The sequence below is a fragment of the Psychrobacter sp. UBA3962 genome, assembly GCF_002385225.1.
In the GTDB taxonomy this organism is placed as follows: Bacteria; Pseudomonadota; Gammaproteobacteria; order Pseudomonadales; family Moraxellaceae; genus Psychrobacter.
The window spans coordinates 1-83,759 of the sequence record NZ_DGDC01000023.1 but is presented as its reverse complement, the minus strand read 5'-3'; the positions used below and the strand labels follow the sequence as shown (position 1 = coordinate 83,759).

Sequence of the window (83,759 nt, the reverse complement as noted above, 5' to 3'; positions counted from 1 at the left end):
ATCGGCTTTTTGGTTTAAGATTCATATTCAAACATCATCGTTTTGAATGAGCTATGAATGCGCTATCTTTGAAAGATAAAGGGTTGTACTCAATGAGTTAATAGTAACCCAATATTTTCCACCAGATTAGTCCTGAGCCAATCCAAATTACTAGGTTGGCCACACTCATGACAAAGCCAATAGTCCACCATTCACGCAAGGTGGTATAGCCTGAGTTAAAGATAACCGGAGCGGTGCCTGTAGCATAGTGGGTCAAAGTCATCATAATATTACCAGCCGCTGCCAAGATTAGCGCATACAGCATAGGAGGGGCGCCTAAAGTAAGACCAACGGCATAGAAGGCAGCAAACATCGCCGTAACGTGTGCTGTGGTACTGGCAAAAAAGTAGTGCATGTATAAATAAACCAGAGTCAATATCACTACGGCCCCCATCCAATTAAACCCAGTTAAGGCGATAGCCGACTCGATGCTAGAGGAGAACCAGCCAATTAATCCTAATTTATTTAAAAAGTCTGCCATCATCACCAAGGCACCGAACCAAACGATGGTATCCCAAGCCGATTTCTCTTTAAGCACATCCTCCCAGGTTAATACCCCAGCGACTAGCAATACTGATAATCCTAAAAATGCGGTAGCGGTAGCATCAATCGTGAACTGCTCACCAAAGATTAGGGCGGGAATATTGGCCCAAAGCAATAACATCAAGGTGAATACCGCTAACATGATTTTTTCATGTCGAGTGACAGCCCCTAATTTTGCTAAGTTTTCAGTGGCATACTTTCTGGCATCGGGTGTCTCTTTAATCTCTGGGGGATAAATCATATAGATAATTAAAGGCATAACTAAGATACACAGCATACCTGGGACGAACATAGCCAATGCCCAAGTGGTCCAAGAAAGCTGTATTTCACTGCCTGTTGCCTTATTAACCAAGTCTACGACTAAGGGGTTTGGGGCGGTAGCGGTAATAAACATACCTGAGGTAATGGGGTTGGCATGGTAGTTAACCATCGCCAAATAGCGACCGATTTTATTTTGCGTGCCTTCTTTTGGGGTTGAATGGAAGCTTTCGGCAATAGATCGCATGATGGGGTGAATAATCCCGCCACCCCGGGCCGTGTTAGACGGAGTAATAGGGGCAATCAGTAACTCTGCCGCCGTTAGAGAGTAGGCAATACCGATGGTCTTCTTACCGACGATAGAGATAAAGTAATAGGCAATTCTCGAACCAAGACCTGTTTTGATCAGGCCACGCGAGATCATAACCGCAATACCGATTAACCAAATCAAAGGACTTGAAAAACTCGATAAGGCATCTTGCATGGCTTGTTTTGGGGTGTCTGCTGTAACCCCAGTTAACGCCACCAAGCTGATGGCTATAATCGCCAATGCCCCGATAGGCAGGGCTTTACCAATGATTGCAACAATGGTCGCCACGAATAAGGCCAATAAGTGCCAAGCGTTATCAGTCACACCCTCTGGAGTGGGAATGACGAACCAAATGATAAAGCCAATGGCTATTGCCAGTATTGTGGGTAACGGCTTGAAGGGAAGTTTTTCTGAAAATTCCGACATAATTAAGCCTTTTTAGTTGAATTATGAAATAAATGTTTTGGGATCTTATTTAGTGAGCCTCGTTTAATAAAGCTTGGCAGCATAAATAGGTTAAGCGTTTATTATTTACTATAAATAAGGCTTTGTTGATTACGCCATAAAACAACCCCAGCAATAGCAAAGCGGGACAGTAGCAACCAATACACTGCAAACCACACAACGGGCATGGCATACTCATGACCATATAACTCATACACTATATATGTCAATGGAAAAAATATGACAGAGACAATAATCGCCACCTGACGAATTTTGGCTCCCGCAGTAAGACCAAACATGATCCCATCGAGCCAATAGGCACCTGCGCCTATCAAAGGAAGTAGGGTGGCGATATAGCGATACTCTAGAGCCAGCTCAGTTACTGCGGGTAAATCGGTCATGACACTTAAAAAGCTAGGTAGGATAAATGCCCAAACAACAGTTAAGCTTAGGGCCAGTACGAAAGTGATAATACCCGTACGTTTTACCGCAGTGATAAATTGTTGCCTTGATTGTCTAGCAGCCGCTTGACCCGATAAGCTTTCAGCCGCAACGGCCACGCCATCCAAGGCAAAGGCTGAAATACTAAGCACCTGAAGCAATACTGCATTGGTAGCCATCACCAAGTCACCTTGCTGAGCCGAAAGGCGAGTGATCCAAGCAAAGCTTAGGGTTAATAAAATAGTTCTAATAAAAATGTCTTTATTAAGAGAAAATAAGCTCAGCATTTTATCCAAAGCGAATATCTCAGCAAGTCTTTGTTTGCTAAAACTTGAGTTCTGAGTCTTAACACCAAACTTAGCTGAGTCTGCATGCAAGACTTTTTTTGCTAAAACAATGGCGGTAATACAGCCAACAGCGTAGCCAATTACTGTCCCCAATGCCACCCCCTTTAATCCCAAATCAAACACATAAACGAAGGTTAAGGTCAGAATAATATTAATAATCGAGATCAGAAGCTGCACCATCATCATCTGATTGGTTTTGCCTTGTCCAGCAAACCAGCCAATAAAGGCATAGTTCATCAATTCAAATATGATGCCATAATAGCGCACGCTCAGATACGTATAAGCAGCTTGACTGCTTTCGGGTTGTGCTCCTAAAAGCTGTAGGCCTAACTTTAAGATAAAGGGCTTAAACAGCCAAAGTAACATGGCCAATATTAAAGCCAGCCCCAATGAACGAGATAAAATATCTGATAGCTCGGTGGCATCAGAAGCACCTGTGGCTTGTCTACCTAAAGCTTGAGCCGCTAGTCCCGAAGAGGCGTATTGCAAAAAATTGAAGCTAACCAGTATCAGCAGCCAAAGCTGGGAGGCAATCCCGAGCCCTGCCAAATGGGCAGACTTGGGGAAATGTCCAACGACACCCACATCTATCGCCCCTTGCAGGGGCATGGCTAGGTTGGCTATCAATACAGGCGCAGCAATCGCAATAATATGGCGATAGCTTAAATCCATCGGGGCAGGCTTAATATGACTCATAGACTCAATACTTTATTAAATTAAAAGACCAAAACAATAAAAAGCACCCTAAGGTGCTTTTTATTGTTACATATCCATCGGCTAGTAGATAGAAAGATTTGGTTTATCCAAAACAATTACCGGCTAAGTAAAAACTTAATCTTCAAAAGATTTTGGATCGTTAAAACTTACCTCTTCTTCTTGGAACTCAGGTTTAATCTTCACTACAAAGTCATCACGTGACAAGCCCATTGCTAAAGGAATAGAGCTTGAGATGTACGTTGAAGAGTAAGTACCTGCAATTAGACCAATAAAGAAGGCCACTGAGAACCAGAATAAACCATCACCGCCTAAGAATAACATCGCTAGAACCACAACCAACACAGTAGAGATGGTCATGATGGTACGGCGTAATGTCTCGGTTAGTGATAAGTCAACGATTTGTCTGGCTGAGGCATCACGAACCCTTCTAAAGTTCTCACGAATACGGTCAAAGACTACGATCGTATCGTTCAATGAATAACCAATCAGAGCTAGGATAGCCGCTAAAACGGTCAAATCAAACGGGAACTGGAACAAGGCAAAAAAGCCTAAGGTTACAATGGCATCATGAACCAGAGCCAATACCGCACCCACTGCTAGCTTAAATTGGAAGCGCACGGCCACGTAGAGCATCATCATACCCAGTGCCGTTATGATCGCTATCATTGAGCTTAAGTAGACTTCACCGCCTACCTGACTACCAATTATGTTAACGTTACTAATTTGAGCACTGTTATTTGGCAGCTCTAAAGCAGAGCCTAGACTTTCATTCAAGCCTTCTACGTTGTCAGACTGAGGAGGTAGGCGCACCAATAGTTCCGTGGTGCCTCCTAAATATTGAACCACAGCATCATTAAAGCCCGCTTTTTCTAATGACTGAATAACTTCAGTCTGTTCCACTGGCTTTTCATATTTCACATCGGCAGAAACACCGCCAGTGAAATCTAGACCTAGGTTAAGACCATTTATAAATAAGGCGCCTATACTGATTATAATCATCAGAATAGAGAAGATTGCCATTGGTTTTTCAAGCTTCATAAATGGAATTATGCGCTTGGAGCCCAAGGCTTTAATACCCCCTTCTGCTAAAGCGGCTTCATCTTCATAGGCTTCAGAAGTGGCTAACTCAGTATTTTCAATTTCGGCCTGTTCGATATTATCGCTAGGTGACAAGGTAGTATTATTGCCTCTACCATCACGGCGAGGGCCACGTCTGCGACGACGGCCTCCCTCAATATAAGCAGGAGTTGAGCTGTTTGGCGTTCCTGAGTTTGGATTTTGATTATCATTCTGATTATTAGTAGACATTATTCTCTCCTAGCCTATGCTCAATTTATCGACAGATTTACGATTACCATAAACCAATTGGACCAAAGCACGGGTTACAATAATGGCTGTAAACAACGAGCTTAAAATACCAATGGCAAGGGTAACAGCGAACCCTTTAATTGGGCCAGAGCCAATAGAGAATAAGATGATAGCGACCAGTAGGGTGGTGATGTTACCATCAAAGATACTACTAAAAGCACGATCGAAGCCAGCCACAATAGCTGATTTAGGTCTCACCCCTTCGGCAATCTCTTCTCGAATACGCTCGAAAATTAGGACGTTAGCATCTACTGCCATACCGATAGTTAATACAATACCAGCAATACCAGGCAAGGTTAATGACGCTCCTAAGATAGAAAGCACAGCTACCATAATAACTAAGTTAAAGGCTAGCGCAATGTTGGCAATAACCCCAAATAGACGGTAGAAAACAATCATAAATAAGAAGACCAGTAAGTAACCTACTTTAGTAGAAAACAGACCGTCATCAATATTTTTCTGACCCAGTGAAGGACCAATAGTGCGTTCTTCTACGAAGTACATTGGCGCTGCAAGAGCACCTGAGCGAAGTAACAGGGCCAATTCACCAGCTTCTGCATTACTATCTAGACCGGTAATACGGAAAGAAGAACCTAGTACCGCTTGAATGTTCGCTTGGCTAATAATCTTAGTTTCAGAATAAGGGGTACGAGTTTCAATAGTTTCCCCAGTTTCTGGATCCTTGTCATAGGTGATTTTTTGCTTGTTCTCAATAAACAGTACTGCCATCTGCTTACCTACCGCATTTTTGGTAGCATTCTGCATCAGCTTACCACCAGCAGTATCAAGCGTAATATTTACTTCAGGAGATCCATTCTCGTCGAGGCCAGAGGTTGCCCCTTGGACCTTCTCACCAGTTAAGATAGGTTGACGATTTAATAGTGACGGCGGACCATCTAAGCTCATATATGGGAAAGCTTCAGTGCCTGCAGGAGGTATGCCTCCTGAATAAGTGGCATTTTCATCGGCAACCAAACGGAATTCAAGGTTAGCAGTACGACCCAGAACACGCTTCGCTTCAGCAGTATCCTGAACCCCTGGTAATTCAACCACAATACGGTTGCTACCTTGAGACTGAACCAGTGCTTCAGAGACACCTAATTCTGCAATACGGTTACGTAGGGTAGTTAAGTTTTGTCCTACTGCGTACTCATTGATCTCTTTTAAAGTCGCTTCGTTATATTGTAAACGTAATGCTGGACCTTGATCGTCCATCGACGCTTGCATTTCAAACTGGTTACCTTGATCACGCTGGATAATACGCTGCGCTTTGTCTCTTAACTCGGTATCTTTAAAATGCAGCAATAGACCTTGATTGGTAACATTGATGCCTTTTACAGGTACGCGCTCACCACGTAAGCTGCTACGCACATCATTGCTGGCTGTTTTTAAACGTTGTTCAAGAGCCTTGTCCATATCCACTTCAAGAACAAAGCGCACACCACCACGTAAGTCTAAACCTAGTTTTAAAGGCTTAGCACCGATGCTACGAAGCCAATCGGGGGTGGTTTGCGCTAGGTTTAAAGCCACAACATAGTCATTACCAAGTTTTTGGCGTAGGACTTCTTGGGCCTTGCGCTGCGCTGCGCCATCTTCTACTCGTAATAAGGCACTGTTCTCTGAAAAAGTAGGATCGTGGTAAGCGATACCCGCTTGATCAAGAAGTTGTTTTGATTGATTCAGCACCTCATCAGTCAGCTCGGTACCTGCTGAGGCACTAGTGATTTGTACCGCAGGCTCATCTGGATATAGATTAGGCAGAGCATAGAGCCCTGATATAATGAGCACGGTAACGATTAAGAAATATTTCCAGGCAGGGTAATGCATAGTAGCTTCTTCACTTGAGGGAAGGTAACAATAGAACGCTACGCCAGAGCCAATCTTCGATAGATAGGAATATATAAAACGAGGTGTTAGGCCGGTTTATTCTATATTTAATCAGCTAATATGGCTGAAATAGGCTTAACACAGTTGAATACAGTTACGCGAAGACAATAATTATCGCGATTTAGATATCTGAAAATGGCCCTATCGAGTTATAAAGTAGTTCGCTCTTGCTGACACAGACTTTATAGGGGTAGCGCACTCTAATTAATTTAATTAAAACATATAATCCAAAAACTGAACGCTCAAAAGAGGAAGGTTTGCCTTAACTCTTGATAGGTTCAATTTTTGGATTAGCAAACAGTTATATTAGTACTATTTATTGCAAACCATCAATGGTGCCATTAGGCAACACAGAAATTACAGAAGCACGTTGGATCATGACATCGTTTCTATCATTAAGTGCCACAACTGCGTAATCCCCATCAATAGATTTGATTTTGCCCATCAAACCACCCGCGAAGATAACTTCATTACCCACAGTTAGTGAGTCAACCATGTTGCGGTGCTCTTTAGCACGTTTAGACTGAGGTCTAATTACTAAGAAGTAAAAGATGGCAAAAATAGCCAGTGGAAAAATCCACTGCATAATCATTGCAGAACCACTAGCGGCTTCTGGAGCAGCATGAGCCGCTTGGATGAATAAATTCATATTAATAAATCCTTAGAAATTACTGTATAACCGTGATAAATAGCGCCTCATAGCGGCGATAAAGTTGTTGCAACCAAAATAGGGAGTCAGCTTAATCGGAAACCGCTAAAAAGGATATTTACCCGTATATTGATGGATAGGGGTATAGTTATCATAAATTAACACGCATAGTATCAAAAAAATGACCCATTGATAACTATTACTTGTAATACCAGTAGTTAATAAGGCCTATAAAAGCTATTAACAGTTAAAAAATTGTATTTAACCAAAATGAAAGCTAGCGACAGCTACTAATATAACGTTATAATCTTATTCATTAGTGTGTTTAATAAGTCTACATATAAAAAAATATACTTATTTAAATTCGATTTTTATGATTTAGAGGTAGTTATGCGTTTTGTCCTTATTATATTATTATTTTTAGTTTTTGGTTACTCTCTGGGGTTGGTTTTAACCAATAGCAGTGAGATTGCGGTGAATTTATTATTCACTGAAGCGCCAGCCATGAACCTAGGTTTATTATTGATTTTATGCCTGTTCTTAGGGGTGCTTATTGGCATGCTGTTGTCTTTATTGCTATTTAAGGTATTCCAAAATAAATGGGAAATTAGCCGTTTAAATAAAGAAAATAAACGCTTACAGGATAAGTTGACCCAGGCTCAAGTCGAAATTGAACAACTATCACACACTCCTGTTGTAGATCATACAGTGCAGACTGACTCAGAGGTGTATGTTGATCCTATCGATACCACCACAATTAGATAGTTAGCATCAAATAAAAAGCAACTATTTAATAATCAGTAAAGATAAGACACAGAGTTGACGAAAAACGGCCTAAGGGTCGTTTTTTTTTATCTAGGCTACTATATACTATCTAGTGCTTTACCCCTTAAAATGATAATCCTTAATTATAATTAAAACTTTTATTTTAGGAGACAATGTGACTCAACTTCAGCAGATGAATCAACAGGTTGCCCCAAACTTAATCCGTCCTAATTCACCTATTGTGGTCGCAATTGATAAAGCTTCATTGAATGAAGCCTTGCAGTTGGCCGATCAGTTAGACCCCAGTTTATGCCGGGTTAAAGTAGGTAAGGAGCTGTTCACCCGCTGTGGGCCTCAAATAATTAATGAGTTGCATAGTCGCGGCTTTGAGGTTTTTTTGGATTTAAAGTTCCATGATATTCCTAACACAACGGCGCAAGCGGTTTTAGCAGCTGCCGATATGGGAGTATGGATGGTTAACGTTCATGCCAGTGCTGGCTTGGAAGCGATGCAAGAATCCAAAAAGCGATTAGTGGATGCCGGTCACGATACCTTATTGATAGCGGTTACGGTACTAACTTCTATGACAGAGCAGGGATTAAAGGGAATTGGTATTGATGTGGCGGTGACTGAGCAGGTAGAGCGCTTGGCATTATTGACCAAAGAAGCAGGACTAAATGGGGTAGTGTGTTCAGCTCAAGAAGCGAGTCGATTAAAGCAGCTTTGTGGTCAGCAGTTTCAACTGATAACACCAGGTATTCGTATGGCTCAAGATTCAGCGGATGACCAAAAACGGATTTGTACCCCGAGTGAGGCAATGCAAAACGGCTCGGATTACTTAGTCATTGGGCGTTCAATTACCCAAGCTGCTGATCCTATTGATAAGATGACTCAGATTTTAGACACCTTAAATTAGACAGCAATTAGGCAACTTAATGCAGTTTCTGTGACTCTATATTTACTGTGACTCTCTACTAATCAGGCTTTATTATTACATTCTATGAAATTTCAAGTATTAAGTGACCTGCATATTGACAGCTATGCCAAGCGCCAAAAACCATTAGGTACTATCGTGCAAACTGATGCCGATCTTATATTGGTGGCTGGAGATACTGCCAATAGCGACTTAGGTATGCAGTGGTTACAGCAACAAGCTGAGATCAATGGCAAGCCTGTGGTTGCTATTGCAGGTAACCATGAATACTTTTCTGAAGATGTGCTAACGTTCGATGATAAGCTGAGTCAGTGGGATACTTTTGATAAGGATTCCCTTAAGGGTTTGAAGTTTTTGCAATGTCAGCAGCTCGATTTTGGAGACCTCCGTATCTTAGGCTGCACGCTGTGGACTGACTATCAATTTGAGGCGACCTCCGAGACCCGAGAGTCGGTCATGTCTTTTATGCGGGATTATCGCCAAATCACGGCCGGATCTCAGCTTTTTTCACCAGAAATATCGGTTCAGATTCATCAACAACACAGAGCTTGGTTAAAGCAAGCGTTGATTACAGCGCATAGTGAGGGTAAGCGGGTGGTGGTCATGACTCATCATAGTGTGACGCCAAGATCCGTTTCACAGCAATATGCAGGCAGGCCCAGTAATGCTGCCTTTGTAACGGACTTAAGTTCATGGATGCATCAGGACTGGGCGCCAAAGTTATGGCTACATGGTCATACCCATGAAGCCTTTGATTATGTCGAAGGCAAAACACGAGTTATTGTTAATCCTAGAGCTTATCCAGGTGAGATTAGTAGTACTCAATTAGAATTTAGCTGGTCAAAGGTGGTAGAAGTTTGATACGGTTGAGCTATGACTAAAAAAGATAATAATTCAGTAACGCAAGCTAAGACGCAGAGCAATGAGCGTTTAACGGGTACTGACAAAGACAACACTTCTGTACAGAAAGCAGCAGAGAACTCGACCAATAAATCGATGAGCCAGCCAGAATTTGGAGAGCTTCCTTTTGTAGCAGGCAAGGTATCTAATGTGGATAGCAAAGAGCCGCCTATACGTGCTCCCGCTCCAGCGCATCTGCCGCCCAGTATGCTGCATTCAGTAAAACAGCTGCCTAATAATGATGAGCGGTTAATCTTATTTACCAGACACTCTTTAAGAGAGCGCTCTAATGGTCAAGGTTTTGCCAGCTATGATTTGCCGTTAACCCCTCAAGGCAGAGTTCTGGCTAAATCTTGGGGACGCTGGCTTGCTGAGTATTTGCCTTATTCAATGGACACTCATAGTATTGCAAGCCCTATATGGCGCTGTGTGGATACTGCTAAGCTTATGCAAGAAGGAGCGGGGGTAAGGCAGCCAATCGCTCACGAGCCTCTACTGGTAGAGCCTGGGAGCTTAGTAACAGATGCTGAACAAGCCAATGAAGAGTTTAAGAGGATTGGCGCCTTAAACTTCATCAATACATTTTTACAAGACACTTCCAGCAGTACCAAGCCTGCTAAGCAAGGGGGATTAGATCTGCTGTCTTTGTTGTATCAATCGCAACCTGAGCCTGGTCATTTATCCCTAGCAGTAAGTCATGATACTTTGTTGGCAGCCTTTTTAGGGGTTATGCGTCAGCATAATGAAATCACTTGGGATGATTGGCCAAAGATGATGGAGGGGATGTTTTTGTGGTTTGATGATAAACCTTTTGAAGAATCGACAGCTAATTTTATCTGGCGGGGTGAGAAGTTTGAAGTGCCCACCCAAAGCTTGATACTGCCGTAAAGCTTAACCTTATTTTTGATAATAAAAATAACTTTCAAAGTAAAAGTTACCCAAAAAATAAGCCCCTAACTCAAAATGAGCTAGGGGCTTATTTTTATTTATAGCAAATCAATTAAGCTTTAAGTGCTTTAATTGCTTTGTTATAACGGCTCTTATGACGAGCAGCTTTGTTCTTATGGATAACGCCTTTGTCAGCCATACGATCAATTACAGGTACTGCTTTGTTGTAAGCGGCAGTAGCTGCTTCGTAGTCGCCCGCTAAGATAGCAGCGTCTACTTTTTTGATGTAAGTACGGATCATTGAACGCTGTGATGCAGCGTGCTGACGACGAGTGTTGTTTTGACGAGCGCGTTTACGAGCTTGTGCTGAGTTAGCCACGGATGTCTCCTTGGTAGAGTTTAATTACTAAATTAGGACTCAGTAATAAATACTGATGAATATAAAAATCAATAGTTTATAGTAAAAACTGATTGACGCAAAATTATATTTATAAATTTACACAAAACTTATCAATCCATCTAACGCTAGAGGACCATAAGTGTGCCTACTTTAGCCATTATGGATCTGAGACTATCCATTGGCTAGCTTAAGTTAGCTATAGTAACGTTTTTTATGCCTTGTTAAAGCAGCCAGTTCAACAAGAGGAGTATGAGGATTAAGCTTGTTGTAACAACAGTCTAAATTCATACTCTGGCATTAAATAACGTCATCAACACAAATTTGGAATATTATATTTGTGTGTAAATTAAAGCGGACAATTCTAGCAAACTAATGCTGTAATTACAATACAAACCGCTTGATTGATACTGTTTTAGCGCTATAAAGCGGCTTAAAGCATCAAATAAAGTCGATAGTAAGGCTCAGGATAGAGCCTTATTGAATTAATTATTTAACTGTTTATTTATCTAGCTGTTTTGGATCGGCTTTAACTACCATAGTTTTGGCAAGTTTATCGTGAATACTAAGGCGCTGTTTGTTAATAACCATAACCACAAAATCAGCGATTAAAAATAGCGTACCAATACCTGGTAGGGCATACAAAGCTGAAGTCACCAGACTACGCAATAAAATGACATTGGTAATTGAGGCTGGTTTTTGGGTTTTAACATCAACAATTCGGATCCCCATCACTGTTTTACCGATAGTTTGTCCTCTTTTAATCAGAAGCATAAGCTGCAAAAAGAATAAAACCAAAAACAGTACCGAGGTTAGCGAACTTAAATGCTCAGGAACAGATTGCACCAGCTGGGTCATTTTCTCCATATCGCCAGCAGTTGCCGATATTGCTGTGAAGTCGTAATTTAATCCAGATAAAAAAGGGATATAGCACGCCATCAGCAATAGAGCGTCAATAGAAACTGCAATTACGCGATTACCAATGGTTGCCAGCTCATTAGTCGAGCTAGACGGGGCTGACTGTAAATTATGATTTTTATTAATGGGACTTTTATTGTGTATTGGATTATTTGCGAAGGGGGAGTGTTGATTTACTGGACTTTGAGTAGTTTCGGGCTGTTTATTACCATAAAGATCAGCCACAGTCACCCGTCTAGGCGGGGTATTGGCTGAAGTGGTGGCATTGGGATCATAGTAAAACTGACCCTTGGTCATTTCGCCCACTTGTTTCCACTGATCCATGCCAACGTGCCACATAAGATCACTGAGCTCTACCTGCCGATTAGACAGCATCTTATTAAGCTCTTCTAAGGTATAAGGACCTGCTTGAACTTGATTTCTAGCTAGATAAATCTGCATTAATATAACAACCTTTTATAAAATTAAAGTCCGCAGTGGGAACATTAATATTATTAATTTTAATATTTATTTAGAATATTAAATGAAAACGACCACAATAATCAATAAGAGTTGATTTTTGTGGTCGCTATGAGGGCTATTGACACCAATAACCCACAGAATATGACAGTGTGTCTTTACAGATTATTTAGCTGTAACATTAGCGTTGGCATTGTCATCATTAGCTAAGAACATCCAAGTATCTAATACTGAGTCTGGGTTTAATGAGACAGAGCTAATGCCTTGTTCCATTAACCAGTAAGCTAGATCAGGATGATCTGATGGACCTTGGCCACAGATACCTACGTATTTACCTTGCTTACGGCACTCAGCGATAGCCATTGATAATAGTTTCTTAACCGCTTCATCACGCTCATCAAATAAATGAGACACGATACCTGAGTCACGGTCTAGACCTAAGGTTAACTGAGTTAAGTCATTAGAACCAATTGAGAAACCATCGAAATGCTCTAGGAACTCTTCAGCCAATAATGCGTTGGTTGGAAGCTCACACATCATGATTAACTCAAGACCATTCTCGCCACGCTTCAAGCCATTTTTGGCTAGAATTTCAACTACTTCAGCAGCTTCTTTAGTGGTACGTACGAATGGGATCATAATCTTAACGTTGGTTAAGCCCATTTCGTCACGAACACGTTTTAGAGCACGACACTCTAACTCGAAGCAGTCGCGGAAGTTATCTGAAACGTAGCGGCTAGCACCACGGAAACCAAGCATTGGGTTTTCTTCTGAAGGCTCGTACAGCTTACCACCAATTAAGTTGGCGTATTCGTTCGATTTAAAGTCAGACATACGAACGATAACTGGCTGTTCTCTGAACGCTACAGCTAGGGTAGCAATACCCTCAACTAGCTTATCAACGTAGAAATCTACTGGAGAAGCATAACCTGCGATACGCTCTTTAATAGCCTGTGAGATTTCACGAGGTAAAGTGTTCATGTTAAGCAGAGCTTTTGGATGCACACCAATCATACGGTTGATAATGAACTCTAGACGGGCTAGACCAACACCAGCGTTTGGAATTTGAGCAAACGAGAAAGCACGGTCAGGGTTACCAACGTTCATCATAACTTTGAAAGGCAGCTCTGGCATAGCATCAATAGAGTTGCTTTGAACTTCGAAATCTAATAAACCTTCGTAGATAAAGCCTGTATCACCTTCAGCACAAGAAGCGGTAACTTCTTGACCATCAGTCAATACTTCAGTGGCGTTACCACAACCAACAATAGCTGGTACACCTAGTTCACGAGCGATAATAGCGGCGTGACAAGTACGACCACCACGGTTAGTGATAATTGCTGAAGCACGCTTCATAACTGGTTCCCAGTCTGGGTCAGTCATATCTGATACTAGAACATCGCCTACTTGAACTTTGTCCATTTCATTCAAGTCGTTTACGATACGTACTTTACCTGAACCTACGCGTTGACCGATTGAACGACCTTCACAAAGTACTTTCGCGTCTTTGCTCTGGATAATGTAGCGTTCCATAACGTTACGGTCTTGACGGCTCTTAACGGTTTCTGGACGAGCTTGAACAATGAACAACTTGCCTGAATCACCATCTTTAGCCCACTCGATATCCATTGGCTGGCCGTAGTGTTTTTCGATAGTGATGGCTTGTGTGGCAAGTTCAGTTAATTCTTCAGTAGTTAATGAGAACTGGTTACGTTCTTCTTTGTCCACTTCTACAGTCTTCACTGAACGGGTAGTGCTACCTTCGTCACCATAAATCATTTTCTGGTGCTTACTACCTAAGTTACGGCGAATAACCGCAGGTTTGTTGTCTGCCAATAAAGCTTTTGATAGATAGAACTCATCTGGGTTAACCGCACCCTGTACTACCATTTCACCAAGACCATAGCTTGAGGTGATGAATACTACTTCATCGAAGCCACTTTCAGTGTCTAGAGTGAACATAACGCCGGCTGCTCCTGTTTCTGAGCGAACCATACGCTGAATACCCGCTGATAGGGCAACACCAGCATGCTCGAAACCTTGGTGAACACGGTAAGCAATAGCACGGTCATTATATAGTGATGAGAAAACTTCTTTGATAGCGATTAGAACGTTTTCGATACCACGGATGTTTAGATAAGTTTCTTGCTGACCTGCGAAAGAGGCGTCTGGTAAATCTTCGGCAGTCGCAGAAGAGCGAACAGCAACGGCAATATCTTCACCATCACTCATCACTTCAAATGCATCACGGATTTCTTGTTCCAGTGATTTTGGTAATTCTTGCTCGATGATCCAGTTACGAATCTTTTCACCAGTTTCAGTTAGCTTTTTAACATCATCAACATCTAACTCTTTTAGTTCGTTGTTGATTTTGTCTAAAAGACCAGTTTCAGTCAGGAAGTTATTGAATGCTGCAGCTGTGGTCGCGAAACCGCCAGGAACACTCACCCCTAGATCTGATAGGTGGCTAATCATTTCGCCTAATGAAGCGTTTTTACCGCCTACGATTTCGACGTCGTTTTTGCCTAACTTGTCAAGGGTAATAACTTGCGGTGCTGTCATGATAACTCCAGGAAATAAGGTTATTTTTTTAAATTATACCGCTATTTATCTAAATTGTGTATGGATTAGCACTCTTTAAATAACTGACTGAGTCAACAAGAATCGACTGTGTAGTTAACAGGGAACTCAAAGGGTTTTTTCAGTCAAATATTTTTGATCAAGAGTGAAATCTTAACGCTTGTCATCCACGGTAATGTGATGTGGGCGAACTATAACATTTATAGTTATTAGGAGTCCACGAAGGAATATAGGGAGGGTTTGTTTTACAGGGGTTGAGCTGTTGATATATATAAGTTATTTATTTGCTAAATATGATGTATTTCTTTGGTTTATGGATAATTTAAATTTATATTTTATAACTCGATGACGATATACATAAAAATTATCAATCAACTTACCATACCAATGGTTAAACACGCACAAATTTCGGTTGCATATGAAGTTGGATTTTAACAACAACTATTTCAGTAAGTAAAGTAACTTTAATCAAAGCAAGTAGCAAGGATGTGTATTTGCATAAATGTTAAGCTTCTCAAATACTTTATTGGCTTAATATTTGTTAAGATATGGCGAAATATTTTTAATAAGGCATTTTGTCTATATTTTTGTAGGAAGATGCACTCCTGCTAAGGAATTTTATGGAAAATTTAATGAACTCATTATCTGCAAAAGCTACCATTCAAAACCGTAGTGCTTTGGCAGTAGACAAGCCACAAGTCATTCGTGTGGCTTTTTTTATATCTGATGGTACGGCTATTACTGCAGAGACCTTGGGACGTTCAATACTAAGCCAATTCGCTAGTGTGCCTTTTGAGACCAGAGTGATCCCTTATGTGGATACCATAGAGATGGCGCAAGCAGCGGTTGAGCACATCAATAAGGCTTATCAAACCACAGGCATACTGCCTCTAGTATTTGACACTATTGTTGATCCGGATATCAGAGAGATTATTAATTCAGCTCAGGCTTGTAATCTTGATATGTATGAAGGATTGATTGGACGTATCACTGATGAAATCGGGGTAGAGCCTGATGCGCACTCAGGTCATGCGCATGATGATGTGGATTCAGAAACCTATAAATCTCGAATCGATGCGGTGCACTTTGCTTTAGACAATGATGATGGGGCGAGAACTCGTCATTATGACATGGCTGATATTATCTTAATCGGGGTATCTCGCTCCGGTAAAACACCTACCTCTTTATATTTAGCCTTACAGTTTGGTATTCGGGCAGCCAACTACCCATTAACTGAAGATGACTTATTTGATAATCAGCTGCCAAAAGCACTTCAACCTCATCGTGAGAAGTTATTTGGATTAATTATTGATACAGAGCGGCTACAAAAAATTCGCCAAGAACGAAGAGCGGGCAGTCGTTACGCCAGCTTTAAACAGTGCGAAGAAGAGCAGCGTGCGATTCAGGCGATATATATGACACAAAATATTCCTAGTCTGAATGTTTCAGAAATGTCAGTGGAAGAGATTGCTACTCGAATTCTACAAATAACTGGGTTGAAGCGTCGCATTGGATAGTGATTTCGCCATGAAGTTAACAGGCGAAGTTGCTATAATATAGCCAATATTCTGCAGCAACTATAATTAGGTCTAAAAACTAGGTCTAAAAATTAAAGAAATACATAACAAGAGGATGATATGTCAAAAAAACATAAAGGTGATGAAACTAGCAATATCAATGATGATAAAAAAGATATTGAGGTATCCAATCAAAGCAGTGGCAGTGCTCCAAGTGTTGCATCTTCTGAGGCAAGTCGCGAGTCAGAAAATCAAATAGACTCAGGAGAAGATCATCTTTTTCATCCTAACTTAATTAGCCCGTTAGATAATGACCGTATTCGTATTAACTCAGGCTTTACTCGTGACTCAGAGCGTATCAAACGAGATAAACACGATTTTGAGTACGATGCTGTAGTAATCGGTGCTGGCCCAGCAGGTGAAGCGGCTGCGATGAAGTTGGCTAAATCTGGTAAAAAAGTAGTGGTAGTTGATCCTCGCAATCAAGTGGGAGGTAACTCAGCACACGTCGGTACTATCCCTAGTAAAGCCCTACGTCAGTCGGTATTTAACCTGATTAACTATCGCCGTGATCCTTTATTCTCACAAGGCTTGGATTATTATCAAGTCCCTTTAAATAAGGTGTTGACCAACGCGCGTAAAGTTATTCGTACTCAGGTAGACACCCATACCCGCTTCTATGAGCGTAACCAAATTGAACTGCGTCATGGATGGGCCAGCTTCGAGGACAAGCATACCTTACATATCGAATTAGGAGATGGCACAGGCTATGAAACCATCACTTTTAATAAAGCCATCATTACTGTAGGTAGCCGCCCATACCGCCCAGACTTATTAGACTTTGATCATCCTCGCGTGTTTGATTCTGACAAAATCTTACAAATGGATTATGTGGTCAAAAAGATTATCATTTATGGAGCCGGAGTAATCGGCTGTGAGTATGCTTCGATCTTTACGGGTCTTGGCTACAAAGTGGACTTAATCAATAACCATGATGGGCTTTTAAGCTACTTGGATAAAGAAATTAGTGATGCTTTGGCTCATGACTTTAGACAATTTGGGGTATTGGTTCGCCACAATGAAGAGATTGAGAAGTTAGAAACTCATGACGATTATGTGGTACTACACCTGAAGAGTGGTAAACGCATTAAGTCTGACGCCATCCTATGGTGTAACGGTCGCTCAGGTAATACTGAAAGCTTAAATCTTGAGGCGGTTGGTTTAAAAGCCAACAACCGTGGTCAACTAAAAGTAGATGACACCTATCGTACTGAGGTTGATAATATCTATGCTGCAGGGGACGTGATTGGTTGGCCATCATTGGCATCAGCTGCCTATGACCAAGGTCGTTGTGCCGCCGCCTTTATGGTGGGTGACAAAGATGCTGAGCCAGTATCAAGTGTCCCAACTGGTATTTATACCATTCCAGAGATTTCAAGTATTGGTAAAACGGAACAAGAGTTAACCGATGAGAAAGTACCTTATGAAGTGGGTCAGGCCTTCTTTAAACATCTAGCACGTGCTCAAATTATTGGTGAGCGCTCGGGCGTTTTGAAGATTTTATTCCACCGTGAGACTTTAGAAATCTTAGGTATTCACTGTTATGGTAACCATGCCTCAGAGATTATTCACATTGGTCAGGCAGTGATGAAGCTTCACGGTACACTTGAGTACTTCGTCAATACTACTTTCAACTATCCGACTATGGCGGAAGCGTATCGTGTTGCGGCCTTAAATGGTTTGAACCGAGTGTTCTAATTCTTTGAAGCTCGACAAAAAAAGAGACTGCAATGCGGTCTCTTTTTTTATTTATATTAGTAGGCTAGGACTGTATCGTTAAGCTAGAACAATGTTGGTCAGCTAGAATAATATAGATAAACTAGGGCAATGCGGCAATGTTGAGACAATTAAAGTTGCAACTTGTCATTAGTTAGTGTTGAATAAATGCAAACAAGTTAAGCTTAATAACTTACAAGGCTACTTGTTGGGTTAAAAAACAATCAAAACAATATAAGGACTTATAAAATGACCATAAAAGCTTATGAAGATGATAATATTTTTGCAAAAATTATAGCGGGTGATTTACCTTGCCATAAAATATATGAAGATGATAAGACTTTGGCATTTATGGATATTATGCCTCAGGCCAAAGGTCATGTGTTGGTTATTCCAAAACAAAAAGCAGTCGAGCTATCGCAGCTAGAGCCTGAGTATGCCAGTGCGGTATTAATGACGGCTAAAAAAGTCATGGCGGCGCAGCGTAAAGTGTTTCAACGTGAAGGCATTATTCAGATGCAGTTAAATGGGGCTGAGGCGGGTCAAACCGTATTTCACTACCACGTACATCTAATTCCCTCTAACTTCCACGAATTGGGCCAGCATGCCACTACACAGGCTGATATGGCTGAGCTAGCGGAACAAGCCAAGCAGCTGAAAGAAGCTATCGAAGCGGCTTAAACTTCATTTAATACCTAGATTAATAGACACGGCGCTAAATAGAGATATAAGGCACTGTGCTTACTTTGTGAAGAATAACAATAAGTTTGGGTAATAGCGCAATTGCATTATCAAACTTATTTAAACTTGAGATTTGAACACGAATCTTTAGAATACGGGTTTGTCTTTAAAAAATAAAGGCAAGCCCTTTTTTATTTTTAAGTTAAAGTGAAATTACTGCTTGCTATAATTTTTTCAATTTCATATCTCATCAGGATTAATTTACTAAAAGGAAAATAAAGCTTATGCTAAAAAAGCCCTCTAGGTCTACAATTTTAATGCCTGTATTTGCACCAGCTGTGATTGTGCTGGTGCTGTTAGTGGTAGGCACTATTTCAAATCCTGATGCTGCTGGAGAGCTGTTCAATCAAGTTCTCAACTATACCACCACCACTTTCGGTTGGTTCTACATGTTAGCGGTGGCGCTATTTCTAATCTTTATTTTAGTATTAGCGTTTTCCTCCTACGGTAATATCAAACTTGGCCCTGATCATGCAGAGCCTGATTATAAGTTTAGTGAATGGTTTGCTATGCTTTTTTCAGCGGGATACGGTATTGCCTTGCTATTTTATGGCGTTTCTGAACCGGTAGTGCATTTTGCTGAACCCCCAAACTCGACCCCGCAGACCATTGCTGCTGCCAAAGAGGCCATGCAGATTGCTTATTTTCACTGGGGGCTTCATACCTGGGCGATTTATACCTTTACCGGTCTTGTTCTAGCCTACTTTGGCTTTAGGCATGGTTTGCCATTGTCTATGCGCTCCACTTTATTCCCGTTGATTGGGGACAAAGTGTATGGCCCTATTGGTCATGGGGTGGATGTTATTGCCTTGTTGGCCACAATCTTTGGGGTGGCAACGACGTTGGGTCTGTCTGTGTCACAAATCAACTCAGGTTTGAACTACCTAATGCCTGATTTGATTCCGATTGGCACCGGTGTTCAGATCATTACCATTGCAGTCATTACCTTAGCGGCTCTCATGTCAGTGCTGTCAGGTATGGATAAGGGGATTAAGCGCCTATCCATGCTTAACGTGATCTTAGCGACGGCATTGATGCTGTTTGTATTTATTGCCGGTCCGAGTGTATTTATCCTAAATGCGTTTATGGAGAATACAGGCAGTTACCTAAGTAATATTGTTGAGCGGACATTTAGCCTGCAAGCCTATGTGCATGGTGATTGGATTGCGAGCTGGACGCTGTTTATTTTTGCATGGACCATTGCTTGGTCGCCATTCGTGGGCACGTTTATTGCCAATATTAGCCGTGGCCGTACCATTCGCCAGTTTGTCTTAGGGGTGTTGTTTGTTCCGGTTATCTTCACCTTCTTCTGGTTCGCTGTATTTGGCGATACTGCGCTTAACCTAATCATGGTTGAAGGACTAGATACCTTGATTGGCGATGTACAAGCCGATAAGTCGGTTGCTTTATTTAAGCTGTTTGAAGCTTTACCGTTTACCCAAGTCGCTTCGTATTTAACAGTGTTATTGATCATGACTTTCTTTGTGACCTCGTCAGACTCTGGCTCATTGGTCATTGATTCTATTGCCTCAGGGGGTCGTCCTACGCCGGCATGGCAGCGGACATTTTGGGTAGTTATTCAAGGGGTAGTGGCATCCGTACTATTACTGGCAGGCGGCTTAACCGCTTTACAAACAGTAGCTATCGTTAGTGCGCTGCCATTTGCCATTATTTTGCTTATCTCGATGGGCGGTATGTGGCGAGCTCTGATTATTGAGGAGCACCGTACTGAAAGTTTGGAGCAGGATAATCGCTTACCGCCTCACTTACTGACTCCTAGTGCTTGGCGAGAGCGTATCGATTATCTAACTAAGCAGCCGACACGCCACGAGGTGTTAAGCTACATTCAAGAGGTAGTAGAAGTAGCGATGCATCAAGTCGCTGATAAGTTCATGGACTCTGGCTGGCAGGCTAAGGTAGAGTTTGATGAGGTGAATAATCGAGCCATCTTGCAATTACAGCGCGGTGAAGAAGTAGACTTTAGCTACGAGGTGCGACTGGGTGAACATGATATTCCAGACTACTATGAGCAAAGTGGTTCCCAGGTGGGACAGCTGCATCATTATTATCGTGCTGAGGTTTTTCTGCGCCGCGGAGGCCTAACCTATGACCTATATGGCTATCAGCCGGACGCGGTCATTAATGATATTATTGATCAGTTTGAAAAGTACCTACACTTCTTGAATGTTTCTCCTGACAGCTTACCTTGGCGCATGGAGATGCATGATGAAGGACTGGTGGTTGAGTCTAGTAGCGAGTTTGACAAATAGTCTGATTAACCTTTTAAAACTTGAGTTTTAATATTGAGTCTTTACAATACGAGCTTGCTCTTAATGAGGGCAAGCTCTTTTTTTATGGGGGCATTAAATCGCTAAGTGACCCGATATATTAAGTTAAGTGACACTCTCATTCTCCTAAGCTTGTAAATGGCCTAAAAATGACTTTTATTACCGAAAATGATACGCACCCTTTGCTACAGCCCCTGTATATTGGTGGGTTGGAGATTCAAAACCGACTGATGGTAGCTCCAATGGCTGGGGTAACAGACAACCCGTTTCGACGCTTATGTAAGTCGTTTGGGGCAGGTCATGCTGTCAGCGAAATGATGACCGCAGACGCCACTTTGTATGCCCATAAGAAGTCATTGTTCCGGGCTAATTTTGAGGGAGAGATTGCGCCAATTTCAGCGCAAATTGCAGGCGCTGACGTGGATAAAATCGCTGAAGCTGCGCAATATCAAGTTAATAACGGGGCGCAAATTATTGATATCAATATGGGCTGCCCGGCTAAGAAAGTATGTCGTAAGCTGGCAGGCTCAGCCTTGCTGAAAGATGAAGAGTTGGTGGCCAGATTGCTTGATGCTACTGTGGCTGCTGTCGATGCGCCTGTCACCTTAAAAACCCGTTTGGGTTATGAGAATGGTCAAGAAAACATCTTGCGAGTAGCCAAAAGAGCAGAAGAGGCGGGCATTGCTGCTATTGCCATTCATGGCCGTACTCGTGAGGATAAGTATGGCGGAAAGGCACGCTACGACTTGATTCGTGAAGTCAAAGAAATGGTCAGCATTCCAGTAATTGCCAATGGCGATATCGATAGCCCAGAGAAAGCAATTGAAGTGTATGAGCAAACGGGCTGCGATGCGATTATGATTGGTCGAGCTGCCCAAGGTCAGCCTTGGTTATTCCGAGATATCGCTCATTATTTGCAAACAGGTAAAAAATTGCCAGAGCCAACTATTGATGAGCTACGAGAAATTGTGCTGACCCATCTTGAGGAGCTGTATGCCTTTTATGGTGAGTACTCAGGATGCCGCATCTCACGCAAACATATTGCTTGGTATACTTCCGGTATTGAAGACTCGAACGCTTTTCGACAAGCGATGTATAGTGAAGAGACGACGGCAGGACAGTATAAAGTTGTTGATAAGTTTTTGTCTTCTCAGAAGCTTAGAGAAGGGGCTTAATTAAGTCATACAGTCTAAGTGCGGCTAGGTTTATACGATAAATTGAGTTACATTAACTCTAAGCCATTCATTTGAGAGTGATTCTATGCTTGATACGTTAAATAATACTCAATCTGAGGACTTAGCTCGCCCCCCAGAGGTATTGTCAACCCCAGTATTAACGGTCAATGGTCTTAGTATTTATACTGATCAAGATACTTTAGTTCATGATTTGTCTTATCAGATCAACCGGGGTGAAACGCTGGCTATTGTGGGTGAATCGGGATCAGGTAAGTCGTTATCTAGCTTGGCGTTACTCGGATTGTTGCCACAAGATTTGCAGGTTGAGGCTCAAGTCGAGCTGCAATCTATAGGCTTACTGCCTATCAGTCAAAACTCAAATCAATCCATGAAAAAGCAGGCCGTCCGCGATAAACAGCTGAAAGCGGCACGCGGTACAAAAATTGCGATGGTGTTTCAAGAGCCTATGACGGCGCTGAACCCCTTACACACCGTAGGCAAGCAAATTGCTGAAAGCTTGCGTATGGCCGGCACGCCAAAGTCTGAAATTAAGCCGCGCATTATTGAGTTATTAAATGACGTCAATATCAAAGACCCTGGATCTAAGCTAAACCGCTATCCGCATGAACTATCAGGTGGCCAGCGCCAACGGGTGATGATTGCCATGGCGTTGGCACAAAACCCAGAAGTGCTTATTGCTGACGAGCCTACTACGGCATTAGATGTTAGCCTACAACATGAAATCTTAGAGTTATTGAATCGCTTAAAGCAGCAAAATGGAATGGCAATGTTGCTAATCAGCCATGATTTAAACTTAGTACGCCGCTATAGCGATAAAATAATTGTAATGCAGCAAGGGGAAGTGATTGAGCGCGGAGACAGCCACACGCTATTTCATAACCCCCAAACGGCTTATACTAAATTGTTAATCAGTCAGAATTTTGGTTCTCCGCTTAAAATTAATGCCAGTGAAGACACCTCTGCAGTTGTTGTGGTAAAACAGCTGTCCGTTGACTTCCCACAGAAAAAGTCACTTCTGGGCGGGGTAAGTCAGTGGATGCCTGCAGTCAAAGACTTAAGTTTTGATCTTAACCAAGGCACGTCATTAGGGATTGTCGGAGAGTCAGGTTCTGGCAAAACTACCATTGCTTTGGCTCTTGCTAGGTTATTGGGTCAGCAGGCCAAAGTAAGCGGTGACATTATTATTGATAACGTAGATATAAATAGCCTAAGCAGAAAAGAACTACGTCAATTTCGCTCCAACATTCAAATGGTGTTTCAAGATCCGTTTGCGAGCATCAATCCCAGATTTAATGTAATGCAAATCGTCGAAGAAGGGCTGTTGATAAGAGGAGAGAGCAAGACACAGCGAGAGCAGGCAGTTTTAGAGGCACTAGGCACAGTAAACTTACCGCACAGTTTTGCTTATCGTTATCCCCATGAGTTGTCAGGCGGACAACGTCAACGGGTGGCTTTGGCTAGGGCGCTGATTATGCGGCCTAAGGTTATTATTCTTGACGAGCCTACCTCAGCCTTAGACAGTAGTACCCAAGTTGAGGTGGTACAGTTACTTCGAGATATTCAGCAGCAGTACCAAATTAGCTACATTTTTATCAGCCATGATTTAAATGTGGTACAAGCTTTGTGCCACAATATAATGGTGCTTAAAGCGGGGGAGTGTGTGGAGTTTGCCGCAACCGAAAAATTATTCGAAGCTTCGCAGCACCCGTATTCAAAACTGCTTATCGATACGAGTGTGCGAAGTAAAGACTTTGGCTAATTTAATGAAATTAAGCGGATTTTATGAAAATCAATAACTAAAGCAGTTAGATTTTTGAGGCAGGAACCGCTGCAAGAAATTCATTACGGGCCTGAATGTCAGTCTTAAACTCACCAAGCATAGCGGTTGTACGTGTGCTAGAGAGTTGTTTGTTAACACCACGCATCATCATACACATATGAGAGGCATCCATTACCACAGCAACACCACGGCAGTTAGTCACTTCCATGATAGCATCAGCAACTTGTTTGCTTAAATTCTCTTGAATTTGTAAGCGGCGGGCATACATATCAATGATACGGGCAACTTTAGACAGACCGATGACTTTGCCGTCTGGTAAATAGCCCACATGAGCCACGCCATGGAAGGGTAGTAAGTGATGTTCACAGAGCGAGTAGAACTCAATATTGTGAATAAGAACCAATTCTGGATTATCGGTCGGAAATACAGCATTATTGGTGACTTCTTCCAGGGTTTGATGATAACCTTGAGTTAAATAACCGAATGCTTTTGCGGCACGAGTGGGCGTATCAACTAAGCCAGGACGGTTTAAATCCTCACCAGTTGAAGCAATTAATTTAGCGTAAAGATCAGGACTGGGTAGTCTAGGATCTAGATTTGAATTTGAAGCGTTTGAATTAGAATCACACATAGTTATTAGTAGCAAATTAGAAGAATGCTATAGCTTAACGGCTACAAATAAATTGTAAAGGTCTTTGTCAAAAAATAGCTGAGTATTTCTCAGTTTGGCACAAAAAAATCTCATAATGCCATCTAACTCTAGATTTTTGTATTATTATTCTATTGTAGTCATTGAATTCAAAAAAATGCCCCTCAAAAAGATCTGGGCTAAGCCAACTTAAAATTAAAATAAGGGAGTGGTTCGTGAAATTATTACAAGGTAAACGTTTCGTAGTGACAGGTATTGCCAGTAAGCTATCCATTGCTTGGGCAATTGCAGAGGCATTACACAGGGAAGGGGCATCATTGATTTTGACCTACCCCAATGACAAGATGAAAAAGCGGGTAGAGATGGCCGCTGAACAGTTTGCAGCAGATATGATTTTGCCGTGTGACGTGGCTTCTGATAGTGAGATTGAAGCCTGCTTCGCAGCGGTTGCCGAGCATTGGTCCGAGGGCATTGATGGGGTAGTACATGCTATCGGATTTGCTCCTGCTGAAGAGTTAAATGGTGACTTTACTGAGGTGACAAGCAGAGAAGGCAGCGCCATTGCTCATGATATTTCAGCCTATAGCTTTGTGGCCTTAGCGCGTGCCTCACGTGAATTATTGGCAAAGCGTCAAGGCTCTTTGTTAACATTGACTTACCAAGGCAGCACGGCTGTTATTCCGAATTATAATGTGATGGGTATGGCCAAGGCTAGCCTAGAAGCCAGCGTTCGCTATTTAGCAACCTCGTTAGGGGGTGAAGGCATCAGAGTCAATGCCATTTCTGCAGGCCCAATTCGTACTTTAGCGGCCAGTGGTATTAAGTCATTTCGTAGAATGTTAGATGTGAATGCTAAGATTGCGCCACTACAGCGAAACGTAGACCAAATGGAAGTAGGAAATGCGGCTTTATTCTTATTGTCGCCTTGGGCTTCAGGCATTACTGGTGAAATTTTATTTGTCGATGCAGGATTTAATACCGTAGGAATTAGTGAGCAATTACTGCATCTAGATGAGCAACAATAAATAAGTTTACTGCCATTATTGGTAAATCATTACCCCATAAAAAAAGACGCTTAAAGCGTCTTTTTTTATCTTTATACTTATTTAATAATTGCCGTATTATTTACTATCTTGATCATTAGAGTCGTGTTCTTCATGCTCGTGCATACCTTGCATCATGTCTAAGGCGCAATCATTGGTACGTTGCTGATCTTTTTTGTCTAAATGATCCTGATTAATATCATTACGGGCCATTTTCGTAGTTTTATTGACTGTATTATCATCTGACATGGTAATTCTCCTTATTAGAGCACTCCCTGTATTATTGTGAAAATAGGCTAATAGCTTATTAACCCAATAACCCAATATCAAAGTGCATGATTGATTACTCACCATTTCATTATAAAAGCAAATAAAGTAAAGTGTGTGTACAAATGTAAACTAATAAAGAGGTGACGTTAATAAATCCCTGAATGGACCCTAAAATATGTCGCTAATGTAAATATAGCGCTTAACTTTCGAAGTCTGACTCAAGCTCTGATCCAAAGTCTAACCAAACCCAACTGTTCTCAAGCCAGCTCATAACAGTCTCAGTAGATAGTTTCGCTGCTAAAAAATCTTCGTAGGTTAGGCTGTCAGCATCTGCTAGGCGCTTTAACAGCTCTGCTTCAGAGTCACTAATATCGGCTAAAGGCTGACCGTTAGCATAAACTATTAGCTGATCATCAACTTCAGTATAAATTAGGCGGCTGCTGTAATCGGTTCTTATTATGGCTCCCTCTGATAAGGCTTGTTGTAATTCTTCTGCCTCAAGGCTATCTTCGGGGACTAAAAGCTCATACTGGCGTTTACTGACCACTTCACTGACAGCTTCTGCGACCAGAGCCTCACCTTGATCGGACTGCAGTAGTTCAAGCAGTTGCTGTTTTATCTGTGAGATACTGTGTTGATTCAGCTTTCCGGGGGCTTGTAAGGGCTGATCTAATAGTAGTGGCGTAAACAGTGAAGGTTCACTGGTTGCTGCATCGACTAAGCTGTCTAAAACTTGCATTAAATTTGGGCGTCTAAAGCCAAAAGAGAAGGTTAAGCAATCATCTTGTGCCACACCATAATGAGAAAGCTTAGGCGGGACATACAGTACATCACCGGGCTCCAATACCTCATCAAAAATTACCTCTCCCATATCATCGAAAATACGAATAGGCTGATTTTCAATAAATTCGGTGTTTTCATTGCAATATTTGCCAAGTTGCCAACGTCTGTGGCCAAAGCCTTGTGCTAAAAACACATCATACTCGTCGTAATGCTTGCCCACAGAGCCGCCTTTGGGGGCATAAGACACCATGATGTCATCTCGTTGCCACTGCGGAATAAAGTTAAAGGCATTCCATAGCTGACCGAGTTCAGGCGACCATTGCTCTAAGTTCTGAACCAATACGGTCCACTGCTCAGGCAAATTAGCGAACATCTCTTCGGTTAACGGGCTTTGTTGTAATTGCCACTGCTCGCCAGTTTCGGTTTTATTTTGGGTAATCAGCCGAGAGGTGGCGGCCTCATCCAGACTTAATCCCAAGATATCTTCTGGTTCAAACATATCTTTTAATTGAGGTAAGCCTTGCTTGATAAGCAGCGGTTTTTTTTGCCAGTACTCAGCTAAGAACTGTTCTGCGGTAATATTGTCAGGTAAACAAAAATCAAGGGGTATCATAAATAATCCAGGGTGGTTAAATCAGTTTTGTTGACCATTTATTCGGTCAGCTATTTCATTTGTTGTTAAGGTTAGAGTAGGGAAATAATATAAAATCTAGCTTTAGTATGCTATTTTAATGCTTTATTATCGTTGCTTAAATGAGTCTATATAATTTCTAGGAAAGTTATGAAAAAATTAACGCTATTAACCATTATCATTAGCAGTATCATGATACAAGGTTGCGTACACAAATTGGTTACTGTGCCTGTTAAAGTAGCCTATAAAACCACCAAAGGCGTAGTTAAAGGCACTGTAGCCGTGGGTAAAGCTATTATACCTGGTGGTGATGACGATAAGGATGATAAAAAAGATTAAGATTTTTTAGTCTTATTGGTTTGATGCTAACTGAATTAAGTAGCAGTTGAACCAGTTCACATAGCCCCTTTAGCTTCAGCCAAATAAGATATTGCCTTCATAATTATAAAAACCCTGCTTATAAAAGCAGGGTTTTTTTGTTTCTCTAACATCAAATGGCTTTAAGTTTAAAGCAATGATTACTTGTTTAGCTTAGCAATCCATTCTTCAATTGCCAAAGCTTGCTCATCAGCATTACCAATGTAAGTAGCAGGCGTCAGCTCAAGTAGGCGCTTTTTATCCGCTTCTGGAACCGCATCTAATTCGTTACCACTCACAAACTCAAGCATTTTTTCACGGGTCATGGCTTGACCACGGGTTAAGGCTTTTAGTTTTTCGTATGGGTTTTCCACACGGTAGCGGCGCATAACGGTTTGAATAGGCTCAGCCAGTACTTCTTGAGCATTATCAAGGTCGCTATCTAGTCTTTCTGGGTTGACTTCTAACTTGCCAATACCTTTTAGGCACGCGTCATAAGCAATCATACTTTGTGCAAGGCCTACACCAATATTACGTAGAACCGTTGAGTCAGATAGGTCGCGCTGCATACGTGAAATAGGCAGTTTTTCACCTAAGTGAGCCAACATAGCGTTTGCCACGCCTAAGTTACCTTCAGAGTTTTCAAAGTCAATTGGGTTAACTTTATGCGGCATGGTTGATGAGCCAACTTCGCCTTCTTTTAACTTTTGCTTAAAATAGCCTAAGCTAATGTACTGCCAGATATCACGGTTATAATCGATTAATACAGTATTGAAACGACGAACCGCATCAAATAATTCAGCGATGTAATCGTGTGGTTCAATCTGAGTGGTGTAAGGGTTAAAGACTAGGCCTAAACGTTCTGTAATGAAGCTTTGTGCATGAGCGGTCCAGTCTACTTCAGGGTAGGCTGATAAGTGAGCGTTGTAGTTACCCACGGCACCATTGATTTTACCCAATAATTCTACTTCATTAATCTGCTTAATTTGACGGGCTAAGCGGTAAGCTACGTTAGCCATCTCTTTACCCAAAGTAGTTGGGCTAGCGGTCTGACCGTGAGTGCGTGACAACATTGGCTGTTTAGCATGCTCTTTGGCAAGGGCCACAATTGAGTCAGTCACTTCTTGTAACTTAGCAACAAGAATTTTACGGCTGTCTTTAAGCATTAACGCATAAGATAGGTTGTTGATGTCTTCAGAAGTACAAGCAAAGTGAATGAACTCTAGGCTGTCTTCTAATTTAGCATTACCACGGAACTTATCTTTGATGAAATACTCAACTGCTTTTACATCATGGTTGGTGGTTTTTTCAATGTCTTTAATAGCTTGAGCATCAGCTTCACTAAAGTTATCAACGATAGCATTTAAGAAGTCATTGGTTTCGGCATCAAATTTTTCCAATTCAGTGATGGCGCCATTGTCAGCTAAGGCTTGCAACCAGCGAATTTCAACGGTAACACGGGCTTTAATTAGACCAAACTCAGACAAATGCTCACGTAGTGAATCAGCTTTGCTGGCGTAGCGACCGTCGATAGGAGATAGGGCAGTTAACGCAGATAAAGAGGCAGACATAAATATCCTTCAACTCAGTGGGTTAATGAAACGAGATTATTAAAAAACGAAGTTTAAACGTTTACAGCAAATTAAATAAAGTAAGGGAACCTAGGTTCCCTTTAATATAATACCTAATGTCAATGTAATGCCTAGTGAGGTAAGCATTTTACAATTACTGAAGCTAATTATAGCAAGTTATCGCTCATAAATATGGCGTAAAGGCAGGTTGTAGCAAAAGGCTTATGCCTCAAAAGACTCAATAACGCCACCACCTAAACAAACTTCACCAACATAAAACACCGCAGATTGACCTGGAGTAACCGCGCGCTGTGGCTCATCAAATACAACCTTAACTCGGCTACCGTCTTCAGAATCTGCAAATACTGTACAGCTTTGATCCGGTTGGCGATAGCGGGTCTTGGCCACGCACTTTAAGCCCTGCTCACTAAACAGGGCTTTCGGAGCAACACGCTCAACCCAATCTAATTTATAGGCAATCAAGCTTTGACTCAGAAGCATAGGGTGGTCATGACCTTGACCCACAATAAGCTCGTTGTTGGTCAAGTCTTTTTTTAGTACAAACCAAGGCTCTTCAGGACGGTCTTTTACGCCGCCAATACCGATGCCACCACGTTGACCTAAAGTGTAATACATTAACCCGTCATGTTTGCCAATGGTAATGCCATCATCGGTCACAATATTGCCAGGTTTGGCCGGCAAGTATTGTTGTAAGAAATCTTTGAAGCGGCGCTCGCCGATGAAGCAAATACCAGTAGAGTCTTTTTTCTTAGCAGTGGCCAATTCATACTCTTCGGCAATTCTACGCACTTCAGGCTTTTCTAATTCACCCACTGGGAATAAAGTCTTGGCAATTTTATCGCCGCCCACTGCGTGTAAGAAATAACTTTGGTCTTTATTATTATCTAGACCACGTAATAGGCGCGCTACTTCAGTTCCATCTTCACGCGTGTAATTGATACTGCGGCGAGTATAGTGACCGGTAGCGATGTAATCTGCGCCAAGCCCAAATTTAGGATCAGAGGCATAATCTAAGAAGGCTTTAAACTTGATTTCTTTATTACAAAGAATGTCTGGGTTTGGGGTACGGCCGGCTTGGTATTCGGCTAAGAAGTGTTCAAATACTCGGTCCCAGTATTCCATAGCGAAGTTGGCAGTGTGTAGGGTGATTCCTAATTTATCACACACAGCTTGAGCATCGGCTAGGTCTTCCATAGCCGTACAGTACTCGGTGCCGTCATCTTCTTCCCAGTTTTTCATAAACAAGCCTTCCACTTGGAAGCCTGCTTTTTGCAGTAGTACTGCAGATACAGAAGAGTCCACACCACCCGACATACCTACGATTACTCGTGTCTGTTCAGGATTAGGCACATCACTTAGGCGCAATGCAGGTAAATCGTAAGGGTTATTGTCAAAAGAGGCAGATATCGTCATATTATTAGAAACTATGCTAAAATTTGGCTAAATTATAACACTGATAGGCTAATAATGATAAGAATTGGACAAGGTATTGACGTACATGCCTTTTATGACAAGTCGTCAGAGAGTGGAAACCAAGATAGTGCTGCTCAACAGTTTGTGACATTGGCAGGGGTGCAGATTGAGCATAGCCATAGCTTATTGGCGCATTCTGATGGCGATGTGGTATTACATGCTCTAGCTGATGCTTTATTGGGAGCTTTGGCTTTGGGTGATATTGGCCAGCATTTCCCTGATACCGATGATGCCAATGAAGGTCTAGATTCACGAGTTCTATTGCGTCATGTCTATGATTTAGTTCAGCAAAAGGGTTATAAGCTGATTAATGCTGACATTACTGTGGCTTGTGAACGTCCCAAGTTAGCCAAACACAACCTAGCGATGCGTACTAATATTGCCCAAGACCTGGCCACTGATGTTGAAAACATTAGTGTTAAAGCGACTACTACTGAGAAGTTGGGCTTTACCGGTCGTCAAGAAGGTATTTTATGCAGTGCTGTGGTTCTCGTGAGCAAACAATAATCTGTGTTGAACATGCATTTTTGTTGCATTATTTGTTACCATCCCCATTAATAATTTAACGTTACTTTCATTCTCCCTGCTTCTTTAACTGAAGTTTTACACGTGTCTTCCAATAAGGATTTATTATGACAGATCAAAATCAAGATATCGAAACCCTAATCCGTAACCAAATTAAAGAAAACCCAGTACTTCTTTATATGAAAGGCACACCGCAATTCCCACAGTGTGGTTTCTCTGCAAAGGCTATTGAAGTATTGACTCAAATTGGTCGTCCATTTGCTTTCGTTAATATTTTAGAGAACCCTGAAATTCGCGCTACCTTACCGAAGATTGCAAACTGGCCAACTTTCCCACAGTTATGGATCAATGGTGAGTTAATGGGCGGATCTGATATTATCCTTGAGATGTATCAATCAGGTGAGCTTAAGCCTTTGGTTGAAGAGCACAGCCCAGCCTAATTGATAAAATAGTACTAAAAACATTGCCCTAAAAAGAATAGTGCTAAAAAGTAAGTCAAACACTAAAAAAGCCTCAGAAAACATCTGGGGCTTTTTTAGTGTTTAGTTGCCGACCTGCAGGCATGTTATGTTTTTGTATTTCAGCGCTTTATAAATCCATAATAATCGCCATATATCTGTTAAGTAAAAACTATTTAATAAGTATACTTTGGGCATACGCTAAAGACGGGCAGTTGTTTTTAATAGGTTTAAGCTACTAGCCAATAGACTTAAAGATATTGAGAACATGATTTTTAATTAGAGTCAGCAATAGCCCGTTTTTAGAAAATTTAGGAATAAAATATGACTTCAGATGACAAGTTAGTTCAAAGACGCAAATTATTAGAAGAACAATCAGAAAAAATAAAAGCCATTGCTGATAACGAGGTGCATTCTTCTCTCAAGTGTATCCACTTACTAAGTGTGGCAGGGGGAGCAACCAGTGAGACTTATAAAGCCATTGAGCAACGGGTAATGATGGATGAAGACACTCATGGCGCCTATCATTTAGCACTTATGGCTCAGTCAACAGCAGATTTGCCTGTTGATGCTCGCCAGCTAATTGAATTGGTGGTTACTAAAGGTCAGAGCAGTCAGTTATTGTCTTTATTGAAGAACTTACCTGTACCCCCTGTTGAAGCGATTAAACAGCGTATTTTATCTGAAGGAGATCAAGAAGTAGTGGCTCAGATGACCGCTTATCTTGAAATAAATCCTGAAGGGATAGGCAGTCAGTCTTTATTGGGTGACGGTCAGCACGAGCGTATTGTGCCTATAAGCCAAACTCAAAACTGATATACTCAGTTAACTGCTAAGTTCAATTATAAAAATCACTTAAGACAGCTAAAAAGCACTCAAGATAATTCTCGAGTGCTTTTTTTTTAAAACTTTATGTAGCGTGTGTTTTTTAATCGCTTCAACAAAGGGCTTAAGCTGCTATTGCATCTTTCAGGCTGACTATAACTTTATCTCCTTCTAAGTTCACGTCATAGCAATCCAGTTTAACCGTGTCATCATCTAAGCAGTGACCCGTTGCTAGGTCAAATCGCTGCTTGTAAATAGGGGAGGCAATATAGATAACTTCTTGCTCCTTAACGCTACCATCTTGCAATTCAGTCTTGATATGGGTGCCCCCAATTAGACCGCGCGATAAGACATTGGCGTTACTAAAAGGATCAAAGTTATCAATTGCGAAGAGTTGGTCATCTTTGGTACGAAAAACAGCCACTTGTTTGCCCTCTATCAGGGCACAAACGCCCCCTTCTGGGATGATATCGTTAAGTTTACAAATTAATTGAGTGGTCATAAGACTTTCCTTGTGTCAGTGATTATGAAATAGGAGTTAGGTAACGCTAAACTATCATTTCTAACACCTGTTTTTCGGTTTCAGTAGCAGGACGAATTTGCTCACGTTCAGTCACAAACACCACGTTGTCATCAGCCAACTCACTGTTAACGAAATGACGGAAACGTTTTAGCTTCTCTTTGTCAGTAATGGTGGCTTTCCACTCGCAAACATAATTATCAACCAATAACTGCATTTGCTCTTCTAATTCTTTGACAATGCCTAAGCTGTCGTCAATAATGACCTGTTTTAGATAATCTAAGCCACCATCTAAGCTTTCACGCCACTTTGAGGTGCGCTGTAACTTATCGGCAGTCTTGATATAGAACATGGTAATACGGTCAATGTACTGAATTAAGGTATCGGTATTGAGATCTGTGGCAAACAGCTCGCCATGACGAGGCACCATACCGCCGTTACCGGCCACATAAAGGTTCCAGCCATTTTCAGTGGCAATAATACCGAAATCTTTGGACTGAGCTTCAGCACATTCACGGGTACAACCTGAAACTCCCATCTTAATCTTATGCGGTGAGCGCACGCCTTTATAACGGTCCTCAAGTCTGATGGCAAGCCCCATGCTGTCTTCTACGCCATAGCGGCACCAATTATTACCCACACAAGATTTTACAGTGCGTAGAGATTTACCATACGCATGACCGGTTTCGAAACCTGCCTCGACCAAACGCTCCCAAATATCGGGTAATTGCTCTAATCGTGCCCCAAATAAGTCCACACGCTGTCCACCAGTTATTTTGGTATAAAGATTAAAATCTTTAGCGACCTGACCCAATACAATAAGTTTATCAGCGGTAATCTCACCACCAGCCACACGGGGCACAACTGAGTAGGTACCATCTTTCTGGATATTGCCTAAGTAATAATCGTTGGTCTCTTGCAGTGGAGCAAGCTCTGTCTTTAGTACATAATCGTTCCAACATGACGATAAGATAGAGGCCACAGCAGGCTTGCATATCTCACAGCCACGGCCGCTACCATGCTCAGCTAATAGCTCATCAAAGGTTTTAATACCTTGTACTCTTACTAAGCTATAAAGCTCTTGACGAGAATAAGCAAAATGCTCACACAGATCATTATTGACCTCAAAACCTAGCTCGGTAAGCTGATGCGCCAAGACATCTTTCACCATGGGAGCACAGCCGCCACAGCCGGTACCGGCCTTAGTACCACTTTTAACATCAGCAATTGAATAAGCACCCTCATTGACCGCGCCACAAATAGCGCCCTTGGTAACGTTAAAGCAAGAGCAGATGGTGGCTGTATCAGGAAGGTTATCAACGCCCATAGACGGCTTTTCAACATTGGGTAATATTAGGCTTTCGGGATGAGCAGGCAAGTCAATATCGTTTAAAAACAACTGCAATAAATTATTGTAGTCTTCGGTATCACCGACCATGACAGCGCCCAATAGTTTTTTATTATCACTACTAGTGACCAGCTTTTTATAAATCCCTTCGTTAGGATTCTGATAGACATAACTTAAACTGCCTTCAGTTTTGCCGTGAGCATCACCGATACTACCGACATCGACGCCCATAAGTTTAAGCTTGGTGCTCATATCAGCACCGGTAAAAGTTTGCTCAGTATCACCCGCTATTTGAGCGGCACAGATACTGGCCATAGTATATCCAGGCGCTACTAGGCCAAAGATTTTGTTGTCCCAAACCGCACACTCACCGATAGCGTAAATATCTTCATTATTGGTTTGGCAAAAATCATTGATTAAAATACCACCGCGGCCGCCCAAGGTAACACCGCACTCAGGGTTGTTTTTCATTATGGCATCTTGCGGACGGATGCCGGCACTAAACAAAATAAGGTCTGTATCAAGCTCCGTATCATCAGTGAACTTCATAGTTAAGAAGGTGCCTTTATCGAGATGTACCTCATCTTGGACATCTTTTTGATGGATGTCATGGTTTAAGGAAACGCTACGATTATGAATAATTTCTTGAGTGTTTTTACCAGTCAGTACGGTTACGCCCAACGCTTCGATTTTTTTCTTTAGAATCTCTCCGCCAGCTGGGTCTAGTTGGACTCCCATAAGCTGAGGTGCAAATTCGACCACATAAGTTTCAAGACCTAAAGTAACCAAAGCTTTGGCGGCTTCTAACCCCAATAGACCACCGCCGACAACCACGCCCTTTTTAACGTTGGGTTTGTTTGCTGTGGTAAGAATGTCATCTAAGTCGGCGATAGTGCGGTACACGTGGCAATGTGAGTGATTGCCACCTTCGATAGGTGGGACGAAAGGGTAAGAGCCAGTTGCCAACACCAACTTCTCGTAGGAGATACTTTCTCCGCCTTCCACAGTGATGCTGTGAGTGTCACTGTTAATGTCAACGATTCGTTTATTAAGATGAAGCTTAATGCCTTTGGCATCATAGTGAGCCATGTCCACCAAGTTTAGTTTGCTAGCATCTTTGTGCTCAAAGTAGCTCGATAAATAGACACGGTCATAAGCGGGGCGGTCTTCTTCAGCAAAGACATGAATGTCATATTTTTCATTTAAGCCAAGTTCAATTGCTTTCTCTACAAAATGATGACCAACCATGCCATTACCAACCACTATTAAATTGGCTTTATCTTTACTGTTTGTTTTATTCATATCTGCCTTACTCATGATTATTCCTTTAGATGGGTGTCAGGTAGCAGGCTAGGGAAGGGCCCTTTAAAAGCGCTGACTACTTAGTGCCTACCGTAATACATTCAATAATCATGCCAAGCATCACATATTATTTTTAAAGGATTCTTTTTAAAACAATAAGTAAAAAGAATAGGTTTGATCAAACAACAACACAGAAATAATTAACCCAACCCTACAGGGAAAGGCAGCCAATGAGCTTATATAGCTAATAAGCATTCATGGTAAATGTTTGTATTTTCTGTATTGGACAGCATTAAACATCCTAAATTTTCTCTCATAAAAGGAAGCAATGGCTTAATAGAGAATTAGATATTTTTTTATGAAAGGCGTTAATTTGGTGCTTAATAAAATTAAATTGTCATATAAGGGCTATTTCAGGGCAAAGTACTAAATCTTCTTTAAAGAGTTAACGATAAAACAAATAGCTAACTATAAAATTTATCTAAATAACAAATACATGGCACGTAGCTTGCAACGACCTTATTAAGTAAACATTAAGTTATATTTTATTTTTCTTATATTTTAAGGTCTAATTTAATGTAAATAAGTCTGTTTTTATTTGGAGACACAGACAATTTATTTCATAAAAGGAAGCAAGTATGTCGTCTGCAACCCCCGTACCACCCACAAAAGATAAGCTCAATGTCTTATCTTTTGCTGGTAAAAATAAAATCCTACATTTAGGGTGGATGGCCTTTTTCCTTACCTTTTTCGTTTGGTTTAACCATGCCCCTTTTCTTTCCGCTATTGGAGAAACTCTGGATTTAACCAAGCAACAAGTTAAAACCTTACTTATCCTAAACGTGGCTTTAACCATTCCTGCTCGCGTTATTATCGGGATGCTAACCGATAAGTTTGGACCACGAATAGTCTATACCTGTATTTTAGCGCTCGGAGTAATTCCCTGTTTTACGTTCGCGTTTGCCCAAGACTATACAACCCTTGCCTTATCACGTTTCATTTTAGGCTTCGTTGGGGCAGGCTTCGTGGTAGGTATCCGTTTAATCAGTGACTGGTTTCCTGCTAGCGAATTAGGCGCTGCAGAAGGCATCTATGGCGGTTGGGGTAACTTCGGTTCAGCAGCAGCAGCCATGCTATTACCAACACTGGCGATTGGCTTTGCGGCTTGGTTCGGTGGGGATGAAGGCTGGCGCTATGCTTGTGCGACTTCAGGCGTCGTTATGGGTCTATACAGTATTTTATTTTACAAATTTGTTCGCGATACACCTAAGGGCTCAACTTATTTTAAACCTAAGAAGTCTGGTGCGATGGGGGTAACCTCTAAAGGTGATTTCTGGTTAATGATGGTTTTCAAACTTCCTATGTATTTAGCCTTGGCGCTACTGGCTTGGAAGCTATCACCCACTGGTGTTAGTTTGTTAAGTCAGACAGCGGTAAACTTTATCTATATTGGCTTAGCGCTACTGTATGTTTATGAGTTTGTGAGTAGCTATCGATTTAACAAAGAAGTATTTACCACAGAAGTACCAGAAGCACAGCGTTATGATTTCAAACAAGTCGGTGTGTTAAACATTTTATATTTTGCTACCTTTGGTTCTGAGCTGGCCGTGGTGTCAATGTTACCGCTTTTTTATCTAGAAACTTTTGAAATATCTGTGGTTGCTGCGGGTCTATTAGCATCCTCGTATGCCTTTATGAACTTAATGTCTCGTCCAGGTGGCGGTTGGTTAAGTGATCGTTTTGGTCGTAAAAGCACGCTACTTATTTTGACAGCAGGTCTGGCCATTGGTTACTTCTTAATGGGAATGGTTGACTCGACTTGGCCGATCGCTTTGGCATTGCTTATTACTATGTTTTGTTCATTCTTCGTGCAAGCAGGTGAGGGCGCAGTATTCGCGGTTATTCCCTTGATTAAACGCAGTATGACCGGTCAGTTCGCTGGCATGACCGGTGCTTATGGCAACGTAGGCTCTGTGGTCTATTTAACGGTTTTAAGCTTAGTGTCTTATCAAGTGTTCTTTATGGTTATTGCCGCTACGGCAGTAGTTGGATTCGTAGCTCTATTCTTATTAAAAGAGCCTTCAGGGGTAATCGTAGAAGAGATGCCAGATGGCAGTTTTGCTGAAATTAGTGTGACTTAATCTAAACACTATTCAGCTGGCTAAGGCTGGATAGACCACTTATCCATGCTTATTGAGCACTACATTTTAAGGTATAAAGTTTACAGTAAGCTTTATACCTTAACTGCTTTTTAGCTGAAATTTTTAAGCAATAAAAAAGTTATGGATGACGGAGCGATATTGCCAAATTTTAATAAGGAATAAAAGTGCCCACTATAGAACGCTTATCGAATGAATCGAATAAAAAAACTGCTAATAGCACTGCCTTACCTATCTCTAAAACGACTGTTAATAACCCCGAACGCATAACTATTAAGCCCTTTAAGTCTATTAAACCAAATCAAAAACACCAACAATCAACAGGTTGGTGGTCTGATTTTTATACCATGGCAGGACGTAAGTCTGAAAATCAAGACAGTTTATTGATTACCACCTGTTTATTAAGCTATTTAGAACAGATTGAACAGGACGAATTAGACCATATTCAACAGGACAGTCAAGCCCATAGCTCCAAAATTAAGCTTAGACCAGAGCAGTTGCCGGTACTTGCTGTTTTGGCAGATGGGGTTAGTGCCTGCCAGTTTCCCAAACAGGCGAGTAGATTGGCGGTTGAGACTGTGACCGAACATGTTATTAAAGGCTTGATTCGTTTACAGCATCAAGCTGTGGTAGAAACCCGACAATTTAATGAGCAAAGTTTTAAAGCCATTTTTGATGATGAAAGTGTGGCAGGCATTATCAAGTCAGCAGTCATTAAAGCGAATGACGCAATGTACTTTTCGCAGTCTTATGAGCGGGTTGCTCCTTTATTGTCAACGCTATCTGGTGTGCTGTGCATTGGTGATAGGGTTTATCTGTTTCATACTGGCGATTCACGCATCTACCGCTTGAGTGTAGATAGAACTACGATACTCAGTGAAGACCATCGTATCCATCATGGGCAAGATAAAGGGGCATTATCGGCAGCTTTAGGGGCAGATACCAGCGTCGATTTACAGCAAACAGTGTTTACCCTGCACCAAAACGAATATTTAGCCTTGATGACCGATGGCGTTTATGAACATCTTAATCCTGTTGACATGCAGTTTGAGTTTAGTGCAGCTGCTACCCAATTAGAAAATACTCCCAATTGGAACCTTCTTAAAAAATGGGACTTGAGTGAGCAATTCTGTCGCCATGCCTATCAGGAGGGCAGTAATGATAATCTAACTATTATCATGCTCGGTATGGGTCTTTCCTCAAGCATTAAGCTAAAAAATACTCGAAAAGATAAAGATAAAGGCACACGCAGCCTAATGAACATAGATAGCTCAATGAGTGTTGATGAGCCAAGTCAGGACAGCAGCCTGCTCTCCGAAGGCAATAATAACAGTAATGTACCAGTACAATATAAGCTGCCCACAGGGCTACAGGTCAATGACAGTATTGATGGCTTTGAAGTAAAAGCTATTATTGCTCGGACGGCCCGTAGTGAAGTGTATTTGGTAGAAGACAGCGCAGGACACGAGTATGTCCTAAAGTCTCCCAGCCTAAGAACGGTCGAAGATGGAGAGTATCTGCGTAGCTTTTTGAAAGAACGCAAAATTGGATTAAGTCTATCAAGACACAGGCGGGCAGGTGAGCCCGCTTATAATCAAATTGACCCTACTGAGTCAATGGGGGGCTCTGCATTGGGTGAGTCAGGTTTATTACGCTATTACCCCGTGCCTGCCAGCTCAACCTATTTGTACCACCTTACTGAGTATATAGAAGGCGAGAGTCTGCGCGCTTTTATGGATCGAAATGGTCCTTGCGATGTGTGGCAAACCCATGATTTATTGACCAAAATTGGGATGGCAGTGCGGGTGATGCACCGCAATTATCTATTGCATCAGGATATTAAGCCAGAGAACTTATTATTAACCAAATCAGGGGCGGTCAAGCTGATTGATTTTGGGTCAGTGGCATCCTCTATCCTAAAAGACAATACTCGGCCACCAGTTGGCGATCTGCATTACGCTGCACCAGAATACTACACAGATGCGCCTAAAGGAGTGCACTCTGATTTATTTTCGATTGCAGTCATAGGCTTTGAACTACTTACCGGTAGCCGACCATTTACCTCACAAATGCTCATGTCTGCCTCTGATGCTTTGGTTGTACCCTCGCGTTTACTGAATCAAAAACAAGTCCCAGCCACCAGTCAGCAAGCCTTACTGCGTGCTCTTCATCGTAATACCAACGTTCGTCATCAAGCGATCGGAGAGTTTTTACAAGATTTTAATCCAGATCATAGTGCTTCTTTATCCGACCCAGAACCGCTGATCAAAAGAAATCCTTTATTGGTATGGCACGGCATTTGCTTGGTACAGAGTGTAATTATTGTTTTATTACTGATTAAGTTTCTACCCACCAGCTAGTTTATGGAGCGCGTTTGAGCCCGATAACTGAGTAGGTTGAGAAAAATAATTGGTGATGACTATCTCAATCGCCGCTTCAGTGGCTAAGGTCTCTCATGCCAGCTCCAGTCAACGCCAGCACCATCGCACAGTCGCAATCTCTAGCAGATCAATTTAATGGCCTATCATTAGACAGCTCGTTAAGCGATTCATTAAGTCAATCACTAAGCGACTTATCAAACTTAAGCGACTTGTCAAATGAGGTAGTCATTGTGGGGGCAGGGATGGCAGGCAGTCGTTTGGCGATTCAGTTAGCCACTACGTGGCAACAACAGACTACTGCCGAAAGTCCCAAGATTACTTTGATTAGTAAAGAGTCGGAAGTGGGTTATAACCGAATTATGTTATCGCCAGTCTTAGCAGGCGATACCTCTTTTGATGAGACTTATTTATATGACAAGAGTGACTATGAACGCTTGGGTATAACTGTATTAGCAGGCGTAGAAGTCGACCGCATAGATACTGATAATCAAACGCTGACCTTAGATAATGGGCGGAGGCTTGACTATGGCAAGCTGGTTATCGCAACGGGGTCGACTGCCCGAGTCATTCCTTTTACAAATCATGAGGCCAAAGGGGTACACGTTTTTCGAGATGTCGCCGATGTGACTGTACTTACTGACTATGCTAAGCAGGGTAAAACGGGATTGGTAATTGGTGGCGGTGTACTGGGTTTAGAAGCGGCTTGTGCGTTGTCATCACAAGGGGCGACCATGACCGTGATACATGTCGATGATTTTGTACTCAATCGTCAGTTGGACTTGCCCGCGGCATTAATGCTGCAACAAGAGCTTGCTCGTAGAGAGGTAGGTTTGGAAGTTTCGGCGATGACCACGGGTATAGAAGTGAATGCTAGCAATGAAGTGACAGGACTAAGCCTTAAAGATGGCAGAACGTTACCTGCTGATTTTATCGTTATGGCTGTGGGCATTATACCCAATACCCAACTGGCTGAGGATAGTGGGATAGAAGTTAATCGAGGTATTGTGGTAGACGAATATATGCACAGCAGTTGTCAAAATGTCTATGCCATAGGCGAGTGTATAGAGATTAATGAGGAACTTTTCGGCATGGTGTCCTCAGTCAATCAGCATGTTGATACTCTCGTCGCCGTATTGACTCAGCAAGCATCAAAATCAAAGTGGCCACCTTTTGTTAGCACGCCTTTATCCTTGAAACTTAAAGTATCTGGAGTCGCCGTATTTTCATCAGGAAAAATTGAGTTTGATGAGTCAGAATTAGCTTCCGTTGAACAAATTATTTATCGTCAGGTGAATAGCGATCAATACCATTGTCTTTACCTAAAAGACAATCGGTTGATAGGAGCTGTGCTGTATGGAGATACCAGTGATGGCAACTTCTACAGTCAGCTGATTAATGAACAAATTGATGTTTCTGAATTTAAAGACGCTCTGATCTTTGGGGCTGCTTATTGCCAGTCATTATTGGATCAACACGCTGAAAATAGGGAAGGTATAACCGCTAATCCAGTGACAAATTCTACGACAGCACCTAGTGAGAAGCCCAAGTCGTTAATTAAAGCCGATAATCAACCAAGTGATGATGAAGTGGCTTAACCAAAACAAGATGCCTTTTAATGAAGGCAATAAATACAATGCATAGCGTACCTAAGTTTCAGTTTTATAAGTGTTCTACCAGCAGATATCACTACAAAATAGCGAGAATATTATCAAAAATAGCCAAACCAGCCAGCCTAAAGCCAAAGCAAGTTTTAATAGCCCGAATAGCCCAAACAACATAGCTACTTTAACTTTGCCTAGCGATACTTCCGTCTCTCACTCAGAGTTTGAGCTGACACAGACAGTACGCACCACTTGTCCTTATTGCGGTGTGGGCTGTGGCGTATTGGCAACTGTAGATAATATGACAGGACAGGTGAGTGTAAAAGGTGATCCGGAGCATCCTGCCAATTTTGGTAAGCTGTGTTCTAAAGGCAGTAATCTGGCTGAGACTTTAGGAACTGAGCGCCGGTTAACTCAGCCTTATTATCAAAACAAGAAAGCCACCATGTTATCTCTACCATTAGCTCGAGCAACTCAAGCGGCTCAAAGTTCTCAATCAGTGCCGCCTAAGCCGTCGGCTAATAGTCTTAATCAGCAAGACTCAGATTGGGATACTGTTTTGGACGATGTGGCCAGTCGCTTAAGCGATACTATCGCAAAACATGGGCCAGAAAGTGTGATGTTCTATGTGTCTGGTCAGCTACTGACTGAAGATTACTATGTGGCCAATAAGCTGATGAAAGGCTTTATCGGCAGTAATAATATTGATTCAAATTCTCGCCTATGTATGTCGTCGGCGGTTGCCGGCCACAAAAGAGCTTTTGGTGCCGATTTAGTACCGGGTAGTTATACCGATTTTGAAGCCTGTGACCTATTGGTGCTAGTCGGCTCTAATATGGCGTGGTGTCATCCCATTTTGTTTGGTCGATTTTTACAAGCCAAACAGGAAAACCCTAATAAAAAATTAATTGTTATTGATCCGAGACGGACTGATTCCTGCGAATTTGCTGATTTGCATTTGCCCATTGCGCCTGGTACCGATACCCACTTATATAATGGTTTGCTCAAATACTTAGAAGAGAATGGCTGCACCGATGCTGAATATGCCTCACAGTGTGATGGCGTAGAGCAGGCAGTGATTGCTGCTGATTCATGGGACATAGAGTCGGTTGCTAAAGCCACTCAGTTAGATGCTGAAAAGATTGAGCAGTTTTACCAGCTGGTCGCCGCAAATGACAAAATAGTAACAGCGTTTAGCATGGGGGTGAATCAGTCTAGTAGTGGCACTGATAAAGTGAATGCTATTATCAATAGCCATTTGCTGACAGGCCGCGTTGGTAAAAAAGGCGCAGGTCCTTTTTCATTGACGGGTCAACCCAATGCTATGGGCGGGCGTGAAGTAGGGGCTTTGGCAAATCTACTGGCTGGCCATTTACAGTTAGATATTAAAGAGCATCGTCAGTCAGTGGGTAAGTTTTGGCAATCACCACAACCTATAGCGCCTAAGGTAGGGGTTAAAGCTTGCGATGTGGCAGATGCTATCCTTGATGGAAAAGTAAAAGCAATTTGGATTGTGGCTACCAATCCTGTGGTGAGCCTACCTGAAGCAAACAAGTTTCGCCAAGCCTTAGCGGCCTGTGATTTGGTGATCGTCTCTGAATGCTCTAAAGACAGTGATACCTTACGCTGTGCTGATATTGTCTTGCCGGCGCAATCTTGGAGTGAGAAATCAGGCACAGTAACTAATTCTGAACGTCGAATATCTCGTCAGCGTAGCCTTGTAACAGGTGTAGGCGACTCAAAGCCAGATTGGTGGATTTTCTCACAAGTGGCAAAACGTATGAGGTTTAAAGGGTTTGATTATACTGAACCTAGTGAAATTTTCTTAGAGCATGCCGCATTAACCAGTCATGAAAACAGCAAATATCCAAGACAGTTAGATTTAATGGCTGAACTGGAAAAACACAATCAACCTTACGATTCTATGAGCCCTCTACAATGGGGTGGTCAGCATATTAATATCATTGATCCTGACTTTAAGCATGTTAAGCCTAAGCTAGTTGCCATTACCCCGCCACAACAGGCTGGTGATTTGAATAGATTTAGCGCCATCAACGACAATGATAAAACAGAACCTAGCGCTGAAAAACAGATAAAACAAAAGAACCTAGGCCTAGGTTTAATCCAGAGTGTCGATGACGGTTTAAAGCTGCGCTTAATCACCGGTAGACTGCGTGACCAATGGCATACCATGACGCGGACTGCTTTAGCACCAAAGTTGAATCAACAACAAACTGTACCGACTTTGACTTTACATCCTCAAGATGCAGAGGCTTTGGGGCTTACTAATAATGATTTTGTTTCGATTAAAGCGGATACCCTACAAGCAACAAAGCGCTCAACGGTAGTGGCTCAAGTGGAGGTTAGCGAAGATATGCGTCTAGGCGATAGCTTTATGCCGATGCATTGGAGTGATGCCTTTTCCAACTTGGCGCGAGTCGGGACGCTTATTCCCACTAAAGTTGATCCTATATCGGCACAACCTGAATTAAAAAATTCAGCCATAGTAGTTCAGCCAATGCCTATAAAATCAGTTGGCCGTATTTTGGTGCATCCTGACTGGTTAGATGCTGCCTTAGTGCAGTTGCGTCAACTTACTGAATTGACCTCTAATCAATTACAGGCAGCAGTATCCGCGCCTAATTTAATATGGAGTATCAGTCGTCAGCAAGACAGTATCTTGATTAATTTAGCCACTAGCACTGAGCAGATGAGCGACGCTTGGTTGACTGCCGAATTCTGGCAGCAGTTTGTCGCGTCGGTTGTGAACATACATCAGCGCTCTAATTCAGACAGCCTAGATAAGCCAGATAATTCTCATAGTCCGGATAGATTAAATAGTGAGTGGGCTGAACTAGACACCAGCATTATGATTTATGAAGCCGCTCAGCAATTACGCTATGTCGTTCGTCAACCTGTCGCCATAGAATTGGCATCGTCTTCTGCTCAACTTGAAGAACAGCTAATGCTGGCAGTGTACATTGCACCGCAATCGGAACAGTTGCCTAGTATACATTGGCTGAATAGCTGCTTTGCTGATTTAAGTGACGTACCTTCTGTGAAATGGCTATTGGCCGGTAAACCCGCTAGTGGCTATGTTGACCCAGGCCCATTAGTTTGTGCTTGTATGGGTGTGGGTGAAAATACCATTATTAACGCCATTACCTCTGACGGATGTGACGATGCCATTAGCGTTGGTAAATTATGTCAGGCAGGCACTAACTGTGGCTCTTGTGTGGGTCAAATCAATGAGCTTATTAAACAATGTCGTTCCGATAAATCAGTAGAGCTGGCTTAAATGGTAGGCACTGCTTAGCTCGAACTTAAGATAAAGATTAAGATAAAGAGTAACGCTGGCATGTCATTTGCAACGTATTGGTTATCAGCACGGTTTAGAACTGAATGAAACAACAGTTAAATCAGCCGGTTGCTAAAATACATGATGCCAGGAGCACACCAAGCATGACCCATTTTGATATTCCGACCCTAAATTCTGCACAGGTAATAAAGGGTCGCTCAAAGCTACCTTTAACACCTTATGACTGTGGCAATAAATTACCCACAATTAAAGCGGAAGATAAGGTAAAACAAGCCAAAAAAGGGGTGGTATATCTGGTAGGGGCAGGGTCAGGTGATCCTGAGCTACTTACCTTAAAAGCTTATCGAATAATGCAGCATGCGGATGTTGTGCTATATGACAGCTTGGTTTCCGAAGATATCCTAGATATGTGCTCTCAACAAGCAACCAAAATTTTTGTCGGCAAACGCTGTGATAACCATGCGCTACCACAAGAGCAGATTAATCAACTGTTGGTGACCCAGGCTCAAGCCGGCAAATGCGTGGTGCGTCTAAAAGGCGGAGATCCTTTTATTTTTGGTAGAGGCGGGGAAGAATTACAGACTGTCGTAGAAAACGGCGTATATTTTGAGTCTATTCCAGGCATCACTGCAGCTAGCGCTGCGGCCAGTAGTAGCTCAATTCCATTAACACATCGTCAATGTGCTCAATCGGTCAAGTTCGTAACTGCCTTCAAAAAGACCAATTGTCCTACTGAGGACTTCAGTGAAATGTTGGACCCGACGCAAACAATAGTGTTGTATATGGGATTGAATCGCTTAGCGGGGTTAACTGAAGGGTTAATACGAGCAGGCCGAGCGGGGGATACTCCTTTTGCGGTGGTAAGCCATGCCAGTCTGCCGACACAACAGGTTTTAATTGGCACACTTGATGACATAGCAGCTAAGCAGTTACTAGCAAAGTTACCGACACCTGCTTTATTAATTATGGGCGATGTGGTTAATTTGCATCAGCAGCTCGCTGATTATAATTTAGCGAATATAGAGGTCCAGCATAGGTTTACGCAACAGCAAAAAGAGGCAGAGTTGATTGCTTAAGGGTGGCTTAGTGATTGTTGTTTAACAAGCTATTTGGTGAGGACTTAAAAGGTTATAGGTATAAAAAAAGAGGGGCCATTTAACAGGCTCCCTCTTTTTTTTGTTTTTTAAACTACTTAGTAAAGCTGGTATAACAAGTCTGAAGTGACTTGGCGACCACTTTAGTTACCAGTTGTGCGCGGTACTGAGGGTCTATGGCAGCATTGGTGATATCGACAACCGTTACTTGCTGAGGAGCCTGTTCGCTAACACAGCCACAGATCTTAGTCTTGACCGCTTCTTCTTGCTCAGAGTTCATGGCCACACGGGCAATACGCCAAGCATTTTGTTTTTCAAGTTCGCTACGGCACTGAGCATCTACTGCTGTTTTGAAGATATTCATACCTACGTTGGTAGCAGTACCTACAGCATTGCCTGCATCGGTACCGGTTCCTGTAGTAGCACAGCCTGATAGGGCAAGAGAGGCCATTAGAGCTGAAACGGCTAACAATTTTTTCATGTATTATTCCTTGAAGGGGAAGAAGAAAGTGGGCTACTTAATAATTGAAAAATAGAGGTTATGGTAACCGATATTTTAACTGAAACCTATTTATTAAGTCGCCCCTTTTTTATGCCGTTTAAGCTTTGCGTTGTAAAAGAGGGTATACCATATTTTCAGGAGAGATGATTTGATCCAGCGTTTCTTGATCTAATAGTTTCTCTTCTAAAACGATGTTATAGATACTGCCGCCACTTTCTTGTGCTTTTTTAGCAATACGGGTAGAGACCTCATAGCCCAGATGTGGGTTTAAGGCAGTTACCAGACCAATGTTACTTAGCACTTGCTCACGGCAGTAATCTTCGTTCATTTCGATGCCGTCGATACAGCGTGTAGCAAAGGTCTCACAAATATTGCTTAACATCACAAGGCCGGTGAATAGGTTGAATGCCATTACAGGTTCAAACACGTTTAACTGTAACTGACCCGCTTCAGAAGCCATAGCGATCGTATGGTCAATACCCATAATATGGAAACAAGCTTGGTTCACCACTTCTGGGATAACTGGGTTTACTTTACCTGGCATAATTGAGCTGCCCGGCTGCATTTGAGGAATGCGGTATTGACCTAGACCTGCACGAGGACCTGAAGACTGCAAACGGATATCGTTGGCAATTTTTGATAAACGAGTAGCCAACAGACGTAGATTACCTGATAAAGCTACATAGACACTGGTGTCTTGAGTGGCTTGAATTAAGTCATCAGAAGTGTAATAAGGCTTACCAGTTAGCTCTCTTAATACTTCAGCGCAAGTTTCAGGATAGTTGCTAGGGGCGTTAATACCTGTACCGATAGCTGTGGCACCCATGTTGATTTCATAAAGAAGTTCACGTACCTGCTCGATACGTTTTTTCTCAGCCTTGATCATGGTGGCAAAAGCATTGAACTCTTGGCCTGCTGTCATAGGTACCGCATCTTGCAGGTGAGTACGGCCCATTTTTAGTCGATGGCCTAGTTCTTCTTTTTTGTTCAAGAAGCTTTCAATTAATATATCCATTTTGCCAAGTAGACGTTCACAGTAGAAGTCTAAAGCAAGTTTTAGGGCCGTAGGATACGAGTCGTTGGTTGACTGAGATAGGTTGACATGGTTGTTAGGGTGTAAGTACTGATACTCACCTTTTTCGTGACCCATAATTTCTAAGGCACGGTTAGCGATAACTTCGTTCACGTTCATGTTGGTAGAAGTACCGGCACCACCTTGGAACATATCGATAATAAACTGGTCGTGTAACTTGTCGGCAATTAAGTCATCACAAGCTGCCACAATAGCGTCTTTTCTTTTTTCTTCTAAAACACCCACTTTATGGTTAGCAATGGCTGCAGCTTTTTTTACAGTAGCAAATGCTCTAATGAAGGGAGAGAATTGATGTAGGCGTACTTTACTAATATTGAAGTTTTCATAGGCGCGCAAGGTTTGAATACCATAATATGCGTCAGAAGGGATATCACGATCACCAAGTAAATCATGCTCATTTCTAGTGGATGAATTCATACTTGTTTTATTCCTATTATCAAGGTTATGGGTTTTAAGCCTAATACAATAGCATAGATATCGTAAAAATTAAGTCGATTGAATACTTTTGATAGCTCACAAAAATAAAGGTTATAAGTTACTAGAAATTATAGTAATTCCATAACCTTTTTAGGGGGATATAGATCCATATAACAGTTTAACAGGTCAACCTGGCCTGTAAGTCTAAGAAAATTAACCTAAGAAATTGGTAAATAGCCACAGTAAACCATTTAAGGAAGCAATCCCAGCAATCATACTGACCAACAGTTGGCGGCTAATATGATAGGCAAGGAGTGTCAATAACAAGGCCCCAACTTGTGCCAGTAGTAATTGTAGCTCGGCGCTGTGTAGACCAGTTGTCGATGATAGGTCTTGATACGATAAGCTGGTTAAAATGAGTAGCACCATTACTGATAAAGGCAGACTTTCATTGAGTCGGTGTAGCCATGGCGTATCTAGAAGCTTTCTTGGAATTAAGGCGGGAAGGGCCCGAGTAATAAAGGTAACGCCAGCCATCGCCAGAGTTGCGAGAATAAGATAACTACTGGTCATTATTCACTCCTTTAATATTGCCCTGTACCCAATAGCCACGGGCTAAAATAAGGAGCATACAAATACTAATGGCCATCAATAGTACCCAGTTAGTGGTAAATAAAGAGGCAATAATTAAGGAGACTACGGCAATAACAATAGGGAAGTAACGTTTAACAGTTTGAAATTGCTCATAAGCCAAAATAGCAAAAAGGCACACTAAAGCGAAATCTAAATGCGGTATTAAGTCATTGAGAGCGCTTCCTATCATCACCCCAATAGCTCCTGCTACCACCCACCACATCTGATTAAAGAAACTTATGGGTAGTATTAACGCTTTTCTTGACTCAGCAGGTAAGCTGGTCATAACAGAGAAAGTTTCGTCAGTCAGCGCAAATAGACAATAAGTTTTGGCTAACTTATTGTCAGGCAAAGATTGTAGTAAAGGCATGCCGTAAAAAATGTGACGCAAATTGATAGCAGCAATATTGGTGGCCATAGTACCAATCGGCAAGCCTGCGCTTAGCATGGGAATACAAGCATATTGAGCGGCGCCAGCATACAGCACAATGCTTAACATAACCGTTGCCCAGACTGGAATTCCTGCTACTTGAGCTAGAACTCCAAAAGCTATACCTGCCGGAAGATAGCCCATTGCTACTGGAAGGCTTTTTTTAAATCCTTCTGCCCAGTCGGTATGATTGTCCTGCGCTACAGGGATGTCTTTTGAATGAGTAGTCACATGATTTCCTGATTTTTTAGTTCATCACTTAGCAGTCTTACAAGGTGCTTGTACAATTTTGATTAAGGTAAAGAGAACCATAAGAAGGTTAGTATAAGCCAAATTAGTAGCTTCTGACTTTTAGAGCCTCATATTAATGAGTTATAAATTTTTATACAATACCCTAATAAATTAACTTTTTAGAAGTGTTTAGTGACTTTTTAATATAACAAATTTACAATGAGTTAGTATCATAGTAAATATCCCGTTCAGTTTTACGGTGTTTCTCACTGTGACAGTGAGTCGTTTTTTAATAAGGGTGTTGTATGTCAGAATACAATCAGACGCCACCTACGGGTGCAAATAAAAATTTAGACAGCCATCTTCCTCATGATGGCAATGAGTACTTGTTCACCGATACTTTTCCTAAAGGCACAGGAAAAGGGCTGGTTATTACTGCTATTGCAGCCATAATTAGCTTAATTATTTTTAATGTTTTGCCTTTTGATACCAACGTTAATAAAGGCCTATCAATGTTAGTATTCATTGGTACGCTTTGGTTAACTGAAGCATTGCATGTAACGATTACTGCAATATTAGTGATGATTATAGGGGTGGCGATTGGCATTCCCGAGTTTGATACTAAATCAGCCTTATCGAGCTTTGCCAACCCAACTATTTACCTGTTCTTCGGGGGCTTTGCGTTAGCGGCCGCTCTGCATGTGCAGCAACTTGATAAAAAAATTGCGTTAAAGCTTATCTCATTATCAGGGGGTAAACTTGGTAACGCAGTAATCTTGATATTCTTTGCTACTGCCATGCTTTCAATGTGGATCTCAAATACCGCAACAGCGGCTATGATGTTACCCTTGGCAATTGGTATGTTGTCACAAGTTGATCGTCAAAAAGATCGTGGTACTTTTGTGTTTGTACTGTTGGGTATTGCCTATTCTGCAAGTTTGGGCGGGCTAGGAACTATTGTTGGTTCTCCGCCGAATGCTATTGCTGCCAAAGCTTTAGATATCTCATTTGTGGATTGGATGAAGTTTGGTTTGCCGCTGACATTCGTACTAACGCCTCTATTATTGGGCGCAATGTATTTTGTGCTAAAGCCAAATCTTAACGTGCGTATTAGTAGTATTGATCAGCCTGAGATCCCTTGGACTACACCAAGACTTATTACCATCATCGTGTTTATAACTACGGCATTGTGCTGGATATTTGGTAATAAACTGGGTGAGATGCTAGAGATTGCTGATATTGACTCTATTATTGCATTATCTGCTGCAGTGGCTGTGGTAAGTTTGGGCTTGGTTTCTTGGAAACAAGTTTCAGACAATACCGACTGGGGCGTGCTCATGTTATTCGGGGGTGGTATTGCCCTATCTAATGTGCTTAAGTCTTCAGGTGCCTCATTAGTGATGGGCGAAACTGTGGCCAATGCATTGATGACAACGCCTTTATTCTTAGTCATGTTAGCAGTTGCCGCTTTCATTATTTTCTTAACAGAGTTTGCGTCAAATACCGCTTCAGCGGCTCTGCTAGTGCCTGTTTTCGTGGCGATTGCAGAGCAAATGGGTCTGCCTACTGAAGTGTTGGTGATGATTATTGGTATCGGTGCGTCTTGTGCCTTCATGTTGCCTGTGGCCACACCACCTAACGCTATCGTCTTTGGTACCGGTTTGATTAAACAGTCTGAGATGGTTCGAGTAGGTATGGTGTTGAATATTGTGTCGTCATTAGTGGTCGCTTGCTGGGCTTATTTCTTCCTACTATAATCCTCAAAAATCTATAGAAATGAGTGACACAAAAAAATCCCCCGTAACTATACGGGGGATTTTTTATGGCTAAGTTAAAGGAATGATTTTATATACAAGCTTTCTAATAAGTTATCTAAACAAGGTGTCTACATAAAAAGCTTCTAAATAATTAGCCTAAAAAAGCGTTATACATCCAAACCAGTTTTTCCTGCTCTTGGACATAACCGTCTACTAAGTCTGCAGTACCTTGGTCTTCCGCTTCTTCTGCCACAGCAGACACTCCACGTTGTTCTTCGATAAGCGCTTGCAAGCCTGCAACAACACCGCGTACACAATCGTTACCGTTAAATACGCCTTTATCTTCTTTAATAGAACTGTGTTGAGCAAAGTCGCTATAAGCATGAAGTGGTGTACCACCTAGCGTTAGAACACGTTCTGCAATTTCATCAATTTGAATTTGAAGATTGGTATATAGCTCTTCAAACTGTTGATGTAATGAGAAGAAATGTTCTCCTTTCACGTTCCAATGATAGCCACGAACGTTAAGGTAAAAAATATGATAGCTTGAAAGTAGATCGTTAAGTTTATTGATTACGGCAGTCATGTCTTTTTTTTCTAAGCCAATTTGATTGGTACTCATAATAATTATCCTTTTTTAGTTAGTATTTTGATAGGGGGTATGAAGTGAGCTTATCCCCTTTGCCTTTACGATTATTATAATAGCAAATAAATTATGATTAGTTAAACATAATGATTTAATGGATGTGATTTGTTTTTCAAATACACTCATTTTTACTTACAGCCGTAGCTATCTTTTTTTTACCAAATAAATAGTGTTCTTGTTGAGTATATAGGGGAAGTTTTCTTTAAAATTTAAGCCAAAAAAAATGACCCAAGCAGGGTCATTTTATTAGAAGAACATTTAATGGCTGTGACACAGCATTAAAGCAAGCTTATCACTGCTCAAATGCTATGGGTCAAAAATTACTGACCAATAGCTTGTGGCTGTAAGCCTTTAACAGGGACCACTTCTTGTAAATGAGTGCGTACCGTGTCAATAGGGAATTTTTGCGCTTGTAGACGCTTTGGAATAATTTGACTGCCTTGTTGACCCTGCATTTCAAACAGCATAAAAATATAGTCATCTGTTTCTTCCCAGCTTTTTACCGCAGTCCAGGGAATAACTGCTTGCTGTGTGGCCGAGCCACGCATTTGCATACCGCGCATCGCTTTATTTTGCTGCAGACCAGCATTTGGAGAAGGCATGGCCATGATTAAGCCATGCTTCTGTACCCCAAGTTTCAGCTGTTTCATCTCATCAGGCATTTCTTGTTCAGCCATCTGCTTTTCAAACTCTCTTTGCACATACCACTTCATACCAATGGTACGTACCAATAAATACACCACCACCAAAATTAGCATCAAATAAAAGATAAAAGTTGAGTAGCCTTTGACATAAACAAGCCCCGCTATAGACACTGCTATTACAATGGCCATAATGATCCATTCTTTCATCTTAATATTTTTTAAGCCAAAAGAAGGATTGGTTTTTTCAAATAACTCAAATTGTGCTTGGTGAAACTCTTCTTCTGTTAGATTGATATCAACAGGTTGGAGGGTGTAAGGGTAAAGAGCCATATAATTACTCGAATAGGATGTTAATTGAACAAAAAGTAAAATTAAAATGACATGATTTTGGTAAAAGTACGATGTCATTAAGATAATTGAGATAGTGTTGCTATCTTACCGAAAACTGGGGCCAATTGAAACTTTAAAGCTTAATGTGAGGGGTTAAATTTTAGGACCTATTTGATTATCTGCAAACGCAGGACGGCAGGTTAAAGCAAATTGGCTCTGAAAAAATAGCGATTTGAGGCAAAGAGATTACAAGATTGTATAATTTTATAAAGATTTTAGGGGCATATCGCTGTTTTGACATGGTCAAAAATGCTTGGTCTTGGTATCATAGATAACATTATTTAGGCATCCAATCTTTGGGCGGTTTTACAGACAACCGCACTTTATATTTATCATAAAAGCGGAAGTAAGTTACGCTTAATTTTATGACTATGATTTGCCATAGAGCGTCTGGTCGTAAGGAGTGCCTGTTTCCGAATTAATACCTAATCTAGTTGTTGATAAGTCTAGTTATTGGCTAGATTTCTATTTATTTAAAAAAATATTACCTGTTTAAGTTAAACCTCTACTATTTCATATTTTAATACTCTAATACTAATACTCTAATAAAAGGTGTCACATGATTGATCCTAAGTTATTACGCCAAGATTTGACCGAATTAAAACAGAAGCTTGCCAAAAGAGGCTATGAGCTAGACGTGGATTTTTGGCAACAAATGGAATCACAGCGTAAATCACTTCAGGTGTTAACCGAAGATTTGCAGGCCAAGCGTAATGCCGGTGCCAAACAAGTCGGTGCTCTAAAGAAAAATGGCGAAGATGCGAGTGAGTTACTGGCCGAGATGCAATCAATCAGTGGTGACATCAAAAAAGCGGAAGAAGACTTAAAAACACTACAAGATAAAATCAATGAAGCGGCATTACAAATTCCGAATATCCCAGCCGATGATGTGCCAGACGGTGAGTCAGAAGAAGACAACCTTGAAGTGCGTAAATGGGGTACACCACGTCAATTTGACTTTGAGATTAAAGATCATACCGATGTGGGTGAAGGCTTAGGTCAATTAGACTTTGCAGCAGCAGCCAAACTAACCGGCAGTCGCTTTAATGTATTGACTGGTCAATTGGCCCAGTTACATAGAGCTTTAATTCAGTTTATGCTGAACACCCATACTGTCAAATACGGTTATACCGAGTGCTATGTGCCTTATATTGTTAACTCTGATAGCTTAAAGGGTACGGGTCAGCTGCCTAAATTTGAAGAAGATTTATTTAAGTTAACCAACCACACTAATAATGATGGCATGGGTTTTTACTTAATCCCAACCGCTGAAGTACCGATGACCAACTTGGTACGTGGTGAGCGTTTGGAGGCCAGTCAATTGCCTCTTAAATTTACTGCGCACACTCCCTGCTTTAGAAGTGAAGCGGGTTCACATGGCCGTGATACCCGTGGTTTAATTCGACAGCATCAATTTGAGAAAGTAGAAATGGTAAACATTGCTACTGCTGAGCAATCTGATGAGCTATTAGAGCAAATGACTGCTCAAGCGGAATACATTTTACAGCAGTTAGAGCTGCCTTACCGTGTGGTTAAGCTGTGTACGGGTGATATGGGCTTTAGCGCCTTACGTACTTACGATATTGAAGTGTGGGTACCTAGCCAAGATACTTATCGTGAAATCTCAAGCTGCTCAAACTGTGGCGACTTCCAAGCACGTCGCATGGGCACCCGAGTCAAAGACGGCAAGAAGACAGAGCTTGCGCATACTTTAAATGGCTCAGGCTTGGCAGTGGGCCGTACCTTACTAGCCATTATGGAAAACCATCAAAATGCTGATGGTAGCATCACTATCCCTGAAGTCTTACGTCCGTTTATGGGCGGAGCGGAAACTATTACCGCTTAATTAATCCGCATCGTTTCATAAGATTTTAGAAGGGATTAACTGGTTGAAGAGCATCTCAGCTAGCCTTTAATCTTATCTTTTAATGTTTTATCGAGGATAAGCTGTAAGTGACTCGCTTGCCGCTTATCTAGTTACCCTGGCAATAACTCATTTAGTTTTAACTGACTACCAAAACCTAGGATTTTTTATGTCAACACCTATATCTGAACGCAAACTAGCTAACGCCATTCGTGTGCTTTCTTTTGATGCGGTACAAAAAGCCAACTCAGGGCACCCAGGCGCACCAATGGGTATGGCTGATATTGCTGAAGTATTGTGGCGTAAATTTTTAAAGCATAACCCTTCAAATCCAAATTGGCACAACCGCGACCGTTTTGTGTTATCTAACGGTCATGGCTCAATGCTAATTTATTCATTACTTCATTTAACAGGCTATGATGTTAGCATTGATGACTTAAAGAGTTTCCGTCAGCTACATTCAAAAACGCCTGGTCACCCAGAGCTTGGCTATACTCCAGGGGTTGAAACCACTACAGGTCCTTTAGGTCAAGGTATTGCAAACGCAGTGGGCTTCGCTATCGCTGAGAAAACCTTAGCTGCTCAGTTCAACCGTGAAGGCCACAATATCATCGATCACCACACTTACGCTTTCTTAGGTGATGGCTGTTTGATGGAAGGTATCAGCCATGAAGTGGCTTCTTTAGCCGGTACTTTAGGTCTAGGTAAATTGGTCTTCTTCTATGATGACAACGGTATTTCTATCGATGGTGAAGTAGAAGGTTGGTTCACTGACGATACTGAAAAACGCTTTGAAAGCTATGGCTGGCAAGTGCTTAAAGTAGATGGCCATGATGCCGATGCCATTACTAAAGCCACTGAACAAGCCATTGCAGAAACCAGCAAACCAAGTTTGATTATCTGTAAGACCATCATTGGCGTGGGTAGCCCGAACAAACAGGGTAAAGCGTCAAGCCATGGTGCGCCATTAGGCGATGATGAAATCGCTTTAACTCGTGATGAGTTGGCTTGGAAGCATGCACCCTTTAAATTGGCAGATGAAATCTATGAAGCTTGGGATGCCAAAGCCAAGGGTGAAGCTCTAGAGAAAAACTGGGAAGCTGACTTTGAAGCTTATAAAAAAGCTTATCCAGAGCTTGCCGCAGAGCTGCTACGTCGTCTAGAAGGCGAGCTACCAACTGACTTTGAACAACAAGCTAAAGAATACATCCAGCAGTGTCAAGAGCAAGGTGAAGACGTAGCTAGCCGTAAAGCCAGCTTCAACGCTATCAATACTTTCCAGCCTTTATTACCAGAGCTAATGGGTGGGTCAGCAGACTTAGCAGGCTCAAACCTAACGCTTTTTAAAGACGCAAAAGGCATTGAGAAAGATGCTGATGGTAACTACATCTATTATGGTGTCCGTGAATTTGGTATGACAGCTATTGCCAATGGTATCGCTATCCATGGCGGCTTTATCCCTTACGTGGCTACTTTCTTGATGTTTATGGAATACGCTCGTAACGCAGTACGTATGGGTGCATTGATGAAGCAGCGCGTTATCCATGTTTATACTCACGACTCAATCGGTCTGGGTGAAGATGGTCCTACGCATCAGCCCGTTGAGCAGTTAACCAGCTTACGTACCACCCCAAATCTGCACACTTGGCGTCCTTGTGACACTACTGAATCAGCGACAGCTTGGGCTGAAGCTTTAAAAGCTAAGAACAATCCATCTGCTCTTATCTTTAGCCGTCAAAACTTACCGCACCAGCAGCGTGACAGCGAGCAAGTGGCTAATATTGCTAAAGGCGGTTATGTATTGGCTAAAGAGAAATCTGAGCTACAAGCGATTATCATTGCTACTGGTTCAGAAGTGGGCTTAGCGATGAATGCTTATAACACATTAAGCGAGCAGGGCGTGGGCGTTCGTGTGGTATCAATGCCATGTGCTGAAGTATTCACCGCTCAAGACAGTGACTACCGTGAGTCAGTATTGCCATCAAATATCCGTGCTCGTGTAGCGGTAGAAGCGGCTCACGTTGATTACTGGTTCAAGTTTGTGGGTCTAGACGGTAAAGTTATCGGCATGACTACTTACGGTGAATCTGCGCCAGCCGGTGATCTGTTTAAAGAGTTTGGTATCACTGAAGAAGCAGTGGTAGAAGCCGTGAATAGCTTAGTGTAATAATTTAATAAGTTCATTTTCTAGATTTAATACTCAGTTATATTAAATACTAGATTAATAAAAAGAGCTGTCAGATAATTCTGGCAGCTTTTTTGTTGGCTAATGGATGGCTAAGATGACCAATGTTTTAAGGTTGCCGTAGACTAAGCTCTATAAGTGATTGGGATAAAGTGAGTTAAAAACTCCTTCACCTGCTTAAAATAAAACTTAGTTGTTTATATTATTAATTATAAAATAATATATATTTATGTATAATATTATTTTTAGGGCAAAAATAGAACTTATTTAGCCAACATTAGTTAATTAGAATAAGAGGTTAAACATGGGTTTTAAGTTTCGCTTAGTTAATACAGCAATCATGGCAACATTACTATCTGGCATAATGACAATGTTTATTACTTTTATAAATTTGGGCTGGTCAGATGCTTTTTTTAGCAATTTTTTCAATGCTTGGAAGATAGCCTTGCCAGCTGCTTTCGTTATTGTATTAATCATTGGTCAACCGGTGCAAAACCTGACTCGTAAAATTCTGGAGAAGACCCAGTAATTTCTACTTTATGTTGTAAAGGTTTTGACCTGTTAAGAAGCAATCGAATAAGAAGCAATCGAAGTCACAGGTAGATAAAGGGTTAGTTCAACCCCAGTGCTTTCTATCTCATCAGAAGCTATTTCACTGGACTCAGTTGGAAAGGACTGTAAATTGTGAATAGTGACCATGCCCCCATGGCGTTCAATAACTTGCTTGACTAGGGTAAGCCCCAAGCCAGTGCCTTTTTTTGCTTGTGTTTGAGGTTGCGGGTTATTGGCTCCTGCATTGATACTATTACTGGGCTGTCGATGGTATTGATGCGATAAACTGAAATAACGATCAAACACTTTTTCTAAAGCATATACAGGTATCAAGTCGCCATTATTAATGACAGACAGCTGAATATAGTCAATCTTATTAAAGCTCTTTAGGGTTAAATAGACGATAACTTTGCTTTTGGCAAAGTATAAAGCATTGTCTAGTACGTTTTGCAGCGCCTGGGTGATCCAAAACTCATCGGCCAGTATAAACTTAGTTTCAGGGTCGGTAATTTGGCACTGATAGTCAATTTGAACATGTTGATTTTGACGCTGCATTTCACTGCCTGAGATTAACGTTTTCATTAACGCATCTGGGTTAATGGGCTGCATGGCAAGCTTAAACGTCGGCTGCTCAATTTTGGCCAGTAATAATAGCCTATCGATTAAAGACTGCAGTTTGATGCTTTGCTCAGTAATGGTTTGACTCAACATCAGCCGATCTTCACTGTCTAAGTCGGTCTCTTCAAGCAATTCACCACTGGCTCTAATCGCGGTTAAGGGGCTTTTTAATTCATGAGTAAGGGTGTGCACATAATCGGTGACATAAGCTCTGTTTTCTAAACGGTGCTTCATGCTCTCAATAGTGTCACTAAGCTCATTAAGTTCTTTGCCTAAGTAAAAATAAGGCTTTTTAGTGTCTTGTGCCAATGACTGGGTATATCTTGTCACCAATAAAGTACTCTGACGTAGCCACCAAGCAATAAGCCCTGCCATCATTAAAGTGAGGATACTAATGATTAGTGAGGCAGTTAGCATGCGCTGACGGGTGGCATTCAGGTAAGGCAAAACAGTAGCGGTGGGTTTGCCAATACTAACCACCCCAATAATTTCCTGATTATCTGCTGAGCTATAAATAGGTTGGGCGACGTACATGATGGAGGAAGTAGAATCTTCAGGATCAGTACGTGTGGTTCTGGCGCCATATTTACCTTGTAAGGTTAGATTGACATCGTTCCAGCTTGAATAATCTTCACCTTCCGCATTTTTTTCAACAAACTCTTTGGTACTATTGCTGTCTTTGGGAAGCGAGTCATAGATAACCACTCCATGCTTATCGGTAATATAAACCCGGAAGCTACTATGAGTTTTATCGTGATACCACGAGTCAGTAGACAAAGAGGAGTCCAGCCAACCATTCTCTTTAGGGCGCTCCATATTAGATGGTTGTTTAGAGGGTTGGTTGGATTGGCGCGCTGTGTTTCTAGGCTCTGTTTCACTACTCGCTACAATCTCTGGTGCTAGAAAAGCCTTATCCAACATACTTTGGTAATGCTTGTCATATATCTCTCCCGATTCAACGGCAGATTGCAGGCTGGCGGCCAAGAGCTTTGAGGTATCAACTAAGGTGTCTTCAATAACTTGCTGAGTAATGGGACGTACATAATTAAAAAGCTGGTTGAATACCACAATGCCTGAGATGATGACGATAATACCTACCGCAATCCAAATTCTAAAAAATAGACTTAGATTGAGGATTTTTTTGGGCTTGGTATCCGGCACGATAGGCGGAATCTCTCTACCGATAGGGTGTAGCTTAGCGTACCAGTTATTTGAATTTACGGGCGGTTTTTTGTCGCTGTCTTTTGGGTCAGTCATGAAGCACAAAGTCCATAGCCTAAGCCGCGATGGGTGTGAATGATTTCTAAGTCTTGCTGGTCACTCACTTGAGCCAACTGCTTACGAATGGATTTGACATGACTGTCAATGGTACGTGCCAAACGATGATCAGGATAATCACTGATCGAGTTTAACAGCTGTTCTCGGCTAAAAACGCGTTCAGGATTGGCAAGTAAGGCCAAAAGTAGCTTACGCTCAGTATTACTAAGCTCTAATTTGTTATCGTTCCAATATAAGGTGTAGGTCAGAGGCTCATAACGCCAAGTCCCTGATTCAAGCTCGAAAAATTGCGGCTCTGTTCCCTCATTAGAATCTAGCGTTTGGCTGTCTACATTAGAAGCGGTTAATTGCTCTCGGCGCCAAATCGCTTTTAATCGAGCCACTAATTCGCGAGGACTAAAGGGTTTGGGACAGTAGTCATCACCGCCCATCTCTAGGCCCAGAATTCTATCCACTTCATCACTTCGCGCAGTCAAAAATACGATAGGCAGCTGTTTTAAAGAGCCAATACTATCGCTATGACGAATGTCTTGACATAGATTTAGGCCATCTCCATCGGGCAGACCCACATCGAGTACAATACCTGAAACCAATTGGTTTTGATCATTAAAATTCTTTAAAGTGGGAATAACACTACTGGCATTATCTAGCCAAGTCACTTGCCAGCCTTCGCGTTTGAAAGTCACTCTAAGTGAGGTGGCGATGGCCGGATCATCCTCAACAATTAAAATATGCGGGGCAGGGGAGTTGGAAGCTAATGCGTTTTGCGAGGCAGTCATGAGGGATACCAATTTATAGAACAATGAGGGTACACAGGGTATTAAATAACTTAAATATATAAGACTAAGATAGATACTATGCTATCAAAATATACTGCTAATCCTAGCATAGCCAGTGTAAAAAGAGATGTGTTTAAGATGGTCAGACTATGGAAAATTAATGAATGTGGAGAGCAGGTCGTTAGCTTGTCACATGGAATTTAGAAAAATACATTTATATTGTCATAAATCATATAAGCGCCACTAACTACCATAAGAATCAATAACAACAATCGAAATTGTTTAACAGTCATGCCTGTCAAAAACTGCTTGCCTATGTAATTGCCGAGGACAGCACCGAGTCCTAACACTAAGCCATAAATCCAAAGCTTAGCGGTTAATACCCCAAAAAAAGCGTAACTGCCAATCTGTGCGATACCGACAAAGAAAGAGTTGGCGGTTTTGGTAGCAATTAAGTCCTCTTTTGTTAGCCCAGAATTCATATAAAATGGATTGAGCACTGGGCCCAATCCACCTACCAAGGTACTGATGAATGCAACAACAAACCCTAACGGTATAAACCCTAATTTGGGCATGTTAAAGGTTTTGTCGATTTTGCCAAATTTATATTGAAAAATCGTTGAAACTAAAAATACGCCGACCAATAGCTGTATCCACTGCGCATTAAGCTTACTAAACAGAAGACCAGCTAACCAAGTACCAATCACGGCACTGGGAACATAATATTTGATAAGACCCCAATCTATGTCATGCCAAAACATGATCATCCGCGAGGGGCGAGAGATGAAAGTACCTAAATTGATGACAGGGGGAGCAGCAGGCGCGCCGATTAAAGCCGAAGTAGCAGGAATCAAAATCAGCGCCCCACCACCTCCGGAGATTGTGGAGATAACGAAGGCTAAGATACCTAGTATAAATAAGCTAGCAAGATGCCAAACCGGAATAGACTGAATCAGGGTTATAGAATCAACAAACATCAGTATTTAGCCCTCTGTTAATGTCATACTTTAGCTAAGTTTAACCTAAAAAGCTTTAGCCTAAAATATAAAATACTTTAGACTAAAGCTGAGATTGTATGACTTAAAATATAGGGTTTTGACTGTGAAGAGCTTTAAGCAGTCTATAGCCCTTTACAGTTGGCATAATAAGTAACTGTGGCAGGCCAATCAGAGAAAATACCCATAACGCCTACCTCTTGTGCTAATACGTCAATAAAGCTCATTAAGTCGCCATCATTATTTATAGCATCTTCTAGACCCGTGTAGTACCAGCCACCCCCATTTGCCAAAGGACCTGAGCGCTCGATAGACCAAGTGATTATCTTAAGGCCTGCCTTGTTTGCCTCTTTGGCATATTCAGAAGGCATCATACGACCTTTTCCATCACTGGTTACCAACAGCCATGTGGCCGGAGCAATGATATTTACACCCATGGCTTTCAACTGTTGCATTGAATGCTTCCAGGTGGTTGGATCATTCTTATCAAAAGTCTTACCCTGCGCTGTCTCATTGCTATCATCTATTAAATACACCGCATTTTTTGCAAAGTCGGGATTATTTTTTAGCCAATACTTAACGTCTTCAATATCAAATGATTGAGCAAAGACTTTGTCAGCTGGCACGCCCGCTCTTTTATAGGTGTCGATAAGCTGTTTGCGATATTGATCTTGAGTATAGTTACCAAAAGGCATTTTTTCAGCCGGAGTTTTCAGCTCAGGGGTGTGCTTCAGGCCTAGACTCTCAGTTAATTTAATGTGTTCCTCTAAGCTCAGCAGTTTGCCATTTTGGCTATATAAGTCAGTGCGCCAAGGGGCAGTTGCATTCATATATTGCTCAAGGGTTTTGGCTTTGGTATTGCCAGCGTCCATTTTTCCGCGTAGGGATTTAAACTCACTTAAAGTGATATCCGAGGTGCGACACTCGATTTTATCAGCATTGGTTAATTGACCTTTAGCGTCAAATTTTGGTGGGGTGCTACATTTTTTTGCCAAAGGCGTGGCTAGAATATTGGTTGTGGTGTGTAAGTCGTTTTGCGCATGACGACAAACCAACTGCTTATCCTTGGTAAAGGCCACATCACATTCTAAAATACCGGCTCCCATACGTGCAGCTGCTAGGTAACTATCGTAAGTATGCTCAGGGTATTGCAAAGGGGCACCGCGATGAGAAATCGAGAAGTCAGACTTCATAGCAGTTTGGCCTTCGCATGCTTTTAACTGTGTTTTCAGTGGGCTATTGTCCATGTCATCTACTAAGTATAGGGGACGGCTACCATAACTATAGCCTACTAATGACTTTGGTTTAGCAGTGGTAGGGTTTGTTGATTGGGAACTGCCTGAAGCTGTAGGGTTCTGATTAGACTCGGCCAATAAATTACTACATCCTGACAGTAATAGGCTAGATAGGCCAAAACACAGTCCCGTAGCTAGTATTATTTTGTTTTTAACAGCAGGTGCATTATAGTTGTTGTTATTACAGTGGGTATCCAAATTATTATTAGCTTTATTCCTATAAAATGACATTCAAGCTTCCTTATAAATAGGTGTGTTAATATTGGCAACTATGAGATAACTTTAGCCTGTAAAGTAGCTTAAATAATTGACAGTTTTATGACATTTGGCTTTTTTAAAGAACAGACATTGATAACAAGTAATAAAGGATCGTTATGACGCAATATTTAGACTGTGTAATCGTAGAGCATAATCCCTCAAACAAGACCATTGATAAGTCAGTAATTTGGCTACATGGCTTAGGGGCTAATGGTCATGATTTTGAACCGGTAGTGCCTGAGCTAGGGCTGGGCTCAGAGATGGCAGTGCGTTTTGTTTTTCCACATGCCCCGCAAATCCCAGTCACCATTAATGGAGGAATGGTGATGCCGGCTTGGTACGATATTTTAGAAATGAGCTTGAATCGTAAGGTCGATGTGGAGCAAATCCAGAAGTCTGCAGAGGCCATCAAGGATTTGATCCAACGTGAAATTGAGCGGGGTGTTAATCCAGAAAATATCGTTATTGCTGGTTTCTCACAAGGCGGAGCGATAGCCTATCAAGTGGCGCTAACTTACCCTCAGCGTCTAGCAGGCTTAATGGCTTTATCTACCTATTTAGCGATTGATGAGCCATCAACCTATACGGCTATTAATAAAGACTTGCCTATCAAGATTGACCATGGCACCCAAGATCCTGTAGTACCCGTGGTACTGGGTCAGATGGCTAATGAGAGTCTAACCAATCAAGGCTATCAAGTGGAGTTTAATACTTACCCTATGGCACACCAAGTTTGTCTACCACAGATTAAGGCCATTGGGCAGTGGCTAACCAATGTGCTGTAAAGGCTGTGGGCTTACCTGCTTATCGATATCAGTCGCGACATCTTTATCATAAGAAATGTCACTGGCCCACTAGGCTTGTAGCCAATCTTATAGCTACAAGTCTAGGCTTGGTAATATTTTTGGGCCTAATGCAGCCTGCTGTGGCCGCTGAGTATTACAATTGCTCAAACCCTAATGGCTGTCAACTAATCTCTAGTATTGAGCCAAAAGATGACTCGACCGCTACACAATATCCAGTAGTATTGGCCCATGGGCTGGGTGGGTTTAATACTTTATTTGGTCTATTGGGTTATTTTAATGGCATCCCACAGGCTCTGATGCAAGGGGGTAGTGAGGTCTATGTCACCAAAACTTCTGCCATCCATGATGCTGAGTTTCGAGGCGAGCAGTTACTACAGCAGGTACAAACCATTGCTGCAGTGACTGGCAAGCAGAAAGTGAACTTAATTGGTCATAGTTTGGGCGGGATAGATATTCGCTATGTCGCAGCTGTTGCGCCTGAGCATGTGGCTTCAATCACTGCGGTGGCAAGCCCAGAGCAGGGCTCAAAAATGGCAGACTGGGTATTGAAGTTAATTACCGAAAGCAGTGCAAGATCCGGTTACCCTGAGGGTGAGTACAACTTATTAGGCAGGGCACTTATTTCTTACCATAAATTTTTGGGAAGATTTTTGGATGTGGGCTCTGGCATTAGTCTAAAGCAACTGCAGCAACAAGACTCATTACGAGCAGTGACTGGGCTTACTAGCGACTATATGGCTGAGTATTATAACCTTAAGTATCCAGCAGCTATGCCTAGTGAGTACTGTGGACAGCCACCGCAGGACTATGTCGTCAATGGCATCCCTTATTACTCATTTTCAGGAGTAGGGACCATTACCAGTGGTTTAGACCCAAGTGATTATGTCTTAGCTTTAACCGGCCTTACTTTTGGCAAAGACGACCCCAATGATGGCCTAGTTTCTGCATGCTCCAGTCGTTTGGGTTATGTCATTCGTGATGATTATAAGATGAATCATTTGGACTCAGTCAATCAGTTTTTGGGATTGGTTGCTTGGGGAGAGGTGGATCCGGTATCGGTTTATCGCAGTCAGGTTAATCGCTTAAAAAATGAAGGTCTTTAGGTAGACAATCAAATAAGAGAGAGCAAAGATGATAAACAAGCCAAATCGTAAAGGGTTTTGGCTATTGCTGGCTGGGCTAATTATGTTGGCAGTATTGGCTCTATTAGTGCTGATGGTAAAGCTTAATGCCAATAAGCAGTCAACCAATACTAAATCTGAAACCTCTACTTCTGAGACTATAGAGACTAGTAATTCGATACAGGATTCTGACCCTGAGCAATCAATAGAAGACCTGCCTTATCGCCCTGATAACTTTATAACAGGGGTAGAGGACTTGCCACGGTCGCTACAAGGCACCGAGGTAGATGGCGAAATTATCATTAATGATAAAGCACAGTTGGTGGCCACTCGAGGACTCAGACGATTATATGATTACTTTCTTTCTGCCTTAGGGGAAGAGGAGAGTGAGACTATCGATGCTCGGGTAGAAGCCTATATTTTAAATACCACACCTCAGCCCGCTGCCAATGAAGCCATCAAGCTATATTATCAATATCAAACCTATTTAAAGCAAGTTGCTGCGATTCAAAGCCAATCTAATAAGCCAGCCAACTCTATCGAAGCTATTGAAAAACAACAACAACAAGTAAAAACGGTTAGACGTCAGTTATTCACACCTAAAGTTGAAGCAGCTTTTTTTAGTACTGAAGATCAGTTGCAAGCATATAATAAGCAGATGCTAAAAATAGCTCAAGATAAGTCATTATCTAATGCTGAAAAACAGCAAGCTAAACAAAGATATTTGCAAAATCTACCGGGTTCTTTAACCAAGAAACAAGCAGAGCAACAAGCCAATTTACAGCAGCTCATGACCCGAACCGAACAGATGAAAAAGCGAGGCGCTAATGATCAGCAACTGCTTGAGATGCGTACCGAACTGGTGGGGATAGAAGCAGCACACAGATTGGCAGAATTAGATAAGCAGACTCAAGATTTTGACCGCCGTTTTGAGAGTTATCAACAACAAAAGCAACAGATAACAGACTCGAATGTTTCAGCTTCTGAGAAGCAGCAACAGATAGCAGCTTTAGAGAAAAGGTTATTTAGTGACAATGAGCAAAAACGTTTGGTAGGCTATGAGCAGTTTAAAAATCAGTCCCAATAGAGCGGTCAATCAAGCTCGATTTATTATTTAGGCATTAATCGCCAAAATAAAAGACTTAAAATGGCTATAACTAGCAAAATAACAAAGACACGTTTAACCCAGTAAGGGACCATAGGCGGTTTATAACCCATGGAGTTTAGACGATTGTCTAAGCCACTATTTAGAGATTGTAGTTTTGGGTTATCTTTAATGGGCTGATTGCCTTGTCTGATACCCTGCCTTTTATTTTGTTTTTGGCTAATGGCTTCAACTTTTTTGTTCTGTTGCTGCTTTATGCTCTGCTCATAATCATCAATTAAGTCTTTGGCCTCACTCATACTTATATTTTGCTCTTCAGACAATGACTTTATGGCCAATACCAAATTGTTTTTTTCGACCATTTGAGCAATGTGTTTTGGCAATTTATTGGACGTGTTCTTATTGTGCATAGTCAGTCTCATTAAAGCATTAGCAAGTAAGATGGGATATAGTGAAGATTGTAAGTTGTTAATAATGACCAATTATATAGTAAAACTCTAGTGAAATTTAGGGCATAAAAAAAGGCGCTTTGAATTAGAACTCAAAGTGCCTTTTTTTAATTAGCTTAATTGGTTATTGATATAGCCAATAGCTTTTTAGATTATTTGTCTTTCCAGCGCTGGATCGCTTCTTTGATAACTTCTTTAGCCTCTTCAACATCGCCCCATGACTCAACAACTGTAGTGCCTGCTTTTTTCAGGTCTTTATAGTGGCTGAAATGGAACTCGATTTGTTCGATTAGACGTTTTGGTAGGTCTTCTAAGCTATTGTAAGCGTTACCGTTGTTACGGTCATCAGCTGGAACCACAACTACTTTGTCATCTACTTCGCCGTCATCAACGAACTTCATTACACCAATAACTTTAGCCTTTAAGAAGATGCCTGTGGTTAAAGGCTGTTCAGTGATGATTAAAGCGTCTAACTCATCGCCATCTTCATCAAGAGTTTGAGGGATGAAACCATAGTTACATGGCTTAGCGAAAATAGCAGGTTCTACGCGATCTAATTCAAATACAGCCAGCTCACGGTTCCATTCGATTTTGTGGTTACTGCCCGTAGGAATCTCAACTACAACGTTAATCTCGCCGCCGTCAACATCACCTGCATCTAAAATTACGTTAAAATCTGCCATTTTTTTCTCCGTTATAAGCTCGTAAAGAGCATTGAATTGTAATAGTTTTAAATTTCATGCTGATTATAACAACTTTTAGATGAATGCCAAGTTATGAGAATATTCCAAATAAACATTTGTCACAGATAAAAAGCCTTTTTAGTGCTGTTATTACTTAGAAAATATTAAGATAAAAAAATAAGAGCCCACTAAAAGTGAGCTCTCATTTATACACCACAAGTAGAGTAGAGCTTAAAAGTGGTATCTTTCTGACCAACCTGCTTTTAAACTTCAAACTTTTTAACTTTGGGTGCATAAAAACCCAAGTTAAAAAAGCTTAGATTTTTTGTTCTACTTTATCAGCAGTTTTAGTAACGCCTTCACCTGCTTTAGACACGTCCTGACCGAAGCCTTTGAAAGTGTTACAACCAGATAATACGATTAATGCAGTTAAAGATGCAAAAGCTAACTTTTTCATGTTGAGTCCTTAATATAAATCAAAAAAATGCTAAAATTTCATCACCAAGTGATAAGGATAAAATTATATTTTAACCTAAAAGTAATTTAAAACTTCTTAAAAAACTTAGGGTTAAATACTTAAGTTCAATTACTAAGTCTTAGAAACATAAGCGTCATCCTTAATTACATAGTATATCAATTTGAAGGGAGGCGACAACATATTAATGTGTGTAATTTAACTAAAACTGTCATAGAATTGTAAATTTGAAATCTAAACTCATTGATATTTAAGAAAGTTTGATTAAGGGCAAAATCTTATGACGATTCACATTGTACTTGTGCATCCTAGAATTCCAAATAATACAGGCAGTGCCATTCGCTTATGTGCAAATACAGGGGCACAATTGCATTTGGTTGAACCTTTAGGTTTTGACCTAGAAGACAAGAAGTTACGCCGAGCGGGTCTCGATTATCATGAGTACGCTAAGATGAAGGTGCATAAAAACTGGCAAGCGGCAAAAGAGGCACTAAAAGAAGCGGGTTGTGAGCGTATGGTCGCCCTAACCACCAAGCTAAGCCATCCTTTTTATGATTATGACTTTAGTTCAAGCCAGTCAGATGGTTCTCAGCAAGACATTGCTTTGATTTTTGGTTCAGAAACGGCAGGACTGGCTGATGACATCCGAGAAGATATTGGCCCTGAAAACTGGTTAAGGCTACCTATGCTGCCTGATTCACGTAGTTTGAATTTGGCCAATAGTATCAGCATTTGTTTGTATGAGGTTTGGCGTCAGCAAGGCTTTTTTGGTGATGAAGGTCGCAGCACCGGTTATACTGAATTAACGCCTTATGACCCTAAATAAAGGTAATTGTTAAATAAATTACTATAAAAGATTTACAAACAGTTTGGCGGTTTTGGTAAGCCTGCGATGCGATTAACATGGCGGGCAACCAAACCGGTGTTAAACATCTGTTGTAGTAATTGATTGCTAATTTGCATCTCGGGTAATGTTTTCATCAAATATTTAATCAATGGGCGGGTAGAGGGCGGATGATTAAATTCAGTATGAAACGCACGTACTTGCTGCAAAATACGATAGTGATCGTCAGTTAATGTAACGGCCAATGTGTCGGCCAACTGCTGAGCCACTTCAGGCGTCCATAGGTTATGATCGAGTAAATGACCTTCTTCATCCAACTCTAATGTCAAATCTTGGCTCTCCAAACTTTTTGTGGCTAAATTTTTATTAAGCTCAGTATTTGATGGGTGGTTGCCATTGGAGGTGTTGCTGCTATCAAAAGTAGAAGATGGGCTCATGGGTGACTCGTATCGATACAAAATTATAAGAAGGAATTAAGGCTCGGCTTACTATCATTTGAGTTGTAGAATTTAAGTTGTAGAATTTAAGGTGACAACTCTGTCTACACTCTGAGTAAGCTGTACCCATTCCTTATCATTAATAACACTTACTTTGCTCAAATTTAAGTTTTCTTTAGCTTGCTCGTTTAGCTGAGCAAGATCATCGCTCAAAACATAAATGGCAGCAATATCAGTAATTTGCGATAATAGATCATCATCATAATTGATGTCATCAATATATGTTTTTAGCCAGGGTAGAGCAGCCACGGTCTCTGCCAATAGTAAGATACTGTCTCCAGAATGCCAAAGGGGTGCCATCTCTCGGACCATGGCTTTTAGGGTATTCATCGGAGCATGTAGTTGAAATAAAGTAGACATAGCTTAGCTCTTTCTTATTGGGTATTGGTTCTTATAGAGATATTAGGGCTTATAAAACAATGGCTTAAAAAGAGAACACTTGATCGAATTGATTAGAATCAAAGTCTTCGGGTATGAAATCCATTTGCGAAGATACCTCTTCAGGCACCATGCCAAATATCCAACTGCTAAAGACATCATCTGGAAGCCAAGCGGGCGGGATGTCGTACAAATCTAAAGATTTAATCATGCCATGCAATCGACTCTCTGGCTGCATTAAGATACCAAATACAGAGCTGCCAAGCATCAGCTGAACTTGTTGACCAAAGCTTGCTAAGGTCAAGGCCAAAGCGCAGCCCTCATAAGTAGCAAGTTCTGTTCCTGTGGTTAAACGAATGAGTATAGACACAGCATATCCTTTTTTATTTTTTAAATATCAGGGCTTAAGTTTTAAACACTAAGGTCTAAATATTAGTGTTGTTTTTATTATCAAAATAAATATTTTAAAAAGTAACTACTTTCTGTGCCAATGATAACTGTTCGGCAAGCTCGCCTAGACCTACTAATTCAAAACCTGTTGCCAAATTATTTCCCTCTAACTTATGCCGCTTAGCATTGTCCTCATCGGTTATGCCACGCGTCAACGCAGTACTAACGCAAACAGGCAATCTTAATTGATGCTCTTGGCTTAGCTGACTCCACAATTGAGTGAGGTTTGCTCGGTCTGCGGTTTGCCAACGTAAAGCATTACCCGTATTAGCTGCCTCTCCATAAAAGAAGATATTGAGTTTAGAACGAGACGACTCATCACTGCTTGAGCAATTTTCCAGGAACGCTTTGGCATAACGGTAAGCATGCCAAGCAATACTTTGGCTTGGGTCAACGTGAATCAATAATAGAGTATTTGCAGTTGTCATAAGGATATCAATTTGAATGAATATTATAGGCTTTGTGAGCAATTAATAAGACTAATTATACACCATTAGGGCCACACCGTATTTTACAAGAAGAGAATGAGAAGTGTGACTTAAAGGCGGCTGTCACAAAAATGTGATTAAAACGCCATAAAAATGTCAAATCTTTGCTTTAGGGTTTAAGGTAAGTTAACAAGTAATCTAAATTGGTAGCTATAAAATCGGTAGGTACAAATAGGTACAAAAAGTTGGCAGGAGATATCATGCTAAAGCAAAGTTTCAGTGATGGCGAGAGTAGGCCAAATGTAGGAGCCATTGGAGGTATACAATACAGAAGTGTGCCCGCCAAGAAGGCAAGGTTGCTTCACATTTTATTGGTGACTGAAACTTGGCTGCCTGAAGTTAATGGCGTGGCGATGAGTCTGGGGCAGCTGATGTACCAGCTAAATCTAAAAGGACACCAAATAAACTTGTTGCGACCTAAACCTAGACATAATTCAGCTGGCTCTATTACCGAAACCCAAACGCCTATCAAGCCCACAAATTCTGCACAGCCTAATGACTCAGGATCTTACTTGAAGGTGATGCAGCATATTAAGCATGACCTTCATGTAAAAGGGATGTCGATACCTAAGTATAAAGAGTTACAGTTTGGAGCGCCGGACTATTTTAAGATAAAAAATAAATTTCAACAGTTGCAGCCTGATGTGGTGCACATCGCCACAGAAGGGCCTTTAGGGTTCGCAGCATTGTGGGCGGCAAAGGCATTAAACATTACAGTCACTACCGGCTATCACACTCAGTTTCATGACTTTAGTCGTCACTTTGGGTTGGGTGTCTTAGCCCGACCTATGATGGCCTATTTTAAATGGTTTCATAATGCGTCTCAGGCCACTTGTGTACCCAGTCAAAAAACCTTCAATGATCTAAAATCATTGGGCTTCAAACGTCTGTATGAAGTCGGGCGAGGAGTGGACTTAGAGCGCTTTAATGCTACACACCGTAGCGAGAAATTAAGGGCTGAGTGGGGAGCGCATAGTCAGCACACAGTGTTGCTTATGGTTAGCCGTTTGTCTCCTGAAAAGGGAGTGGACTTGGTTATTGAAAGCTTTAAGTTGTTACAGCGAGAGCAATTACACCGAGTGGTTAAGTTAGTCATAGTAGGAGATGGGCCAGATAGAGCACGCCTAGAATCACTGGCAGCGAACACCAAAGAGGACATTATTTTTGCTGGAGCAAAAACAGGGGAGGCCTTATCAGAGCACTATGCCAGTGCCGATGTTTTCGTGTTCGCCAGTCAGGTAGAAACCTTTGGCAATGTGGTGATCGAGGCTATGGCTAGCGGTTTGCCGGTATATGCGTTTGATGATGCAGCGGCTAGCATCTTAGTAACGGAAAAAAACGGAGTGTTAGTTAATCTTGGAAATAAAAAAGAATTTATGGAGAAAGTCGCGAGCCTACCTAAAATGCAGGTGCTAAAAGAGCAAGGAGTAGAAGCTACTAAAAGTGTGGCTGGATTTTCATGGCAACGTCCTGCAGATCAAATGTTAAATATGTTCTACGATGCAATCCATCACAGTGAGTAGTCCCGTTAATTTAATTTGAGGGATTAATAATAGAAGCATAAGAGAGGAAAAAAAGTATAAGTAATCACAGTATTGAGCATAGTATAAAGGCAAACCCGAGGGTCATAGTAAGTGTAAAGTAAATAATATCAATAAGTTATACTGCCTGCGGTTGTTATAATAACGGTCACAGGCTGAAGCAAATGAGGTTGGTATACAGTATTACTAGCATAATCAGGTATAGCATCATGCCTGATCCAATTAAGCTACTAGATAAGGGGATAAGTCTTGAAAACAGATACTTCGAGGCAACTGCGGGTCATTCAGTCGAAACCTGAAGTTGTGCCTAGCCCTATATTTACCTTCATGTCACGCAACCGAGTTTTAGCGGTCTATGTGAATCAATTTGTTTCTTGGGACACCAGTCTTTGTATCCATATTAATCGTTATTCCACCAATTATGTTACTGCAACTTTTTTTAAGGTAATCAGTAGATTAGGAGACGGCTGGTTTTGGTATGCCATGATGCTAGGAGCTTTTATAGTTAAAGGCTGGGAGGCCGTAGTGCCTGTAATAACGGTCATTTTGGTCAGCTGTTTAGGATTGGTTATCTATAAAATATTGAAAGTGAAAACGGTACGTCCCAGACCTTATCAAGTGCATCAAGTGATTGTGCTAGGGGAGCGTCCACTGGATGTTTTTAGTTTTCCTTCGGGTCATACCTTACAAGCGGTGTTATTTACCGCAACCTTAGGCGGCTATTTTCCTGAGCTAATGCCCATTATGCTTCCTTTTACACTGTTAGTTGCTTTGTCACGTATGGTATTGGGGCTGCATTATCCTACCGATGTCTTGATTGGCGCGGCCATCGGTTATGGATTATCGTTATGGGCCCCTAATATCCATCAGCTAGTGCAAGGTAGCTGGCCTGTCCTATAACAGATAACCTTATATATTATGATGAAATACGATAAGTTAGATATCACTTTTTTTGCCATCAGCATATATAAATTTAAGATGAACAGTCATCTTCTAACCACTTTTTATCATCAGTCACCGTAAAACCACCCACTTCAGGGCATAGGTATCTACACAACTTAAAAAGAGCAAAAAAGAATGATAGAATCTTCCAGTATGGCATAGATAAAATGGAGCTAGATACGAGACTTATTAAACGTTATCAGCAACTCGTACGCAATCACACTCACCCAAACGGTTATCTACATGCTGGTATGAAAGCAACTATGGATACTAAAAGCAGTTTTGCTCAGACCCAAGCGTTATGGCGATTTGTGCATAATGACAACATCAGCTATCAAGAGCTTAGTAAGCCGTTACTTGAAAACAGCTTACAAGGATGTCGAGAGGACTGCACATGCTATGGGCTAGTAATGCACGACTGGTCGCGTCTGTCACTTACGCATCACAACAAACAAGACACCTATGCGATGACACATAACTTAGATGTTGGTTATGAATTGCAATCAAGCGTTTTAGTTAGTGATATCAATGGCAGTCCTATAGCAACGCCTGCTCAGAATCTTGTAACCGCCAATGGCGTTCATAGTAGTTATCAGGACACTCCTGCCAAACAAACCCATCTTAATGAATTAACCACACGCATTGAATATTTAGAGCAGCAAGGATTTGATAAACCTTTAATTCATATTATCGATAGAGAAGCTGACTCAGCCTATCACATGCGCCAATGGGATGCGCATGATTACAAGTTTATTACTCGAGTCAAAGCAGGCGCCTACTTAAGTTATGAGGGTAAGTCCCAGCGCTGTAGCCAGATAGCTGGGCAACTTAATTTTAGCTATCAACGACAAGTCAATTACAAAGGCAAAGCTGCTAAACAATATATCGCCACGGCGAAAGTGGTATTAACTCGCAGCGCTAAACCCCAAGCTATTGACCCTGCAACAGGTAAGCGAATAGCACCGATTAAAGGTAAGCCCTTATCTTTACTATTAACCGTCAGTCGTATCTATGATGATCAAGATAAACGGCTAGCGACTTGGTATTTATTAAGTAACTTGCAAGAGACGTCCGTCAAGGGTGCAGATATTAGTCAGTGGTATTATTGGCGTTGGCAAATAGAATCTTATTTTAAATTGCTTAAAAGTGCAGGACTTCAGCTAGAGTCCTGGTTACAGCAAAGTGGAGACGCTTATTTTAAGCGGTTGTTAATTGCCTCTCAGGCTTGTACTCTCGTGTGGCGTATTATGCAAGTATCTGATAAACAGTCACAAGAGTTTGCTTTGTTTTTAGTGCGCCTCTCAGGTCGACAAATGAAACGGAGCAAACCAATAACCGCACCTGCTGTGATGGCAGGATTGTTCCAGTGGCTTAATTTTACCGAACTGGTAAATCATTATCCCCCTGACAAACTGCGTGAATTCGCTGATGCCGCTAGTAAATTTGTGTAGATACCTATGCCCTGAAGTGGGTGGATATAAGGCGACACACACTGTCGTAAGAAGCCGTTAAAGGGTTGTAAATTAAAATTAATCTTGCCATACTAAGCATATGAAAACCCTCAAGCTACGCATTAAAGACAAGCACATAAAAGAGCTGAATCAGCTAAGCGGTTCGGTAAACTTCGTGTGGAACTATGTCAATGCGTTAAGTTTTGAGCACCTAAAACGTACCGGTAAGTTTTTTAGTGCTTATGATTTAAGTGAGTACACCAAAGGTAGCGGTGAGTATTTAGGATTACACAGTCAGACCTTACAAGCTATCAATGAGACTCACGCCAAGGCCCGAAAACAATTTAAAAAAGCCAAGCTTAACTGGCGTACTAATAGACCTGATGCCAAGCGTAAATCACTGGGCTGGATACCTTTTAAAAAGTCTGCTATCAAATACCTAAGTACAAGACAAACAGGCAAAAAAGCACTTAAATCAACCATACAGCTATCGCTATCTAAAGGTCAAAAGCTTATCATAGATGTATTCGATAGCTACAACCTAAGCTTATATCAAATAAATACCTTAGAGATAGGATAGTACAAGACAGTCGTAATCGTTGGTATGCCTGTATCACCGTTAAAGACTTTCCTAAGCAAGCAAGCGGTATGGGCAGCGTTGGTATTGACTTAGGTTTAAAAGAGTCTGCTACTACCTCAATGGGTGATAAACTTACTATTAAGCAAACGCAAAAGTGGGCGAATAAATTAGCAGTAGCCCAGCGTGCTAAGAATAAAAAGCGTGTCAAAGCAATCCACGCCAAAATTAAAAATACAAGATTAGACCTAATTCATAAATTCACCACCAAGCTTGTTAAAGATAACAGCTTAATTGTGGTTGGTGATGTTAAATCTCGCTCATTTACAACTAGAAAAACCAATCTAGCTAAATCAACATACGATGCAGGATGGTTTGAGCTTAAACGACAACTGGAATACAAATGCAAGCATGCAGGTTGTCAGCTTGAGATCGTAAATGAGAGTTACACTACCCAGACCTGCTCGTACTGCCTTGAAATAAGTGACAGTAGCCCGAAAGGTAGAGCAGGTTTGCGAATAAGAGGATGGACTTGTGCTGAGTGTGGCACATGGCATGATAGAGATACCAATGCTGCTAAGAACATCCTCGCGGTCGGGCTTGACCGTCTAGCTGTAGGAATCCCCTCGGTTTAGCGAGGGGAGGAGGTCAAGTGGTAGGCTTATAGCTCACTAGTACTTTCAAGGATCCGTGCCCTATCATGCCCTCTGAACATAGCTTTAATAATCCGTTGACTCAAGGTCATTCTTCTCTGACAGCCAATCAGATAACGGCAGAGCACATACAGAAGCTGAAACTAGCCAGCCCTTTTGCCTATCAAATCTGGGAAAGCAAACCTACCATTTGTCAAAACTTCTTAACCAGTTATCCCTTAGGGGAGGTATTAACTCGCCAACAGATCTGTGATTTGATTGATGACTATACTTTAGACGATGGTCTAGAGGGGGAGCTTGAACGGGCGGATGAAGCGGGCGTGATGAAAGGGCTACGCCGGCTACGCGAACTGCTTATGCTACGCTGGATTTGGCAAGATGCTTTGGGGGTTATCCCACTTGAGCAGCTGACTGGTGAGCTGTCTAGTTTTGCCGATAAATGTCTTATTTTCGTTAAAGAGTATGCTTGGGAGCAATTGGTGGCACGCTACGGCAGACCAACATATATCGATGAGAAAGGGCAGCTTCAGTATGATGATATGGCAATATTTGCTATGGGTAAGCTTGGAGCGCAGGAGCTGAACTTATCCAGTGATATTGATCTGATCTTCGTGCACCGTGCTCGGGGTGAGACTGATGGAGACAAATCAAAGGGTACTAAGTGCATTGATAACAAGCGTTTTATGATTCGTTTGGGTCAAAGTATCATCAAGATTTTAGATACCTGTACCGCAGAAGGTTTTGTGTTTCGAGTCGACATGCGCCTAAGGCCTTGGGGTGAGGGCAGTGACTTGGCCATTCATCAGTCGGCATTAGAAAAGTACTTTTCTGCTCATGGACGTGCTTGGGAAAGATTTGCCTGGTTAAAGGCACGTATCATTAATGAGGTAGATCAGGACTTCGCAGATGATCTTGAAGACATTGTGCGACCTTTTGTCTTTAGATATTACGTAGACTATAGCGCCTTTGCCGCCTTACGTGAAATGAAGTCGTTGATTCAAAATCAAGTAGCACAGCGTGAGGACTTGGACAATATCAAACTGGGGGCTGGAGGCATTCGAGATATTGAGTTTGTGGTGCAAGCCTTTCAGCTTATTTATGGTGGTCGTCATCCGCAGCTGGAGGTTAAGTCTTGCTTAAAAGCGATGCAGGCGCTTAACGAGTTTGATTTTATTGATGATAAAACTTACGAGCAATTAGAAGAGGCTTATCGTTTCTTGCGTCGAGTTGAGCATGGCATTCAAGCGATACATGATCAACAGACCCAGCGCCTGCCGAACAGTGCTGAATATCAGAATAATTTGGCAGTGACCTTAGGATTTGAAGATTGGCCAGCGTTTTTACAGCGTCTAGATGAGCACCGCCAAAACGTCAATGTACCTTTTGATCGAATGGTCACTGAGCGTCAGATTCCAAAAGATGTCACTGTCACCAGTGATACGGAAGTGGAGAATCTAGATAGCGTTTTAAATGAAGAAAATAAATCCAAGCTTGAGCAGTTTTGGAGCAGCAAAATGGTGGCCAATCTCTCAGAGGAAGCTAGAGGTCGCCTAGATGATGCTTATCCGGTGCTGGTTCATGCGCTACTAGAACACGAAAAGAAGCAAGATTTGGCCAATGTGGCATTCCCAAGATTGTTGGATTTAATCGAGGCCATTTGTCGCCGATCTATCTATTTGGTTATGCTCGCCGAAAACCCCAATGCTACTGTCAACCTGATCCCCATGTTGTCTGCCAGTCCTTGGATTGCAGGCGAGTTAACCCGCTATCCGGTATTACTAGATTCATTTTTACAGCAGCGTTATCGCCACTTGCCGGATAAAGAAGAGCTTGCTGATATTCTACGCCAGAGCTTATTGCGGGTAGAGCCAGATGATGAAGAGATGCTGCTTAACGTCCTTCGACTGTTTAAGAACACTCAAGTATTAGCGGTTGCTGCTAGCGATGTCTTAGCTGAGCGGCCTATTATGAAAGTGTCAGATTCGTTGACGGATATTGCTGAGGTAGTGCTTGAATTTACTTTGGAGCGCGCGTTTTCAGAGCTGGTTAAGCGTCATGGCTATCCGATTAATCAGCAAGGTGAGTCAGTGAATGAGGCCCATAATGGCTTTGCTATTATTGGGTATGGCAAGCTTGGGGGTATAGAGATGTCCTATACCTCCGATCTGGATTTGGTATTTATTCATCAGATTAATGAGCAGGCGATGACTACAGGGGCTAAGCCGGTTAGTGGTATGAAATTTACCGCTCGTTTGGCCCAAAAGCTGATGACTTATCTAAACACCCAGACCCGTGATGGCCGTGCCTACGAGATTGATATGCGGCTGCGACCTTCGGGCAATGCGGGTATGATGGTGGTTTCTAGCCGATCCTTTGAGCGATATCAGTTAGAAAAAGCTTGGGTGTGGGAACATCAAGCTTTAGTGCGTGCTCGTCCTATCTGTGGTGATAAAAGAGTTATGAGTGCCTTTAACCATACCCGACAGCAAGTGCTATCGCGCAAAAGAGACATTGAAGATTTAAAGCAAAATGTCATTGAGATGCGCTCAAAAATGAAAGATCATTTAGGCAGTAATCAGCAAGCACAGCAAGAAGGTAAATTTCATCTTAAGCAAGATGCAGGCGGGATTGTCGACATTGAGTTTATGGCACAGTATGCCGTTTTGGCCCATGCTCACGACCATCCTGAACTGACAAAATGGAGTGACAACGTTAGAATCTTTGAAAGCTTAGCTGAGGCTGGGGTGTGGGAGGCAGAAACCTGTGAAGGGCTTACCAAAGCCTATCTATTGCTAAGGGCCGCTATGCACCAAATCGCCTTGGCCAATGAGCCTATCGTGGTGGAATCTTCGCACTGGGATCAGACCCGAGAATATGTGATATCGAAGTGGAATGAGATAGTGGTATAGTCATAATAAGCGTATATAACCAAATCAAATGCCTGATAAAACTAAAAAATGATGGTCAATTTAAGGGGCAGTGCTATACTAAAATGGTCTATCTATTTTGGTTATCACTGGCTTAAAGGGGATAAGTATCATGAGCATGGCAACGACAGAAGGCAAACTTTGGTTTAATGGCGAGATGATTGATCAGCCCGATGCTAAAGTGCATGTATTAACTCACAGTTTGCATTATGGCATGGCAGTCTTTGAAGGTGTTCGAGCCTATCAGATAGAAGACGGTAGAACTGCTATTTTCAGATTGGATGATCATACTGAGCGTTTATTGGGCTCAGCTAAGATTTTCCAGCTAGATGTTCCCTATGATAAAGCCACCTTAGATCAAGCCCAAAAAGAAGTGGTAAAACAAAATGGCTTTGATTCCGCTTATCTGCGCCCACTTATTTGGGTAGGCGCTGAAAAGCTAGGTTTGTCTTCTCGTGGTAATAGCATTAATGCCATGGTTGCGGCTTGGAAGTGGGGTGCATATTTGGGTGAAGAGGGTATCCAAAAAGGTATTCGTGTTAAAACCTCGTCATACACGCACCACATGACCAACGTGACGATGTGTAAAGCAAAAGCGGCCAGTAATTACCCCGTTTCAATTATGGCCAACCAAGAAGTGACACGCAGTGGCTACGATGAAGCTATCTTAATGGACCCTCAAGGTTATGTATGTCAGGGCTCAGGTGAGAACTTATTTTTGGTTAAAAATGGAGAGCTACATACCCCTGATTTAGGTGGTGGTGCTCTTGATGGTATCACCCGTCGAACCATTATCCAGTTCGCCGAAGATTTGGGTGTTAAAGTGGTTGAGCGCCGCATTACGCGTGATGAGTTCTACTTGGCTGATGAAGTATTCATGACGGGTACTGCCGCTGAAGTTACCCCAATCCGTGAATATGATGACCGCACTATCGGTAATGGCGGACGTGGTGAATTGACTGAGAAGTTGCAGAGCTTATATTTCGATGTAGTGCATGGTCGTAACGAGAAGTACATGCATTGGTTGAGCTTTGTGGATTAGTTAATTAGTTAAGCAACTTTTTTATAAACATAGCCGAGCACTTAGTGTTCGGCTTTTTTTTGGTATTCACCTAGGTAGGTTTTCTGACATGTAAGGTATAATAAGTATAAGTGTATAGATAAATTTGGAAATAAAATAAGAGTAAGCGTAGTATGCTATTAGTTACCGGTGGTCTTGGTTATATAGGCAGTCATTTTACCGTGGCTGCTTTGCAGGCAGGCTATGAGGTTTTGGTACTTGATAACCTTTCAAATAGCCATGCCAATGTAAAAGATAAAGTTGAGAGTATTACTCAGAAAAGACTGTATTTTATTGAAGGCGATATCAGAGACGAAAGTTTACTTGAGGATATTTTCACAAGATATGCTATTGAAGTAGTGATTCACTTTGCAGGACTAAAAGCGGTCGCTGAATCAGTTGCTAAGCCCTTATCGTATTATGATAATAATGTATATGGTAGCTTAACCTTGCTAAAAGCTATGCAGAACAATAAGGTAAACAAAATTATTTTCTCATCCTCTGCCACAGTCTATGGGGAACCGAGATATCTACCCTATGATGAGCAGCATCCTACCAATCCAATTAATCCCTATGGCTACACTAAGCTGCATGTGGAGCACGTGCTACGTGATATTTGCACTGCAGATAGCGCTTTCACGGCAATAACACTGCGTTATTTTAATCCAATAGGAGCTCATCCTTCAGGCTTAATTGGTGAGAATCCCAAAGATATTCCAAATAACTTAATGCCGTATCTAATTAAGGTAGCTAATTCTGAACTGCCTTATTTGCAAGTTTTTGGTGATGACTATGACACAAGAGATGGTACCGGTGAGCGGGATTATATTAACGTAATGGATTTGGTAGAAGGGCATTTGGCTGCTATCGACTATCTAGAAAACGTTGGTTTTCATATTTTTAACTTAGGCACAGGTAAGGGTACTACTGTACTTGAATTGGTCAGTGCTTTTGAATCTGCCAATAATATCGTGATTGACAAGAGAATAAAGCCTAGACGTGAGGGTGACTTGGCTAAGTTCTGGGCAAAAGCAGATTTCGCCAAAAAGGAGCTGAATTGGGAAGCCAAAACTCCTTTATTAGACAGTTGCCGAATATTTCAAAAGTCCTAGCTTTTAGAATGTTCAGAACCCCCTTAACTCTAAGTTATATTATATAACTATAAAAAAAGAGCCAGTTTTAAGGACTGGCTCTTTTTACTATATGGCATGATTCAACAGATAGAGTGGATTAATGCATTATTTATTTATAATAACTACGATACCAGTTAGAAAAGTGCTTGATACCCTCTGCTAAATCTGTATTGGGCTTAAAACCGGTCAATTGGGTTAGTGAGCTAGAGTCGGCATAAGTAGAAGCCACATCACCTGGCTGCATCTCCATCATAATTTTCTGTGCTTCTGTTCCAAACTCTGCCTCTAACGTACGAATAAAGTCCATCAAGTTCACTGGTGAGTTATTACCGATATTATATAAGCGATATGGTGCAGAAGAGGTCTCTGGGCTAGGGTGTAGCGGATCAAAGGTTGGCGCATCCACATCTTTACTACCGGCGGGCATATCTAAAATAGCCACAATACCTTCAGCAATATCGCCAACATAGGTAAAGTCACGGCTCATATCACCATGGTTAAATACTTTGATAGGGCGGTTGTTAGAAATAGCGTCTGCGAATAGCATAGGTGCCATATCAGGGCGTCCCCAAGGGCCATACACGGTGAAGAAGCGTAAGCCGGTACAGCGAATACCGAACAGATGGGCATAAGTGTGCGCCATCATCTCATTTGATTTCTTTGTGGCTGCATATAAAGAGACGGGATGATCGGTGTGATCTGAGGTCTTAAATGGCTGTGATTGGTTTAAACCATATACAGAAGAACTTGAAGCAAAGCATAGATTATCTATCTTATTTTGGCGACAGCCCTCTAAAATATTTAAAAAACCAACTACGTTGGTTTCAACGTATACATGCGGGTTCTCAATAGAATAGCGTACGCCTGCTTGTGCTGCCAAATGGCACACAGCATCAAATTGATGTTCTGCAAACAAACTCTCCATTGCCGCACGATCGGCGATATCAAGCTTAATAAAATTAAAATTAGCAGAAGATGATGCATAATGATTTGAGTGCTCAGCCGCCATATCTTCAGCATCTAAAGTAACCCCTAGCTGACTTAATCTAGCTAGCTTTAACGATACATCATAGTAATCGTTTAGGTTATCAATGCCGATGATTTGATCACCGCGGGCCAATAATTTTTGGCACACGTGGAAGCCGATAAATCCTGCTGCACCTGTTACTAGTATTTTCATTTATTTCGTTCCACTAATTTATATTCTAGATTTAGCTACTTATAAATAGCTGCTACGCTTGAGTCTCGAAGTTTAAGTGTTTTGCAGTAAATATTCATAATACGATCCAGACTTGATATCTTTGACATAGGACATTTTATGAATACTGGCCTGAGAGATAATTTTTTGATAATCAGCTTCACTATAGGGGGTATGTAAAGCTGCTACTAATAAATGTGGTTTAGTGTCATCTAATATGGGGCATTGATACTGAGCAAGCTCACCATTTATTAACGTATCAAATAGAATCTGGAAGAAAAAGTAATGCGGTATAGACTCTTGGGTCTGCCAGAAATTTAATATTAGATCTAGACAGGTATGAATAACGGGGTCATTTTTACGAGCAAAAATAATACTGTTCAATAGATTTACCTTGTGACGGCTCTCCCAGTTAAAGTAATAACTATTAAACTTATGCCACTGCTGTTTGTTTTCTGCATCAGCACTACGTTGATACATAAAGAAGCCACTATCTTGCAAGAGGTTGGGTAAAGGAGCGGTAAGGTAAATAGTTGCATCCAACCAAACACCACCGTAGACATCAAGTAGAGCAAGCCGTAGTAAGTCAGCAAAAAAAGCAGGTCTAAATCCGGGATAGTTTTTTTTCTGCCAAACAAAATCAGGGAAGTCTAGATATTCATGGATATTGTTATCATCTAGTCTAATTACTTTATAGTCAGCAGCATATTTATCTACTGATTTAAAATAGAGTTGCACGGATTGGGGTAGTTGGCCTTCAGAAATCCCTTGACCCCAATATTGCCAGATGATCTTTTCATCCTGAAATTCTTTTTTTGGTTGTAAAGAGAATTTTTGAAGATGCCCCCCATAGTACAGTTTAATGAATTCTGCCCAGCATTTCGCTACTTGATTCTGTTGTTCAAGATCCGCTTCTTTTTCAAAGGCTTTACGCTTACTATGTAGAGTTGTTAAATTATAAAAATAACGATAAGGCTTTTTCTTCTTTTTTTTCAGTTGCTTATAGGCTTCACTGTCTGAAAAAAAGTGAGGAGATATACTGCTTGACTCGAAATTTGATTTTTTTGCTACGTTTGGCATTGTTTTTATTCCATTCAGCTTGAGTGATTTTTTCATCGGTTTCACCTCTAAGGTAGGCATGTCCTCCAAAACGATAATGTGATTTATCGGAGAACATAAGCTTAGAGGTTTTTTTCCAATATTCACGCTCGCCACGTGTGAAATATGGAGGTAGGATCTTGATGTCTTTACGCCCTAAAGCATATTTATTAAGATGACTCTCATCATGCCAAAGAGCAATGACGTTATTCTTTAAGTCAGACTGTGTATTATTATATAAAGTATGACATAGTTCCAAATAAGCTTCGGTTGTACCACCGTTTAAAGCCCCTGTGAAATAATATTCACCTTCATTAAAAGCAATATAAGCAGATGACTTTGGATTGCGATCATAAGTGTATTTATTTCTGCTGCTATGGAACATATGCGGTTGCAAGCATAGAGTTAAATTTTCTTTAGGGGTTAACGGAAGTAAATCCTGTTTGGTAATGATCGATAAGAATTCGGTATTAGCATTAAAGAAAAAAACAAAATCATGGTTTTTGATTGTATTCTCAGCATCTAAGAAGAATTTAAAACGCATTAATGTACTAAAAGGCCACTCCATAGCCTCTTTTTTGAATGCTGTCACTTGGTCACTTTTTGTTTTAAGGGAGTCGATTAAGAGGTCACTATCGGTAAATAAGATATAGTGTTTATCACAATCAGGAAGCAAATACTTTTCCGCAGATTGATAAAAGTAATCCCAAAAGACTGTGTAGCGCCCGGTTGCAATATAAAGTATAGCAACTGAGGGTTTAGAGTTATTAGATAAGTCAGAAGTAGTTAGAGGCATATAAAGCTCAATTTTTTTTTAAAAAGAGTTAGGGCGTGTCCTCAATTT

At 41.5% G+C, this 83,759-nt stretch carries 69 protein-coding genes and 1 pseudogene; 35 read left to right on the top strand and 35 right to left on the bottom strand.

Going from position 1 to position 83,759, the window contains the following annotated elements:
* Positions 1 to 97 precede the first annotated feature (97 nt).
* The 5 genes from B3S92_RS06445 to yajC form a co-directional block, all read right to left on the bottom strand.
* Positions 98 to 1,576, bottom strand: coding sequence for an anion permease (locus tag B3S92_RS06445; RefSeq protein WP_296203992.1), 1,479 nt, complete (start codon positions 1,574 to 1,576; stop codon positions 98 to 100).
* A gap of 101 nt (positions 1,577 to 1,677) precedes the next feature.
* Positions 1,678 to 3,078 carry an MATE family efflux transporter gene (locus B3S92_RS06440; protein ID WP_296203991.1) on the bottom strand — a complete coding sequence of 467 codons (1,401 nt, stop codon included), beginning with the start codon at positions 3,076 to 3,078 and terminating at the stop codon, positions 1,678 to 1,680.
* A gap of 135 nt (positions 3,079 to 3,213) precedes the next feature.
* Positions 3,214 to 4,407 carry a protein translocase subunit SecF gene (secF, locus tag B3S92_RS06435; RefSeq protein ID WP_296203990.1) on the bottom strand — a complete coding sequence of 398 codons (1,194 nt, stop codon included), beginning with the start codon at positions 4,405 to 4,407 and terminating at the stop codon, positions 3,214 to 3,216.
* Between the two features lie 9 nt (positions 4,408 to 4,416).
* Positions 4,417 to 6,294 carry a protein translocase subunit SecD gene (gene secD, locus B3S92_RS06430; RefSeq protein ID WP_296203989.1) on the bottom strand — a complete coding sequence of 626 codons (1,878 nt, stop codon included), beginning with the start codon at positions 6,292 to 6,294 and terminating at the stop codon, positions 4,417 to 4,419.
* A 376-nt stretch (positions 6,295 to 6,670) separates the two neighbouring features.
* Positions 6,671 to 7,003, bottom strand: a complete 333-nt coding sequence (yajC, locus tag B3S92_RS06425) for a preprotein translocase subunit YajC (RefSeq protein ID WP_077451333.1) — start codon at positions 7,001 to 7,003, stop codon at positions 6,671 to 6,673.
* A gap of 390 nt (positions 7,004 to 7,393) precedes the next feature.
* Between yajC and B3S92_RS06420 the strand changes: the two genes are divergently transcribed.
* The 4 genes from B3S92_RS06420 to B3S92_RS06405 all read left to right on the top strand — a co-directional run bounded on the left by B3S92_RS06420 (position 7,394) and on the right by B3S92_RS06405 (position 10,490).
* Entirely contained in the window at positions 7,394 to 7,768 is a 375-nt protein-coding gene (locus B3S92_RS06420) for a lipopolysaccharide assembly protein LapA domain-containing protein (protein ID WP_077451332.1), read from the top strand.
* A gap of 193 nt (positions 7,769 to 7,961) precedes the next feature.
* A complete protein-coding gene (gene pyrF / locus B3S92_RS06415; RefSeq protein WP_296204043.1) occupies positions 7,962 to 8,684 on the top strand; it encodes an orotidine-5'-phosphate decarboxylase in 723 nt (240 codons plus the stop codon).
* 84 nt (positions 8,685 to 8,768) lie between these two features.
* On the top strand, positions 8,769 to 9,563 hold the full coding sequence (locus B3S92_RS06410) for a metallophosphoesterase (RefSeq protein ID WP_296203987.1): 795 nt from the start codon (positions 8,769 to 8,771) through the stop codon (positions 9,561 to 9,563).
* Positions 9,564 to 9,809: 246 nt separating this feature from the next.
* Positions 9,810 to 10,490 carry a histidine phosphatase family protein gene (locus B3S92_RS06405; RefSeq protein ID WP_296204041.1) on the top strand — a complete coding sequence of 227 codons (681 nt, stop codon included), beginning with the start codon at positions 9,810 to 9,812 and terminating at the stop codon, positions 10,488 to 10,490.
* A 112-nt stretch (positions 10,491 to 10,602) separates the two neighbouring features.
* Here B3S92_RS06405 and rpsT read toward each other — a convergent pair whose 3' ends face one another.
* From rpsT to ppsA, 3 genes are all read right to left on the bottom strand, one after another.
* Complete coding sequence (rpsT, locus tag B3S92_RS06400; RefSeq protein ID WP_007393743.1) at positions 10,603 to 10,869, bottom strand: 30S ribosomal protein S20; 267 nt, start codon at positions 10,867 to 10,869, stop codon at positions 10,603 to 10,605.
* A gap of 519 nt (positions 10,870 to 11,388) precedes the next feature.
* The gene (locus B3S92_RS06395) at positions 11,389 to 12,246 is read right to left on the bottom strand and encodes an RDD family protein (protein WP_296203984.1); all 858 of its coding nucleotides are present in this window, start codon (positions 12,244 to 12,246) and stop codon (positions 11,389 to 11,391) included.
* A 183-nt stretch (positions 12,247 to 12,429) separates the two neighbouring features.
* Positions 12,430 to 14,826, bottom strand: a complete 2,397-nt coding sequence (gene ppsA, locus B3S92_RS06390; protein ID WP_296203982.1) for a phosphoenolpyruvate synthase — start codon at positions 14,824 to 14,826, stop codon at positions 12,430 to 12,432.
* A gap of 650 nt (positions 14,827 to 15,476) precedes the next feature.
* Here ppsA and ppsR point away from each other — a divergent pair.
* The 6 genes from ppsR (at position 15,477) to B3S92_RS06360 (ending at position 24,121) form a co-directional block, all read left to right on the top strand.
* Entirely contained in the window at positions 15,477 to 16,361 is an 885-nt protein-coding gene (gene ppsR, locus B3S92_RS06385) for a posphoenolpyruvate synthetase regulatory kinase/phosphorylase PpsR (protein ID WP_414707004.1), read from the top strand.
* 120 nt (positions 16,362 to 16,481) lie between these two features.
* Positions 16,482 to 18,119, top strand: coding sequence for a Si-specific NAD(P)(+) transhydrogenase (sthA, locus tag B3S92_RS06380; RefSeq protein ID WP_296203978.1), 1,638 nt, complete (start codon positions 16,482 to 16,484; stop codon positions 18,117 to 18,119).
* Between the two features lie 267 nt (positions 18,120 to 18,386).
* Positions 18,387 to 18,818, top strand: a complete 432-nt coding sequence (locus B3S92_RS06375; protein WP_077450663.1) for an HIT family protein — start codon at positions 18,387 to 18,389, stop codon at positions 18,816 to 18,818.
* A gap of 284 nt (positions 18,819 to 19,102) precedes the next feature.
* A complete protein-coding gene (locus tag B3S92_RS06370; protein WP_296203976.1) occupies positions 19,103 to 21,148 on the top strand; it encodes a BCCT family transporter in 2,046 nt (681 codons plus the stop codon).
* A gap of 167 nt (positions 21,149 to 21,315) precedes the next feature.
* Entirely contained in the window at positions 21,316 to 22,341 is a 1,026-nt protein-coding gene (gene dusB / locus B3S92_RS06365) for a tRNA dihydrouridine synthase DusB (protein WP_296203975.1), read from the top strand.
* Between the two features lie 85 nt (positions 22,342 to 22,426).
* Positions 22,427 to 24,121: a dipeptide ABC transporter ATP-binding protein gene (locus B3S92_RS06360; protein ID WP_296203972.1), complete on the top strand. Its 1,695-nt coding sequence runs from the start codon at positions 22,427 to 22,429 to the stop codon at positions 24,119 to 24,121.
* A gap of 46 nt (positions 24,122 to 24,167) precedes the next feature.
* On the opposite strand, the gene folE is transcribed toward B3S92_RS06360, so the two are convergent.
* Positions 24,168 to 24,773 carry a GTP cyclohydrolase I FolE gene (gene folE / locus B3S92_RS06355; RefSeq protein WP_296203970.1) on the bottom strand — a complete coding sequence of 202 codons (606 nt, stop codon included), beginning with the start codon at positions 24,771 to 24,773 and terminating at the stop codon, positions 24,168 to 24,170.
* Between the two features lie 233 nt (positions 24,774 to 25,006).
* Here folE and B3S92_RS06350 point away from each other — a divergent pair, with 233 nt between their 5' ends.
* On the top strand, positions 25,007 to 25,816 hold the full coding sequence (locus B3S92_RS06350) for an enoyl-ACP reductase FabI (protein ID WP_296203967.1): 810 nt from the start codon (positions 25,007 to 25,009) through the stop codon (positions 25,814 to 25,816).
* A gap of 96 nt (positions 25,817 to 25,912) precedes the next feature.
* Here B3S92_RS06350 and B3S92_RS06345 read toward each other — a convergent pair whose 3' ends face one another.
* Together B3S92_RS06345 and B3S92_RS06340 are read right to left on the bottom strand one after the other, a co-directional pair.
* Complete coding sequence (locus B3S92_RS06345; protein WP_296203964.1) at positions 25,913 to 26,083, bottom strand: hypothetical protein; 171 nt, start codon at positions 26,081 to 26,083, stop codon at positions 25,913 to 25,915.
* A 220-nt stretch (positions 26,084 to 26,303) separates the two neighbouring features.
* On the bottom strand, positions 26,304 to 27,500 hold the full coding sequence (locus tag B3S92_RS06340) for a cupin domain-containing protein (RefSeq protein WP_296203963.1): 1,197 nt from the start codon (positions 27,498 to 27,500) through the stop codon (positions 26,304 to 26,306).
* 168 nt (positions 27,501 to 27,668) lie between these two features.
* Here B3S92_RS06340 and B3S92_RS06335 point away from each other — a divergent pair, with 168 nt between their 5' ends.
* The gene (locus B3S92_RS06335) at positions 27,669 to 27,857 is read left to right on the top strand and encodes an NF038104 family lipoprotein (RefSeq protein ID WP_028858515.1); all 189 of its coding nucleotides are present in this window, start codon (positions 27,669 to 27,671) and stop codon (positions 27,855 to 27,857) included.
* A 179-nt stretch (positions 27,858 to 28,036) separates the two neighbouring features.
* Here B3S92_RS06335 and purB read toward each other — a convergent pair whose 3' ends face one another.
* Together purB and mnmA are read right to left on the bottom strand one after the other, a co-directional pair.
* Entirely contained in the window at positions 28,037 to 29,446 is a 1,410-nt protein-coding gene (purB, locus tag B3S92_RS06330; protein WP_296203959.1) for an adenylosuccinate lyase, read from the bottom strand.
* 222 nt (positions 29,447 to 29,668) lie between these two features.
* A complete protein-coding gene (mnmA, locus tag B3S92_RS06325; RefSeq protein ID WP_296203958.1) occupies positions 29,669 to 30,880 on the bottom strand; it encodes a tRNA 2-thiouridine(34) synthase MnmA in 1,212 nt (403 codons plus the stop codon).
* A gap of 54 nt (positions 30,881 to 30,934) precedes the next feature.
* Here mnmA and ispF point away from each other — a divergent pair, with 54 nt between their 5' ends.
* The 3 genes from ispF (at position 30,935) to B3S92_RS06310 (ending at position 32,739) form a co-directional block, all read left to right on the top strand.
* Positions 30,935 to 31,447 (top strand): 2-C-methyl-D-erythritol 2,4-cyclodiphosphate synthase, encoded by a 513-nt coding sequence (gene ispF / locus B3S92_RS06320; protein ID WP_296203956.1) that lies wholly within the window; start codon positions 30,935 to 30,937, stop codon positions 31,445 to 31,447.
* 125 nt (positions 31,448 to 31,572) lie between these two features.
* Positions 31,573 to 31,905 carry a Grx4 family monothiol glutaredoxin gene (grxD, locus tag B3S92_RS06315; RefSeq protein ID WP_077451454.1) on the top strand — a complete coding sequence of 111 codons (333 nt, stop codon included), beginning with the start codon at positions 31,573 to 31,575 and terminating at the stop codon, positions 31,903 to 31,905.
* A 342-nt stretch (positions 31,906 to 32,247) separates the two neighbouring features.
* Positions 32,248 to 32,739, top strand: a complete 492-nt coding sequence (locus B3S92_RS06310) for a hypothetical protein (protein WP_296203947.1) — start codon at positions 32,248 to 32,250, stop codon at positions 32,737 to 32,739.
* Between the two features lie 133 nt (positions 32,740 to 32,872).
* Here the strand turns inward: B3S92_RS06310 and nirD are convergent, their stop codons facing one another.
* Together nirD and nirB are read right to left on the bottom strand one after the other, a co-directional pair.
* Positions 32,873 to 33,250, bottom strand: coding sequence for a nitrite reductase small subunit NirD (nirD, locus tag B3S92_RS06305; protein WP_296203944.1), 378 nt, complete (start codon positions 33,248 to 33,250; stop codon positions 32,873 to 32,875).
* Positions 33,251 to 33,296: 46 nt separating this feature from the next.
* Entirely contained in the window at positions 33,297 to 35,933 is a 2,637-nt protein-coding gene (gene nirB, locus B3S92_RS06300) for a nitrite reductase large subunit NirB (RefSeq protein WP_296203941.1), read from the bottom strand.
* Between the two features lie 623 nt (positions 35,934 to 36,556).
* Between nirB and B3S92_RS06295 the strand changes: the two genes are divergently transcribed.
* The 5 genes from B3S92_RS06295 to cobA all read left to right on the top strand — a co-directional run bounded on the left by B3S92_RS06295 (position 36,557) and on the right by cobA (position 46,454).
* Positions 36,557 to 38,059 carry a NarK family nitrate/nitrite MFS transporter gene (locus B3S92_RS06295; protein ID WP_296203938.1) on the top strand — a complete coding sequence of 501 codons (1,503 nt, stop codon included), beginning with the start codon at positions 36,557 to 36,559 and terminating at the stop codon, positions 38,057 to 38,059.
* A gap of 185 nt (positions 38,060 to 38,244) precedes the next feature.
* A complete protein-coding gene (locus B3S92_RS06290; protein ID WP_414707001.1) occupies positions 38,245 to 40,437 on the top strand; it encodes a protein kinase domain-containing protein in 2,193 nt (730 codons plus the stop codon).
* 95 nt (positions 40,438 to 40,532) lie between these two features.
* Positions 40,533 to 42,053, top strand: coding sequence for an NAD(P)/FAD-dependent oxidoreductase (locus tag B3S92_RS06285; RefSeq protein WP_296203935.1), 1,521 nt, complete (start codon positions 40,533 to 40,535; stop codon positions 42,051 to 42,053).
* A 70-nt stretch (positions 42,054 to 42,123) separates the two neighbouring features.
* On the top strand, positions 42,124 to 45,357 hold the full coding sequence (locus tag B3S92_RS06280; RefSeq protein ID WP_296203930.1) for a nitrate reductase: 3,234 nt from the start codon (positions 42,124 to 42,126) through the stop codon (positions 45,355 to 45,357).
* Positions 45,358 to 45,461: 104 nt separating this feature from the next.
* Positions 45,462 to 46,454, top strand: a complete 993-nt coding sequence (cobA, locus tag B3S92_RS06275; protein ID WP_296203926.1) for a uroporphyrinogen-III C-methyltransferase — start codon at positions 45,462 to 45,464, stop codon at positions 46,452 to 46,454.
* A gap of 112 nt (positions 46,455 to 46,566) precedes the next feature.
* Here the strand turns inward: cobA and B3S92_RS06270 are convergent, their stop codons facing one another.
* The 4 genes from B3S92_RS06270 to B3S92_RS06255 all read right to left on the bottom strand — a co-directional run bounded on the left by B3S92_RS06270 (position 46,567) and on the right by B3S92_RS06255 (position 49,691).
* Complete coding sequence (locus tag B3S92_RS06270; RefSeq protein WP_296203924.1) at positions 46,567 to 46,953, bottom strand: hypothetical protein; 387 nt, start codon at positions 46,951 to 46,953, stop codon at positions 46,567 to 46,569.
* 118 nt (positions 46,954 to 47,071) lie between these two features.
* Positions 47,072 to 48,484: an aspartate ammonia-lyase gene (locus tag B3S92_RS06265; RefSeq protein WP_296203922.1), complete on the bottom strand. Its 1,413-nt coding sequence runs from the start codon at positions 48,482 to 48,484 to the stop codon at positions 47,072 to 47,074.
* A 213-nt stretch (positions 48,485 to 48,697) separates the two neighbouring features.
* The gene (locus B3S92_RS06260) at positions 48,698 to 49,057 is read right to left on the bottom strand and encodes an AzlD domain-containing protein (RefSeq protein ID WP_296203919.1); all 360 of its coding nucleotides are present in this window, start codon (positions 49,055 to 49,057) and stop codon (positions 48,698 to 48,700) included.
* Entirely contained in the window at positions 49,047 to 49,691 is a 645-nt protein-coding gene (locus B3S92_RS06255; RefSeq protein WP_296204034.1) for an AzlC family ABC transporter permease, read from the bottom strand. The genes B3S92_RS06260 and B3S92_RS06255 overlap by 11 nt, the downstream gene beginning before the upstream one ends.
* A 392-nt stretch (positions 49,692 to 50,083) precedes the next feature.
* Between B3S92_RS06255 and B3S92_RS06250 the strand changes: the two genes are divergently transcribed.
* On the top strand, positions 50,084 to 51,535 hold the full coding sequence (locus tag B3S92_RS06250; RefSeq protein WP_296203917.1) for an SLC13 family permease: 1,452 nt from the start codon (positions 50,084 to 50,086) through the stop codon (positions 51,533 to 51,535).
* A 151-nt stretch (positions 51,536 to 51,686) separates the two neighbouring features.
* Here B3S92_RS06250 and B3S92_RS06245 read toward each other — a convergent pair whose 3' ends face one another.
* Both B3S92_RS06245 and B3S92_RS06240 read right to left on the bottom strand, forming a co-directional pair.
* The gene (locus B3S92_RS06245) at positions 51,687 to 52,157 is read right to left on the bottom strand and encodes a Dps family protein (RefSeq protein WP_296203915.1); all 471 of its coding nucleotides are present in this window, start codon (positions 52,155 to 52,157) and stop codon (positions 51,687 to 51,689) included.
* A 344-nt stretch (positions 52,158 to 52,501) separates the two neighbouring features.
* Positions 52,502 to 53,155, bottom strand: coding sequence for a YcxB family protein (locus B3S92_RS06240; protein ID WP_077451136.1), 654 nt, complete (start codon positions 53,153 to 53,155; stop codon positions 52,502 to 52,504).
* 619 nt (positions 53,156 to 53,774) lie between these two features.
* On the opposite strand from B3S92_RS06240, the gene serS reads away from it, so the two are divergent.
* The 3 genes from serS to B3S92_RS06225 all read left to right on the top strand — a co-directional run bounded on the left by serS (position 53,775) and on the right by B3S92_RS06225 (position 57,793).
* Positions 53,775 to 55,061: a serine--tRNA ligase gene (gene serS, locus B3S92_RS06235; RefSeq protein ID WP_296203913.1), complete on the top strand. Its 1,287-nt coding sequence runs from the start codon at positions 53,775 to 53,777 to the stop codon at positions 55,059 to 55,061.
* Positions 55,062 to 55,248: 187 nt separating this feature from the next.
* Positions 55,249 to 57,246 (top strand): transketolase, encoded by a 1,998-nt coding sequence (tkt, locus tag B3S92_RS06230; protein ID WP_296203910.1) that lies wholly within the window; start codon positions 55,249 to 55,251, stop codon positions 57,244 to 57,246.
* A gap of 322 nt (positions 57,247 to 57,568) precedes the next feature.
* Complete coding sequence (locus tag B3S92_RS06225; RefSeq protein WP_296203907.1) at positions 57,569 to 57,793, top strand: DUF2798 domain-containing protein; 225 nt, start codon at positions 57,569 to 57,571, stop codon at positions 57,791 to 57,793.
* Positions 57,794 to 57,825: 32 nt separating this feature from the next.
* Here B3S92_RS06225 and creC read toward each other — a convergent pair whose 3' ends face one another.
* The 4 genes from creC to B3S92_RS06205 form a co-directional block, all read right to left on the bottom strand.
* On the bottom strand, positions 57,826 to 59,691 hold the full coding sequence (creC, locus tag B3S92_RS06220) for a two-component system sensor histidine kinase CreC (RefSeq protein WP_296203905.1): 1,866 nt from the start codon (positions 59,689 to 59,691) through the stop codon (positions 57,826 to 57,828).
* Entirely contained in the window at positions 59,688 to 60,491 is an 804-nt protein-coding gene (locus B3S92_RS06215; protein WP_077451141.1) for a response regulator transcription factor, read from the bottom strand. Before B3S92_RS06215 ends, creC begins: the two co-directional genes overlap by 4 nt.
* 200 nt (positions 60,492 to 60,691) lie before the next feature.
* A complete protein-coding gene (locus B3S92_RS06210; protein WP_296203901.1) occupies positions 60,692 to 61,468 on the bottom strand; it encodes a sulfite exporter TauE/SafE family protein in 777 nt (258 codons plus the stop codon).
* A gap of 143 nt (positions 61,469 to 61,611) precedes the next feature.
* A complete protein-coding gene (locus tag B3S92_RS06205; RefSeq protein WP_296203898.1) occupies positions 61,612 to 63,012 on the bottom strand; it encodes a glycerophosphodiester phosphodiesterase family protein in 1,401 nt (466 codons plus the stop codon).
* Positions 63,013 to 63,155: 143 nt separating this feature from the next.
* Here B3S92_RS06205 and B3S92_RS06200 point away from each other — a divergent pair, with 143 nt between their 5' ends.
* The 3 genes from B3S92_RS06200 (at position 63,156) to B3S92_RS06190 (ending at position 66,053) form a co-directional block, all read left to right on the top strand.
* Entirely contained in the window at positions 63,156 to 63,824 is a 669-nt protein-coding gene (locus tag B3S92_RS06200) for an alpha/beta hydrolase (protein WP_296203897.1), read from the top strand.
* Between the two features lie 89 nt (positions 63,825 to 63,913).
* Positions 63,914 to 64,948 carry an esterase/lipase family protein gene (locus B3S92_RS06195; protein WP_296204033.1) on the top strand — a complete coding sequence of 345 codons (1,035 nt, stop codon included), beginning with the start codon at positions 63,914 to 63,916 and terminating at the stop codon, positions 64,946 to 64,948.
* Positions 64,949 to 64,976: 28 nt separating this feature from the next.
* Positions 64,977 to 66,053 carry a lipase secretion chaperone gene (locus tag B3S92_RS06190; RefSeq protein WP_296203895.1) on the top strand — a complete coding sequence of 359 codons (1,077 nt, stop codon included), beginning with the start codon at positions 64,977 to 64,979 and terminating at the stop codon, positions 66,051 to 66,053.
* A 23-nt stretch (positions 66,054 to 66,076) separates the two neighbouring features.
* Here the strand turns inward: B3S92_RS06190 and B3S92_RS06185 are convergent, their stop codons facing one another.
* The 3 genes from B3S92_RS06185 to B3S92_RS06175 all read right to left on the bottom strand — a co-directional run bounded on the left by B3S92_RS06185 (position 66,077) and on the right by B3S92_RS06175 (position 67,660).
* Positions 66,077 to 66,481 carry a hypothetical protein gene (locus tag B3S92_RS06185; RefSeq protein ID WP_296203894.1) on the bottom strand — a complete coding sequence of 135 codons (405 nt, stop codon included), beginning with the start codon at positions 66,479 to 66,481 and terminating at the stop codon, positions 66,077 to 66,079.
* Between the two features lie 191 nt (positions 66,482 to 66,672).
* A complete protein-coding gene (locus B3S92_RS06180; RefSeq protein WP_077451146.1) occupies positions 66,673 to 67,203 on the bottom strand; it encodes an inorganic diphosphatase in 531 nt (176 codons plus the stop codon).
* A gap of 316 nt (positions 67,204 to 67,519) precedes the next feature.
* Positions 67,520 to 67,660, bottom strand: coding sequence for an entericidin A/B family lipoprotein (locus tag B3S92_RS06175; protein WP_077451147.1), 141 nt, complete (start codon positions 67,658 to 67,660; stop codon positions 67,520 to 67,522).
* A 298-nt stretch (positions 67,661 to 67,958) separates the two neighbouring features.
* Here B3S92_RS06175 and B3S92_RS06170 point away from each other — a divergent pair, with 298 nt between their 5' ends.
* Positions 67,959 to 68,504: a tRNA (cytidine(34)-2'-O)-methyltransferase gene (locus B3S92_RS06170; RefSeq protein WP_296203890.1), complete on the top strand. Its 546-nt coding sequence runs from the start codon at positions 67,959 to 67,961 to the stop codon at positions 68,502 to 68,504.
* A 32-nt stretch (positions 68,505 to 68,536) separates the two neighbouring features.
* On the opposite strand, the gene B3S92_RS06165 is transcribed toward B3S92_RS06170, so the two are convergent.
* The 4 genes from B3S92_RS06165 to tusD all read right to left on the bottom strand — a co-directional run bounded on the left by B3S92_RS06165 (position 68,537) and on the right by tusD (position 70,275).
* On the bottom strand, positions 68,537 to 68,851 hold the full coding sequence (locus tag B3S92_RS06165; RefSeq protein ID WP_296204031.1) for a TusE/DsrC/DsvC family sulfur relay protein: 315 nt from the start codon (positions 68,849 to 68,851) through the stop codon (positions 68,537 to 68,539).
* 180 nt (positions 68,852 to 69,031) lie between these two features.
* Positions 69,032 to 69,379, bottom strand: coding sequence for a hypothetical protein (locus tag B3S92_RS06160; RefSeq protein ID WP_296203887.1), 348 nt, complete (start codon positions 69,377 to 69,379; stop codon positions 69,032 to 69,034).
* A 64-nt stretch (positions 69,380 to 69,443) separates the two neighbouring features.
* Complete coding sequence (locus tag B3S92_RS06155) at positions 69,444 to 69,767, bottom strand: hypothetical protein (RefSeq protein ID WP_296203885.1); 324 nt, start codon at positions 69,765 to 69,767, stop codon at positions 69,444 to 69,446.
* Between the two features lie 94 nt (positions 69,768 to 69,861).
* Positions 69,862 to 70,275, bottom strand: a complete 414-nt coding sequence (gene tusD / locus B3S92_RS06150; protein ID WP_296203882.1) for a sulfurtransferase complex subunit TusD — start codon at positions 70,273 to 70,275, stop codon at positions 69,862 to 69,864.
* Between the two features lie 260 nt (positions 70,276 to 70,535).
* Between tusD and B3S92_RS06145 the strand changes: the two genes are divergently transcribed.
* From B3S92_RS06145 to galE, 7 genes and pseudogenes are all read left to right on the top strand, one after another.
* A complete protein-coding gene (locus B3S92_RS06145; protein WP_296203879.1) occupies positions 70,536 to 71,858 on the top strand; it encodes a glycosyltransferase family 4 protein in 1,323 nt (440 codons plus the stop codon).
* Between the two features lie 345 nt (positions 71,859 to 72,203).
* Positions 72,204 to 72,776 (top strand): phosphatase PAP2 family protein, encoded by a 573-nt coding sequence (locus B3S92_RS06140; protein ID WP_414707003.1) that lies wholly within the window; start codon positions 72,204 to 72,206, stop codon positions 72,774 to 72,776.
* A gap of 209 nt (positions 72,777 to 72,985) precedes the next feature.
* Entirely contained in the window at positions 72,986 to 74,269 is a 1,284-nt protein-coding gene (locus B3S92_RS06135) for a transposase (RefSeq protein WP_296203875.1), read from the top strand.
* Positions 74,270 to 74,369: 100 nt separating this feature from the next.
* A pseudogene (locus tag B3S92_RS06130) lies at positions 74,370 to 75,481 on the top strand (RNA-guided endonuclease InsQ/TnpB family protein).
* 65 nt (positions 75,482 to 75,546) lie between these two features.
* On the top strand, positions 75,547 to 78,408 hold the full coding sequence (gene glnE / locus B3S92_RS06125) for a bifunctional [glutamate--ammonia ligase]-adenylyl-L-tyrosine phosphorylase/[glutamate--ammonia-ligase] adenylyltransferase (protein WP_296203873.1): 2,862 nt from the start codon (positions 75,547 to 75,549) through the stop codon (positions 78,406 to 78,408).
* Positions 78,409 to 78,538: 130 nt separating this feature from the next.
* On the top strand, positions 78,539 to 79,468 hold the full coding sequence (locus B3S92_RS06120; protein WP_296203870.1) for a branched-chain amino acid transaminase: 930 nt from the start codon (positions 78,539 to 78,541) through the stop codon (positions 79,466 to 79,468).
* 152 nt (positions 79,469 to 79,620) lie between these two features.
* Entirely contained in the window at positions 79,621 to 80,598 is a 978-nt protein-coding gene (galE, locus tag B3S92_RS06115; RefSeq protein WP_296203867.1) for a UDP-glucose 4-epimerase GalE, read from the top strand.
* A gap of 130 nt (positions 80,599 to 80,728) precedes the next feature.
* Here the strand turns inward: galE and B3S92_RS06110 are convergent, their stop codons facing one another.
* The 3 genes from B3S92_RS06110 to B3S92_RS06100 all read right to left on the bottom strand — a co-directional run bounded on the left by B3S92_RS06110 (position 80,729) and on the right by B3S92_RS06100 (position 83,711).
* Positions 80,729 to 81,799, bottom strand: a complete 1,071-nt coding sequence (locus B3S92_RS06110; protein ID WP_296203864.1) for an NAD-dependent epimerase — start codon at positions 81,797 to 81,799, stop codon at positions 80,729 to 80,731.
* A 72-nt stretch (positions 81,800 to 81,871) separates the two neighbouring features.
* The gene (locus tag B3S92_RS06105; RefSeq protein ID WP_296203862.1) at positions 81,872 to 82,933 is read right to left on the bottom strand and encodes a capsular polysaccharide synthesis protein; all 1,062 of its coding nucleotides are present in this window, start codon (positions 82,931 to 82,933) and stop codon (positions 81,872 to 81,874) included.
* Positions 82,827 to 83,711, bottom strand: coding sequence for a glycosyltransferase (locus B3S92_RS06100; RefSeq protein WP_296203858.1), 885 nt, complete (start codon positions 83,709 to 83,711; stop codon positions 82,827 to 82,829). The genes B3S92_RS06105 and B3S92_RS06100 overlap by 107 nt, the downstream gene beginning before the upstream one ends.
* Positions 83,712 to 83,759 lie beyond the last annotated feature (48 nt).

Coding starts and splice junctions, on each gene's coding strand:
- B3S92_RS06445 (WP_296203992.1), bottom strand. CDS start 1,576: ATGTCGGAATTTTCAGAAAAACTTCCCTTCAAGCCGTTACCCACAATA.
- B3S92_RS06440 (WP_296203991.1), bottom strand. CDS start 3,078: ATGAGTCATATTAAGCCTGCCCCGATGGATTTAAGCTATCGCCATATT.
- secF (WP_296203990.1), bottom strand. CDS start 4,407: ATGTCTACTAATAATCAGAATGATAATCAAAATCCAAACTCAGGAACG.
- secD (WP_296203989.1), bottom strand. CDS start 6,294: ATGCATTACCCTGCCTGGAAATATTTCTTAATCGTTACCGTGCTCATT.
- yajC (WP_077451333.1), bottom strand. CDS start 7,003: ATGAATTTATTCATCCAAGCGGCTCATGCTGCTCCAGAAGCCGCTAGT.
- B3S92_RS06420 (WP_077451332.1), top strand. CDS start 7,394: ATGCGTTTTGTCCTTATTATATTATTATTTTTAGTTTTTGGTTACTCT.
- pyrF (WP_296204043.1), top strand. CDS start 7,962: ATGAATCAACAGGTTGCCCCAAACTTAATCCGTCCTAATTCACCTATT.
- B3S92_RS06410 (WP_296203987.1), top strand. CDS start 8,769: ATGAAATTTCAAGTATTAAGTGACCTGCATATTGACAGCTATGCCAAG.
- B3S92_RS06405 (WP_296204041.1), top strand. CDS start 9,810: ATGCTGCATTCAGTAAAACAGCTGCCTAATAATGATGAGCGGTTAATC.
- B3S92_RS06395 (WP_296203984.1), bottom strand. CDS start 12,246: ATGCAGATTTATCTAGCTAGAAATCAAGTTCAAGCAGGTCCTTATACC.
- ppsA (WP_296203982.1), bottom strand. CDS start 14,826: ATGACAGCACCGCAAGTTATTACCCTTGACAAGTTAGGCAAAAACGAC.
- ppsR (WP_414707004.1), top strand. CDS start 15,477: ATGAACTCATTATCTGCAAAAGCTACCATTCAAAACCGTAGTGCTTTG.
- sthA (WP_296203978.1), top strand. CDS start 16,482: ATGTCAAAAAAACATAAAGGTGATGAAACTAGCAATATCAATGATGAT.
- B3S92_RS06375 (WP_077450663.1), top strand. CDS start 18,387: ATGACCATAAAAGCTTATGAAGATGATAATATTTTTGCAAAAATTATA.
- B3S92_RS06370 (WP_296203976.1), top strand. CDS start 19,103: ATGCTAAAAAAGCCCTCTAGGTCTACAATTTTAATGCCTGTATTTGCA.
- dusB (WP_296203975.1), top strand. CDS start 21,316: ATGACTTTTATTACCGAAAATGATACGCACCCTTTGCTACAGCCCCTG.
- B3S92_RS06360 (WP_296203972.1), top strand. CDS start 22,427: ATGCTTGATACGTTAAATAATACTCAATCTGAGGACTTAGCTCGCCCC.
- folE (WP_296203970.1), bottom strand. CDS start 24,773: ATGTGTGATTCTAATTCAAACGCTTCAAATTCAAATCTAGATCCTAGA.
- B3S92_RS06345 (WP_296203964.1), bottom strand. CDS start 26,083: ATGTCAGATGATAATACAGTCAATAAAACTACGAAAATGGCCCGTAAT.
- B3S92_RS06340 (WP_296203963.1), bottom strand. CDS start 27,500: ATGATACCCCTTGATTTTTGTTTACCTGACAATATTACCGCAGAACAG.
- B3S92_RS06335 (WP_028858515.1), top strand. CDS start 27,669: ATGAAAAAATTAACGCTATTAACCATTATCATTAGCAGTATCATGATA.
- purB (WP_296203959.1), bottom strand. CDS start 29,446: ATGTCTGCCTCTTTATCTGCGTTAACTGCCCTATCTCCTATCGACGGT.
- mnmA (WP_296203958.1), bottom strand. CDS start 30,880: ATGACGATATCTGCCTCTTTTGACAATAACCCTTACGATTTACCTGCA.
- ispF (WP_296203956.1), top strand. CDS start 30,935: ATGATAAGAATTGGACAAGGTATTGACGTACATGCCTTTTATGACAAG.
- grxD (WP_077451454.1), top strand. CDS start 31,573: ATGACAGATCAAAATCAAGATATCGAAACCCTAATCCGTAACCAAATT.
- B3S92_RS06310 (WP_296203947.1), top strand. CDS start 32,248: ATGACTTCAGATGACAAGTTAGTTCAAAGACGCAAATTATTAGAAGAA.
- nirD (WP_296203944.1), bottom strand. CDS start 33,250: ATGACCACTCAATTAATTTGTAAACTTAACGATATCATCCCAGAAGGG.
- nirB (WP_296203941.1), bottom strand. CDS start 35,933: ATGAGTAAGGCAGATATGAATAAAACAAACAGTAAAGATAAAGCCAAT.
- B3S92_RS06295 (WP_296203938.1), top strand. CDS start 36,557: ATGTCGTCTGCAACCCCCGTACCACCCACAAAAGATAAGCTCAATGTC.
- B3S92_RS06285 (WP_296203935.1), top strand. CDS start 40,533: ATGCCAGCTCCAGTCAACGCCAGCACCATCGCACAGTCGCAATCTCTA.
- cobA (WP_296203926.1), top strand. CDS start 45,462: ATGAAACAACAGTTAAATCAGCCGGTTGCTAAAATACATGATGCCAGG.
- B3S92_RS06270 (WP_296203924.1), bottom strand. CDS start 46,953: ATGAAAAAATTGTTAGCCGTTTCAGCTCTAATGGCCTCTCTTGCCCTA.
- B3S92_RS06265 (WP_296203922.1), bottom strand. CDS start 48,484: ATGAATTCATCCACTAGAAATGAGCATGATTTACTTGGTGATCGTGAT.
- B3S92_RS06260 (WP_296203919.1), bottom strand. CDS start 49,057: ATGACCAGTAGTTATCTTATTCTCGCAACTCTGGCGATGGCTGGCGTT.
- B3S92_RS06255 (WP_296204034.1), bottom strand. CDS start 49,691: ATGGGCTATCTTCCGGCAGGTATAGCTTTTGGAGTTCTAGCTCAAGTA.
- B3S92_RS06250 (WP_296203917.1), top strand. CDS start 50,084: ATGTCAGAATACAATCAGACGCCACCTACGGGTGCAAATAAAAATTTA.
- B3S92_RS06245 (WP_296203915.1), bottom strand. CDS start 52,157: ATGAGTACCAATCAAATTGGCTTAGAAAAAAAAGACATGACTGCCGTA.
- B3S92_RS06240 (WP_077451136.1), bottom strand. CDS start 53,155: ATGGCTCTTTACCCTTACACCCTCCAACCTGTTGATATCAATCTAACA.
- serS (WP_296203913.1), top strand. CDS start 53,775: ATGATTGATCCTAAGTTATTACGCCAAGATTTGACCGAATTAAAACAG.
- tkt (WP_296203910.1), top strand. CDS start 55,249: ATGTCAACACCTATATCTGAACGCAAACTAGCTAACGCCATTCGTGTG.
- B3S92_RS06225 (WP_296203907.1), top strand. CDS start 57,569: ATGGGTTTTAAGTTTCGCTTAGTTAATACAGCAATCATGGCAACATTA.
- creC (WP_296203905.1), bottom strand. CDS start 59,691: ATGACTGACCCAAAAGACAGCGACAAAAAACCGCCCGTAAATTCAAAT.
- B3S92_RS06215 (WP_077451141.1), bottom strand. CDS start 60,491: ATGACTGCCTCGCAAAACGCATTAGCTTCCAACTCCCCTGCCCCGCAT.
- B3S92_RS06210 (WP_296203901.1), bottom strand. CDS start 61,468: ATGTTTGTTGATTCTATAACCCTGATTCAGTCTATTCCGGTTTGGCAT.
- B3S92_RS06205 (WP_296203898.1), bottom strand. CDS start 63,012: ATGTCATTTTATAGGAATAAAGCTAATAATAATTTGGATACCCACTGT.
- B3S92_RS06200 (WP_296203897.1), top strand. CDS start 63,156: ATGACGCAATATTTAGACTGTGTAATCGTAGAGCATAATCCCTCAAAC.
- B3S92_RS06190 (WP_296203895.1), top strand. CDS start 64,977: ATGATAAACAAGCCAAATCGTAAAGGGTTTTGGCTATTGCTGGCTGGG.
- B3S92_RS06185 (WP_296203894.1), bottom strand. CDS start 66,481: ATGCACAATAAGAACACGTCCAATAAATTGCCAAAACACATTGCTCAA.
- B3S92_RS06180 (WP_077451146.1), bottom strand. CDS start 67,203: ATGGCAGATTTTAACGTAATTTTAGATGCAGGTGATGTTGACGGCGGC.
- B3S92_RS06175 (WP_077451147.1), bottom strand. CDS start 67,660: ATGAAAAAGTTAGCTTTTGCATCTTTAACTGCATTAATCGTATTATCT.
- B3S92_RS06170 (WP_296203890.1), top strand. CDS start 67,959: ATGACGATTCACATTGTACTTGTGCATCCTAGAATTCCAAATAATACA.
- B3S92_RS06160 (WP_296203887.1), bottom strand. CDS start 69,379: ATGTCTACTTTATTTCAACTACATGCTCCGATGAATACCCTAAAAGCC.
- tusD (WP_296203882.1), bottom strand. CDS start 70,275: ATGACAACTGCAAATACTCTATTATTGATTCACGTTGACCCAAGCCAA.
- B3S92_RS06145 (WP_296203879.1), top strand. CDS start 70,536: ATGCTAAAGCAAAGTTTCAGTGATGGCGAGAGTAGGCCAAATGTAGGA.
- B3S92_RS06140 (WP_414707003.1), top strand. CDS start 72,204: ATGTCACGCAACCGAGTTTTAGCGGTCTATGTGAATCAATTTGTTTCT.
- B3S92_RS06135 (WP_296203875.1), top strand. CDS start 72,986: ATGGAGCTAGATACGAGACTTATTAAACGTTATCAGCAACTCGTACGC.
- glnE (WP_296203873.1), top strand. CDS start 75,547: ATGCCCTCTGAACATAGCTTTAATAATCCGTTGACTCAAGGTCATTCT.
- B3S92_RS06120 (WP_296203870.1), top strand. CDS start 78,539: ATGAGCATGGCAACGACAGAAGGCAAACTTTGGTTTAATGGCGAGATG.
- galE (WP_296203867.1), top strand. CDS start 79,621: ATGCTATTAGTTACCGGTGGTCTTGGTTATATAGGCAGTCATTTTACC.
- B3S92_RS06110 (WP_296203864.1), bottom strand. CDS start 81,799: ATGAAAATACTAGTAACAGGTGCAGCAGGATTTATCGGCTTCCACGTG.
- B3S92_RS06105 (WP_296203862.1), bottom strand. CDS start 82,933: ATGAAAAAATCACTCAAGCTGAATGGAATAAAAACAATGCCAAACGTA.
- B3S92_RS06100 (WP_296203858.1), bottom strand. CDS start 83,711: ATGCCTCTAACTACTTCTGACTTATCTAATAACTCTAAACCCTCAGTT.